Raw genomic sequence first — 107,795 nt, 5'->3', positions numbered from 1 at the left:
CTCGACTTGCATGTGTTAGGCCTGCCGCCAGCGTTCAATCTGAGCCATGATCAAACTCTTCAATTTAAGTTTGATGCTCGTGAATTAAACTTCGTAATGAATTACGTATGTTCACTCAGAGACTTGGCATTCATTTTTCGTCCGAGGACGTTAAGAATCCATGTCACTTTGAGTGCCCACACAGATTGTCTGATAAATTGTTAAAGAGCAGTTGCAACGCGGCGTTAAGCTCACCGTTGCGAGGTCCCGTATATTACGTTTTCCTCATTCAGAGTCAAGCGATTATTTTTGCTTTCTCTGCCGGCGTTCATCTCTGAACCCCGCTAACCCGGCGGCCTGTAAGCCGTTGTTCCGTGTCAGTGGAGGCGCATTATAGGGAGTTCTCAGACGTTGACAACCCCTCTTTTAAAAAAAACTTTCAACCGTCTCTTTTTTGCTCAAAACCGTGCTACAGCGCCAGTTTTTCGAGCGTTTCAAAGCCATAACGGCGTAAAACGGGTAAAAGTTGCTCAGTCTCTTTCGTGATGGCCATACAAAACGCAATATTCGCATCGATAGATTTCGCATCCGGCGCTTCATGCTCCAGCAACCAGGCCGTACGACGGGCGATAGCCGCACCGGAATCCACCAGGCGCGTTCCCTCCGGGAACACCTCTAATAGCTCTTCCTGTAATAGCGGGAAGTGGGTGCACCCCAGCACAACGGTATCCGGGGGTTCAGGCATGCGCAGCCACGGACGAAGAATACGACGCAGCTCGTCGAGTGATACCGCCTTTCCATGCAGCTTCGCTTCAGCCATCTCCACCAGTTCAGCCGAACCAAGCATCGCAATCTGGCATTCGTTGGCAAAACGGTCGATCAGTTCGCGGGTATAAGGACGCTTTACCGTGCCTCGCGTTGCCAGCAAACCCACAATGCCGTTCGCCGTCAGGCGCGCGGCTGGCTTTATTGCAGGAACGACGCCCACAACCGGGAACGGGAATTTTTCACGCAGGGCGGGAAGAGAAACCGTGCTCGCCGTATTACAGGCGATGACGGCCAGCGCAAGGGGATAGCGCTTTTGTACCGCGGTGACGATTTCAACCACACGCTCAACAATAAAATCTTCGCTCTTTTCCCCATACGGGAAAGCGACGTTATCGAAGGCGTAGATGTAATGGAGATCCGGCAGAAGATGCCGAATCTCATCATAGACCGAAAGCCCACCGACGCCGGAATCAAACACCAGCACGGTGGGACGCGGGTTAGAAGGTGTAGCTGCCAGACAAGGTGTATTCCCGTCCTGCAGTTTGGTAGCCATAAACTGTCTCGTAATCTTTATCGAACAGGTTGGCTATTTTACCACGAACTGTGAGATGTGAGGTGACAGGATACGAAACTGCGACATCCCACAGGCTGACACCGCCCATTTTTACTTTCTCAGACGGATAAGCACCAAAGTCAGTGTCGTAACGCGTACCGAGATAGTGATAAGTCAGGCTCCAGTCGAAATCATAGATCTGCGTATCGAGCTGATATTTCACCTGCTGTTTAGCACGACGGTCCAGAAGTTCGTTGGTTGCGGCATTGCGGGCATCCACATAGTCGTAGCCTACAGTATGCGTCAACGGACCCGTATCAAACGATGCCGTCGCTTCCACACCTTTAATGCGCGCTTTACCGACGTTGTAATATTGCTGAAGGTTATTATCGAAGTCGATGAGATTATCAACGTCATTACGGTAGCCAGAAACGCGCCAGCTCACGCCCGCCGTCAGGCCTTCAAACGCACCTTCCCACTGCTTGCTCTCTTCTGGATCAAGATGGTCATTGCCATAGAAACCATAGAGTTGTCCCAGATTCGGTGCTTTATAGGCCGTACCATACGAAGCAACGAAGCGGTAACCCTCCACGAACTCCCAGGCCGCACTACTTTGCCAGGTGCCATGGCGACCGAACTGAGAGTTGTCATCGCTGCGAACCGCTCCTTCCAGAGTGAAGTCACCAAACTGCTGCAACCCGGTCAGGTAAAGGCCGGTGTTACGCAGGTCGTAGCCGTTGGTCACGTAGTTTGTACCCGGCTCGGTGCTCTGCTTCTGCCAGTCAACGCCCGCGCCAATGTTTCCATGGCCAACATCAACGGAGTTGATCCACTGGACGTTGTACTGTTTGATTTCATCCAGAGTGGCTGTCGAATCGTAGCGGCCCAAATTTGGGTCGTAGTTATAGTCCTTGCTGTGGCTATAGCTGGTGAGCAACTGTGAATGGAAGATGTCATCGTTGAAGCGCAATCCTGCATCCCAGGTCTGACTATAGAGCTGGCGGGTATCGACCAGTACGTCAGGGGTAAATGAACTGTAGTAACCGTCGTAGGCAGTACGGTTGCTGTAGCCAAAGCCGCGAACAAATCCGCTCCACTGCTCCGAGAATGCGTGATCCACTGCACCATAGAGCGTTTTATTCATAAAGCCGTCGCGATCGGTCTGGGCAAGGCCACCATTGTTGCCGTCTGCAACCACATCAAACCCTTTGGTATAGGTGTAATCACCCGCAAGCGTGACGCGCGTGCTGTCGCCCAATGTTTGCTGAGTACTGCCGCCATAATTCTGGTAACCATGCGACCCTACACCTGCATTCAGCGTGGTACCGTCCTTCGCGCGAGTAGTAATAATGTTTACGACTCCGCCGATCGCGTCCGAGCCGTATACCGCCGAACGCGGTCCACGAACATATTCGATACGCTGCACCAGGGAGATCGGGAACTGGCTGAGATCGGATGACCCCGTAACGCCAGCCTGGTTAAGGCGGATCCCATCAACAAGGATCAGGACGTGGCTGGAGTTGGTGCCACGTATAAAGAGAGAAGAGAGTTGCCCCATCCCACCACTTTGCGCCGTATCCACGCCGGGCAGGCGACGCATAACATCCAGGACTGAGGTTGATTGCCAGCGGTCAATATCGGCACGCGTAACAACCGTGTTTGCAGCCAGAATAGTTTTTTCAGGTTGTTCAAAACGATTTGCCGTCACCACCAACGAGTCGGCGCTATCCTGCGCCCAGCCCGAAAATGCCGTGACGGACAACGCCGTCAACAGCGATACTTTTTTAATCATTGTTAAAGCATCCACAATATAAGAAGGATGCCGCAGGCCTCATCGATAGCACGCGATGATGAAACCAAATGCGACGTGATCCCGGCAGGTCTTCGGGCTAGGTGGCTATATAAGGATGAAGACTTCCCGTTTTCACAGTGTCTACAACGCTCATCCCGCCAGTCTTTACCGCTGCGCGTCAGCTCCAGATTTACACTGGATTCCCTTTTCACTCTCAGGAGACCGGAAACAGAATGCTACAATTAGACACGTATAGATGTCCAGACAGCTATTGGCCATTAAATCTGGACATCCCCTGAACAATGCCTACAATCGCCGCGTAATTCTTTATCACTCAGGACGCATCATGACCCCAGAACACCTCCCGACAGAACAGTACGACGCGCAGCTGGCAGAGAAAGTTGTCCGCCTGCAAAGTATGATGACGCCTTTCAACGCGCCCGTTCCCGAGGTGTTCCGCTCTCCTGTCAGCCACTACCGCATGCGCGCCGAGTTCCGCATCTGGCACGACGGTGACGACCTGTACCACATCATTTTCGATCAGCAGACGAAATCCCGTATTCGCGTCGACAGCTTTCCGGCGGCGAGCGAGCTCATTAACCAATTGATGACGCTGATAATGGACGGCGTGCGCAACAATCCGGTACTGCGTAACAAGCTGTTCCAGATTGACTACCTGACCACGCAAAGCAATCAGGCGATTGTCTCTCTGCTGTACCACAAAGCGCTTAACGACGAGTGGCGCGAGCAGGCAGAAGCGCTGCGCGATGCGCTGCGCGCGCAGAACATCAACGTTCACCTGATTGGCCGCGCGACAAAAACCAAAATCATGCTGGATCAGGACTACATCGACGAACGCCTGCCGGTGGCAGGTAAAGAGATGGTGTATCGTCAGGTCGAGAACAGCTTCACCCAGCCGAATGCCGCGATGAACGTGCAGATGCTGGAGTGGGCGCTGAAGGCGACGGAAGGGTCAACGGGCGATCTGCTTGAGCTCTACTGCGGTAACGGCAACTTCTCGCTGGCGCTGGCGCGTAACTTCGATCGCGTTCTGGCGACGGAAATCGCCAAGCCGTCGGTGGCTGCCGCGCAGTACAACATCGCCGCTAACCATATCGACAACGTGCAGATTATTCGTATGGCCGCGGAAGAGTTTACGCAGGCCATGAACGGCGTACGCCAGTTTAACCGCCTGGAAGGGATCGATCTCAAGAGCTACCAGTGTGAGACAATTTTTGTCGACCCGCCGCGCAGTGGCCTGGACAGCGAAACCGAGAAGATGGTGCAGGCGTACCCGCGTATTTTGTACATCTCCTGTAACCCGGAGACGCTGTGCAAGAACCTCGAAACATTAGGCCAGACACACAAGGTTGAACGTCTGGCGCTGTTCGATCAGTTCCCGTATACACACCATATGGAGTGCGGCGTTTTACTTACCGCACGGTGATCTGTAGGCCGGATAAGCGTAGCGCCATCCGGCGTTTTTGGCAGGTGGCGCTTCGCTTACCTGCCCTACAAATAATTCATTACTCTGGTAACTGGCTTTTACGGCTACGCATGCGCGAGCCAATCCAGAACACCAGCGCCACAGACAGTACCGCAGGGAAGAAGTTAGAGCCGATATCCGGATACTCCGCGCGAACCACCGTGCTATACAGCAATACGCCCAGAATAAAGCAGGCAGCGGCCAGCCCCGGTAACCCCACCGGCATGGTGCGGTTCAGGTAACGTTGATGCAGGCAGTAAACCGTCAGCACCAGCGCAATAAGCGGGAAAATCGAAAATGGAACGATTGAGCTAAAAATAGCGGCAAACGTACCATTAATGGATAAGCCAGCGATCAATGCCAGCAACAGCGTCCCTTTATCCTGACCTGACTGTTTCATTACTCACCTTCACTCTTCGGTTTGATGTGCCAGTTTCTCTTGTTCACGGCGATACCAGTAGTACGCGCCTTTGGAGATCATCCTGAGCTGCAATACCAGTCGCTCTTCAAGCTGCTTGCGTTGTTCAATGCTGACGTCCAGCGCTTCGGCACCCGCGCTGAAAACAATCGTCACCATCGCCTCGGCCTGTGCTTCAGTAAACGCCCGCGGCATATGGTTTTCGAGTTCAAGATAGTCGGCAAGTTCCGCGATGAAGTGCTGAATTTCACGCGCGACGGCGGCACGAAACGCCGCCGATGTGCCCGAACGCTCGCGCAGAAGCAGACGAAACGCGTTGGGGTTATTGCCGATAAATTCCATAAAGGTCGATACGGAGGTGCGGATCACGCTGCCCCCTTTGGCGATACGCTGACGCGCCTGGCGCATCAGCTGGCGCAGCATCAGACCGCTCTCGTCGACCATGGTCAGGCCCAGTTCATCCACATCACGGAAATGACGATAGAAGGACGTTGGCGCAATCCCGGCCTCGCGTGCGACTTCGCGCAGGCTCAAACTGGCAAAACTCCGCTCAGCACTCAGTTGACTGAATGCGGCTTCCACCAGCGAACGCCGGGTTTTCTCTTTTTGTTGTGCTCTTACGCCCATCACGATAGTTGAATCCTTCCAAAGGCCTGATGGCACTATACCAGAGAATAAAATTAATCTGTTTGCCTGGCTTTGTGAATGATTGTTTACGTGCGGTTTGTGCTCCACTGCCCGAAAAAAGCACAACGATAATTGGGTTACTCTGCCAATGATGTTATGATTCTGTTGCTTTTATGTATAAGAACAGGTAAGCCTTACCATGCCACATTCCTACGATTACGACGCAATAGTTATTGGTTCCGGCCCCGGCGGCGAAGGTGCAGCTATGGGTCTGGTGAAACAGGGAGCCAGAGTAGCGGTCATCGAGCGCTACCATAATGTCGGCGGCGGTTGCACCCACTGGGGCACCATCCCGTCGAAAGCCCTCCGCCACGCCGTTAGCCGCATTATCGAATTTAACCAGAACCCTCTTTACAGCGACCACTCCCGACTTCTTCGTTCATCCTTTGCTGACATCCTGAATCACGCGGATACCGTTATTAACCAGCAGACACGCATGCGTCAGGGATTTTATGAGCGTAACCACTGTGAAATTTTGCAGGGCAACGCGCATTTTGTGGATGAACACACCCTGGCACTCGAATGCCATGACGGTTCGGTTGAAACCATCACGGCTGAAAAATTTGTGATCGCCTGCGGCTCACGCCCTTACCATCCGGCCGACGTGGACTTCTCGCATCCGCGCGTCTACGACAGCGACTCGATTCTGAGCCTGCACCATGAGCCACGCCACGTCATTATCTATGGCGCAGGGGTCATTGGCTGCGAATATGCGTCGATCTTCCGCGGAATGGACGTCAAAGTTGACCTGATCAACACCCGCGACCGCCTGCTGGCATTCCTCGATCAGGAGATGTCGGACTCCCTCTCCTACCACTTCTGGAACAGCGGCGTGGTGATTCGCCACAACGAAGAGTACGAGAAAATTGAAGGCTGTGACGACGGGGTGATCATGCACCTGAAGTCCGGTAAGAAGCTGAAAGCCGACTGCCTGCTGTACGCCAACGGTCGTACCGGCAACACCGATTCACTGAAGCTGGAAAATATCGGGCTTGAGACCGACAGCCGCGGTCAGCTGAAGGTCAACAGCATGTACCAGACCGCGCTACCGCACGTTTACGCGGTCGGCGACGTGATTGGCTACCCAAGCCTGGCCTCAGCCGCTTACGACCAGGGACGCATTGCCGCACAGGCTCTGGTAAAAGGCGAAGCGACGGCGCACCTGATCGAAGATATTCCGACGGGCATCTATACCATCCCGGAAATCAGTTCTGTCGGGAAAACCGAGCAGCAGCTGACGTCAATGAAGGTGCCTTACGAGGTGGGACGCGCGCAGTTTAAACATCTGGCGCGGGCGCAAATCGTGGGGATGAGCGTGGGAACGCTGAAGATCCTGTTCCATCGCGAGACCAAAGAGATCCTCGGCATTCACTGCTTTGGTGAACGCGCCGCGGAAATCATTCATATCGGCCAGGCGATAATGGAGCAGAAAGGCGGCGGTAACACCATTGAGTACTTCGTTAACACCACCTTTAACTACCCGACCATGGCGGAAGCCTATCGGGTAGCTGCGCTGAACGGCTTAAACCGCCTGTTTTAACGCGCTGTCGAAATGGCCATCCATCGAACCACGGATGGCCTCTGCCAGCTGCTCATAGCGGCTGCGCAGCGGTGAACCCGGACGATACACCAGGCCGATAGTGCGGCGCGGCTCCGGCTTAATGCACGGCAGATAAACCACGCCATCACGTTTACGCTCGCGCGGCACGGCCAGCGCAGGCAGCAGCGTAATACCGCTTCCCGCCGCGACCATATTACGCAGCGTTTCCAGGCTGGTTGCGCGGAAATGGGTATCCTCATCCGCACCCGCTTCAAAGCAAAAGCCCATCGCCTGGTCGCGCAGGCAGTGGCCATCTTCCAGCATCAGCAGCTTTTCACCGGCCAGATCGGCCATCGGTACGCGATCGCGGTTCGCCCACGGGTGATCTTCATAGATCGCCAGCATCATCGGCTCATCGAACAGCGGCACTTCAATAAAGGCTTCACTCTCTTTCACTAGCGCCAGAATGGCGCAGTCGAGCTTGCCGCTGTCTAACTGCGCCAGCAGCTGATGGGTTTGCGCTTCATGCAGGTACATTTCGAGTTTCGGGAACGTCTGGTGCAGCATCGGAATGATGTGCGGCAACAGGTACGGGCCAACGGTTGGGATCAGGCCAATATGCAGCGGGCCGGACATCGCTTCCCCCTGCTGGCTTGCCATTTCCTTGAGCACTTTGACCTCGCGCAGCACGGTGCGCGCCTGATCCACCAGCAGCAGACCTGCCTGTGTGAACAGAACCTTACGACTGGTGCGCTCCAGCAGCATCACGCCCAGCTCATCTTCCAGCTTGCGGATCTGGCCGCTCAGCGTGGGCTGGCTGACGTGGCAGGAGTCTGCCGCGCGGCGAAAGTGACGATGCTCAGCTAACGCTACCAGGTATTCAAGATCGCGAATATTCATTATTCATCCTCCGTCGCCACGATAGTTCATGGCGATAGATAGCATAGCAACGAACGATTATCCCTATCAAGCATTCTGTTGAATAATACACCACATAGACGAGGCGGCACGTGTTTGACCCTTGACGTCCCCGCTCCGTCAGCGAGTTTCTCTCAAAACTCGAACAACTAAAGCCAACGTGAACTTTTGCGGACCCCGTGGTCCGCATTTTTTTTGCGGAAAAAAGGCCGGACATACAAACAAAATGGCAACAGAAGTTACCATTTTTAGCGTTTACTCCCTTTCCCCTGTACATTTTCATAAGCATCTCTTATCTGACGCAATGCGAATTAAATTTCGTAAATTGCCCTCATTTATTCGTTTGCTGAACCGTTTTCGCAGCAATTGACGACGGGGGTTTTACGTGGCTTTATAAAGGGAGATGACAAAATAATGTCCAGAAAATTTTCGCCTGGGCATAAACAAAAATGATGGGGTGACTGGGTTTTTATGAACGAACAATATTCCGCGTTGCGTAGTAATGTCAGTATGCTCGGCAAAGTGCTTGGAGATACCATCAAAGACGCGTTGGGGGAGAACATCCTCGACCGCGTTGAAACCATCCGCAAGCTGTCTAAATCTTCCCGTGCCGGTAACGAGGCCAGTCGTCAGGAGCTGCTCACCACCTTGCAGAACCTCTCTAACGATGAGCTGCTGCCCGTTGCACGCGCATTCAGCCAGTTCCTGAACCTGGCCAACACCGCTGAGCAATACCACAGCATTTCGCCAAATGGCGAAGCGGCCAGCAACCCGGAAGTCATTGCCCGCACCCTTCGTAAACTGAAAGACCAGCCAGACCTCAACGAAGCCACCATCAAAAAAGCGGTGGAGTCGCTTTCGCTGGAGCTGGTGCTGACCGCACACCCCACCGAAATTACCCGTCGCACCCTGATCCACAAAATGGTGGAAGTGAACAACTGTCTGAAGCAGTTGGATAACAAAGACATTGCCGACTACGAACGCAACCAGCTGATGCGCCGTCTGCGCCAGCTGATTGCCCAGTCCTGGCACACCGATGAAATTCGTAAGCATCGCCCAAGCCCGGTCGACGAAGCCAAATGGGGCTTTGCGGTGGTGGAAAACAGCCTGTGGGAAGGGGTGCCTAACTACCTGCGCGAGCTGAACGAACAGCTGGAAGAGAACCTTGGCTACCGCCTGCCGGTCGACTTTGTTCCGGTGCGCTTCACCTCCTGGATGGGCGGCGACCGCGACGGCAACCCGAACGTGACCGCAGAAATCACCCGTCACGTCCTGCTCCTGAGCCGCTGGAAAGCGACCGACCTGTTCCTGAAAGACATTCAGGTGCTGATCTCCGAACTGTCGATGGTTGAAGCGACGCCGGAACTGCGCGCGCTGGCCGGAGAAGAAGGCGCCAGCGAGCCGTACCGTTTCCTGATGAAGAAACTGCGTGGTCAGCTGATGGCCACTCAGGCCTGGCTGGAAGCGCGCCTGAAAGGCCAGCGCCTGCCAAAACCAGAAGGTCTGCTCAGCCAGAACGAACAGCTCTGGGAGCCGCTGTATGCCTGTTATAAATCACTTCAGGCGTGCGGGATGGGCATCATCGCTAACGGCGAACTGCTGGACACCCTGCGCCGAGTGAAGTGTTTCGGCGTGCCGCTGGTGCGTATCGACGTGCGTCAGGAAAGTACCCGTCATACCGAAGCGCTGGGCGAGCTGACCCGCTATCTCGGCATCGGCGACTATGAAAGCTGGTCCGAAGCCGACAAACAGGCCTTCCTGATCCGCGAGCTGAACTCGAAGCGCCCTCTGCTGCCGCGCAACTGGGAGCCAAGCAACGAAACCCGCGAAGTGCTCAACACCTGTAAAGCGATCGTGGACGCACCGAAAGGATCGGTGGCCGCCTATGTGATCTCTATGGCGAAGACGCCGTCCGACGTGCTGGGCGTTCACCTTCTGCTGAAAGAAGCGGGAATCGACTACGCCCTGCCGGTCGCCCCGCTGTTTGAGACCCTCGACGACCTGAACAACGCCAACGACGTCATGACCCAGCTGCTGAATATCGACTGGTACCGCGGCTTTATTCAGGGCAAACAGATGGTGATGATTGGCTATTCCGACTCCGCGAAAGATGCGGGCGTGATGGCGGCATCCTGGGCGCAGTATCAGGCGCAGGACGCACTGATCAAAACCTGCGAAAAAGCCGGTATTGAACTGACCCTGTTCCACGGACGCGGTGGCTCGATTGGCCGTGGCGGCGCACCTGCACACGCAGCGCTGCTGTCACAGCCGCCGGGAAGCCTGAAAGGCGGCCTGCGCGTCACCGAGCAGGGCGAGATGATCCGCTTCAAGTACGGTCTGCCGGAAGTGACCATCAGCAGCCTGTCGCTCTATACCAGCGCTATCCTGGAAGCAAACCTGCTGCCACCGCCGGAGCCGAAAGCATCCTGGTGCCATATCATGGACGAGCTGTCTGATATCTCCTGCGATCTGTACCGCGGCTACGTACGTGAAAACAAAGATTTCGTTCCTTACTTCCGCTCGGCCACGCCTGAGCAGGAACTGGGTAAACTGCCGCTGGGTTCACGTCCTGCGAAGCGCCGCCCAACCGGTGGCGTAGAGTCTCTGCGCGCGATCCCGTGGATCTTCGCCTGGACGCAGAACCGCCTGATGCTGCCCGCCTGGCTGGGTGCCGGTGCCGCGCTGCAAAAAGTGGTGGAAGACGGCAAACAGAGCGAACTGGAAACCATGTGCCGCGACTGGCCGTTCTTCTCTACCCGTCTGGGCATGCTGGAGATGGTCTTCTCGAAAGCCGACCTGTGGCTGGCGGAATACTACGACCAGCGTCTGGTGAAACCAGAGCTGTGGGCGCTGGGTAAAGAGCTGCGCGAACTGCTGGAAGGCGACATCAAAGTGGTGCTGGACATTGCCAACGACTCACATCTGATGGCGGACCTGCCGTGGATTGCCGAGTCTATTCAGCTGCGTAACATCTACACCGACCCGCTGAACGTCCTGCAGGCAGAACTGCTGCACCGTTCGCGTCTGGCGGAAGAAGAAGGTAAAGAGCCGGACCCACGCGTTGAACAGGCGTTGATGGTGACAATTGCGGGCGTTGCTGCGGGTATGCGTAACACCGGCTAATACTTTATGCCCGGCGGCGCTACGCTCGCCGGGCAATACCCTGGTATCTTCACCATGCACCACGACATTGCCCACATCCTGACTGACCTGATCAACGGCATAAAGCCGCTGCGTCAGGTGCATTTTGCAAACCCAGCGATCTCCGCCCCCGAACTTGCCTTGCAGGTCGATTTTCCGCGTCTGGAGATCGTGATCGAAGGTTCGATGAAAGACATGGCTGGCTGCGTTTTACAGCGGGGTGATGTCTTATACGTCCCAGCTGGCGGCTGGAATAATCCACAATGGCAAGCCCCCGCAACAACGCTGAGCATCCTGTTTGGCAAACAGCAGCTTGGGTTTAGCCTTCTACACTGGGATGGAGTAGACGTTCGTAACCTGGCGAAGCAGCACGTTGCCCGCCGCGGTCCGCGCATTGGCTCGCTTCTCTTACAGACGCTCCATGAAATGCAGATGCAACCGCACGAGCAGCAAACCGCACGGCTGATTATCGCCAGCCTGCTTAGCCACTGCGTCGACCTGCTGGGGAGTCAGATCCAAACCGCCTCCCGCAGCCAGGCTCTTTTTGAAGCGATTCGGGTCTATATTGACGAGCACTACGCCACTCCGCTTACCCGGGAATCCGTTGCGCAGGCGTTTTATATCTCCCCAAACTACCTGTCGCATCTGTTTCAGAAAACGGGCGCAGTGGGTTTCAATGAGTATCTGACTCAGACCCGACTGGAACACGCGCGCCAGCTGTTGAAAGGGTATGATTTAAAAGTGAAAGAGGTGGCCCATGCCTGCGGATTTGTCGACAGCAACTATTTCTGCCGGTTATTTCGCAAGAACACGGAGCGTTCGCCGTCAGAATACCGTCGCCAGTATCATAGCCAGCTCACCGGGAAAGCCGTCAGTCCAGAATGACCTGAGTATGCTGCGGAGCGGCTAATATCTTACGCACCGCCCCCATCACCTTTTGTGGATCACGTAAAAAGGCGCTAATACCGCACTTCACGTAGCGCGCATTCTCGAAACGCTCACTGCCCGCCAGTTCTATATCGGTAATCAGCAATACGACATCGGCACGCCGGATGTCCTCTTCCGTAAGCTCGCTCTCGACGCCCAGCGCTCCCTGCGTCTCGATGTTAACGTTCCACTTCTCCTGCTGGCAAAGCTTTTCCAGCCGTTCGGCAGCCATATAGGTATGTGCGACGCCACTGACGCACGCGGTCACCGCCACCAGATGACGTCCCGTTATCACTGTCATATTCAACCTCCCAGGGTAACGTTGTAACCTTCGCGCTCTGCCAGTTGACGCATCGCTGACACCTCATCTTCTGTCGGAGGGATCGCTTGCCTCATTCCCCACTCCTGTCCCAGCAGACGGTATTTTGGCTCCCCATACTGATGGAAGGGCAATAAATGCAGCTGCCGTATTCCTGAAGGTAGCAGGAAAGCCAGCACGCGCGCCATGTTCGTTTCGTTGAGCGTATAGCCAGGAATAAGCGGGACGCGGGGAATCACGTTTATCCCGTCTGCCACCAGCTGGCGGAAATTATCCAGCACCCTGGGGAGATTCATAGCCAAAACGGATTGGGCCAGCGCCGTGTCCATGATCTTCAAATCAAACAGCACTTCATCACACTGGTGGGCCAGCGGCATTAATCGGGACAAAGGCGCATCGCCTGCCGTTTCGATGGCCGTATGCACGCCGAAACGACGCAGCCTCTGAAGAAACTGAGTTGCGAAAGGCGCCTGTAGCAACACTTCCCCACCCGAAAGCGTCACTCCGCCTCCCGAGGAACGAAAGAATACATCGTCTTTCATTACCTCGTTTTCCAGCTCATCCAGGGTCACATCTCTTCCGATATGCCCGAAGGCACCGGACGGGCACTCAACTGCGTCCCGCAGGCAGGGGGCGCAGTGCAGACATTTACTTTCTCTGCGCACCGTCTCGATTCTCGGCGAGATCGACTCCGGATTCGCGCACCACGGACAGCGGTGAGGGCAGCCTTTAAAAAAAACTACCGTGCGGATGCCGCGACCGTCATTCAATGAGTAGCGCTGAATGTTGAAAATACGCGCCACCTCGGCGCGCGTTTCCATCACGTCACAGCTGATGCGCTGTGCGGCGGATAATGTCATCCTGGATCTCCTTCGATAACTCAACAAAGAAGGCGCTGTATCCGGCAACGCGCACCACCAGCCCGGCAAAATCCTGCGGACGCTGTTGCGCTTCACGCAGTGTTTCCGCGTTCACCACGTTGAACTGGATATGCTGCAGCTTAAGCTGGGTGAAGGCACGGAGGAAATCCGCCAGCTTTTGCAGCCCGGCATCGCCTTCCAGCGTCGCAGGGGTGAATTTAACGTTTAGCAGCGTACCGTTTGATAACAGATAGTTATCCAGCTTGCTTACCGATTTAAGTACCGCCGTTGGACCCTGCATATCTTGCCCAAGCATCGGCGAGAGCCCACCGTCGGCCAGCTGTTCGCCGGCAAAACGGCCATCGGGCGTTGCCCCTACAACCGCGCCTAGCGGCACGTGTGCCGACACGGTATAAGAACCCGGCGTGAACTGCCCGCCGCGCGGGTTACGGTATTTTTCGACCTCTTTACAGTAGTGGCGCAGCAGTTCAGCGCTGATGTTGTCGACATCATCGATATCATTGCCGTATTTTTCGAAGCGATTAATCAACCGTGCGCGGATTTTTTTGCCCTCAGGCGTGGCAAAATTAGCGTTTAATACGGCTAAGAGCTCATCAAAACTTAAGCGCTGCTGTTCAAAGACCAGCCCTTTCAGCGCGTGGAGTGAATCACTCAGGTTGGCTATCCCGATCCCCTGTACACCAGAGAAGTTATAGCGTGCGCCACCATCGGTGATGTCTTTTCCCACCTCCAGACAATCGCTGATAAAAGAAGAGAGCAACGGTACCGGAGCCCAGTCACGATGGCCTATATCACAGATATTGCTCCCCTCGACCATCAGAGCAATATAGTGATTAATTTTAGTGCGAATATGCTCCAGCAACCCTTCATAACTCAGCGCTGTGTTGCCTTCGTTCTCCTGCATCGCGATTTCCATCACCTTCAGCAGGTTAAACATCGCGATATCGTGTAGCCCATAGGTTTTACCCGGAATCGACAGTTCTACACAGCCAACCACCGCGTAATCGCGCGCGTCTTCCAGCGACACCCCCCGATTCAGGAAAGCAGGCACCACCACTTCATCATTGAAAATCTGCGGAATACCGGTGCCCAGGCGGATCGTCTCTGCCGTTTTAAGCAGGAAAGGCCTGTCGATAAGTTCGTTAACCCGCACGCCAAGGTTCGGTTGAGGAAGCTGAACGCTCTGATAAGCATCCAGGCACAGGAAGGAAAGCACGTTCACCGCGCTACGACCGTTCTCCGTCAGGCCACCCAACAAAGCGGTATAACCCGTTGGGAAACCGGCAAAATAGCGGGCGCTGCTGGTCGAGCGTAAAAGCACCACGTCATTGCACTTCACCCACAGCGATTCCAGAATCTCTTTCAGGAACGCGGGCTCCTCGCCCCGCGAGAGCGAAGCCTGATAAAACGGCAGCATATACTGGTCAAAGCGCCCGATGGAGAGCGAGCTGGCGTTAGATTCATATTGCAAAATCACGTTCATATACCAGAACAACTGACACGCCTGCCAGAACGTTTGCGGCTTATGCTGCGCGTTGTGGCGCGAGATTTCTGCAATCTTCCGTAATTCTTCTCGCCGTGAAGCTTCATCACAGACGGTAGCAAGCGTTTCAGCCAGCGCGGCGTAGCGCAGAATATGACGCTGGGACGCTTCAAGCAGAATCAGCGCGGCGGCATAAAACGTGTTCTGCGCATCGCGGGCGCAGTGTTCGCGCAATTCTTCCACCAGCGCACCCAGGCCGTTATTGAGCAGGCGCGGATAATCAATAATGATATGCCCCTGCCCTTTGTCCGTCTGGTTGACGCTGAAAATTTGCGTCCCCACAGCGGCTTTCACCTCATCCGTCATCTGGCTGTTGATGAAATCCTTCATCGACCGTTTTTCCCAGTAGGGATAAAGCACGTCACGGTAGATCTGCTTATCCTCTTCGCTGATTTCAAAGCGGTCCTGTGGACGAGTGGAGAACTGATCCAGCTCCTTAAGCAGCCAGTACGGATCCATCTCAGGAGACATAATGCCCGCGCGCGGTTTAACGGTCCGGTTGCCGGCAATCAGTTCCTCATCACGAATCGCGATGTTCACATGGTCAAGAATGTACGCCGTGGCTTTTGCTCGCCTGAGGATAACCGGCTCGCCTTCCGTCTGCTGATGGCTGGCGGTATAGAGCAAAGCACGCTCAAGCGAGATTTCACGCGGGCTGGCAAAGAGTGCGTCTTTTAAACGCTGGGTACGATTCGTCATGAAGGAACTCCTGTAACGGAAAACAAGCCCGCCCCGAAGGGCGGGAGAGCGTCAGGCGGTTTGCGCCAGGTGGGCATCAATTTTGTTCATGATGGCATCGGCGCGTTTAACCGCGTCACTGATGTTGACGCGCACGATGGTTTTCCCGGCAAAACGCTCTTCAAATTTAATGCCGATATCTTTGGTCAGGATCACCATATCCGCTGCGGCGATATCCTCAGCATTCAGCTCGTTCTCAAGACCAATGGACCCCTGCGTTTCAACCTTTACTTCCCAGCCTTTGGCTTTAGCGGCGCTTTCCAGCGCTTCGGCCGCCATGTAGGTATGGGCAACGCCTGACGGGCATGCTGTTACTGCGATAATTCGGGCCATGTTCTCTTCCTCACTCAGTTAATTTCGAAATCCAGATCCAGGTCGTCCTCTTTTTCCTCGACCTGTTTTGCATTCTTGCGGGCAATACTCTTCAGCACGTTGACGCTAATGGCCGTCACTACAGCCCCTAGGGCGACCGCCGCGATGTAGCCCAGTTTGCCTTCCACCACAGGGAGAACGATAAGCCCGCCCCATCCCGCATAACATTGCGCACCCATCACGGCAGCCGTCACTGCGCCACACGCCGAGCCCAGCATGATGGAGGGAATGACACGCAGAGGATCGGCAGCGGCGAACGGAATGGCCCCTTCGGTAACCCCCACGCAGCCCATCACTAATGCAGCCTTGCCCGCTTCGCGCTCTTCAGCGGTAAAGTTTTTGCGGTTAATCAGCGTCGCCAGGCCTAATCCCAGCGGTGGCACACAAATACCGACTGCCGCAATCGCCACCACGGTGTAGACGCCCTGAGCAACGCAGATCAGCATGAAGGCATAGGCGACTTTATTAATCGGGCCGCCCATGTCGAAGGCCAGCATCAACCCCATTATGACGGCCAGCACGACGATGCTGCCCTGCTGCATCCCTTGCAGCCACTGGGTTAAGCCCGTCGTCAACGCACCAACAGGTTCGCCCAGACCCCACATCATGATGCCCGCGGTAACAAAGGTGCCGATGATAGGGATGATGAAGATAGGCATGACGGAGCGCAGGACTTTCGGGACCGGCAGTTTTTTCAGATACCAGACCACAATCCCGCCGAGGATCCCGGCAATAATGGCGCCGAAGAACCCCGCACCGAAGCTGTTACCGACCCACGCGGCAATAGCGCAGGGAGCAAGCGCGGCACGCTCGGCAATGGAATAGCCAATATAGGCGGCCAGGAAAGGCACCATCAGCGTTAACCCCGCCACGCCGATATCAAATAGCTTTTTGAGGTTGGGATCGGTTGCGGCATCCGGTACCGCGCCCTTGCCGTACAGCATGACCGAAACCGCCAGCAAAATACCGCCCGCGACCACGAACGGGATCATGTGCGACACCCCGGTCATCAGCTGCTGCCGCGTGTTCTTGAGAATATGCACCAACTCTTTCATATGTCGCTCCTGACCAAAAACCATAAATATGTTGTGGCAAACAATAGGCAATCAGGAAGACGGCGGACAGGAGACAAAAAGGTCATTTACTGGATTTTTGTAAGATTGAAATGAAAATGCGATCCGCCTCGACATTTCCTGTAGACGTTACGCATAAGACAAACCACCATAACCTGTGAGTCAAATCTCACTTTTCACCTGATATTACATTTGTCCAGCTTTTGGCAGATTTGTCACATGGCGCGCGCCATCAACACACTCGTATGCTGTTCCCCAATGAATGATGATGAGTTTCAGGAGTGTTTATGGCTCTGGTAGTGGAATTTACCTGTGAATTGCCCAACGGTGTTCACGCGCGTCCGGCAAGTCATGTAGAGACGCTGTGCAATACGTTTATCTCGCAAATCGAGTGGCACAACCTGCGCACAGACCGCAAAGGGAATGCCAAGAGCGCACTGGCACTTATTGGCACCGACACGCTGGCAGGCGACGCCTGTCGTCTGGTGATCCACGGTGAAGATGAGCAGAGCGCCCATCAACAGCTGGAACAATGGCTCCGGGAAGAGTTTCCCCACTGCGACGCGCCGCTTGCGGAAGCCCCCAATACCGAGCTTGATCCGCTGCCAGAATCTCTCACGCGCCTTAATCCAACGCTTTTTCGCGCCCTGCCCGTTTGCAGCGGCAGCGCCCGGGGCGTGTTAACCTTGCTGACCTCGCTGGATCTCAATGCACTGACGGATTTACCCGACGCGAAAAACGTGGAAGAAGAGCAGTCAGCGCTGGATAACGGCCTCACCCTGCTGGTGAAAAACATTGAGCTGCGCGCGCTGGACAGCGACAGCACCGCCAGCGCCATTCTTGAGGCACATCGTTCGCTGGCAACGGATACCTCTTTGCGTCAGCATCTCCTTGCAGGAGTGAGCCAGGGTTTGAGCTGCGCGCAGGCTATAATCGCCACAGCCAACCATTTCTGCGATGCGTTCTCTCGCTCCAGCAGCAGCTATTTACAGGAACGTGTGCTGGATGTGCGCGATGTTTGCTATCAACTCTTGCAACAAATTTATGGTGAACAACGCTTCCCGGCACCGGGACAGCTCACTCAGCCGAGCGTCTGCCTTGCCGACGACCTCACGCCCGGCCAGTTCCTGGAACTTGATAAAACCCTACTCAAAGGGCTGCTGCTAAAAAGCGGCGGAACAACCTCGCACACCGTTATTCTTGCACGCTCCTTTAATATTCCGACGCTGGTGGGCGTTGACAGTGAAAGCCTGCTGCAGTGGCGCAATAAACCCGTATTTATCGATGGCAATGCCGGTGCGGTCGTGGTCAACGCCAGCGATGCGGTAGCGCGCTACTACCGACAGGAAGCACGGGTACAACAGGCACTGCGCGAGCAGCAGCGCATCTGGCTTGACCGGGAAGCCAGAACCGCCGACGGCCTGCGCATTGAGATCGCCGCGAACATCGCCCATGCGGTGGAAGCGCAGGCAGCATTTGGGAACGGCGCCGAGAGCGTTGGCCTGTTTCGCACCGAAATGCTTTATATGGACCGCAGCAGCGCGCCCGGTGAAAACGAGCTGTACAATATTTTCTGTCAGGCGCTGGAAAGCGCAAACGGGCGCAGCATTATCGTGCGCACCATGGATATCGGCGGCGATAAACCGGTGGCGTACCTGAATATCCCGGCCGAAAATAACCCGTTTCTCGGCTACCGCGCCGTCCGCATTTACGAAGAGTATGCAGCGCTTTTCACCACCCAGCTTCGGGCGATCCTGCGCGCCTCTGCTCACGGCAGCCTGAAGATCATGATCCCGATGATCTCTTCTATGGAAGAGATCCTGTGGGTGAAAGAGAAACTTGCCGAAGCGAAACAACAGCTCCGGGCTGAACATATTCCGTTTGATGAAAAAATCCCGCTCGGCATCATGCTGGAAGTGCCTTCGGTGATGTTCATCATCGATCAGTGCTGCGAAGAGATTGATTTCTTTAGCATTGGTAGTAATGACCTGACTCAGTATCTGCTGGCCGTTGACCGCGACAACGCCAAAGTCACACGCCATTACAACAGCCTGAACCCGGCCTTCCTGAGGGCGCTGGATTATGCAGTACAGGCCGTCCATCGCCAGGGGAAATGGGTTGGCCTGTGCGGCGAGCTGGGCGCAAAAGGTTCAGTGCTGCCATTGCTGGTGGGCCTGGGCCTGGACGAGCTGAGCATGGGGTCGCCCGCCATTCCGGCAACCAAGGCGCGTCTGGCACAGCTTGACAGCCGCGCCTGCCGCCAGTTGCTGAATCAGGCCATGGCGTGTCGCACTTCGCTTGAAGTGGAACACCTGCTGGCGCAGTTCCGCATGAATCAGCAGGACACACCGCTGGTGACGCCACGCTGTATTTCGCTGGATAACGACTGGAACAGTAAAGAAGAGGTCATGAAAGGGATGACCGATAACCTGCTGCTCGCCGGACGTTGCCGCTACCCCCGCAAGCTGGAGGCCGATCTGTGGGCGCGCGAAGCCGTTTTCTCAACCGGGCTTGGCTTCAGCTTCGCCATTCCGCACAGCAAGTCTGAGCATATTGAGCAATCCACCATCAGCGTTGCACGCCTGAGAAGCCCCGTCATGTGGGGAGATGAAGAAGCACAATTCATCATCATGCTGACGCTGAACAAACACGCCGCGGGCGACCAGCATATGCGTATTTTCTCCCGCCTGGCCCGCCGCATCATGCATGACGATTTCCGCAACGCGCTGGTTAGCGCCAGCTCCGGGGAGGCGATTGCTTCCCTGCTACAACACGAATTAGAACTGTAAAACGAGGAAGTGTGATGGAACTGTACCTGGATACCGCCAACGTGGCGGAAGTTGAACGCCTGGCGCGCATCTTTCCCATTGCGGGCGTCACCACCAACCCGAGCATTATTGCCGCCAGCCGTGAATCCATCTGGGATGTGCTGCCGCGTCTGCAAAAAGCCATCGGACCGGAAGGCACGCTGTTTGCTCAAACCATGAGCCGCGATGCCGAAGGCATGGTGGCGGAGGCCAAACGCCTGAGTAACGCCGTCCCTGGCATCGTGGTGAAAATCCCGGTGACGGCTCAGGGGCTCATCGCGATTAAGGCATTGAAAAAAGAGGGGATAACCACGCTAGGTACTGCCGTTTACAGCGCTGCGCAGGGTTTGCTTGCCGCACTGGCAGGCGCGAAATATGTCGCACCGTACGTAAACCGCGTTGACGCGCAGGGTGGTGACGGCATTCGCATGGTTCAGGAACTGCAGTCCCTGCTGGAACTGCACGCGCCGGACAGTAAAGTGCTGGCCGCCAGCTTCAAAACGCCGCGTCAGGCGTTGGACTGCCTGCTGGCGGGATGCGAGGCAATCACGCTTCCCTTAGACGTAGCGCAACAAATGCTCGGCACGCCAGCGGTAGAGTCAGCCATAGAGAAGTTCGAGCAGGACTGGAAAAACGCGTTTGGTAACCTCAACCTCTAAGGGAGAACTGTTATGGAACGTATCATTCAATCGCCGGGAAAATATATCCAGGGCGCTGATGTGCTTACCCGTCTCGGCGACTATCTGAAACCCCTGGCCAATCGCTGGCTGGTCGTCGGCGATAAATTTGTGCTGGGTTTTGCCGAAGAGACCCTGCGCCAGAGTTTTAAAAAAGCCGAACTGCATGCCGAAATCGCGCCGTTTAGTGGCGAATGTTCACAAAATGAAATCGATCGCCTGAAAAAGCTGGCCGACAGCGCCGACTGTCTGGCGGTGTTGGGTATCGGTGGAGGTAAAACGCTCGATACCGCCAAAGCGCTGGCCCATTTTATGGACGTACCCGTGGCTATTGCCCCAACCATTGCCTCCACCGATGCGCCGTGCAGCGCCCTTTCCGTTATTTACACCGACAGCGGCGAGTTCGACCGCTATCTGATGCTGCCGCACAACCCGAACATGGTTATCGTCGATACCAAAGTGGTAGCGGGTGCGCCGGCACGCCTGCTGGCCGCCGGGATTGGCGATGCGCTGGCAACCTGGTTTGAAGCACGCGCCTGCTCGCGCAGCGGCGCGACCACCATGGCGGGCGGCAAATGTACTCAGGCAGCACTCGCGCTGGCCGAGCTGTGCTACAACACGCTGGTTGAAGAGGGTGAAAAAGCGATGCTGGCGGCAGAACAGCATGTGGTGACGCCTGCTCTTGAACGCATTATCGAAGCCAATACCTATCTCAGCGGCGTAGGATTTGAAAGCGGCGGGCTGGCGGCGGCACACGCTATTCATAACGGTATGACGGCGGTACCGGACGCGCACCACTTCTATCACGGTGAAAAAGTGGCGTTTGGCACGCTGACGCAGCTGGTGCTGGAAAACGCGCCGGTAGAAGAAATAGAGACCGTCGCGGCGCTTTGTCACAGCGTTGGGCTGCCAATCACGCTGGCACAGCTGAACATAAAAGAGGATATCCCGGCCAAAATGCGTCTGATCGCGGAAGCCTCCTGTGCCGAAGGGGAAACCATTCACAACATGCCCGGCGGCGTAACGCCGGATCAGGTGTATGCGGCGCTGCTGGTGGCCGACCAGTATGGGCAGCGGTTCCTGCAGGAGTGGGAGTAAATTGCGTGAATAAAAATCCCCGCATCAGCGGGGATTTTTTTGCCCGTAGGCCGGGTAAGCGTTATCGCCACCCGGCACAACGGTTACTGCAGGTCAAACCGGTCCAGATCCATCACCTTCGCCCATGCAGCAACGAAGTCGCGGACGAACTTCTCGCTGGCATCGCTGCTGGCATAAACCTCTGCCAGCGCGCGCAGGACGGCGTTAGAACCGAAGACCAGATCGGCGCGGGTGGCGGTATATTTCACTTCACCGCTGGCGCGATCGCTTCCGGCAAACAGTTCATTAGATTCGTCGGTCGCCTTCCACTGGGTATTCATGTCCAGCAGGTTCACGAAGAAATCGTTGCTCAGCACGCCCTCGCGGTCGGTGAATACGCCATTCTTACCGCCATCAAAGTTGGCACCCAGCACGCGCAGGCCACCGATCAGCACCGTCAGCTCAGGCGCGGTCAGCGTCAGCTGCTGGGCTTTGTCGATCAGCAGTGACTCAGTGGTGGACACATCCACCTGCGCACGGTAGTTGCGGAAGCCGTCGGCAATGGGTTCGAGCAGGTTGAACATCTCGATATCCGTCTGATCCTGACGCGCATCCACGCGGCCCGGCGTGAACGGAACGTTGACGTAAACGCCTGCCGCTTTCGCCGCCTGCTCAACGCCCACGACGCCCGCCAGCACGATGATATCGGCCAGAGAGGCTTTGTTGGTGGTGCGCTGGATAGCTTCCAGAGCCGGCAACGCGCGAACCGCTGCGGCGTTCACATCCCAGTCGCGCTGAGGGGCCAGCGCCAGACGCGCGCCGTTGGCGCCGCCGCGCTTGTCTCCGCCGCGGAAGGTTGAGGCTGACGCCCAGGCAACGGAAATCAGTTCGCTCACGGAGAGGCCAGAGGCAGCGATTTCCGCCTTCAGGCTTTCAATGTCTTCTTTCGACGGATTGAACACCGCCTGCGGCAGCGGGTCCTGCCAGATCAGATCTTCTTTCGGCACTTCCGGGCCAAGGTAACGCGATTTCGGCCCCATATCGCGGTGGGTCAGCTTGTACCACGCGCGCGCGAAGGCTTCGTTGAAGGCCTGCGGATCGTTCAGGAAGCGACGGGAAATTTTCTCGAATTCCGGGTCAAAACGCAGCGTCAGGTCGGTGACCAGCATGGTAGGTTTGCGTTTTTTCGACGGGTCGAACGGGTCAGGCATGATTTCCGGCGCATCCACGGCTTCAAACTGAATCGCCCCCGCCGGGCTGCGGGTCTGCACCCATTCGTATTTGAACAGGTTCTCGAAGAAGTAGTTGCTCCACTGGGTCGGGGTTTGTGACCAGATGACTTCCAGACCGGAGGTAATGGCATCTGCGCCAATTCCCGTGCCGTGCGTACTAGCCCAGCCCAGGCCCTGCGCTTCAATCGGCGAGGCTTCCGGGTCGGTACCTACGTGCGTGGCTTCACCCGCGCCGTGGGTTTTGCCAAGGGTGTGGCCGCCCGCGATAAGCGCAACGGTCTCTTCGTCGTTCATCCCCATGTTGCCGAAGGTCGCACGAATTGCCGCCGCAGCAGAAAGAGGTTCACCGCTGGCGTTTGGCCCTTCCGGGTTAACGTAGATCAGGCCCATTTCGGTGGCGGCCAGAGGACGCTTCGCCAGCGCCTCCGGGTCACGGTGGGTCAGCCAGGCTTTTTCATCACCCCAGTTCACGTCCAGGTCTGGTTCCCAGACGTCTTCACGCCCGGCACCGAAACCAAAGGTACGGAAGCCGGAGTTCTCCAGCGCCACGTTACCCGCGAGGATAAACAGGTCGGCCCAGGAAATTTTCTGTCCGTATTTTTGCTTGATTGGCCACAGCAGACGGCGCGCCTTATCCAGGCTCACGTTATCCGGCCAGGAGTTCAGCGGCGCAAAGCGCTGTTGACCGCGACCAGCGCCACCGCGCCCGTCAACGGAGCGATAGGTACCCGCGCCGTGCCAGGCCATACGGATAAACAGGCCCGCATAGCTGCCCCAGTCGGCAGGCCACCACGGTTGAGAGTCGGTTAAAAGGGCTTTGAGGTCGCCTTTAAGGGCGGAGTAATCAAGTTTGCTGAATTCTTTGCGGTAGTCGAAGTCTTCACCCAGCGGGTTCGAACGATTGGAATGTTGGTTAAGAAGATCGATACGGAGTTGTTTTGGCCACCAGTCGCGGCTGCCTGTACCTGCGCCCGCGCTGTGATCGACGCCGCCCTGGTGGAACGGGCATTTGCCGACCGATGCCGCTTTATTGGTCTCGTCTGACGTGCTCATCGCTATGCTCCCTTTTACAGTGTTACCGTTACGATATACACCACTAGCAATAAGTTATAGTTGAATTAATCCACAGATTCGATAGCTAATACCTTTTAACTATTCGCGTGACAAAAAAGCCCTCGAAAAATGAGGGCTTTGTGCTTATTACGCCGGACGAACGCCCAGCGTATGGCAAATGGCGTAGCTCATCTCCGCGCGGTTCAGCGTATAGAAGTGGAAATCTTTCACCCCTTCACGGCTTAAAATTTTCACCATGTCCATCGCGATATTGGCCCCCACCAGCTTGCGGGTTTCCGGGTCATCGTCCAGCCCTTCGTACATTTTGGACATCCAGAGCGGAATGCGAACATTGGTCATATCAGCGAACTTCTTCGCCTGTTTGAAGTTAGAGACCGGCAGAATGCCCGGGATAATTTCAACGTCGATGCCCGCGGAGACGCAGCGGTCACGAAAACGCAGGTAGCTTTCCACATCAAAGAAGAACTGGGTAATGGCGCGGTTCGCGCCGGCGTCCACTTTACGCCTGAGGTTCAGCAGATCGGCCTGGGCACTTTTCGCTTCCGGATGCACCTCAGGATAAGCGGCAACGGAGATATCAAAGTCGGCCACGTCTTTCAGCAGCGCGACCAGATCGGCGGCGTACATGTCCGGCTTACCGCTGCCCGGCGGCAGGTCACCGCGCAGTGCGACGATATGGCGAATGCCGTTATTCCAGTAATCCTGGGCGATAGCCCGTAATTCGTCGCGGGTCGCGTCGATACAGGTGAGATGCGGCGCCGCTTCCAGACCGGTACGATCTTTGATGCCTTTAATGATGCTGTGCGTACGGTCACGCTCGCCGGAGTTAGCACCGTAAGTCACGGAGACAAACTTCGGCTTCAGGCTGCTGAGACGATCGATAGAGCTCCACAGGGTTTGCTCCATTTCACTGGTGCGCGGCGGGAAAAATTCAAAAGAGACGTTAATCTGGCCGTTTACTTCGGCCAGGCTCTGATTCAGTGCTTCCCGCTGGTTGGCGTGAAAAAAGCTCATACCTTACCTCTATCAATCGCATGTCGTTATCTGTTGTGTTGTGAACTTCTATACGTTTAGACGTCCAGATGTAAAAATGACGGAAAAGCGGAGGGACGTCAATATAAATAATCAACAATAACGGTGAGGTTTGCTCAGGAAAGATGAAGAAAGTTCATGATGGGGGAGACATCCCCTTCCCCAGGACCGAACCCCCTTTGGGTAAAGGGGAAAAAACCGCACCGGGCAGTTTTCTTCCCCTGGGGATGCACGGTGCGGTTTTAATGCCAGCAGAAGTGATGCACAACCTGGGTAATCAGTTCGCGAGTTGGCTTGATGAAGCGGGTCTCCAGATATTCATCCGGCTGGTGGGCCTGGTTGATGGAGCCAGGGCCAAGGACCAGCGTAGGGCAAAGCGTCTGAATAAACGGCGCTTCGGTGCAGTAGTTCACCACGTCGGTTTTCTCACCGAGCAGCTTTTCCACCACTTCAACCAGCTGATGGTCCGGCGGGCATTCGTACCCCGGGATCGGCGGATGCAGTTCGGAGACCGTCAGGCGGCCCGGCCAGCGCTCGCTCACCGGGGCCAGCGCTTCATTCAGAAGGCCGTCGAGATCGCTGAGGGTCATGCCCGGCAGCGGGCGGATGTCCATATGCAGTTCGCAGCAGGCGCAGATGCGGTTCGAGGCATCGCCGCCGTGCAGGCTGCCGAGGTTCAGGGTCGGATACGGCACGGTGAACGCGTCGTAGTGGTAGCGCTCTTTCAGATCGTCGCGCAGGGCCATGATGCGGCCGATGGCGTCATGCATCAGCTCAATGGCGTTCACCCCGCGCGCCGGGTCGCTGGAGTGGCCGGACTGGCCCAGCACGCGCACGGCGGTAGAGATATGGCCTTTGTGCGCGCGGATCGGCTGCAGAGACGTCGGCTCGCCGATGATCGCGCAGTCCGGGCGAATCGACGTGTTTTCAGAGAAGTAGCGCGCGCCCGCCATGCTGGTTTCTTCATCGGCGGTCGCCAGAATGTAGAGCGGTTTTTTCAGCTTCGTCACGTCCACGTCACGCAGCGCGTCGAGGATAAAGGCGAAGAAGCCTTTCATGTCGGCGGTGCCCAGGCCATAGAGCTTGTTGTCGTGCTCGGTCAGGGTGAACGGATCGCGCGTCCAGCGGCCGTCGTCAAACGGCACCGTATCGGTATGACCGGCCAGCAGCAGGCCGCCCGCACCGGTTCCGGTGCTGGCGAGCAGGTTAAATTTGTGGCGGGTTCCGGGGACGGGCTGAACCTCAACGTTAAACCCAAGATCGCTAAACCAACCCGCCAGCAGATTGATTAAAGACTCATTGCTCTGATCCAGCGCTTCTTCCGTTGCGCTGATGGACGGTGTGGCAATCAGGGCGCGGTAGATCTCGATAAATGGCGGTAAGTTCATTTTCATTGTTGACACACCTTAGGTCGTGATAGTATCAATATTCATGCAATAAATGTGAATAAAAATACACTAACGTTGAGCATAAAGGAACCCGATGTTGAATACGCTGATTGTAGGCGCTAGCGGTTATGCGGGCGCAGAGCTTGTAAGCTACGTGAATCGCCATCCACATATGACCATAACCGCTTTGACCGTGTCAGCGCAAAGCAATGATGCAGGAAAGTTAATTTCCGATCTGCATCCGCAGCTTAAGGGCCTGGTCGATCTGCCGCTGCAGCCCATGTCTGACATCAGCGAGTTTACCGACGGCGTCGACGTGGTGTTTTTAGCCACCGCGCACGAGGTTAGCCACGACCTGGCGCCGCAGTTCCTGGCGGCCGGCTGCGTGGTCTTCGACCTTTCCGGCGCGTTCCGCGTGAACGACGGCGCGTTCTACGAAAAATATTACGGTTTCACCCATCAGCATCCGGATCTGCTTGAAAAAGCGGTGTACGGCCTGGCGGAGTGGAGCGCAGACAAACTAAAAGAAGCGGACCTGATTGCCGTGCCGGGCTGCTACCCGACGGCGGCGCAGCTTTCCCTGAAGCCGCTGATCGACGCGGGTCTGCTGGATCTGAGCCAGTGGCCGGTGATCAACGCCACCAGCGGCGTGAGCGGTGCAGGACGCAAGGCCGCTATTTCCAACAGCTTCTGCGAAGTGAGCCTTCAGCCGTATGGCGTGTTTAATCACCGTCATCACCCTGAAATCACGACGCATCTGGGCGCGGACGTCATTTTCACCCCGCACCTGGGCAGCTTCCCGCGCGGGATCCTCGAAACCATTACCTGCCGCCTGAAGCCTGGCGTAACCAAAGAGCAGGTGAGCGAGGCCTTCACCCAGGCGTATGCGGATAAACCGCTGGTGCGCCTGTACGATAAAGGCGTGCCGGCGCTGAAAAACGTGGTCGGCCTGCCGTTCTGCGACATCGGCTTAGCCGTGCAGGGCGAGCACCTGATTGTGGTGGCCGCAGAAGATAACTTACTCAAAGGCGCTGCCGCACAGGCAATGCAGTGTGCAAATATTCGTTTCGGTTTCCCGGAAACGCAGGCTCTTATTTAAGGTGTGATGATGAACCCATTAATTATCAAACTCGGTGGTGTACTGCTGGACAGCGAAGAAGCGCTGGAGCGTCTGTTTACCGCGCTGGTGAACTATCGTGAATCACACCAGCGTCCGCTGGTGATTGTGCACGGTGGCGGCTGCGTGGTGGACGAGCTGATGAAAGGGCTCAACCTGCCGGTGAAAAAGAAGAACGGCCTGCGCGTCACGCCGGCCGATCAGATTGACATCATTACCGGCGCGCTGGCGGGTACGGCGAACAAAACGCTGCTGGCGTGGGCGAAGAAACACCACATCGCGTCCGTTGGCCTCTATCTGGGTGATGGCGACAGCGTAAAAGTGACCCAGCTCGACGAAGAGCTCGGCCACGTTGGACTGGCGCAGCCAGGTTCGCCTAAGCTGATTAACACGCTGCTGGAAGGAGGTTTCCTGCCGGTGGTGAGCTCCATCGGCGTGACCGAAGAGGGTGAGCTGATGAACGTCAACGCGGACCAGGCGGCGACGGCACTGGCGGCAACGCTGGGCGCGGATCTGATCCTGCTCTCCGACGTGAGCGGCATTCTGGACGGCAAAGGCCAGCGCATCGCGGAAATGACGGCTGAGAAAGCGGAGCAGCTGATTGCGCAGGGCATTATCACCGACGGCATGATCGTCAAAGTGAACGCCGCGCTGGATGCCGCACGCACGCTGGGCCGCCCGGTGGATATCGCCTCATGGCGTCACGCGGAACAACTGCCGGCGCTGTTTAACGGCACGCCAATTGGCACGCGTATTCTGGCGTAATCGATTTAATGTTTTGTAGGCCCGGTAAGCGCAGCGCTACCGGGCAATGAAATTCAAAGATATTTAAGGAAGCATGTTATGGCACTTTGGGGTGGGCGTTTTACACAGGCAGCGGATCAGCGGTTCAAACAGTTCAACGACTCTTTGCGCTTCGACTACCGCCTGGCCGAACAGGATATTGTCGGCTCTGTGGCCTGGTCCAAAGCGCTGGTGACGGTGGGCGTACTGACCGCAGACGAACAATTACGGCTGGAAGAAGCGCTGAACAATCTGCTGGAAGAGGTGCGTCTTAACCCACAGCAGATCCTCGAAAGCGATGCTGAAGATATTCACAGCTGGGTGGAAGGCAAACTGATCGACAAAGTCGGTCAGCTGGGTAAAAAGCTGCATACCGGGCGCAGCCGTAACGACCAGGTCGCCACCGACCTGAAGCTGTGGTGTAAAGATACCGTTGGCGAACTGCTGGCGGCTAACCGTCAGCTGCAGAGCGCGCTGGTGGAAACCGCGCAGAACAACCAGGACGCGGTGATGCCGGGTTATACCCACCTGCAGCGCGCCCAGCCGGTGACCTTCGCGCACTGGTGTCTGGCCTACGTTGAGATGCTGGCGCGTGACGAAAGCCGTCTGCAGGATACCCTGAAACGTCTGGACGTCAGCCCGCTGGGCAGCGGCGCGCTGGCCGGCACGGCGTATGAAATCGACCGCGAACAGCTGGCTGGCTGGCTGGGCTTTGCCTCCGCCACCCGTAACAGCCTGGACAGCGTGTCCGACCGCGACCACGTGCTGGAGCTGCTCTCGAATGCCTCTATCGGCATGGTGCACCTGTCGCGCTTTGCTGAAGACCTGATTTTCTTTAACTCTGGCGAAGCGGGCTTCGTCGAGCTGTCCGACCGCGTGACCTCAGGTTCATCCCTGATGCCGCAGAAGAAAAACCCGGACGCGCTGGAGCTGATCCGCGGCAAATGTGGCCGCGTGCAGGGCGCGCTGACCGGCATGATGATGACACTGAAAGGGCTGCCGCTGGCGTACAACAAAGACATGCAGGAAGACAAGGAAGGGCTGTTCGACGCGCTCGACACCTGGCTGGACTGTTTGCACATGGGCGCGCTGGTGCTGGACGGCATTCAGGTGAAACGTCCGCGCTGTCAGGAAGCGGCGCAGCAGGGCTATGCGAACTCTACCGAACTGGCGGATTATCTGGTGGCGAAAGGCGTACCGTTCCGCGAAGCGCACCACATTGTGGGTGAAGCGGTGGTGGAAGCGATTCGTCAGGGTAAACCGCTGGAAGATCTGGCGCTGGCCGACCTGCAGAAGTTCAGCGCGGTTATCGGGGATGATGTGTATCCGATCCTTGCGCTGCAGTCTTGCCTGGATAAACGTGCCGCGAAAGGCGGCGTGTCGCCTAAGCAGGTGGCGCAGGCGATAGCGGATGCGAAAAACCGGTTGGTTTAATCTGTCCTGACAGGTGCCCTCTCCCACTGTACAGTCCGGGGAGAGGGCCAGGGTGAGGAGTTACAGCAGCTTAGCCAGACGGTTGATGTCGGACTGAATGGCTCCAGCGGTGACATCGCGCCCCGCGCCCGGACCACGGATCACCAGCGGGTTATCGCGATACCAGCGGCTTTCGATGGCGAAGACGTTATCGCACGGCAGCAGCGCCGCCAGCGGATGTTCAGGACGCACCGCCTCGACGCCGACTCGCGCTTTTCCGTTGGCCTCGAAACGCGCCACGTAGCGCAGCACCAGCCCCATCTCGTTCGCCGCCTCCAGACGCTGTACCATCTGCTCGTTAAGCTCTTCACCATTTTCAAAGAAATGATCCACAGAACCTTCTTCACAGCCGGCAGGCACCAGCGATTCGACGCGTACGGCATCCGGTTCGATATCGTAACCGGCTTCACGCGCCAGGATCACCAGCTTACGCATCACGTCTTTGCCGGAAAGGTCAACGCGCGGATCGGGCTCGGTTAAGCCCTGCTGCCACGCCTGATCCACCAGGTCGGTGAACGGGACGGTGCCGTCAAACTGCAGGAACAGCCAGGAGAGCGTGCCGGAGAAGATACCGCTCAGCGCCAGAATGCTGTCGCCGCTTTCAATCAGGTCACGCACGGTGTGGTTAACCGGCAGGCCAGCCCCAACGGTAGCGTTATAGAGCCAGTGGCGCCCCGTTTTTTCAAACGCGTCGTGGATCTGGCGGTATTTATCGGTACTGCTTGCCCCAGCCAGCTTGTTGGCGCTGATGACGTGGAAACCGTGGCTGGCGAAATCCAGGTACTGATCGGCAAGCTGTTCGCTGGCGGTAACGTCCAGCACCACCAGATCGTCATACGGGTGTGCGCGCATCCACAGGAACAGCGACTCTTCATCCTGCTCAACCGCTTCATCGTTAAAGAACGCAAGCGCGCGGCTGGCATCCAGCCCTTCGTAGTTCAGGAGGCTGCGGCGGCTGTCCACCACGCCCGCAAGAATGAATTCAAATCCGGTACGCGCCGAGAGCGTCACCTGTTCGCGGGCAAACAGTTCCAGCCAGCGGGAACCGATGTTGCCTTTCCCGAACAGCACCAGACCGATGCGCTTTTCCGCGCGGAACAGGGAGGTGTGCAGACCCTGAATCAGGCTCTCGGTTGGCCCTTTGCGCAGGACGGCAACCAGGCTGATGCCCTCTTCCGACTGCCAGGTGAATTCCACCGGCTGGCCTTTCAGCTGCTGCCAGAAGCGGTGGCAGTGCAGCGGGTTACGGGTGACGCCCGCGCCCACCATCGCCACCAGCGCGAGCCCCTGACGCAGGCGAAGCTCGCCCGGCAGGCCCGCTTCATCCAGAATTTTCAGCGCGCTGTCCGCCACTTCAGCGGTATAGCAGAACTGCAGCAGCTGGCGATCGTTATGCACGCCAACGGCCAGCGGACGCACCTGGGCGCGTTTCAGGATCGTGTCGATCTCTTTATGCGCCAGCTTGAAGTCCTGGCCCGCAGGCACCTGGAACTCAATCAGGCAGATGTCGTCGTGGCTGGTGACAATACGCGCCCCGGTACCGGACGCCAGCACGCGCTCAATGCGCGTGGAGCCTTGATCCGGGGTGTAACTGCAGCGCAGCTGGAGGTCGATATCGCTGCCGGAAACCGGCTGCAGCGTACGGGCGTGCAGCACCGGCGCAGCCAGACGCGCCAGCTCGCTGGCTTCGTCGAGACGCAGCAGCGGCAGCAGGCAGGCATCTTTTACTTTGCGCGGGTCAGCGCTGTACACACCGGCTACGTCGCTCCAGATGGTGACGCGGGACACGCCCGCCAGGGCACCAATCTGCGTTGCCGAGTAGTCCGAACCGTTACGGCCCAGCAGCACGGTTTCACCCGCGTTGCTGCGGCTGATAAAGCCGGTGACGACAATACGTTTGCCCGGGTGCTGCACCAGCAGCTGTTGCAGCAGCGGGTAGGACAACCCTTCATCCACCTGCGGCTGCGCGGCGCGTTCGGCGCGCAGGAAATCACGCGCGTCGAGCCAGGCCGCTTCCACGCCCAGGTGTTGCAGCACGGCGGCCATCAGGCGCGCGGACCACACTTCACCGTGGCCCACCACTTCGGCATACACCGCGTCGGTAATTCCGCTGTCCAGCAGGGCAGCCAGACGCTCAAGGTCATGCGTAAAGGCGCCGATCAGCCCGTCCGCCACGTCCGCAGGCAGCAGGCCGGCAATTAGCTCGCTCTGGTAACGGCGTAAGGACTGTTGCACCTGATGCGCAGAAAGGCGATCGGTCTGGCTCAGCTTCAGCCAGCTAATCAACTGGTTGGTGGTGCTGCCCGCCGCCGAGACAACCATCATGTCACCCGGCTGTGAATATTCCGTCATGATCCCTGCAACGCGCAGATAACATTTCACATCAGCAAGACTACTACCACCAAACTTGTGCAGTTGACGACCCTTCGCCCCTGCCTGCGCTATCACACTCATGATTACCCCTTGGCTGCGATCCGGAAGGCATTTTCCAGATCGGCAATTAAATCTTCAGAATCTTCAATGCCGGTTGAGATACGTAGCAGCGTCTCAGAAATTCCGGCGGCGGCACGTGCTTCCGGTGCCATACCTGCGTGCGTCATGGTCGCGGCGTGGGAGATCAAGCTTTCAACCCCACCTAAGGATTCCGCCAGCGTAAACAATGACAGCCCGCTCAGGAAGCGACGCAGCGTTTGCTCGTCACCGTCCAGTTCAAAACTTAACATCGCGCCAAATCCCTTCTGCTGGCGCGCGGCAATCTCGTGCCCCTGGTTTTCCGGCAGCGACGGGTGATAGAGCTTCTTCACCAGCGGCTGGGTTTTCAGGAAATCGACAATCGCCTGGGCATTGCGCTGCGCCACTTCCATTCGCGGCGACAGCGTACGAATGCCGCGCAACAGCAGATAGCTGTCGAAGGCACCCGCGGTGACGCCAATATTATTGGCCCACCATGCCAGTTCGGTGACAACGTCGGGATCTTTGGCAATCACCACGCCCGCCACCACATCAGAATGGCCGTTCAGATATTTAGTGCATGAATGCAATACCAGATCGGCACCCAGTGTGAGTGGGTTCTGAAGGGCCGGACTGAGGAACGTATTATCCACTACACTTATCGCTCCCGCATCCCTTGCGAGCTGACAAATTTTCGCAATATCGACAACGCGCAACAATGGATTGCTTGGACTTTCCACCAGAACCAGCTTCGGCTGCTCTTCCAGGGCCTGTTTCAGCGCCCGTTCGTCGTTTTGATCGACAAACAGCACGCGATAGCAGCCGCGTTTCGCCAGGCTATCAAACAGGCGATAGCTGCCGCCGTAGCAGTCGTGCGGCGCAACCAGCAGGTCACCTGGTTTCAGGAACACCGTGGTCACCAGGTGAATGGCGGACATCCCCGTATTGGTTAATACTGCACCTGCGCCACCTTCCAGCTCGGCCAGCGCGCGCTGGGTCACGTCACGCGTAGGGTTGCCACGACGCGAATAATCATGCGCGCGGGGTTCATTAAATCCGGTGAAGTTATAGGTACTGGAAAGATGAATCGGCGGGACAACGCAGCCGTACTGCTCGTCATCATTTAATCCGCTACGCACTGCAATAGTGGCCTGTTTACGCGTCATGGTGAGGGCTTCCTGGCGAATGAGGTGAAAAGTCAGGCACCAGAGTAAACATTGAAAGTATGGACGTCAATACATCTGGACATCTAAACTTCTTTGCGTATAGATTGAGCAAAGCGCAAATAGCCGTTAAAATTATATGCTTTAGTGCACGCTGCAGCGGCAATATCCGTGCCACGGTATCGTCTCTACGGTAAACTAGACAAGATTGCGGTTCAAAACGGGTGGTTACAGGTTTTGCACCTTTAAATAAATGACTGAGAGGATTAAAGGTATCTCATGGCTGAATGGAGCGGCGAATATATCAGCCCATACGCTGAGCACGGTAAGAAGAGTGAGCAAGTAAAGAAAATTACGGTTTCCATTCCTCTGAAGGTGTTGAAGATCCTCACCGATGAACGTACGCGTCGTCAGGTGAACAACCTGCGCCACGCGACCAACAGCGAACTGCTGTGCGAAGCGTTTCTGCATGCGTTTACCGGTCAACCGTTGCCGAACGATGAAGATCTGCGCAAAGAGCGTAGTGATGAAATCCCGGAAGAGGCGAAAGTCATCATGCGTGAACTGGGCATTGACCCGGAGACGTGGGAATACTAACTGCGGTGCGATCCCGCTGAGATTACTCAGCGGGATGGTTTCTTAGAAGTTGTAGCCTAAACCCACGCGCAGACGCGTCTGGCGGTCGTCGCTGGTGGCGGTGTTATAGCCGGAAGAGACGTTGCCCACTTCCACAAATGGGATCCACGAGTCGATGTTATACGCCACGCGGAAGTTATATTCGTAATCTTCTTTTTTATTGTTATACAGGTCTTCATTGTCGGCGAATTTATAAATGCCGTTTAACTCGAACATCCAGCCATCAATATTATAACCCAGCCACATTTCCGGACGATAAACCATACGGTCATCTTTACCATCAGCATTACGGCGGGTGTATTCCGTACGATAACGAAACGCCGTCCACCAGCTGCCATTAATATTATACTGCACGCGCAGATAAGGCTTATAGATGGCCATGTCATCACCCATTTCAACGGCGATGCCCGGCTGCCAGATAAAACCTTGCCAGGTAAATTGATAGCTTGCGGTATATTCGTTGCTGTTACTTTCCATATTATTAAGCGCGTCGTTAGACTGCTTGTTATCGGAGCGCGATACCGCCTCAACCGCTACGCCAAAGCCAGTGCCAAAGCGGTGTGACATGTACACACGGTCATAGTTACGCCCATCGTCGTAATACTCGTGTCGGTAATCCACATATCCCGCCTGCGCCGCGCACGATATTAACGGAAGCACAAATAAGAGTTGCTTCAATTTCATAATATTTCCCTCGAAGTAAACGCGCCCTGAAAGCCACTGTGTCGTCATGGCAAATAAGAATGTATGACGGGCGCAGTGTAAGTTTACGAAACGAGAGAAACCTTTTAATTTTTGACACCCCCGTCAAAAGGATGGCAAAGAATTAAAGAAATGAGAGATGCAGTTCACTATCCGTTAAAGAATAAACCAGACAAATATATTTAATACAATGATACGTAATTAATTATTTTAGATATAAATGTTAAGAGGTGACTTATTCAGAAGGGATATTACAGGCACAAAAAAACCGCCCGAAGGCGGTTTTTCCTGGATGCTTATTTAGCGCCCGGGATGCTGAAACGCTTGTTGAAGCGGTCAACACGGCCACCGGTTGCAACGTCACGCTGCTTACCAGTGTAGAACGGGTGGCATTTACCGCACACGTCCAGGTTCAGATCGTGACCCACGGTAGAGCGGATCTGGATAGAGTTACCGCAAGAACAGTTTGCAGTAATCATTTCGTATTTCGGGTGAATATCTTTTTTCATGGGAGAACCTCAGTTAAGGCCGCGTCGCTCTTCCAGCCCTAACGCCAGACACCACGCGATGTTGATTGTAAGTTCTTTGGCGTAAAGTACACCAAAGGCGGCGAATCATACAGAATTTGACCAACGTATGCAAACTGATCCGCACGCCGCTTTCACTAATGTGTATACTAACGCGCCACTTTTCAAGTCAGGAAGATTCGATGCCCGTCGCTCACGTTGCCCTGCCCGTTCCGCTTCCCCGCACCTTTGACTACCTGCTGCCTGACAGCATGAGCGCCAAAGCGGGCTGCCGCGTGACCGTGCCGTTTGGCAAACAGCAGCGCGTGGGGATCGTCGTCTCCGTCAGCGATAAAAGCGAATTACCGCTTAACGAGCTGAAGTCGGTCGTTGAGGTGCTGGACAGCGAGCCGGTTTACTCTACCAGCACCTGGCGACTGCTGCTGTGGGCGGCGGATTATTATCATCACCCGATTGGCGACGTCCTGTTCCATGCCCTGCCAATTATGCTGCGTCAGGGCAAGAGCGCCAGCCACGCGCCGATGTGGTACTGGTTTGCTACCGAGCAGGGTCAGGCCGTGGATATCAACAGCCTGAAGCGTTCGCAGAAACAGCAGCAGGCGCTGGCGGCGCTGCGTCAGGGGAAAATCTGGCGGCATCAGGTCGACGAGCTTGAGGTCAGCGAAACGGCGCTACAGGCATTAAGAAAGAAAGGGCTGAGCGAACTGGCCAGCGAAGCCCCTGCTCTTTACGACTGGCGGGAGAGTTTCTCTGTTTCAGGGGATCGCCTGCGTTTGAATACCGAGCAGGCCACCGCCGTGGGCGCGATTCATAGCGCCTCCGATCATTTCTCTGCCTGGCTGCTGGCGGGAGTCACCGGTTCCGGCAAGACCGAAGTCTATCTGAGCGTGCTGGAAAACGTGCTCGCGCAGGGCAAACAGGCGCTGGTGATGGTGCCGGAAATTGGCCTGACGCCGCAAACCATCGCCCGATTCCGCGAGCGCTTTAACGCGCCGGTTGAGGTGCTGCACTCCGGCCTGAACGACAGCGAACGCCTAAGCGCCTGGCTGAAAGCGAAAAACGGCGAAGCGGCGATTGTGATCGGCACCCGCTCGTCGCTGTTTACGCCGTTTAAAAATCTTGGCGTTATCGTGATCGACGAAGAGCACGACAGCTCCTATAAACAGCAGGAAGGCTGGCGCTACCACGCCCGCGATCTGGCGGTTTATCGCGCGCACAGCGAGCAGATCCCTATTATTCTCGGCTCCGCCACGCCTGCGCTCGAAACGCTGCACAACGTGCGCCAGCGCAAATACCACATGCTGCGCCTGACGCGCCGGGCGGGGAATGCCCGTCCGGCCATTCAGCACGTGCTGGATCTGAAAGGTCAGCAGGTCCAGGCCGGGCTTGCGCCTGCACTCATTACCCGCATGCGCCAGCACCTGCAGGCGGGGAATCAGGTCATTCTGTTTCTGAACCGCCGCGGATTCGCCCCCGCGCTGCTGTGCCACGACTGCGGCTGGATTGCCGAGTGCCCGCGCTGTGACCACTACTATACCTTCCACCAGGCCCAGCGGCATTTGCGCTGTCACCACTGCGACAGCCAGCGTCCGGTTCCTCGCCAGTGCCCGTCGTGTGGTTCAACGCATATCGTGCCGGTGGGGCTGGGAACGGAACAGCTGGAACAGGCGCTTGGTCCTTTCTTCCCGGACGTGCCTATTTCGCGTATCGACCGGGACACTACCAGCCGCAAGGGCGCGCTGGAACAACAGCTGGCGGAAGTGCATCGCGGCGGCGCGCGCATCCTGATTGGCACCCAGATGCTGGCGAAAGGCCACCACTTCCCGGACGTGACGCTGGTCGCCCTGCTGGACGTGGACGGCGCGCTGTTCTCGGCAGATTTCCGCTCAGCCGAGCGCTTCGCCCAGCTTTATACCCAGGTGGCAGGACGTGCCGGTCGCGCCGGTAAACAGGGCGAAGTGGTGTTGCAAACTCACCATCCTGAGCACCCGCTGCTGCAAACCCTGCTGCATAAAGGCTATGACGCTTTTGCCGAGCAGGCGCTGGCCGAACGCCAGACCATGCAGCTGCCGCCGTGGACCAGCCACGTCATCATCCGCGCGGAAGACCATAACAACCAGCAGGCGCCGCTTTTCCTGCAGCAGCTGAGAAACCTCCTGCAGGCCAGCCCGCTGGTGGATAATCAGCTGTGGATCCTGGGCCCGGTGCCGGCACTCGCACCAAAGCGCGGCGGACGTTTCCGCTGGCAAATCTTACTTCAGCACCCCTCACGTGTTCGCCTGCAGCATATCGTCAGCGGCACGCTGGCGCTCATCAACACGCTACCGGAAGCGCGAAAAGTGAAGTGGGTACTGGACGTCGATCCCATCGAAGGCTGAAGCTGGATCGAAAAATTTAACGCTCCTCACACTTTTTATGAAAATTCTGTAACCGATTCCATTAACTATCTGTAAAAATGGTGATGTCAGAAGTTCGGTGTTCAGTCGAGGAGAAGACGTTGAAGTCCAGGAAAGAGGTTGCCACAGCGACCATGAAAGACGTTGCCGAGAAAGCACAAGTCTCAACGGCAACCGTGTCCCGCGCATTAATGAACCCGGATAAAGTCTCCCAGGCGACCCGTAACCGAGTGGAGCAGGCTGCGCTTGAAGTGGGCTATTTCCCGCAGGCGATGGGGCGTAACGTCAAACGCAACGAGTCACGCACCATTCTGGTAATTGTGCCGGACATCTGTGACCCTTTCTTCAGCGAGATTATCCGCGGTATTGAAGTCACCGCCGCGGAACAGGGTTACCTGGTGCTGATTGGCGACTGCGCTCACCAGAACCAGCAGGAAAAGACCTTCATCGATCTCATTATCACCAAGCAGATCGACGGCATGCTGCTGCTTGGCTCTCGCCTGCCGTTTGATGCCAGCATTGAAGAGCAGCGTAATTTACCGCCGATGGTGATGGCCAACGAGTTTGCGCCAGAGCTGGAGCTGCCGACCGTCCATATTGATAACCTCACCGCCGCGTTCAACGCCGTAAACTATCTCCAGGAGCTGGGGCATAAGCGCATTGGCTGTATTGCCGGGCCGGAAGAGATGCCGCTGTGCCACTATCGCTTACAGGGCTACGTTCAGGCGCTGCGCCGTACCGGCGTCACCGTCGATCCTCACTACATTGCGCGCGGTGACTTTACCTTCGCAGCGGGTGGACAAGCGCTTGAGAAACTTCTGGATCTGCCTGAGCCGCCAACCGCCGTATTTTGTCACAGCGACGTGATGGCGCTGGGCGCATTGTCGTACGCCAAACGCCGCGGCCTGCGGATACCGAAAGATTTATCCATCATCGGATTCGATAATATTTCGCTTTCGGAATTTTGCGATCCGCCGCTCTCAACGGTCGCTCAGCCGCGCTATCAGATCGGCCGCGAAGCGATGCTTCTTCTGCTGGATCAGCTTCACGGTCAAACAGTTAGCAGCGGCTCGCGGTTGCTGGACTGCGAACTGATTGTCCGCGGCACTACCCAGGCATTGACTTAAAGTAAACGTCTTTCGGATACCCTTATCTGGTCAAAGCCCCGCCGCTTAAGTAACATGGCGGACTGACGAACGAATAAATACAGCGAAACGATAGTGGCACAACGAGATTATGTACGTCGCGGCCAGCCGGCACCTTCGCGACGCAAAAAGAGTAGCTCAAGGAAAAAGCAACGTAACCTGCCTGCTGTCTCGCCAGCAATGGTCGCTATTGCTGCGGCTGTAGTCGTCGCCTTTATTGGTGGCCTGTACTTTATCACGCACCATAAAAAAGAAGAGTCCGAGGCGCTTCAGGCCAGCAAAGTTGCCGGAAATGGCCTTCCTCCGAAGCCTGAAGAGCGCTGGCGCTATATCAAAGAGCTGGAAAGCCGCCAGCCCGGGGTGCGTGCGCCAACCGAACCTTCTGCGGGTGGTGAAGTGCAGAATGCGAATCAGCTGACGGATGAACAGCGTCAGCTGCTGGCCCAAATGCAGGCCGATATGCGCCAGCAGCCTACGCAGCTGAACGAAGTGCCGTGGAATGAGCAGACGCCGGCACAGCGCCAGCAAACGCTGCAGCGACGTCAGGCGCAACAGCAGATCCAGCAGCAGCAACAACAGCAGCAGTGGGCGCAAACCCAGCCGGTGCAGCAGCCGAAAGCACAGCCGCGGGTAACGGAACAGCCATACCAGCAGCAGACGCGTACGGCGCAGTCTCAGCCTGTCCAGCAGCAGCCGAAAACGCAGCCGCAGAAACAGGCCGCTCAGCCGTATCAGGATCTGCTCCAGACGCCAGCGCATACCACCGCGCAGCAGCCGAAAACGCAGCAGGCCGCGCCGGTGACGAAAGAGACCGAAGCGCCGAAACAGACGGCGGAGAAAAAAGACGAACGCCGCTGGATGGTGCAGTGCGGTTCGTTCAAAGGCGCAGAGCAGGCGGAAACGGTACGTGCGCAGCTGGCCTTTGAAGGGTTTGATTCGCGTATTACTACCAATAACGGCTGGAATCGCGTGGTGATTGGTCCGGTAAAAGGCAAAGAAAATGCCGACGGCACTATTTCGCGGTTGAAAATCGCTGGCCACACAAACTGCATTCGACTCGCCTCCGGGGGTTGAAACCCCCAAAATCCCCCCCATCTATCATTTAATTCAGCCCTGAGCACAGGCTCAGGGCTTCTGTTTCCCGATTCTGTAACCAGGGGGTCTGCTCGTGACAACAATAGTAAGTGTACGCCGTAACGGCCATGTGGTAATCGCCGGTGATGGCCAGGCCACGCTGGGTAATACCGTCATGAAAGGCAACGTGAAGAAAGTGCGCCGTCTCTACAACGACAAAGTGATCGCCGGTTTTGCAGGCGGCACGGCGGACGCCTTCACGCTGTTTGAACTGTTTGAACGCAAACTGGAAATGCACCAGGGTCATCTGGTGAAAGCTGCCGTTGAGCTGGCGAAAGACTGGCGTACCGACCGCATGCTGCGCAAGCTCGAAGCGCTGCTGGCCGTGGCCGATGAAACCGCCTCGCTGATCATCACCGGTAACGGTGACGTGATTCAGCCGGAAAATGACCTGATTGCCATTGGCTCTGGCGGCCCTTATGCCCAGGCTGCAGCCCGCGCGCTGTTGGAAAATACCGACATGAACGCGCGTGATATCGCGGTGAAGGCGTTGGATATTGCAGGTGATATCTGCATTTATACCAACCACAACCACACCATCGAAGAATTGACCTCCAAAGCGTAAGGATCTCCCATGTCTGAAATGACCCCACGCGAAATTGTCAGCGAACTGAACAAACACATTATCGGCCAGGATAACGCCAAGCGTTCCGTGGCTATCGCTCTGCGTAACCGCTGGCGTCGTATGCAGCTTGACGAAGAGCTGCGCCACGAAGTTACGCCGAAAAACATTCTGATGATCGGCCCGACCGGCGTCGGTAAAACCGAAATCGCCCGTCGTCTGGCGAAGCTGGCTAACGCGCCGTTCATCAAAGTTGAAGCCACCAAGTTCACCGAAGTGGGCTATGTGGGTAAAGAAGTGGACTCCATCATCCGCGATCTGACCGACTCGGCGATCAAAATGGTGCGCGTCCAGGCGATCGAGAAAAACCGCTATCGTGCGGAAGAGATGGCGGAAGAGCGTATTCTCGACGTGCTGATCCCACCGGCAAAGAACAACTGGGGCCAGGCAGAGCAGCAGGCGGAACCGTCCGCTGCGCGTCAGGCGTTCCGCAAGAAGCTGCGTGAAGGCCAGCTGGACGACAAAGAGATTGAGATCGATCTTGCTGCCGCGCCAATGGGTGTGGAAATCATGGCGCCTCCGGGCATGGAAGAGATGACCAGCCAGCTGCAGTCCATGTTCCAGAACCTGGGCGGCCAGAAGCAAAAAACGCGTAAGCTGAAAATCAAAGACGCGATGAAGCTGCTGATTGAAGAAGAAGCGGCGAAGCTGGTAAACCCGGAAGAGCTGAAGCAGGACGCTATCGACGCGGTTGAGCAGCACGGTATCGTGTTTATCGACGAAATCGACAAAATTTGTAAGCGCGGCGGCAACAGCTCCGGCCCGGACGTGTCCCGCGAAGGCGTTCAGCGTGACCTGCTGCCGCTGGTTGAAGGCTGCACCGTCTCCACCAAGCACGGCATGGTGAAAACGGACCACATCCTGTTTATCGCATCAGGTGCCTTCCAGGTTGCCAGCCCGTCGGATCTGATCCCCGAACTGCAGGGGCGTCTGCCGATTCGCGTTGAGCTGCAGGCGCTGACCACCGAAGATTTCGAACGTATCCTGACCGAGCCAAACGCCTCTGCTACCGTACAGTACAAAGCGCTGATGGCGACCGAAGGCGTGAACCTCGAGTTCACCGAAGACGGCATCAAGCGTATTGCCCAGGCCGCATGGCAGGTCAACGAAACCACCGAGAACATCGGTGCGCGTCGTCTGCACACGGTGCTGGAACGCCTCGTGGAAGATATCTCTTACGACGCGAGCGACCTGAACGGTCAAACCGTTACCATTGACGCAGAATATGTGAGTAAACATCTGGATGCGTTAGTGGCAGATGAAGATCTGAGCCGTTTTATCCTATAATCGCGGTTACTGGATTCTCATCACGTTTAATGGGGGCTAATGCCCCCATTTTTATTGGCTAAATACTTATGACTGACATCAGCCGTACTCAGGCGTGGCTCGAAAGTCTGCGCCCTAAAACACTTCCTCTGGCCTTCGCCGCGATTATCGTCGGTACCGCCCTTGCCTGGTGGCAGGGTTATTTTGATCCGCTGGTCGCCGCGCTGGCACTGATTACCGCGGGCCTGCTGCAAATCCTCTCCAATCTCGCCAACGACTACGGCGACGCGGTAAAAGGCAGCGACAAGCCGGACCGCATAGGGCCGCTGCGCGGAATGCAGAAAGGGGTGATTACCCAGGCGCAGATGAAACGCGCGTTGATTATCACCGTGGCGCTGATCTGCGTATCCGGCCTGGGGCTGGTGACGGTGGCATCTAAGACCACCAGCGATTTTATTGGCTTCCTGGTGCTGGGTTTACTGGCCATTATCGCGGCCATCACCTACACCGTCGGCACGCGTCCTTACGGTTATATTGGGTTAGGGGATATCTCCGTACTGGTGTTCTTCGGCTGGCTGAGCGTGATGGGAAGCTGGTACCTGCAGGCGCATACGGTGATCCCTGCCCTGTTCCTGCCCGCGACCGCCTGCGGTCTGCTGGCGACGGCGGTGCTCAACATCAATAACCTGCGCGATATCGACAGCGATCGCGAGAACGGCAAAAACACCCTGGCGGTTCGTCTGGGGCCGGTCAATGCGCGCCGCTATCACGCCTGCCTGCTCATTGGCGCGCTGGTTTGCCTGGCGCTGTTTAACCTGATCTCCTTGCAGAGCCTGTGGGGCTGGCTGTTTGTGCTTGCCGCGCCGCTGCTCATTAAGCAGGCCCGCTTTGTGATGCGTGAACTCAGTCCGTCCGCCATGCCGCCGATGCTGGAGCGCACGGTAAAAGGCGCGTTGCTGACTAACCTGTTGTTCGTCATCGGGATTGTGTTAAGCCAGACGCTCAGTTAGCTGACAAATATCAATTAACAATTGATGATTTTGCCAACAACGCATTTCGCACGATATACTGAACACATTCGCAGCAACTGAGCGTTAAACCTATGAAATACGATACCTCCGAGCTTTGTGACATCTACCAGGAAGATGTCAACGTCGTTGAACCGCTGTTCTCCAACTTTGGTGGGAGGTCGTCGTTTGGCGGTCAAATCGTCACGGTGAAATGTTTCGAGGACAACGGGTTGCTGTACGATCTGCTCGAACAGAATGGCCGCGGTCGCGTTCTGGTGGTCGACGGCGGCGGTTCCGTGCGCCGTGCGTTAATTGATGCTGAACTGGCTGGCATTGCCGTGCAGAACGAGTGGGAAGGCCTTGTGGTGTACGGTTCCGTGCGCCAGGTGGACGATCTGGAAGACCTGGATATCGGGATTCAGGCCATCGCGGCCATACCGGTAGGGGCAGCGGGTGACGGCATCGGCGAAAGCGACGTGCGCGTCAATTTCGGCGGCGTGACCTTCTTCTCCGGGGACCATCTCTACGCCGATAATACCGGCATTATCCTTTCCGAAGACCCGCTGGATATCGAGTAGTAAAAAGTCAGCGAGAACCATAAAAAAACCGCCAACAGCAACGTGGCGGTTTTTTTGTCACTCGGGATTCGCGATCCGTTAGGAAGATCAGACCTCTTCCATACGTCCCAGCAGCGCCTGCAGGCGATCCTGCCAGCCGTTCTGCTGTTCGCGCAGCTGGTTGTTTTCGCGCTCCAGTTCCTCGCGGCCGTGCTGAGCGTTCTGAACTTCCTGCGCCAGGCTGTTGTTCTTCTCTTTCAGCTCTTCAATTTCCATCTGCAGCAGGGTGATGGTGTCAATCGCCTGCTGTACTTTCGATTCCAGTTTCTCAAACACTTCTAAAGACATGATGCTACCTCTCCTGAATTGCAAGGCGACGCTTTAACATAAACGCGCACGACATATACCGTCGATTGTATGGAGCGCGGCGCTCTGTGTCCAGCGACACACCGCGCAGATCGCGGTTTGCAACACTTTTAGGTCTGGTCCTGGTGTGTTCGCGTCATATACCCCTAAATTGTTAACTGATTCGTTAATGAAATGATTCAGCTCACATTCCTGTACTGATGCAAAAATGTGCTTTATGGCGCGAAAACGCTCATTTTATTGACACAGACCACACATTTTGATTTCGATATTTCTCGTTTTTGCTCGTTAACGATAAATTAACACTATGTCTACAGGGCATCGTGGCTGTCACGGGCGGCCATGCTAACAATAAACATTCATCTCTTCAGGATTCCGATTATGAGTCAGACATCAACCTTAAAAGGCCAGTGCATTGCCGAGTTCCTTGGTACCGGGTTGTTGATATTCTTCGGAGTGGGCTGTGTCGCTGCACTGAAAGTGGCGGGTGCCAGTTTTGGTCAGTGGGAAATCAGTATCATCTGGGGTCTGGGTGTGGCGATGGCCATCTACCTGACTGCAGGAGTTTCCGGTGCACATCTTAACCCGGCTGTGACCATCGCGCTGTGGCTGTTCGCGTGCTTCGATGGACGCAAAGTTGTTCCTTTCATCATTTCTCAGTTTGCCGGCGCCTTTTGCGCAGCGGCGTTAGTTTACGGGCTTTATTACAATCTTTTCATCGACTTCGAACAGACGCATCATATGGTGCGCGGCAGCGTCGAAAGTCTGGATCTGGCTGGCATCTTCTCAACCTATCCGAACCCGCATATCAATTTTGTGCAGGCGTTCGCAGTTGAAATGGTGATTACCGCTATTCTGATGGGCGTCATTATGGCGCTGGGCGATGACGGCAACGGCATTCCGCGTGGCCCGCTGGCCCCGCTGCTGATTGGCCTGCTGATTGCGGTTATCGGCGCATCAATGGGTCCACTGACCGGCTTCGCGATGAACCCGGCGCGTGACCTGGGGCCAAAAACCTTCGCCTTCTTCGCTGGATGGGGCGACGTCGCCTTCACCGGTGGCAAAGACATTCCTTACTTCCTGGTTCCGCTGTTCGGGCCAATCGTAGGGGCGGCGCTGGGTGCATTCGGCTATCGCAAATTAATTGGTCGCCACTTACCGTGCGACACCTGTGTGGAAGAGGAGAAGGAAACGACTTCTACCGCACAACAAAAAGCTTCGCTGTAATCTGACTACGGGACACATACCATGACCGAAAAAAAATATATCGTTGCGCTCGACCAGGGCACTACCAGCTCCCGCGCTGTCGTAATGGATCATGACGCGAACATCGTCAGCGTGTCACAGCGCGAATTTGAGCAAATTTATCCTCGTCCAGGCTGGGTAGAGCATGACCCAATGGAGATTTGGGCGTCACAAAGCTCCACGCTGGTCGAAGTGCTGGCAAAAGCCGACATCAGCTCCGACGAGATTGCCGCCATCGGTATCACCAACCAGCGTGAAACCACCGTGGTCTGGGAGCGCGAAACCGGTAAGCCCATTTACAACGCTATCGTCTGGCAGTGCCGCCGTACATCCGAGATCTGCGAACAGCTGAAGCGCGACGGTATGGAAGAGTACGTGCGCAGCGCCACCGGTCTGGTGGTTGACCCGTATTTCTCCGGCACCAAAGTGAAATGGATCCTCGACCACGTAGAAGGTTCACGCGAGCGTGCTAAACGCGGCGAGCTGCTGTTCGGTACCGTCGATACCTGGCTTATCTGGAAGATGACCCAGGGACGCGTTCACGTCACCGATTACACCAACGCCTCGCGTACCATGCTGTTCAACATCAACACCCTGGAGTGGGATGACAAGATGCTGGACGCGCTGGACATTCCGCGCGCGATGCTGCCTGAAGTGCGTAAGTCTTCAGAAGTGTACGGCCAGACCAACATCGGCGGTAAGGGCGGCACCCGTATTCCTATCGCCGGTATCGCCGGTGACCAGCAGGCGGCGCTGTTCGGCCAGCTGTGCGTCAAGGAAGGGATGGCGAAGAACACCTACGGCACCGGCTGCTTTATGCTGATGAACACCGGTGAGAAAGCGGTGAAATCAGAAAACGGCCTGCTGACCACCATCGCCTGCGGCCCGCGCGGCGAAGTGAACTATGCGCTGGAAGGTGCGGTGTTCATGGCCGGTGCGTCCATTCAGTGGCTGCGCGACGAGATGAAGCTCATCAGCGATGCGTTCGATTCCGAGTACTTCGCGACCAAAGTGAAAGACACCAACGGCGTGTACGTGGTGCCTGCGTTCACCGGTCTGGGCGCACCGTACTGGGATCCGTATGCACGCGGCGCAATTTTTGGCCTGACGCGCGGTGTGAACTCTAACCACATTATTCGCGCTACTCTCGAATCCATCGCCTACCAGACGCGCGACGTGCTGGAAGCGATGCAGGCTGACTCCGGCATTCGTCTGCACGCCCTGCGCGTGGACGGCGGTGCGGTAGCGAATAACTTCCTGATGCAGTTCCAGTCCGACATTCTGGGCACCCGCGTTGAGCGCCCTGAAGTGCGTGAAGTCACGGCGCTGGGCGCGGCGTACCTTGCCGGTCTGGCGGTAGGCTTCTGGCAGAACCTGGACGAGCTGCAGGAAAAAGCGGTTATCGAACGCGAATTCCGCCCGGGCATCGAAACCACCGAGCGTAACTTCCGCTACAGCGGCTGGAAAAAAGCGGTGAAACGCGCCCTGGCGTGGGAAGAGCACGACGAGTAATCCCCCTCACCCTAACCCTCTCCCCATAGGGGAGAGGGGACTTAAAACCCCCCTCCCCACTCTGTGATAAACTTCGTGCAATTCCTTTTGATTGTACGAGTACCTCATGAAACGTGAACTTGCTATCGAGTTTTCCCGCGTCACCGAAGCGGCCGCCCTCGCAGGCTATAAATGGCTGGGTCGTGGCGACAAAAATACCGCAGACGGCGCGGCCGTCCATGCCATGCGCATTGTGCTTAACCAGGTCAACATTGACGGCACCATCGTGATCGGCGAAGGCGAGATCGACGAAGCGCCGATGCTCTATATCGGTGAAAAAGTCGGTACCGGCAAAGGCGATGCCGTGGATATCGCGGTCGACCCGATCGAAGGCACCCGCATGACGGCGATGGGTCAGGCCAATGCGCTAGCGGTGCTGGCCGTGGGCGATAAGGGCTGCTTCCTCAACGCGCCGGACATGTACATGGAAAAGCTGATTGTCGGTCCGGGCGCAAAAGGCGCAATCGACCTTAGCCTGTCGCTGGAAGAGAACCTGCACAACATCGCCAAAGCCCTTGGCAAACCCCTTAGCGAACTCACCGTCACCATTCTGGCGAAACCGCGCCACGACGCCACTATCGCGCAGATGCAAAAGCTCGGCGTGCGCGTGTTTGCCATCCCTGACGGTGACGTTGCCGCCTCGATCCTGACCTGCATGCCGGACAGCGAAGTAGACGTGCTGTACGGCATCGGCGGCGCGCCGGAAGGTGTGGTCTCTGCGGCAGTGATCCGCGCGCTGGATGGCGATATGCAGGCCCGCCTGCTGCCCCGCCATGAGGTGAAAGGCGACAGCGAAGAGAACCGCCGTATTGGGGAAAACGAGCTGGCGCGCTGCGAAGCGATGGGCATCGAGGCCAATAAAGTGCTCGCGCTGGACGAGATGGCGCGTAGCGATAACGTTGTCTTCTCGGCGACCGGCATCACCAAAGGCGATCTGCTGGACGGCATCACCCGCAAGGGCAATATGGCCACCACTGAAACGCTGCTGATCCGCGGTAAATCACGCACCATTCGCCGCATCCAGTCTATCCACTATCTCGACCGCAAAGACCCGGACGTGCAGACGCACATTCTGTAAAACCGTTTGATCGATAGAGCTTTCCGGCCCTGACGGGCTGGAAATTGTCACCACAAGTACGGAAGATAGAACAGAGAAACAGCACAGGAGAAGATCATGGCGGACTGGGTAACAGGTAAAGTCACAAAGGTACAGTTCTGGACCGATGCTCTATTTAGTCTCACCGTACATGCTCCCGTTCACCCGTTTAAAGCCGGGCAATTTGCGAAGCTGGGGCTGGATGTCGACGGCGAGCGCGTGCAGCGCGCCTACTCTTACGTTAACGCGCCTGATAACCCGGATCTCGAGTTCTATCTGGTCACCGTTCCCGACGGTAAGCTCAGCCCGCGCCTTGCCGCCCTTAAGCCCGGCGACGAAGTGCAAATTGTGAGTGAAGCGGCAGGCTTCTTTGTGCTCGAAGAGATCCCTGATTGTGACACGCTCTGGATGCTGGCAACCGGTACGGCCATTGGCCCTTATCTCTCTATTTTGCAGTACGGCAAAGATCTGGAGCGCTTTAAAAACATCGTGCTGGTACACGCTGCGCGCTACGCTGCAGACCTGAGCTATCTGCCGCAAATGCAGGCGCTGGAACAGCAGTACGGCGGAAAGTTAAAGATTCAGACGGTGGTGAGCCGTGAAACCGTAGCAGGAGCGCTTACCGGCCGCGTGCCGGCGCTAATTGAGAGTGGAGCCCTGGAAGACGCGGTGGGGTTGCCGCTGAACGCTGAAACCAGCCACGTCATGCTGTGTGGCAACCCGCAGATGGTGCGGGACACGCAGCAGCTTCTGAAGGATACCCGGCAGATGACGAAACATCTTCGCCGTCGACCGGGCCATATGACCGCCGAACACTACTGGTGATCAGCGGTATTTCACCTCAACGGTGTCTTTACCGTATTTGTTTTCGCTCTGGGTGCCAATAAACGCGCCCAGATCGACAATCATCATTACGAAGATGACCGACGGCAGCAGCCTGCCCACGACCCACGGCAGGATGGACGGCAGCATCGCCCAGTTTCCGGCCACCAGCATCCACGCCAGAATAATCAGAAATGCCCACGCACCGGAACGTCCGCGATCGTGCAGCCGTTTTACGACAACCGCCGCCGTTGGCCATAGCAGGCAGACCAGCGCGAAGGCCGCCGTTTGCGTGCTCAGCCAGGCATTGTAAGCAACGAAAAACAGAAGCAGCATGGCGACAACCCACGTCACCATCCAGATCCAGAAATCACGGCGTCCAATACGCCCTTTGAATGAAAACAGCCACTGCTGTATGGTCATGTAAGGTTCCTTATTATCGTATAGCGCGCATTTTACCCTGGAGTTGTGACCTTTTGACAAGCCGACCAGATATCGTTTTAATCATGAGCACTTACGGCCAGGGGCAATGTTGATGAAAAGTTCGGCACGTTCTCTTTTCCTGTGTTTAGCGCTGCTCAGCGCGGGTTATCCCCTGCACGCCGCCGAAACCACAGCCCCGACCACAGCACCGTATCTTTTGGCGGGCGCGCCGTCGTTCGATCAGTCCATCAGCCAGTTTCGTGAAGCGTTCAATCAGACCAACCCCACGCTGCCGCTGGATGAGTTTCGCGCCATTGATGGCTCACGCGATACCCCCACGCTGACCCGTGCGGCAAGCAAGATTAACGAGAATTTGTATGCTTCGACGGCGCTGGAGCGCGGAACGTTAAAAATTAAAAGCATGCAGATCACCTGGCTGCCGATACAGGGTCCAGAGCAGAAAGCTGCTAAGGCGAAAGCGCTGGAGTACATGAGCGCGGTATTGCAGGCCTTTACCCCTGCGCTGACGAAAAAGCAAAGCCAGCAAAAGCTGCAAAAACTGCTGGCCGCGGGTAAAAACAAGCGTTACTACACCGATACCGAAGGCGCGATCCGCTATGTTGTGGCGGACAACGGCGAAAAAGGACTGACCTTCGCTGTTGAACCGATTAAGCTGGCACTATCTGACACCCTCGGCGGGGCGAATTAATGACAAAAAGCAAAGCCTTTCGAGGGAAAATCTCTATACTGATTCACAGACCATGCTGCCCGACAGGGTGGCCATATTCCTTAATTCGCTTATTGAGCGTGGAGAATTGAAATGCGACATCCTTTAGTGATGGGTAACTGGAAACTGAACGGCAGCCGCCACATGGTAAACGAGCTGGTTGCGAACCTGCGTAAAGAGCTGGCTGGCGTGACGGGCTGCGCGGTTGCTATCGCTCCGCCGGATATGTATCTGGATCTGGCTAAACACGCCGCTGACGGCAGCCACATCATTCTGGGCGCGCAGAACGTTGACGTTAACCTGTCTGGCGCGTTCACCGGTGAAACCTCCGCTGAAATGCTGAAAGATATCGGCGCGAAATACATCATCATTGGCCACTCAGAGCGTCGCACCTATCACAAAGAATCCGATGAGTTCATCGCGAAGAAATTCGCCGTGCTGAAAGAGCAGGGTCTGATCCCGGTTCTGTGCATCGGTGAAACCGAAGCGGAAAACGAAGCGGGCAAAACCGAAGAAGTGTGCGCACGTCAGATCGACGCAGTGCTGAAAACCCAGGGCGCGGCAGCTTTCGAAGGCGCGGTAATCGCTTACGAGCCAGTCTGGGCGATCGGTACCGGCAAATCTGCAACCCCTGCGCAGGCTCAGGCGGTTCACAAATTCATTCGTGACCACATTGCTAAAGCCGACGCGAAAGTCGCTGAGCAAGTGATTATCCAGTACGGCGGTTCCGTAAACGCTTCCAACGCTGCGGAGCTGTTCACCCAGCCAGACATCGATGGCGCGCTGGTTGGCGGTGCATCCCTGAAAGCTGACGCTTTCGCGGTGATCGTTAAAGCGGCAGAAGCGGCTAAACAGGCATAATTGCCTTTGGGCGGGTGGCGTTCGCGTTCACCCGCCTTACAAAACCGCTACAAACGGCCTAATACGCTAAACCACAAATAATCCAGCGGCAGCAGCACCAGATACGTTGCAATGGCCAGCGCCAGACAGAGCACCATCCCCGCCCTTGCAGGCACCTTTCCTAACCCCATAGCCACAACAATCGGCGACGCCTGATACGGCAGCAGCGGCGTGGAATAGCCCAGCACCTGAATCATGATCACTGACAGCAGCGGGAAACCGGTCGCGTCCGAGAAGCTCTGCGCCAGCGTGGTGTAAAGCGCAGGCACGCCGTTGGCGGTCATAATGAAGTTGAGCGCCGTGGTAATACCGGTCAGCGCCAGGAAACTGGTGAACGGTCTGTCTGCATCCAGCGGCATAATCCGGAGCAATGCTTCGCCCACGGCCGTTCCGATACCGGTTTGCGTCACCACGATCGCCAGCCCAAGAATACCCGCGACGTAAATACAGGTGCGCATGTTCACCCCGGCAGAAAACTCTTCCCCGGTAATGAAACCAATGCGCGGCAGCATAACGATGATCGACGCCGCCAGCCCCGTCCACGCCGGCCCCACGCCGTGCCAGCTCTCCGTGACCCACATCCCCAGCACCACCGCCAGCAGCCAGGCGAGACGCTTTTCATCTCGCCCCATCGGCTCAGACGGCGCCTGTTCCTTCGACGGTTTTGGGCTACCGGGAAATAGCCAGCAGATGAGGCCAATCAAAATCAGGCCTTTGAGAATGCCCAGCACCGGCGTGTGCAGCAGCAGATACGGGACATAGTTCAGATGGATGCCGTACGAGCCTTCCGCCGCACCGCTCATCACCAGATTAGGGACGTTTGCAGGCAGGATAGTCGCCGACAGCTGGAAAGTCCCGAACCCCACCGCCAGCGCAAGCCCGAACCAGGCGCGGGAGCCGTCGGCGATACCGGCGCGTTTTGCCATCGCCGCGACAATCGGCATCAGCAGCGCAATACGTCCCATGTTCGACGGCATCACAAACGCCAGCGCATAGCTCAGCAGCACCACGCTCGCCACCATCAACACCCAGGAGTCGGTCAGTCTTGCCGACAGCGCCCGGGCGGCCCTGTCCGCCAGTCCGGTTTTACGGATCGCCACGCCGAGCACAAAGCCGCTGAATACCAGCCAGAAAGCCGACGAGGCAAAACCGCCGAAGATGACTTCCGGCGGGGCGATCTTCGCAGTCATTGCCGCCGTGAAGAACAGCAGCGCGGTGATGAATTCCGGCAATAGCGACGTCGCCCACAGCACGATGGTGACGCCAACGATCAGTGAGGGCAGCAGCAGAGGATACGTTAACCAGAGCGACATACCTGTCTCCTGTAGAATTTTTCAGCAAGTCTACGGTGACAGGTAGCCCGAGTAAACGCGATTTATGGTGGGGTTACTTCAGGATAGCGCATTGATGATCCTGCAGTTCCTCCGCAGACGCGCGGTTAAGCGTGAGCAGGTTACGCTCGGTCGCCAGCAAAACAAATGAACCATCCGATTGCTGCGCCATCGCCAGCGCGAAGCGCCCCATATGGTCACGCGCTTCCGGCAGCTCTTCCGCCAGCATCATAAACGGGCTGCGCTGGACCAGTTCATTCTCGGTCACGCGGCGAGCAAGATACTCATGTCCTTCCAGTCCCCCGGGCAGAGGCAGCCACTGGGTGCTGATTTCTCCCTGTGCCGCGTTGAGCTTCTCGCGCACGTCCGGGCGCAGGCAGGAGATATGAATATGCAAATGGTTCTGGGTGCGGCCAGTCGGCGAGTTAATCGTCAGCGAAATAGCGCTGTCAGGCACCTCGGAGCCACGCTTGAGGGTCATAAAGCTGCGCGACTGCCACGCCAGCCAGAAAAAGTTCGGCGTATGCGCTTCGGTCAGCAGCGGGCTCTCGGTGCCGTTGATGCGGTAGGTTGGCATCAGCAGGTATTGCAGCGGCCCGTTGCGATCTTTAAATACCACATAGCCTGCATCCGTTTTCACCTGCGCACAGGGTGCCGGGTTACGGTTCTGGATCTGATTCGGCACGCACTGGTCGAGAACGATATGTCGCAACGCATTCGGATTACCCGCCTTCATCCAGTACACGCCGCCAGCGGCAAGGGCGATGACAATGAGGATCAAAAAGATAATTTTTTTCACAACGCGTTCCCTGTTTTCAATAGAGGCAAAAGAGTAACGCAAAATGATGACCAAATAAAAAACCCGGCGGATTTCTCACGCCGGGTCACCGTGTCATTGGCTAATGGTTAGCGCTGGCTGATTTGGTCGAAAGTGCCACCGTTAGAGAAGTGCTCTTTCTGCGCTTTGGTCCAACCGCCGAACTCGTCATCAATGGTGAAGAGTTTCAGTTTAGGGAATACGCTTTCGTATTTCTTCGCAACGGCCGGATCGCGTGGACGATAGAAGTTTTTCGCCGCAATTTCCTGGCCTTCTGGCGAGTACAGATACTTCAGATAGGCTTCCGCCACGGCTTTGGTGTCTTTCTTCTCAACCACTTTATCGACCACTGAAACGGTCGGCTCAGCCAGAATCGATTCGCTCGGGGTCACGATCTCGAATTTGTCTTTACCCAGCTCGTTGGTGGCCAGCAGGGCTTCATTTTCCCAGGCAATCAGCACGTCGCCAATCCCGCGCTCGACGAAGGTGTTGGTGGCGCCACGCGCGCCGGAGTCCAGCACTTCAACGTTTTTATACAGCGCTTTCACGAATTCCTGCGCTTTGGCCTGATCGTTATTGTTGTGATGCAGCGCGTAGCCCCATGCGCCCAGGTAGTTCCAGCGAGCGCCGCCGGAGCTTTTCGGGTTCGGGGTAATGACAGAAACGCCCGGTTTGATCAGATCGTTCCAGTCTTTAATTTGTTTCGGGTTTCCTTTACGCACCAGGAAGACGATGGTCGAGGTGTAGGGTGCGGAGTTATCCGGCAGGCGTTTGATCCAGTTTTTGTCGATGCGGCCACGCTCGGCGATCGCGTCAACATCGTAGGCCAGCGCCAGGGTTACCACGTCGGCTTCAATACCGTTTATCACGGACGTCGCCTGCTTGCCGGAGCCGCCATGCGACTGGCGAACCACCACGTTGTCGCCGGTTTCCTGCTTCCAGTGTGCCGCAAACGCTTTATTATATTGCTCGTACAGTTCACGCGTCGGGTCGTATGACACGTTCAGTAACTGGATATCCTTAGCCAGAACGCTGGTCGATGCCAGCAAAAATGTTAAACCCACGCCCCATTTATTCATCGCCCAGCTCTCTTGTGTAGTGTTTTGATGAATGCAGCGTGCCAGAAAGCGATTCGAGGATTAAAGAATAAAAAAAGATTGGCTATAACGTAGAGGAATAATGGCCCTCTTCGCGAAAGAAGAGGGCCAGGAGAATCAGTACAGCTTTTTCGCGCAGTCCAGCCAGTCACCTTTGAACGGACGCTTCATGTTTTCAATGGCGTCGATGATGTCGTGGTGAACCAGTTTTTCATTCTGAATACCGACGCAGCGGCCGCCGTGACCCTGCAGCAGCAGATCGATAGCGTACGCGCCCATACGGGACGCCAGAATACGGTCGTAAGGGCCTGGGGAGCCGCCGCGCTGGATGTGACCCAGTACGGTCGCGCGGGTTTCGCGTTTGGTTTCGGCTTCGATGTACTTCGCCAGCTCGTCAACGTCGCAGATATGCTCGGTGATAGCCACGATCGCGTGTTTTTTACCCTTCGCGATGCCCGCTTTGATTTCAGCCACCAGATCTTCACGGCTAAATTCGACTTCTGGCACGACGATAAATTCGCAACCGCCCGCAATGGCTGCCGCCAGCGTCAGGTCGCCACAGTAACGGCCCATCACTTCAACGATAGAGATACGCTGGTGAGAAGAAGAGGTGTCACGCAGACGGTCAATCGCTTCAACAACGGTACCCAGCGCAGTAAAGAAGCCGATAGTGTAGTCAGTACCTTTGATGTCGTTGTCGATGGTGCCCGGCAGACCGATGCACGGGAAGCCCATTTCGGTCAGACGTTTTGCACCCATGTAGGAGCCGTCACCACCGATAACCACCAGGGCGTCCAGGCCGCGTTTCTTCATGTTTTCGATAGCCACTTCACGAACGTGTTCATCACGGAATTCCGGGAAGCGCGCGGAACCGAGGAAAGTACCGCCACGGTTGATCATGTCAGACACGCTGTAACGGTCGAGCTGAACCATACGATCTTCATACAGGCCCAGATAACCGTCATAAACGCCAAAAACTTCCAGGCCTTCCGTCAGCGCTGCACGGACAACACCACGAATTGCCGCGTTCATGCCCGGCGCATCACCGCCGCTTGTCAACACACCGATTTTCTTAATCATGACTACCTCTGAACTTAGGAATGCAAAATTGAAATCTGTTGCCGGAAGAAACTTATCGACCAACGAATACTGCAAATAGTATATCAATCCCTTCCAGCTGAATTGATTCAGGTCAGACCAAACGGCGGTAATTTATACACAAAATGCTGGCCTGGCTCACTTTTTTACAACGAATTACGAAAGCCCAACATGACCGGGTACAACCGAGCAGGGATCCTGGTGAATGATGACGTCTGAACCAGGAAAACGCTGCAAAATCGCCTGCTCGACCTGCTCAGCAATAACGTGAGCCTGAACCAGTGGCAGGTTGTCTTCCATTTCAATATGAATCTGAATAAAGCGGGTCGGCCCTGACTGCCGCGTTCGAAGATCGTGTGCACCGCTGACGCCGGGCCAGGAGGTCACGATAGAAAAAATTTCATTACGTTCTGAGTCCGGGAGGGCGCGGTCAAGCAGTGATTGCACCGCTTCATACCCCATCCGCAGGGCGCTATATAAAATATAGATACCAATCCCTAACGCAAATAACGCATCGGCGCGATGCCAGCCATACCAGGCCAGACCGAGCGCAATGAGAATAGCCCCATTCATCATAACATCAGATTGATAATGAAGCATATCCGCCCGTACAGCCTGACTTTGCGTTTTGCGAACAACCCAACGCTGGAACGTTACCAGAACAAGTGTGCATATAAGCGCAACGATCGTCACAATCACGCCCACGCCGGGATCGTTCATCGGCGTCGGCGAGACGAGATGCTGAATGCCAGTGAGAAACAGGAACAGCGCAGAACCGGAAATGAACATACTTTGCGCCAGCGCGGCCAGCGACTCCGCTTTGCCGTGCCCAAACGTGTGCTCTTCATCCGCTGGCTGCAGCGAGTAACGCACCACCAGCAGGTTGGTCAACGAGGCGGCAATGTCCATCAGCGAGTCCACCAGCGCCGCCAGAATACTGACCGAGCCGGTATACCACCAGGCAAAGATTTTAATCAGTAACAGGCTGGAGGCCATGACGGTTGCCGCAATGGCGGCCCGGCTTACCAGTCTTCCATAGGATTGATTCATAAACGCTCCTGTCATGTCATGCCGCTATTATAACGGAAGCATGGGGAGTCTAAGGATGAATAAACGGTTAACAGGGCGGATGCGGGGCAAAAAAAACCCCCACATCATGTGGGGGAAGACAGGGATGGTGTCTATGGCAAGGAAAACAGGGTTTACTGGTTACTACGGGTACTGCTATTGCTACTGAAAAACGACGTTTCTGAGCTTCGCTGCATCCGTGCAACCTCACGCAGCTGGTCCATTCGCTGCTGATGTTTAGTGTTCAAAACCGCTTGCTGCTCGGGCGTTAGCAGATGGAACATCTGGTTGCGGACCTTCGCCATCTCTACCTGGCGGGCAACTTGTTCCTGTGCCATTTTTTCGGCCTGAGCGCGTACAGCGCTTTCGTCAAAATTTTCTGCGGTGACAAGGCGATGCATTGTCTCCATTTCGCTAACATTAACAGGGGGCTGGTCGTGTCGTGCCCTCTGCATCAGATCTCGCATCTGTTGACGCTGATGTTCGGTTAAACTTATGCCGTCAAACATATGGCTTTGGCTGCTGTTCTGCGTTGCACCCTCTTGTAAGGGACTGTTATCGCTGATGATAGCTTCAGCAGCCTGGCTAAACGCACTGAACGCCAGCGTTGAGGCCATGACGGCAGCGGTAACTTTGCGCATCACTTGCTCCCAAAATCTTTCGTGTCGCGATTCAACGAGAGACAGTCTACGATTCAGGCTGCAAACATGCGTCAGGGGGTGTAAAACAACGTAAAGTCATGGATTAGATAGCCTTGATGTCGTAATTTCTGCCTCGGAGGTATTTAAACAATGAATAAAATCCTGTTAGTTGATGATGACCGAGAGCTCACATCCCTTTTAAAGGAGTTGCTCGACATGGAAGGTTTCAACGTCCTGGTTGCCCATGATGGCGAGCAGGCGCTGAGTCTCCTTGACGACAGCATCGATTTACTTTTGCTCGACGTGATGATGCCGAAGAAAAACGGTATTGATACGTTGAAAGAGCTTCGCCAGACACACCAGACTCCTGTAATCATGCTGACCGCGCGCGGCAGCGAACTTGACCGCGTACTCGGCCTCGAGCTGGGCGCGGATGACTATTTACCGAAGCCGTTTAACGACCGTGAACTGGTTGCCCGTATTCGCGCTATCCTGCGCCGTTCGCACTGGAGCGAGCAGCAGCAAAATACCGACAACAGCTCACCCACCCTTGAAGTCGATTCCCTGAGCCTGAACCCGGGCCGTCAGGAAGCAAGCTTTGATGGCCAGACGCTGGAACTGACCGGCACGGAGTTCACCCTGCTGTATCTGCTGGCGCAGCACCTCGGCCAGGTGGTTTCGCGTGAACATCTAAGCCAGGAAGTGCTGGGCAAACGCCTCACCCCGTTTGACCGTGCCATCGACATGCACATCTCTAACCTGCGCCGTAAGCTGCCGGAGCGTAAAGACGGTCACCCATGGTTTAAAACTCTGCGTGGTCGCGGTTATCTGATGGTTTCCGCTTCATGATAGGAAGCTTAACCGCCCGCATCTTCGCCATCTTCTGGCTGACGCTGGCACTGGTTTTAATGCTCGTTTTGATGTTGCCAAAACTCGACTCACGCCAGATGACGGAGCTTCTCGACAGCGAGCAACGTCAGGGCGTGATGATCGAGCAGCACGTAGAAGCCGAGCTGGCAAACGATCCGCCGAACGATTTAATGTGGTGGCGCAGGCTGTTTCGCGCTATCGACAAGTGGGCGCCGCCCGGACAACGCCTGCTGCTGGTAACCAGCGAAGGCCGCGTGATTGGGGCCGATCGCAATGAAATGCAGATTATCCGCAACTTCATTGGCCAGGCGGATAACGCCGATCATCCCCAGAAGAAGAAATATGGCCGCGTAGAGATGGTGGGGCCTTTCTCCGTCAGGGACGGAGAGGATAATTATCAGCTCTACCTGATCCGTCCGGCGAGCAACTCCCAGTCTGATTTTATCAACCTGCTGTTTGACCGCCCTCTCCTGCTGCTGATTGTCACCATGCTGGTCAGCTCGCCGCTGCTGTTATGGCTGGCGTGGAGCCTGGCAAAACCGGCGCGTAAGCTGAAGAATGCCGCCGATGAGGTGGCGCAGGGTAACCTGCGACAACACCCTGAACTGGAAGCCGGGCCGCAGGAGTTCCTTGCCGCCGGAACCAGTTTTAACCAGATGGTGAGCGCCCTCGATCGCATGATGACCGCGCAGCAACGTCTGCTGTCGGATATCTCGCACGAGCTGCGTACCCCGCTTACGCGCTTGCAGCTTGGCACCGCGCTGCTGCGCCGCCGCAGCGGTGAGAGCAAAGAGCTGGAGCGTATTGAAACGGAAGCGCATCGCCTGGACAGCATGATCAACGACCTGCTGGTCATGTCGCGCAATCAGCAGAAAAACGCGCTGGTCAGCGAAACGGTGAAAGCGAATCACCTCTGGCACGAGGTGCTGGACAACGCGGCGTTCGAAGCGGAACAGATGGGTAAATCCTTCACCGTCAACTTCCCGCCGGGCCCGTGGCCGCTGTACGGTAACCCCAACACGCTGGAAAGCGCGCTGGAGAACATCGTGCGTAACGCTCTTCGCTACTCGCATACGAAGATTGAGGTGGCGTTCTCGGTGGATAAAGACGGGATTACCGTCATTGTCGATGACGACGGTCCTGGCGTGAGCCCGGAAGACCGCGAGCAGATTTTCCGTCCGTTCTACCGTACCGACGAAGCGCGCGACCGGGAATCGGGCGGTACGGGGCTGGGGCTGGCGATTGTTGAAACCGCCATGCAGCAGCACCGCGGCTGGGTGAAAGCCGATGACAGTCCGCTGGGTGGACTACGGTTAACGCTGTGGCTACCGTTGTATAAGCGTTCGTAGCTTTTAGTGCCGGGTGGCGGCTTCGCCTTACCCGGCCTACTTTCCTGGAAGACTATTTCCCCCACAATCTCCGCGAATTATCCTCGATCTTATTGCTTAAACGCCGCTTCTGCATCGTTCTTGTCCAGCTGGTTGATAGCCCCGCCGCCGACAGCAGGCGGTGATACTGCTCGTCGTCAAACGGCATATGCCAGGCAATGGCGCAGGCGTCATAAACGGACACATCGCTCAGGCGCGACGCCAGTTCAAGCGGTGCGTCCGCTGAAACCTGCCCAGCCAGCACCACGCGATACAGCCAGCCGGTTTTACCCGCTTTTTGCAGCTGGGCCGACATATCCTGAATACCGAAGTGGTAGTTGAGCTTAAAGCACGGCGAGCGTGGCTGCGTCACCTGAATCAGGGCATCGCCCCAGCGGTAGATATCACCGATAAACACGTTCTTTTCGGTGAGCCCTTCGGTGGAAAGATTTTCGCCAAACGCGGGGGCGACGAAGAGATCCGCCTGCTCGGGAAACTCGGTTTTCCAGTGCTGATAGTGTTCACGCGGGTAGTGGCACAGCGCGCGCTCGGGCCCGCCGTGGATTTTCTTTTCGGCCTGCTCGTCACCCGCAAGCCCGAGGTCGGTTAACGTCAGCTCACCGTCGACCTGAATTTTGGCGATGGCACTCGGGCGGCTGCCGTCGTACTCCCTTACCTTGCCTGTAAACACGTTCACCGGATAATGCATTGCTGCCTCCATTACGCAGATACAAAAAAAGCGAGTCATAAGACTCGCTTCTCACAGGCGTCAATGCAACCTTATTTTTTAGCGGCGAAACGCGCTGCTGCTTCGTCCCAGTTCACCACGTCCCAGAACGCTTTGATGTAGTCCGGGCGACGGTTCTGGAATTTCAGGTAGTAAGCGTGTTCCCACACGTCCAGACCCAGGATTGGGAAGCCGGATGCGCCAGAAATTGCTTCACCCATCAGCGGGGAGTCCTGGTTAGCAGTAGACACTACCGCCAGCTTGTCGCCTTTCAGAACCAGCCACGCCCAGCCAGAGCCGAAACGGGTTGCAGCGGCTTTTTCGAATTCCGCTTTGAAGTTGTCAACGGAGCCGAAGTCGCGCTCGATAGCCGCTTTCAGGTCGCCCTGCAGGGTAGTACCGGTCTTCAGGCCTTTCCAGAACAGGCTGTGGTTAGCGTGGCCGCCAGCGTTGTTACGCAGAACGGTTTTCTTGTCCGCTGGCAGCTGGTCCAGCTTGGTGATCAGCTCTTCAGCAGACAGGTTAGCGAACTCTGGCAGGCTTTCCAGCGCGGCGTTCGCGTTGTTCACATAGGTCTGGTGGTGTTTAGTGTGATGGATTTCCATCGTCTGCTTGTCGAAATGCGGTTCCAGTGCGTCGTAGGCATACGGCAGGGATGGCAGTGTATAACTCATAATCCTCTCCATTATTGTCGGGCGGCACAGCTGTTAATGCCGCGTAAGCAGTTGGTTCATTATAGTTAATTAAATGATATTGAAAATGATTATCAATGCCGTAGTTTTTATAAGGTTATTTGTTTTTTGCCTTATCGCAAAATTGTGAGTCTGCTCACCCGGTTAACGTGCTGATTGCCATCCAAAACAAAATTGCGGCAACCGTCTGAAGGTTCCTGAACTGCTTAATTTTTACACTCATCAAGCCGGGGGGAAGCCACCGGCTATAAAAACGATGAGGACGTAAAAATGAATCATGCGATTACGATGGGTATCTTCTGGCATTTGATAGGCGCGGCCAGCGCAGCCTGTTTCTATGCCCCGTTTAAAAAGGTGAAAGGGTGGTCGTGGGAAACCATGTGGTCAGTTGGCGGTACCGTGTCCTGGCTGATTTTGCCGTGGACCATTAGCGCCATTCTGCTTCCGGATTTCTGGGGCTACTTTACTTCCTTCAGTGCCTCCACCCTGCTGCCAGTGTTTCTGTTCGGTGCGATGTGGGGCATCGGCAACATCAATTACGGCCTGACCATGCGCTATCTCGGGATGTCGATGGGTATTGGTATCGCAATTGGCATTACGCTCATCGTCGGCACGCTGATGACGCCCATTCTTAACGGCAATGTCGACGTGTTGCTCAACACCAAAGGCGGGCAAATGACGCTGCTTGGCGTGCTTGTCGCGGTGATAGGCGTGGGTATCGTCACCCGCGCGGGACAGTTGAAAGAGCGCAAGATGGGCATCAAAGCCGAAGACTTTAACCTGAAGAAGGGGCTGCTGCTGGCAGTGATGTGCGGCATCTTCTCGGCGGGCATGTCGTTCGCCATGAACGCCGCAAAACCCATGCACGAAGCGGCCGCCGCGCTGGGCGTCGACCCGCTGTACGTGGCGCTGCCAAGCTACGTGGTGATCATGGGCGGCGGCGCGTTGGTAAACCTCGGCTTCTGCTTCATTCGTCTGGCAAAAGTGAAGGATTTGTCGGTAAAAGCCGATTTCTCACTGGCAAAATCCTTAATCATCACCAATGTGCTGCTATCGATGCTGGGCGGCCTCATGTGGTATCTGCAGTTCTTTTTCTACGCCTGGGGCCACGCCAGCATTCCACCGCAGTACGATTACATAAGCTGGATGCTGCACATGAGCTTCTACGTGCTGTGTGGCGGACTGGTTGGGCTGGTACTGAAGGAGTGGAATAACGCCGGGCGTCGTCCGGTGGGCGTGCTGAGCCTGGGCTGCGTGGTGATTATTATCGCGGCCAATATCGTAGGCCTCGGCATGGCGAACTGATTACGCTGCCTTTCGGCTGCGATGACGCCACTGAACCGGCGTCATCCCCACCTCGCGGTTAAACACCACCGAAAAGTAATTACTGTCCTCAAATCCGCTGCGCATCGCCACTTCACTGACCATCAGCTCGGTATGCTGCAACAGGTACTGGGCGTGGCAGATGCGCAGCTGGCGCAGGTAGTGGTTCACCGTCATCCCCGTCTGGGTGCGGAACTGCTGGCGCAGCGCGCGCTCGCTGCACTGCTCCTGCTCGCAAAACGTTTCCAGCACGAAACTTTTGTTCAGGCTGCCCGCAAGCCGGGCAATCAGCTTGTCCAGCAGCGCTTCCTGGACGGTTGCGGAGGGGTTATCGGTCGCGTAACGATGACGTTTGAGGGTCATCACCAGCTGGGCGAACAGCAGTTCCGCCATCGAATTTGCCACGGGATCGTGCTTCTGGCTCTCCTGCTCCAGCTGGGCGATCGTCTGGCGCACCTGAGCCATGCCGTTGCTGCTTAAGCGCCAGTGGGGTTCGCATCTGGCATTGAGAAAACCGGGGATATGGGTCGGCCAGTCGACATTCAGTTTAAGCCTGTCCGGGCAGTAGATAACGTTCTGCAACACCAGATCGTTAACCGAGGCGTAAGCGTGTTTGTCTTCGGCGCGGATGTAAAACAAATCGCCACGCGTGATGCGGTAGGGCCGGTCGTTGAGGATGTGTAAGCCGTTGCCGCGCCATACCAGCACCAGCTCGCAAAACTCGTGGGTATGCTCGGCAAAGACATTTTGCGGGTAGCGGTCGGCCACCGCGACGGCCTGACTCGCGGAGGCAAAAAAATCATCTTTGCGAAGAATTAACTGAGCGGCCACACCACCACCTCTACGGTGAATAACCGGATATTATTAGCCTTTTTGCGGCAATAAAACGGTGATTGCATTCGCGTTACTGGAGTGAAGCATCCTTTCCCTGACGGATATCGCGCGGCGACCAGCTAAATTCCCGGCGAAACAGCGTTGAAAAGTGATTGCTGTCGCCAAAACCACAGCAGTAGGCAATATCCGTGACGCTTTCGTCGGTGTGACGTAAAAGATGACGCGCTTTGATCAGGCGCAGACGGTTAAGGTAGCGCTGCGGCGTCAGCCCGGTGTGCTGCTTAAGCTGGCGATGCAGGGTGCGCAGGGACAGTGAAAAATCATCCGCCAGCGTCTCCCAGCAGACATCCTCGGTGAAATGATCTTCCAGCCAGGCCATCAGATGGTTCAGGCGCGCGTCGTTATTTTCCAGCCCTTCCACAAGGCTGCTGCGACGCAGCAGCACCAGCAGCTGCATAAACAGCAGCTCGCGGGAGGCAATAGCATACGTCTCCTGCTCGCCCTCGCTCTGCTCCAGTTGATTCACCAGCTGGCGCACCTGCTGCAACGTGGACTGATTGACCCGCCAGTGAGACGGGTAGTGTCCATCCTGCTCCTGAGGCAGTAGCTTGTTCAACCCCGACAGAAACTGGAACGCGTCCGGCGAACGATAGAGCACGTTGGTCAGGCACAGGTTGTCGGTATGTTCATACAAATGCCTGTCGTGATCGCGCACGAAGCACACCATACCGCCGCTGATGGTGTAGGGCTGGCCGTTGAAGACATGAATACCCGTTCCATGCTCGACAATCACAATTTCATGAAAATCATGATGATGTTCAGGAAACGCAGCCTGCGGGAGCCGGGGCTCTATCGCAACCGGAGACGTTCCCGACGGGAAAAAATCGACGCTGTGCAATACGGTCATAACGGCCCCCACCAATGAGGAAAGTTCTCGAATAGTAATTAAGGCCTTCCGCACTCACCTTAAATTTTTGACAGTAAACGGCGCAAAAGCCGTCAGTTTTTCAAGAAACAGACGGAAAAATCGGGAAATGCGGTCAGCGTCACATTGCCCGAAAACCCTGCCATAACAGGAAATTGTGAACTTCCTCACGATCATCTTTGCTTTCTTGCCAGCGCGAGATTCGTGCTGTCAGTGACGAGAAGGTGGTCTTTTCGTCCCTTTTTTACACTCAGCACCAATGACTTAAGAAGGGACCTGACCATGACTTTTCGCCATTGTGTGGCTGTCGATTTAGGCGCATCCAGCGGCCGCGTAATGCTCGCCACCTGGGACTGCGATCGGCGCACGCTTACGCTTCGCGAAATGCACCGTTTCGCCAACTGCCTGCAAAAACAGGACGGTTTTGATACCTGGGATATTGATGCCCTGGAAGCGGAGATCCGCACCGGGCTGAACAACGTCTGCAATGACGGCATTCGCATCGACAGCATCGGCATCGATACCTGGGGCGTGGACTACGTTCTGCTCGACAGCCGCGGCGAACGCGTCGGCCTGCCCGTCTCGTATCGCGACAGTCGCACCGACGGGATGATGGCACACGCCATCGCACAGCTTGGCATGGACAACATCTATGGCCGCAGCGGTATTCAGTTTCTGCCGTTTAACACGCTGTATCAGCTGCACGCGCTGGTTGAGCAGCAGCCGGAGCTGGTCAAAAAGGTGACGCACGCGTTACTCATTCCGGACTACTTAAGCTATCGGCTGACCGGCAACATGAACTGGGAATACACCAACGCCACCACCACGCAGCTGGTCAACATCAACACCGATAGCTGGGATGAAACCCTGCTGACCTGGACGGGCGCCTCGCCCTCCTGGTTCGGCACGCCAACGCACCCCGGAAATGTGATAGGTCGGTGGATTTGCCCGCAGGGGAATGAAATCCCCGTCGTTGCCGTCGCCAGTCACGATACCGCCAGCGCAGTAATTGCATCCCCGCTGGCCAGTAGAGACACGGCCTACCTCTCGTCCGGCACCTGGTCGCTGATGGGTTTTGAGAGCAAAACGCCGTACACCAGCGACGCCGCGTTGGCGGCCAACATCACTAACGAAGGCGGTGCCGAAGGGCGCTACCGCGTTCTGAAGAACATCATGGGCCTGTGGCTGCTCCAGCGAATGCTGAAAGAGCAGCACATTACCGACCTGCCCGCGCTTATCGCAGAAACCGAAAAGCTGAAGGCCTGTACGTTCCTGATTAACCCGAACGACGACCGCTTTATTAACCCGGTGCATATGAGCGCCGAAATCCAGTCCGCCTGTTTCGAAGCCGGGCAGCCGGTGCCTTCCCGTCCTGCCGAGCTGGCGCGCTGTATTTTTGACAGCCTCGCCCTTCTCTACGCGGATGTACTGAGCGAGCTGGTCGACCTGCGAGGCGCACCGTTCAGCCAGTTGCATATCGTGGGCGGAGGCTGCCAGAACCAACTGCTGAACCAGATCTGCGCCGATGCCTGCGGCATCACCGTGGTGGCGGGGCCGGTGGAGGCTTCGACGCTCGGCAACATCGGTATTCAGCTGATGACCCTGGACGAACTTTCTGATGTCGATGAATTCCGTTCGGTGGTCACCGCGAATACCTGCCTGACCACCTTCACCCCCAATCCCTGCCATGAAATAGCCCGCTACCGGGCGCAGTTTCAGCAAAAACGACTGACTAAGGAGCTTTGCGCATGACCACTCAATTAGAACAAGCCTGGGAGCTGGCTAAACAGCGTTTCGCCGCCGTCGGCGTGGATGTCGAAACGGCGCTGCGCCAGCTCGACCGTCTGCCCGTCTCTATGCACTGCTGGCAGGGTGATGACGTCGCCGGCTTCGAGAACCCGGGCGGTTCTCTGACGGGGGGTATTCAGGCGACGGGTAACTATCCGGGCAAAGCGCGCAACGCCACCGAACTGCGTGCCGACCTGGAGCTGGCGCTGAGCCTGATCCCGGGGCCAAAACGTCTGAACCTGCATGCGATTTATCTGGAGTCCGACGCACCGGTAGCGCGTAACGAGATCAAACCGGAACACTTTAAAAAGTGGGTGGCGTGGGCGAAAACCAACAAGCTTGGTCTGGACTTTAACCCGTCCTGCTTCTCGCACCCGCTGAGCGCCGACGGTTTTACCCTCGCGCACGCGGACGACGACATCCGCCAGTTCTGGATCGACCACGTGAAGGCCAGCCGCCGCGTTTCGGCGTATTTCGGCGAGCAGCTCGGCACGCCGTCAGTAATGAACATCTGGATCCCGGACGGCATGAAAGACATCACCGTCGACCGCCTGGCCCCGCGTCAGCGCCTGCTGGCCGCGCTGGATGAGGCCATCAGCGAGAAGCTGGACCCGGCGCACCACATCGACGCCGTGGAGAGCAAGCTGTTCGGCATTGGCGCCGAAAGCTACACCGTCGGCTCGAACGAGTTCTACATGGGGTACGCCACCAGCCGCCAGACCGCGCTGTGCCTGGACGCCGGTCACTTCCATCCGACCGAGGCGATCTCCGACAAAATCTCCGCCGCCATGCTCTACGTGCCGCGCCTGCTGCTGCACGTCAGCCGCCCGGTGCGCTGGGACAGCGACCACGTGGTGCTGCTGGATGACGAAACCCAGGCGATTGCCAGCGAAATTATCCGTCACGACCTGTTCGACCGCGTGCACATTGGCCTCGACTTCTTCGATGCCTCCATCAACCGCATCGCGGCGTGGGTTATTGGCACCCGCAATATGAAGAAAGCCCTGCTGCGCGCGCTGCTGGAGCCAACCGCAGTGCTGAAAAAGCTGGAAGAAAACGGCGACTACACCGCGCGCCTGGCGCTGCTGGAAGAGCAGAAATCCCTACCGTGGCAGGCCGTTTGGGAGATGTACTGCCAGCGTAACGACGCTCCGGCAGGCAGCCAGTGGCTGGAAAACGTGCGCGCGTACGAGAACAACGTGTTGAGCAAGCGCGGGTAATTTTGCCCTCACCGCGATAACTGGAAAATAAAGACTATGCAGACTATCACCCACTCCTGGTTCGTCCAGGGCATGATCAAAGCCACCTCTGATGCCTGGCTGAAAGGCTGGGACGAGCGCAACGGCGGCAACCTGACGCTGCGTCTGGACGACGCGGATATCGCGCCTTACACCGGGGATTTTCACCAGAAGCCACGCTATATTGCACTGAGCCAGCCCTTGCCGCTGCTGGCCAACACGCCGTTTATCGTCACCGGTTCCGGCAAGTTCTTCCGCAACGTTCAGCTTGATCCACAGGCCAACCTCGGCGTGGTGAAAGTGGATAGCGACGGCGCGGGCTACCACATTCTGTGGGGTCTGACCGATGAGGCGGTACCCACGTCTGAACTGCCGGCGCACTTCCTCTCCCACTGCGAGCGCATCAGGGCGACTAACGGCAAAGATCGCGTGATCATGCACTGCCACGCCACCAACCTGATCGCCCTGACCTATGTGCTGGAAAACAGCGCCGATTTCATCACCCGCAAGCTGTGGGAAGGCAGCACCGAGTGTCTGGTGGTGTTCCCGGATGGCGTGGGCATTCTGCCGTGGATGGTGCCGGGTACCGACGAAATTGGCCAGGCAACCGCCAGAGATATGCAAAAACATTCGCTGGTGCTGTGGCCGTTCCACGGCGTGTTCGGCAGCGGTCCGACGCTGGATGAAACTTTCGGCCTGATCGACACCGCCGAGAAATCGGCTGAAGTGCTGGTGAAGGTTTATTCCATGGGAGGAATGAAGCAGACCATTACCCGCGAAGAGCTTATTGCGCTCGGCAAGCGCTTCGGCGTGACCCCGCTACGGTCAGCGCTGGAAATCTATGCATAAACCCTCGCTGACCGGACGGTACGGGCGATAGTTAAGGAGAATTATCATGAGCTTTATGTTGGCACTTCCAAAAATCAGCCTTCACGGCGCCGGCGCTATTGGCGATATGGTTAACCTGGTGGCGAACAAGCAGTGGGGAAAAGCGCTGATTGTCACCGACGGCCAGCTGGTAAAGCTGGGCCTGCTCGACAGCCTTTTTGCCGCGCTTGACGCCCATCAGATGTCGTATCACCTGTTCGACGAGGTGTTCCCGAACCCGACGGAAGCGCTGGTGCAAAAAGGATTTGCGGCATACCGGGACGCGGAGTGTGATTACGTGATCGCCTTCGGCGGCGGCAGCCCAATTGATACCGCCAAGGCGATTAAAATCCTCACCGCCAACCCCGGTCCTTCCACCGATTATGCCGGCGTCGGCAAGGTGAAAAACGCGGGCGTGCCGCTGGTGGCGATCAACACCACCGCAGGCACGGCGGCGGAGATGACCAGCAACGCGGTAATCATCGACTCCGCGCGCCAGGTGAAAGAGGTGATCATCGATCCGAATATCATTCCGGACATCGCCGTGGACGATGCCAGCGTCATGCTGGATATTCCCGCCTCCGTGACCGCCGCAACGGGGATGGACGCGTTAACCCACGCCATAGAAGCCTACGTGTCCGTTGGCGCGCACCCGCTGACCGATGCCAACGCGCTGGAGGCAATCCGCCTGATCAACCTCTGGCTGCCGGAAGCGGTCGAAGACGGTCATAATCTTGAGGCGCGCGAGCAGATGGCGTTTGGTCAGTATCTGGCGGGCATGGCGTTTAACAGTGCGGGTCTCGGCCTTGTGCATGCCCTGGCGCACCAGCCGGGCGCGACGCACAACCTGCCGCACGGCGTGTGCAACGCCATCCTGCTGCCGATCGTTGAAAGCTTTAACCGCCCGAACGCAATCGCGCGTTTTGCCCGCGTGGCGCAGGCGATGGGCGTCGAAACCAGCGGCATGAGCGATGAAGCCGCCAGCATGTCCGCCATTCAGGCGATTCGCGACCTGAGCGCTCGCGTCGGCATCCCTTCCGGCTTCAGCCAGCTCGGCGTGACCAAAGCCGATATTGAAGGCTGGCTGGATAAAGCTCTCGCCGACCCGTGCGCGCCATGCAATCCGCGCACCGCCAGCCGCAACGAGGTTCGCGAGCTGTATCTGGAGGCATTATGATCCGCAAAGCCTTTGTTATGCAGGTTAACCCGGACGCGCATAAGGAGTACGCGCGTCGCCACAACCCCATCTGGCCCGAGCTGGAAGCGGTACTGAAAGACCACGGTGCGCACCGCTACGCCATCTATCTCGACAGAGAACGCAGCCTGCTCTTTGCCACCGTGGAGATTGATTCGGAGGAGCGCTGGAACGCGGTCGCGAGTACTGACGTCTGCCAGCGCTGGTGGAAACACATGCGTGATGTAATGCCGTCGAACCCGGACAACAGCCCGGTGAGTACCGGGCTGGAAGAGGTGTTTTACCTGGACTGACCGGTTAACGCTGCCGCACCCGCGGCAGCGGCTATCTCCTGCCTGCTGCTCAGCGTAAACGCCGACACTACCGTAATCGCCAGCACGAAACAGCCCAGCATCAGATACGTCTCCTGGAAGCCGATCCGGTCATACATATTCCCGGCAAAAGCGGAGAGGAAAATGGCCGCCGACTGCTTGGCGAACTGGAAGCCGATCAGATAGATAGTCGCTGACAGTCGGGTATCAAACACCCCGGTGATGTACTTGAATGCCCCCACCAGCAGGAACGGCACCTCCAGCGCGTGCAGCATCTTGAGGGCAATCACCTCCACGGCTGTGGTGGCGAACGATGAGCCGATAATGCGCGTCGCCATAATCACCCCAGCGATCAGCAGCGTATTTTTCGCGCCGATGCGGTTAATGATCCACGGCGAACAAAACATGATGATCGCGTTGCAGATTTCCCCCGCCGTGGTAGCGAAACCAAAGGCGCGAGTACCTTCCTGCGGCGTGGCGAAGAACGTTTTGAAGAAAGTGGCAAACTGCTGGTCAAATACGTCGTAGACGCAGGCTACGCCAATCACGTACAGAATAAACATCCACATCCTGCGCTGACGGAACAGGCTAAAGACCGTTTTCGCAGTGATCTGCGGCTGGTTGGCACCCAGCGCATTCATCACCTGCGCCGTCTGGTTGGGTTTTGGCTTCGCGACCACCAGCAACAGCATCAACAGCAGCGCCGCCGCAGACCCCATCCAGAAAACATATGACGGATCGATGCCAAACAGGATCCCGCCCGTGGAGGCGCATAGCCCCCAGCCGAGGCAGCCAAACATGCGCGCCTTACCGTATTCAAAGAAACTGTTACGGCTCACGCGTTCAATGTAGGCCTCAATTGCCCCCGAGCCCGCCGAAAAGACAAAGCCGATATACAGGCCACCGCTCAGCGCGCCCAGCCAGATGTTGGCTTTCAGCAACGGCGCAAAGACGTAGAGGAAGAAAGGGGCAAACAGGAACAGCAGCACGGAGATGATCCACAGCAGGTGTTTTTTCAGCCCCAGCTTGTCCGAGATCACGCCAAGCACCGGCTGGAAGGCGATAGCCGACAGCGAGATGCAGGAGAAGACAATCCCGGTATGGGTTTTATTCAGGCCGATGATGTCCGACAGCCAAATCGGCAGGAACGGAAAGCAGGTGGCCATGATGAAGAAGTAGAGAAAGAAGAACAGCCCAAAGATCCAGAAGTTAGGGTTGTCTTTGTGGGTACAGGTTGTTGTGTTCATTATTTTTATCCTCAACGGAGGGCCGGCTGCCCGGCCCGTCACCCTTACACGCGTTCAACGCCAATCAGAATGGCGGTTTCCGGATCCAGAATCGGCAGCGCAATGCCCGCCTGCATCAGCCACTCGCCGCTCACCGTTTGCGGCGTTTCCATCCATGCCGGTAGCTTGCGCATGGTGTGCCCTCCCTCGCCCGTAATCTGAATATTCGGGTGATCGAGCAGCGTGACGCGGTACCGCGCGCTGGCCTCCAGCCCCGCCATGCGCAGCGGCATCATCAGGCTGTAGTCCGGCATCGCGAGCTGGCTGACCATAAACAGCCCCTGCGCCTTATCTTCGCTTACAATCCCCTGCGCCAGCGTTGTGACGTCCGGCATATCAATTCGCCACTGGGTGCCGTGATGAATGACATCCCGCCACTGCTTGTGCAGCGCGGCGTAATGGCGATAGCCTTCGCGCTCCTGTTCGTCCACGGTGAGCGGATCCAGCTCCAGCCCCATATGGCCAAACAGGGCCGTTAGCCCGCGAAACTGGATGCTATGCTGGCGGAAGGTGGCGTGGCATTGATGATGACCAATATGCGCGCCCATCACCTCCGGCGGGAAGAAGTAGCTCATGCCGCGCTGGATGGTGCTGCGCTCCAGCGCGTCGTTGTTGTCGGACGCCCAGAAGCGGTGGCTGCGGGTCAGTACCTCATAATCAATGCGACCGCCGCCGGAGGAGCAGGATTCAAACTCAATATGCGGGAAGCGCTCGCCCAGCACGTCCAGCAGGCGGTAAAACTGACGGGTCTGGGCGTCGGCGGCGGCTTTACCGTTGTGTCCAGGCTGCACCAGCTCGCGGTTCATGTCCCACTTCACGTAGTCGACCGCATGTTCGCCCAGCAGCCAGCTCATGCGCTCCACCAGGTAATCAAAGGCCTCAGGGATGTTGAGATTGAGGACCAGCTGGTGTCGTCCGGTCGCCTGGGGATAGCCCGGCAGCGCCAGTACCCAGTCAGGATGTGCGCGGTACAAATCTGAATCCGGGTTGATCATCTCCGGCTCAACCCAGATGCCAAACTCCATGCCCAGCCGTTTGACGTGGTCGATCACCGGCGTCAGGCCATTCGGGTATTTTTTCTCGTCGAGATACCAGTCGCCCAGCGCGGCATGGTCGTCATTGCGGCCTTTGAACCAGCCGTCATCGATGATGAAGCGCTCCACGCCCAGCGCGGCAGCCTCGTCGGCCATGCGCTTGATGTACTCCGGATCGTGGTTGAAGTAGATCCCTTCCCAGGTATTGAGGTGCACCGGGCGCGGTTTGTTTTCCGGGAAGCGGATGACGTTATTGCGCAGGTAGCGGTGGAACGGCTGGCTCATGCCGTTCAGGCCCTGCGTGGAGTAGCTGGCATACAGGCGCGGCGTCCAGAGCGTATCGCCCTCCTCAACCACCATTTCACCCGGCAGGTAGAGCGCTTCGGCCTGGAGATAGCGACGACCGTCGGTTTTCGCTTCCGCGCGCAGGCGGTGATTACCGCTCCAGCCCAGATGCACGCCCCAGACGTCGCCCTGCATTTCGCTGAACGACGGCGTACCGGCAATCAGCGCCGGGAAGTGCTCGTGGGAGGTTTTACCCCGACGGTTTTCAATCACGAAGCTGTCATGTTCAAGCTTTACGCGGTGCGGCTGAAACTCCCTGATCCAGCGACCGTGGAAGGCCATTACCTCCTGCGCGCGCTCGGCCACCGGCAGCGTGACGGCAAAACGGTCCACCTGCCAGGGGATCGCTTTCAGGTTCGTTAAACCGTGACGAACCACCAGCACGCCGCTGGCATCCAGCGCCAGCTCGCTGGTCAGGCACAGTCCCGCGCATTCATCTTCGGCGGTAATCGTGAGGGTGTTAACGCCCTGCTGCACCTGCGTGGTTTTGAACACCGGGGAACCGTCCAGCCCCTGGCGATGCCCCTCAATGCCAGGCGAGCCAAACAGGCCATGCCCCAGCTCGGCCATCAGCGTGACCGGGGAGTCGACGTCAAGCCTGCCGTTGGCAACGGGACGTGCGAGCGTAGCAACATCCTGCTGAGAAAAGTGCTGAAGGTGCGGCCCCCAGTAGAGAATTTCGGCGAACGGATGGGTTTTGATCACCACGTCTACCGTCGTGGTTTCGAGTCGTAAAACGGAATCTTGCATCAGACATCTCCTGTCATCGGGATGATCTGAGTGTTGATCCGAAACGTTTCGGATACAAACCAAAACGTTTCGGTTTTGTGATCGACTTTAGAAAATGGAGAGATTCAGGCCGTCTGGCCGGGAGAGAATTCGGGCTGCCAGAGCACCTGAAGCTGTTCAATATCGTCGCCGTTAATCAGCTGGCGCACCATATCGGCAATCTGTTTCCCGACGCCCTGGCGGGTGGACTGGATCACCGACGCCACGTCAATATCGACGATGCTGTCCTGCGGCAGGCCGTCATAGACCACCAGCGAGACGGCGTTGTCGCCGGATAAACGCCCCAGCTGCGCCAGCGCCATCGCCGCGCCGTCGCCGTGGGTGTTACAGTCGGTGATGATGGCCGTGGGCGGCTGCGGCAGGGCAAGCAGTTCTTTCGTGGTGGCATACCCCACGCGGCGCGAAGGCGGCATCGCGCGCAGCCATTCGCTGGAAAGCCCGGCTTCCCGCAACGCGTCCAGATAGCCCTGACGACGCTGGGTGATGAATGCCTGATTGTTGCTTTCGCCCAGTAGGGCAATGCGCTGATGGCCTTTCCCGATCAGCCATCGGGTAGCATTGTACGTACCGGCATAGTTGTCGAAGTCGAACCATGCGTACGGCTGCGGCAGCTGGCTGCGCCCAAGCGCCAGAAAGGGGAATCCGGCCGCCTGCAGCTGCTCAAGTCGCGGATCGCGATCCAGCGTGTGGGCCACAATCAGCGCGTCCACGCGGCGGCTTTGCACCATGCGCATATAGCTGTGCTTATCCGCCAGATCGTCGTCGGCGATGAGCAATAAGTCGATCTCATGTCGCGCCAGTTCATGGCTAATTTCGCCGACCATGTCCATAAATACGCTGTTATTGAGCGGAACAGGATGTACGGGAAACACCAGCCCGACGGCGTCAATTTTGCCCATCTTCAGGCGGCGGGCGAAGGTGTTAGGCCGATAGCCGCGTCGCTGGGCTTCCGCTTCAACGCGAGCGCGCGTCTCGTCAGAAACGTCGTCATATCCGTTGAGGGCGCGGCTGACGGTGGTAACAGAGAGCCCCAGTTCTTTGGCAATGGCTTTAAGCGACATGATTTTCCTTATCTTCGTTAGTTTTGTTCCGCCACCAGCAGCGCGTAAGTGTCTGGCTCCAGGGCCTTGAAGATATGCGGCTGGTCGGCGGGATAACAAATGTAATCCCCTGCGCCGAGCTCTTCTGCCGCGTCGAGCAGGCCGACCAGCGCCCGCCCCTGCGTCACAATAATATGCTCAACCGAGCCCGGCGGATGCGGCTGGGAAATACGGTCTGCGCCCGGTTGGGTCATCAGAAGATAGACATCGCGGCGCGCGCCCGGAGGGCATGCCGCCAGCAAAATGGCTTCATAATTAGCCTGTCCGGCAACCACTTTCGTCCCTTCACCACGGCGGATCACCTGCGTGGTCGGCAGCTGCGGCTCAAGCAAGCGGGCGAAAGGAATATCCAGCGCCACGCACAGCGACCACAGCGTTTCCAGGCTAGGGTTGCCGTTGCCGGACTCCAGTTGGGAAAGGGTGGATTTAGCGATCCCGGCACGGCGGGCAATTTCCGCCAGTGAAAGCCCGGTTCGCAGGCGTTCCCGCACCAGACTTTTTGCGATCAGGCTGATTGGCTGCGTCATATAACGGCCTCTTGTTCTATAAAACGAACGAATCGTTCGGCTTGAAAATCAGTTTCGTTGCGTTCATTATAATGGATACACGTTCGATATGGCTAAAATTGTATGAAGCATCATCTCTCTTGCCTGAAAGGCGACACCATAAAAGCAATCATCCTGGTCTGCCTCGCGGTCGGCGTGGTCGGGATGTCATACGGCTCCCTGGCGATGGCCTACGGTTTCCCGGTCTGGGTACCGTTTGTACTCTCCATCACCGTACTCGCGGGCGCGTCAGAGTTTATGTTTATCGGCATTGTAGCAAGCGGCGGTAACCCGCTGGCGGCCGCGGCGGCGGGATTACTGGTCAACGCGCGGCACGTGCCGTTTGGCGTGACGGTGCGTGAGCTGGTCGGCAAACGTGGTCTGAGCCTGTTGGGCTGCCACATCATGAATGACGAAAGCGTGGTGTTTGGCCTGTCGCAAAAAACGCCCGAACAGCGCAAAGCGGCGTACTGGCTATGTGGTTTAGGCGTGGCGATTGTCTGGCCGCTGGGGGCCCTGCTGGGCGCCATGGTCGGCAAGCTGCTGCCGGACCCGGAGACCATCGGGCTGGATGCAGTATTCCCGGCGATACTGCTGGCATTAGTGGTTCCCGCATTTAAAAACCGCACCACGCTGATCCGCGCCTGCAGCGGTGCCGCGCTGTCACTGGCCGCCGTGCCGTTTGCCCCGGTGGGATTACCGGTGCTGCTTTCCTTACTGGGTCTTGCTGCGAGGAAAAAATAATGGGAAATATGACGTTTTTTATTCTCGGTATCGCCATTTTGTCTGCGGGAACGTATCTGATGCGTCTTGGCGGGGCGAAACTGGGCAGCAGGCTGGCATTGTCAGAACGTTCACAGGCGCTGCTGTCAGATGCGGCAACGGTATTGCTGTTCTCCGTGGCGCTGGCGACCACGTTTTATGAGGGTGACCACTTCGCGGGCATGGCGCGCGTGCTGGGCGTGGCGTTTGCGGTGTTTTTAGCCTGGCGGAAGATGCCGTTAATTGTAGTGATCGTGGCGGCGGCGGTGGTAACCGCGCTGCTGCGCGTGGCGGGCATAAACTAAAAAAGCGCCCCGGGGGCGCTCTTTCGACGGTGTGACAGCTTATTTAGTCAGTTCAGCAGTCATGTGTACGCGGTTACCTGAGAACGCCTGGGTAATTTTGTAAGATGACGCGCCGGCTTCCTGAGCCTGAGCCGCGATTTTCGCTTCTGCGCCATCAATAGTTGACGCGGTTGCGGTCACGGTCTGAGCAGCGAAAGAACCGAAAGAAGTAGCCAGAGCGATTACAGCGACAAAAGTTTTGATGCTTTTCATAATATAAACCCTTTCATTAAGTTGTTTAGGTAAGGCACCGTGCCTTGATGAGATAAATACTAGACCTCATCTCGAACAACTAAAAGCGGAAGGATTTGCTATTATCATTCAAAATTATTGATCAACTATTAGCCGCTGAGGATGGGTATAAACGGTCGCCCTTCCCGGCTTGCAGAAGCCCACCAGCGTCAGGTTGCAGCGCTCCGCCACCTCAACTGCCAGCGTGGTCGCCGCCGACACCGCAAACAGAATTTCCACACCGCACATCGCGGATTTTTGCACCATCTCATAGCTGGCGCGGCTGGAAACGAGTGCCGCCCCCTGCTTCCACGCGTCACTTTCACGCGCCCGGCGACCGAGCAGCTTGTCCAGCGCCACGTGGCGGCCAACGTCCTCGTGTCCACCGGCAATATCGCCCGACGGCAACACCCATGCCGCCGCGTGCGTGCAGCCGCTCAGCTGACCGATGGGCTGTACATCGTTCAGGTGCTCGAGCGCATGGTCGAGGTGAGCCAGATCAAAGATCTGATTAAACGGCAGTGGCGCAACGGGTTTACCAATATCATTGAGCTGCTCAACGCCACAGACGCCGCAGCCGGTACGCCCGGCCAGCGCGCGGCGGCGCTCTTTCAACCCCATAAAGCGGCGGCTGGAGAGTTCGATTTGCACTTCAAGGCCGTTGCAAGCCTGCACCACGTCCATGCCGTAGATCTCATGCGGATGGTCAATGATGCCTTCCGACAGGGAAAAACCGATGGCGAACAGCTCGAGATCTTTCGGTGAAGCCATCATCACCACGTGCGAGATACCGTTGTAAACGAGCGCAACGGGCACCTCTTCCGCCAAAAAATCGGGCGTGGCATGGGTTAAGTGGGGCGGTCTGTGTACCGACAGTTCCACAATGCCCGCAGGCAGTGGTGACGAGTGGGGAGCACGGTTTTGTTTAGACACAGCGGTATTCCTGAACAACCACGGAGGTGAGCCTGCTATTGCATCATAAAGTACAGGCTTTACGCATAGTATGGATCAACTTTTCGACAACCATTCTCCTACTCAATTGGGAGGGCTGCAACCTGACGCCCGCTACACCGCTTTAACATGCAGAGCTGTTAGTGTGATCGATATCACACTTTATAATCAACATGGTGATAATACGTTCACTTTGTATTAACGCCATTGGAACAGGCGTACCGACATTGTGGTATTCTGATGATACCCCTCGTGGAAATGAGGGATTAACGCAAATTTTTTTCCTTTGCGGCCATTCTTCAGCCGCGAAGTCAAAACTACATATGTAAGCAATGTCGAAACAAGGAGTGACCCATGCAGGTCAGCAGAAGGCAGTTCTTTAAGATCTGCGCTGGCGGTATGGCAGGCACCACGGCAGCGGCACTGGGCTTTGCGCCCGGCGTAGCGCTGGCGGAAACGCGGCAGTATAAACTGCTGCGCACCCGTGAAACCCGTAATACCTGTACGTACTGCTCTGTCGGTTGCGGGCTGTTGATGTATAGCCTCGGCGACGGTGCTAAAAACGCCAAAGCGTCTATTTTCCATATCGAAGGCGACCCGGATCATCCGGTCAACCGCGGCGCATTGTGCCCGAAAGGGGCCGGTCTGGTGGACTTCATCCACTCCGAAAGCCGCCTCAAATTCCCTGAATATCGCGCGCCTGGCTCCGACAAATGGCAGCAAATTAGCTGGGAAGAAGCGTTCGACCGCATCGCAAAACACATTAAAGAAGACCGCGATGCCAACTTTGTTGAGAAGAACGCCGACGGCGTCACGGTCAACCGCTGGCTCTCCACCGGGATGCTGTGTGCCTCTGCTTCCAGCAACGAAACCGGTTATTTAACCCAGAAATTTACGCGTGCACTCGGTATGCTCGCGGTCGACAACCAGGCGCGTGTCTGACACGGACCAACGGTAGCAAGTCTTGCTCCAACATTTGGTCGCGGTGCGATGACCAATCACTGGGTCGACATCAAAAACGCCAACCTCATTGTGGTGATGGGCGGTAACGCCGCTGAAGCGCACCCTGTCGGGTTCCGCTGGGCGATGGAAGCCAAAATCCACAACGGTGCGAAACTGATTGTGATCGATCCCCGCTTTACGCGAACTGCGTCAGTGGCGGATTTCTACACCCCTATTCGTTCAGGTACTGACATCACTTTCCTGTCAGGCGTATTGCTGTACCTGATGACCAACGAAAAATATAACCGCGAATACACCGAAGCTTATACCAACGCCAGCCTGATCGTGCGTGAGGATTACCACTTCGAAGATGGCCTGTTCAGCGGTTACGACGCCGAAAAACGCAAATACGACAAAACCAGCTGGAACTACGAGCTGGACGAGAAAGGCTTTGCGAAGCGCGATACCACTCTGCAACACCCGCGCTGCGTGTGGAACCTGCTGAAAGAGCACGTTTCCCGCTACACGCCGGAGGTGGTTGAAAACATCTGCGGTACGCCGAAGGCAGACTTCCTGAAGGTATGCGAGCTTATCGCCGAAACCAGCGCGAAAGACAAAACCGCGTCGTTCCTGTATGCCCTCGGCTGGACGCAGCACTCCATCGGTGCGCAGAACATCCGTACCATGGCGATGGTTCAGCTCCTGCTCGGCAACATGGGGATGGCAGGCGGCGGCGTGAATGCCCTGCGCGGTCACTCCAACATTCAGGGTCTGACCGACCTCGGTCTGCTGTCTCAAAGCCTGCCGGGGTACATGACCCTGCCGAGCGAGAAACAGACCGACCTGCAAACCTACCTGACGGCCAGCACGCCTAAACCGCTGCTCGAAGGCCAGGTCAACTACTGGGGCAACTATCCGAAGTTCTTCGTCTCGATGATGAAAGCCTTCTTCGGTGATAAAGCGACGGCGGAAAACAGCTGGGGCTTTGACTGGCTGCCGAAGTGGGACAAAGGTTACGACGTTCTGCAGTATTTCGAGATGATGCACCAGGGCAAAGTGAACGGCTATCTGTGCCAGGGCTTTAACCCGGTGGCCTCGTTCCCGAACAAGAACAAGGTTGTTGAGTCGCTGTCGAAACTGAAGTTCCTGGTGACGATTGACCCGCTCAATACCGAGACCTCGACCTTCTGGCAGAACCACGGTGAATCGAACGACGTCGATCCGTCGAAGATTCAGACCGAAGTGTTCCGTCTGCCGTCGACCTGCTTCGCGGAAGAGAACGGTTCTATCGTCAACTCCGGACGCTGGCTGCAGTGGCACTGGAAAGGCGCGGACGCCCCGGGCATCGCCATGAACGACGGCGAGATCCTGGCCGGCATCTTCTTACGCCTGCGTAAGATGTATGCGGAAGAAGGCGGCGCGAACCCTGAGCCGGTGCTGAACATGACCTGGAACTACTCGACGCCGGAAAATCCAGCGCCGGAAGAAGTGGCGATGGAGAGCAACGGTAAGGCGCTGGCGGACGTTATCGATCCGGCTACCGGTACCGTGCTGGCGAAGAAAGGCGATCAGCTCAGCACCTTCGCACACCTGCGCGATGACGGCACTACCTCCAGCGGCTGCTGGATCTTTGCCGGTAGCTGGACGCCGAAGGGCAACCAGATGGCCAACCGCGATAACGCCGACCCGTCGGGCCTGGGCAATACGCTGGGCTGGGCATGGGCATGGCCGCTCAACCGCCGCATCCTCTATAACCGCGCATCCGCTGACCCGCAGGGCAACCCGTGGGATCCGAAGCGTCAGCTTCTGAAGTGGGACGGCGCGAAATGGGGCGGCGTGGATATTCCGGACTACAGCACTGCCGCACCGGGCAGCGACGTTGGGCCGTTTATCATGCAGCCTGAAGGGATGGGGCGTCTGTTTGCTATCGATAAGATGGCGGAAGGTCCGTTCCCGGAACACTACGAGCCGTTTGAGACGCCGCTGGGTACCAACCCGCTGCACCCGAACGTGGTCTCTAACCCGGCAGCCCGTATCTTCAAGGGCGATTTCGAAGCGCTGGGTAAAAAGGACAAGTTCCCGTACGTGGGCACCACCTACCGTCTGACCGAGCATTTCCACTACTGGACCAAGCACGCGCTGCTTAACGCCATCGCGCAGCCGGAACAGTTTGTGGAGATCGGCGAGAAGCTGGCGGGCAAGCTCGGCATTGCCCATGGCGATACCGTGAAGGTCTCCTCTAACCGTGGTTATATCAAGGCCAAGGCGGTGGTGACCAAGCGTATTCGCACGCTGAACGTTCACGGTCAGCAGGTGGATACCATCGGTATTCCGATCCACTGGGGCTATGAGGGCGTGGCGAAGAAAGGGTTCATTGCGAATACCCTGACGCCGTTCGTCGGCGATGCGAACACGCAGACGCCGGAGTTTAAGGCCTTCCTCGTGAACGTGGAAAAGGTGTAACGGAGACGACTTATGGCTTATCAATCTCAAGACATTATCCGTCGTTCCGCGACTAACGGTTTCACGCCCGCGCCTCAGGCGCGGGACCACCAGCAGGAAGTGGCGAAGCTTATCGACGTGACCACCTGTATCGGCTGTAAAGCCTGCCAGGTGGCCTGTTCTGAGTGGAACGACCTGCGTGACGAAGTGGGTCACAACGTCGGGGTGTACGACAACCCGGCGGACCTGACCGCCAAGTCATGGACGGTGATGCGTTTCTCGGAAGTTGAGCAGAACGACAAGCTGGAATGGCTTATCCGCAAAGATGGCTGTATGCACTGTGCGGATCCGGGCTGCCTGAAGGCGTGTCCGTCAGAAGGGGCTATCATTCAGTATGCCAACGGCATCGTCGACTTCCAGTCCGAACAGTGCATCGGCTGCGGCTACTGCATCGCGGGCTGCCCGTTCGACGTACCGCGCCTGAACCCGGAAGACAACCGCGTCTACAAATGCACGCTGTGCGTTGACCGCGTCACCGTCGGCCAGGAGCCAGCGTGCGTGAAGACCTGCCCAACCGGCGCAATCCACTTTGGCTCCAAAGAGGATATGAAAACGCTGGCAGCAGAGCGCGTGGGCGAGCTGAAAACCCGTGGTTACGACAACGCGGGCCTGTACGATCCGGCCGGGGTTGGCGGTACGCACGTGATGTACGTGCTGCACCACGCCGACAAGCCGAATCTGTATCACGGTCTGCCGGAGAACCCTGAAATCAGCGCCACCGTGAAGTTCTGGAAAGGTATCTGGAAACCGCTGGCAGCGGTCGGTTTTGCTGCCACCTTCGCAGCGAGCATCTTCCACTACGTCGGCGTCGGTCCGAACCGCGCGGAAGAGGAAGACGACAACCTGCATGAAGAGAAAGACGAGGTGCGCAAATGAGAAAACGTGACACCATCGTGCGCTACACCGCGCCGGAACGCATCAACCACTGGGTCACCGCCTTCTGCTTCATGCTGGCGGCGATAAGCGGGCTGGGGTTCTTCTTCCCGTCCTTCAACTGGCTGATGCAGATCATGGGGACACCACAGCTGGCGCGCATCCTGCACCCGTTTGTGGGCGTCATCATGTTCGCGTCGTTCATCATCATGTTTTTCCGCTACTGGCACCATAACCTAATCAATCGGGATGATATCTTTTGGGCGAAGAATATTCGTAAGATCGTCGTCAACGAGGAAGTGGGTGATACCGGGCGTTATAACTTCGGCCAGAAATGCGTATTCTGGGCGGCGATTATCTTCCTGGTCCTGTTGCTGGTGAGCGGCGTGATCATCTGGCGTCCGTACTTTGCGCCTGCTTTCTCAATCCCGGTGATCCGATTCGCGCTGATGCTGCATTCATTTGCCGCAGTGGCGTTAATTGTGGTTATCATGGTGCATATCTACGCCGCCCTTTGGGTGAAAGGCACCATTACCGCGATGGTGGAAGGATGGGTAACCAGCACGTGGGCGAAGAAACATCACCCGCGCTGGTACCGTGAAGTCCGCCAGAAACAGGAAAAGTCATCTGAATGAGTATTCGCATAATCCCGCAAGATGAGCTGGGGTCGAGCGAGAAACGCACGGCGGATTATATTCCGCCGTTGTTATTCCCCAGACTCAAGAACCTCTACAACCGCCGCGCAGAGCGTCTGCGCGAGCTGGCAGAGAACAACCCGCTGGGCGATTTTCTGCGCTTTGCCGCACTGGTTGCCCACGCGCAGGAAGTGGTGCTGTACGACCACCCGCTGCAAATGGATCTGACCGCGCGCATCAAAGAAGCCAACGCGCAGGGCAAGCCGCCGCTGGACATTCACGTCCTGCCGCGCGACAAGCACTGGCAAAAGCTGCTGCATTCGCTCATTGCAGAGCTGAAGCCAGAGATGAGCGGCACCGCGCTGGCGGTCATTGAGAATCTGGAAAAAGCCTCTGACCTGGAACTGGAAGAGATGGCGAGCGCGCTGTTTGCCTCCGACTTCTCGCTGGTGAGCAGCGATAAAGCGCCGTTTATCTGGGCTGCGCTGTCGCTCTACTGGGCGCAAATGGCAAGCCTGATCCCCGGCAAAGCCCGCGCCGAATACGGCGAGGCGCGCCAGTTCTGCCCGGTCTGCGGCTCCATGCCGGTCTCCAGCATGGTGCAAATCGGCACGACTCAGGGGCTGCGCTACCTGCACTGCAACCTGTGTGAAACCGAGTGGCACGTGGTGCGCATCAAGTGCAGCAACTGCGAGCAGACCCGCGATCTGAACTACTGGTCGCTGGAAAATGAAGAAGCGGCAGTGAAAGCCGAAAGCTGCGGCGACTGCGGCACTTACCTGAAGATTCTGTATCAGGAAAAAGACCCGAAAGTCGAAGCCGTGGCAGACGATCTCGCCTCGCTGATTCTGGACGCGAAGATGGAGCAGGAGGGCTTTGCCCGCAGCTCGATCAACCCGTTCCTGTTCCCGGGTGAAGGGGAGTAATCTCCTGTGAGAGTGCCGGGCGGCGCAAGCTTGCCCGGCCTACAGCTGGTAAGGTGAAACGACCCGGCAATGCCCGAAAAGTCTTTCGTATTGCGTGAGATCAACGGGCAACTTCTGCTCTGAGCGGTAGCCAGAATTTAGAAAATGGCGGGCGATTTTGCGAGCCGCTTTCCAGACGACCGCTACTCCTCCTCGTTTCCGCCCTCTTCGTACGCACCGTACGGCTTTGCAGGCAGAACGATATAGGTGCCTTCAAACACCGCGCCCGCCGTTTCATCGCCAAACAGCTCAACCTGCATCTGTACGCGCGCTTTGCGGCCTCGCGCCAGACGGTCAAGATCGCCACCCAGTGCACCGAGATCGGCCACCGCGCTCGGCTTGCCGCTGATGGGGGCGCTGTAGCGAATATGTGCATCAGCAAGAATAATGGTGCCGCCCAGGTGACGCTCGCGCAGCATGAGCCAGATCAGCCCCCAGCCAGTGAGCGTAGCCAGTGAGAACAGGCTGCCTGCAAACAGGGTGTGATGTGGATTTTGGTTGCCGGTTTCCGGCATGGTGGTAATGAATTTCTGCCCGGTGTACTGCTGAATGCGCACGCCCATTTTTTCACTGAGCGGAATGTGCTCATACCACGCCTGCTGCAGCTGACCGCACCAGTCCGCACGATGCAGAATGTCATCCAGCGTGGCAATGGGTTTGATCATCAAAAAGTGGCGAATCGGCGTGGTCTGCGGGGCGGTAATTTCGCCCTGGTTAACAAAACCGAGCTTGGCAAAGAACTCGACGGCGTCTTCACGGGCGCTACAGGTGACGCGCTTAACGCCTTCCTGACGGGCGACGGACTCCAGCGTCATCGCCATCAGGGTGCCGAGCCCTTTATCCTGCACTGACGGGTGAACCGCCATAAAGCGAATAGAGGCTTCATTGTCGGCATTGATATACAGTCGCCCAACGGCGACGAGGTTACCCTCTTCATCCACCACCATTTGATGGTGCGCCATCGCGTCCCAGGCGTCGCGTTCAGACCCTTTTGGCTGATGTAATGGCTTGCGCAGCATTTCCCAGCGGAAATGGTAGTAGACCTCTAACTCTTCTTCCGTTTGCGGTACTCGAAGGTGATACATAGCTGTACTCTCTCTGGTTACCCGCGGCCACGCCGCCAGTTGGCTCATACCTGGAGCCAGAATGTAACGGGGCCATCGTTCACCAGCGATACCTGCATATCTGCAGCGAATCGTCCGGTTTGCGTATTCATTTCCTGCTGGCGACAACGCTCAACAAAGTACTCGTAAAGTGCTTCTGCACGATCCGGCGCGGCACCTTTGGAGAAGCTCGGACGCATGCCGCGCTCGGTATCCGCTGCCAGCGTAAACTGGGAAACCACCAGCACGCTGCCGCCCGCCTGCTGGACGTTCAGGTTCATCTTGCCTTCCGCATCGCTGAAAATACGGTAGCCCAGCACGCGCTCACACAAGCGGTTGGCTTTTTGTTCGTCATCATCCTTTTCGACACCCAACAACACTAAAAGTCCTGGGCCAATTTCACCCGTCACCTCTCCCTCCACGGTGACGCTGGCACGGGTTACGCGCTGTATCAATGCAATCATGGTTGGTCTGCTTCTTGTTGTTTTTCAGCTTCTGCTGCTTTTTTGAGTTCGCGGTATACGCCGAGAGTGACAGTTATTTCCGCACCAAGCAAGACGATACACCAGGTCCAGTAGACCCAGACAAACAAAATGGGGATCACCGCCAGCACGCCGTAAATCAGCTGATAGGACGGAAACATGGTGATGTAGAGGGCAAACCCTTTTTTACCGAGCTCAAAAAGCAACGCCGCCACCAGCGCCCCCACAACCGCATCACGGTTAGGCACGCGCGTGGTCGGCACCACGCTATAGAGCAGCCAGAACGAGAGCCATGACAGGATCAGCGGAAAAATGCGAAGCACATTATCAATCACGCCGTTTAAATCGCTCGCCCAGCGCAGAGAAAGAAGATAGGAACTGATCGCCAGGCTAGCCCCCGCCAGCAGTGGACCGAGGGTCAAAATCATCCAGTACACGGCAAAGGAGTAAACCTTAGGACGGATTTTTTTGCTTCGCCAGATGGTGTTGAGGGCACTGTCGATGGAATACATCAAAAGCAGCGCCGTGACGATGAGGCCGCAGGCACCCACTGCTGTCATCTTGCTGGAGTTGGCGACAAACTGCTCAATATAGTTCTGGATGACATCCCCGGTTGCAGGAATGAAATTCGCGAAGACAAAATGGCGAAGCTGCAGGCTGACGTCCGCAAACATCGGAAACGCGGAAAACAGGGCAAAGATGACCGCCACCAGCGGTACCAATGAGAGCAACGACACGTAGGCGAGGTTACCCGCCAGCGTGGTCATATTGTCCTCATCAATCCGGTGCCAGAGCAGTTTCAGCCAGGCCCGCAGCGGACGAGTATGATGCGTGGCTTTTTGATGAACGGTTTTTAGCATAGCTGCTTCGCAAAGTAGTCAGGTATCGTCTCTTTTCCGGTCACCAGAATTGACGTAATACCCAACTGGTTAGCTCCCTCTATATTATCGGCGTTGTCATCGAAAAAGACCGCATCGGCCGCGGTGAATCCTTCTGACTGCAGAACAGCCTGATAAATTCGCGCTTCAGGCTTACGCATCCCCATCTCCTGCGAGAGGTAGATCTTATCCGCCGCCGCCTTAACTTCAGGGTATTCTTCAGGCCAGAACGTGGTGTGCAGACGGTTGGTATTTGATAGCACAACGACCCGATGCCCCTGCTCGCGCAGTTTGTGCATGATGTCGATCACCTCAGGGCGAACCGCCACAAATACCGCCTGCCAGCCGTGGGAAAACTGTTCATAGCTTAACGAAAGGCCCATCTCCTGGCAGAAACGTTCAGCGAACTCTTCATCGCTGATTTCGCCGCGTTCATGCTGGTGGAAAGTCTCGCCCATCGCGAAATTCTGCTTTAAGGTCGCCAGCGGCACGCGGCTAAAATCGCTCCATGCACCCAACACGCGATTAAAATCGATATCGACGATGACGTTTCCTAAATCAAAGATATAAAGCATGTTTATCTCCTGCTCGCCGTGGAGAGGTAACTGTAGCGGGAAAGATAAAGTTTGGCTATGCACGAGAATCAGCTTAGAGGGAGCAGTATGAAGAACAAAAATTTAGCCAGGAAGATGATATTGGCTTTCGGGCGATAGGCAGGGATAAGTTTTATTTAAGTTCGACTTTGCGAGGATATAGGTTTTAGTTCATTCTGCAAAAAAATTATCGAAAAACGCTTCCGTATAATTTTTTCTCATCACATATTCCCCCATTTTTGCCATGGCAATCCCATTTCGCGCGGCTTTGCTCGAAATCGCAACAAGCTTACTTTACTTAAATTTACATTTTTATACAAATACTCTATTTATCTTCTTTTTTATAATGGTAGGTTTACATTACTTTACACATGGAGCTGCACTTTCGTGAAGATTAAAAAGGGATACGTCCTCAGTGCCGTTTTAATAGCTTTACTCTGCGCTTTCGCTATGTATTCATACAATGCCTACCGATTTAAAAAAGCCAGCAGAGATATTTTATATCAACTCTCTAGCCAACTGATTGTGAAGCAAGGGCTTGAACCAAAACTTTCAACCCACCTCGTTTTTGATACGTTATATATCGACGGTAACATATCCAAAGATGATGATAAAATCATTGTGGGGCTTATCAGAAAAAACCTTATCCCTGTCAGAACGATATCGATAAACAGTGGTGGCGGCGATGTCGAAACTGCAATCAAAATAGCACAAGTTATTCATGATAAAGAAATTAACATTGAGGTGAGGCGATTATGCCTTTCTTCGTGTGCTAACTATCTTTTCCCAGCGGCAAAAAATAAAATCATCAACTATGGTTCCATTATTGGCTTCCATGGGTCGCCTAATTCTGATGACAATAAGTTAACAACTACGGTTAACGGAGAAATCAATACAGACACAACAATAACAGATCGCATTTTCTCAGAATTAAGAAAAACGGATAAAGAATTCTACAAAGATATAAATGTGTCATGGATGATGCCACTTTGCGGGCAAAAAGAAAATATTGGTGATCCAGACACAGGTCTGTCGACGTACAGCGAAAAGGATTTTACGCGTTTTGGCGTAAAAAACATTTCATTCACGGATGGTGAAATGGTATGGAAAAAGTCTATGGATATTATGGGTATACCTTTTGCTCACTATTGCAAGGAACATTAATAATGCGTGAACTCAATGATAGCGAATTAAGTAACGTCAGCGGTGCAGGAATGTGGGGTTCTATCGGTAGTGCGATTGGTGGGATGTTCGGTGGCGGTAGTGCTGGTTGTAATGGCAGTTATTCTCACACCAGCACCACTAACAAAGATGGTTCTCACTCTGAAAGCACATCCTTTAGCGGCGGTTGCTCGGTTAACGTTGGTGGTAAAAGCGGTGGTTCATCAAAAGGTAATGGTGGTTCGAAAAGTGGCGGTGGCCGCCAGGGTAATGATCACGGTAGACATTAATTCCTGAATCATTATAACTCATAGCCGCTGATATTTAGCGGCTATTTCCACCCTGCAAGAGGCCAGATATGTTTCGCAAGGAAGCTATTGAACATCAAAGAACCCGGTGGGAAGGGAGAGCCGTTCTTCTGCCGGGCATCCCTTTTGCTTTTATCATATTGCTCAGCTTTTTTTTTATTGCTTCCATTTCTATTTTTATTACCAAAGGTTCCTATACCCGACGCGTAATCGTTCACGGTGAGATAACCACTTTCCCAGGCTCAGTGAATATCTCAGCATCAATGCAGGGTACAGTCGTGCAGAGTTTTGTTAATGAAGGCGATCGCGTAAAAAAAGGTGACGCTCTCTTTCTCATTCATTCGGGTGTATCGACGCAATCAGGCCTGGTTGATGAGAATAAAAAAAAGGAGATCGCGCTACAGATAAATAGTATCAGTGTAATGATGGCAAATTTGAACTCTTCGAAAAAACGTACGCTCAACGCGCTGACCACTCAAAAAGATCATTATCAGTCCAGTTTTAATACCTCATCTGGGTTACTAGTGCAGGCTGAGCGGGAACTGCATCAGATTGAGAAAAACGTTAACGATTACCGTCGTTATCAGGAAAAAGGTCTGGTCACCAAAGACCAGATGAGTAGCCAAAACGCACTACTCTATCAACAGCAGAGCAATGTGTCTGACCTGGTCGCCAGAAAATCACAGGACCAGGTTCAGATCGATGCGCTCAATCAGCAAATCCAGTCCCAGAGCGCTGATTATGACCACCAGATTTACCAGCTTGAGCAACAGATATACGAATTGCAAAAAGAAAAGTTAAATGCAGAAGCGGAAGGTAATTATGTCATCGAGGCAACAGTCGATGGCTTAATCGACTCCATCAATACGGCGCAAGGTAAGATGATCGGCGCAGGCGATGTACTGGCGCGAGTTCAACAGAATAAACATTCACCATGCTATCTCGAAACCTGGGTTCCGGATGAAGTTCTTCCTTATCTGGCGATTGGCCAGCGCGTTAATGTCAGTTACGACGCCTTTCCTTATGAAAAATTTGGTCAGTTCAGGGCATCAATATCAGCAATATCCAGGCTTCCGGCATCGAAGCCAGAACTCCTGTCAAAGCAGACCATCGCACATGAATTCTATGACGATAAAAAGTCCTGGTACAAAATCATGATCAAACCTGACCTACAGTCTGTGCAAGTTCATGGAAAACAACTCTCACTGAGCCAGGGAGCCAAAGCGCAGATTTCTCTTTTCCTTGAAAAGAGACATATCTATGAGTGGTTATTATCGCCCTTTTACGAAATGAAAATGAGCGTAACGGATGCGGGTAATGAATAATCTTTATACACTTGAGACGCTGCTGCGCAAGTTGGATCTGAGGATATTTAAACGCATCCCAGTTGTCTTTCAAACTGAAGCGTCCGAATGTGGCCTGGCCTGTCTTTCAATGATATGCAGTTTTTATGGCAAGCAGGTCGATCTACTGCAACTCCGGCAACAATTTAATTTGTCATCACGTGGGGTCAACCTCCATGCGATAAAAGCAATTGCCAGTCAACTGGAGATGTCGTCACGCGCATTGTCCGTGGACCTTCAGGAATTACATGATGTACGCAAGCCCTGCATATTGCATTGGGATTTTAACCATTTTGTCGTACTGATTAAGGTCGATAAGAACGGCGCGGTGATCCACGACCCTGCGTTTGGACGACGGGTGATTAGCATGCCCGAATTGTCCCAACATTTTACTGGTGTTGTGCTTGAGGTATGGCCGGGAACCACTTTCTCAGTTCAAAAAAAGCAAAACAGATTAAAAGCCACCACGTTATTAAAGAATATCAATGGACTGATAACATCACTGACGAAGATATTTTTCTTATCGCTGGTGATTGAGTTGATCAGCCTGCTGTTGCCTGTGGGGACACAATTAGTCACGGATAATGTCATTGCATCCGGAGATTACGGTTTACTTAATATTATCTGTCTTGGGCTATTTATTCTGATTCTGTTACGTTTGACGGTCAGTGTCATACGCTCCTGGACCACGCTGATACTGGGAACACTCATCGACGTCCAGTGGAGTTTTAGCCTCTTTTCTCACCTTATTAAGCTACCGACCACTTATTTTGAAAGACGCAAACTGGGGGACATTCAGTCTCGTTTCCACTCGCTTGATGTGATACGGGCCACTTTTACCACAGGTTTAACTGGTAGCATTATTGATACGCTAATGCTCATGGGTTTGCTGGTAATGATGTTTTTATACAACCTGCAGCTCAGCATGATAGTGGTCTCTTTTACCTCAATATACACCTTCATTCGGTTTGCTACCTATCGATACTATCGCCAGTTATCCGAAGAAGAGTTAATCAAGGAAGCACGTCTTAATTCTTATTTTATGGAAACCCTGTACGGTATCGCGACGATTAAGATTCAGGGGATGACTGACCTGAGAATCGATAACTGGTTTAATCTTTTTTCAGATAAGGTCAATACCGGCATTCGTTTGACGCGAATGGATCTCTTCTTTGGTGGTGTCGTCTCTTTTATCGCCGCCTGCGACCAAATTGTTATCCTGTGGGTTAGCGGCAGGCTGATGATGGATAGTCATTTAACCATCGGTATGTTTATCGCGTTTAACACCTTCAGAAGTCAGTTCTATGACCGAATAAATGCCCTGATCAACTTTATCATTCATCTGAAGATCATCAATTTACATAATGAACGCGTTGCCGATATTGCGCTGCAGGAAGCATCTTCTTCAAAGTCCACCAGCCCGCTGCGTTTACCACACGGAGCCTTAACGCTCGAAACTCAGGATCTGGCCTACCGTTATGATAACCATGCGGACCCTATCTTCAGCAAACTGAATCTGACCATTCATGCCGGGGAGAGTATTGCTATTACGGGCGTATCGGGTGCAGGTAAAAGCACCTTGATGAAAGTGTTGTGCGGTTTATTCGAACCGTCGAACGGCTGCGTCCGAATTAATGGCATTGATATTAAGCAACTTGGTTTTGAACATTATGCTGAACGCATTGCCTGTATCATGCAGGAAGATAAGCTGTTTTCAGGCTCTATCAAAGAGAATATCGCCGGTTTTCGGCCTGACATTGACGAGCAGTGGATGGTGCAATGCGCCATCGCAAGCCATATTCATAATGACATTTTAAAACTACCAATGGGTTACGAGACACTGATTGGTGAACTTGGGGAGGGGTTGTCCGGCGGTCAAAAACAGCGGATTTATATTGCCAGGGCATTATACCGCAAACCGGGTATTTTATTCATGGACGAGGCGACCAGCCACCTTGATAAAACCAGTGAGAGTCAGGTCAATCAGTCTATACAGGCGATGAACATCACAAGGATTATTATCGCGCATCGCGAAACCACGATTTCATCGGCAGATCGGGTGTTCGTGATAAATGGAGCAGAGTTACCCTAATCCGTGAATTTCGCAGGAAAGAGATAGCTTCCGGACATAATGCCCCAGGTAATGAAGAATTCTGGCGATAATCGAATAAAAAAGCCGCTGATCGCTCAGCGGCTTTTTACATACAGGACAGCGTTAACGCTAACCTGTATTACTCTTCTTTCGCACCGCGCATAGCACGTTTACGATCGTTCTCGGTCAGGTGACGTTTACGGATACGAATTGACTGTGGAGTCACTTCGACCAGTTCGTCATCATCGATGAATTCCAGAGCCTGCTCCAGAGTCATCTTGATCGGTGGAACCAGAACCGTTGCTTCGTCAGTACCGGACGCACGCATGTTGGTCAGTTTCTTACCGGTCAGGCAGTTTACGGTCAGGTCGTTAGAACGACTGTGAATACCGATGATCTGGCCTTCATAAACTTCAGCACCGTGACCCAGGAACAGCTTACCGCGATCCTGCAGACCGAACAGCGCAAACGCAACCGCTTTACCCTGACCGTTGGAGATCAGCACGCCGTTGTTACGCTGGCCCACTTCGCCCGGACGCACGTCGTCGTAGTGGCTGAAGGTGGAGTACAGCAGACCGGTACCGGAAGTCATGGTCATGAATTCTGAACGGAAACCGATCAGACCACGGCTTGGGATCACGTAGTCGAGACGTACGCGGCCTTTGCCATCTGGATTCATGTTTTTCAGGTCGCCTTTACGCTCACCCAGAGCCTGCATCACAGAACCCTGATGCTGCTCTTCAACGTCCAGCGTTACGTTTTCGAACGGCTCTTGTTTACGGCCGTCGATCTCGCGGAAGATTACTTTCGGACGGGAAACCGCCATTTCGAAACCTTCACGACGCATGTTCTCAATCAGAACAGACAGGTGCAGCTCACCACGACCAGAAACGCGGAATGCATCAGCATCTTCGGTTTCTTCAACGCGCAGCGCAACGTTGTGCACCAGCTCTTTGTTCAGGCGGTCAAGGATCTGACGAGAGGTAACAAATTTACCTTCTTTACCACAGAACGGAGAGGTGTTGACGTTGAAGAACATGGATACGGTTGGTTCATCAACGGACAGGGCTGGCAGCGCTTCGACGTTCTGCGGATCGCAGATGGTGTCGGAGATGTTCAGTTCACCCAGACCGGTGATAGCGATGATGTCGCCCGCTTCAGCGATGTCGCTCTCGATACGCTCAAGACCCAGGTGAGTCAGTACTTTACCGACTTTACCGTTACGGGTTTTGCCTTCGCTATCGATGATAGTAACCTGCTGGTTAGGCTTCACTTTACCGCGCTTGATACGACCAATGCCGATTACGCCAACGTAGTTGTTGTAGTCGAGCTGAGAGATCTGCATCTGCAGGGTGCCGTCGAGATCGACGTTTGGTGCAGGAACACGGTCAACAATCGCCTGATACAGCGGGGTCATGTCTTCAGCCATGTCTTCGTGGTCCAGACCTGCGATACCGTTCAGCGCAGAGGCGTAAACGATAGGGAAGTCCAGCTGCTCGTCGGTCGCGTCGAGGTTAACGAACAGGTCGAAGACCTGGTCAACAACCCAGTCAGGACGCGCGCCAGGGCGGTCAACTTTGTTGATAACAACGATTGGCTTCAGACCATGGGCAAAAGCTTTTTTGGTCACGAAGCGCGTCTGTGGCATTGGGCCATCCATTGCGTCAACGACCAGCAGAACGGAGTCTACCATGGACATTACACGTTCAACTTCACCACCGAAGTCGGCGTGCCCTGGGGTATCAACGATGTTGATACGGTAGTCATTCCATTTAATCGCGGTGTTTTTCGCGAGGATGGTAATCCCACGCTCTTTCTCCAAATCGTTGGAGTCCATCACGCGTTCTTGGGTTTCGGCACGCGCATCAAACGTACCGGATTGCTGCAGCAGCTTGTCGACCAGGGTAGTTTTACCATGGTCAACGTGCGCGATGATGGCGATGTTACGCAAATTTTCGATCACAACTTTGCCTCAGGCATTTAGAAATAGCGCGTTATTGTACACGGATTAATCGCACTACAAAACAGGATCACAAACATCCCCCGCAAACAAGTATTGCAGAGATGCTTTGTGATCGCTTTCACGGAGCGGTAAAAGGGCACTTTAACGTAAATTGCACCAATATGGTGCTCAATGTTCACATTGAAGCACTATACTGGTGCAACAAATCCATTGTGGGGCAGCCCTTTTGCACTATGGTGCGCATGATAACGCCTTTTTAGGGTGATTTAAAAGTTGGCACAGATTTCGCTTTATAAAAAATACATGGCACCAGCCAGTACAAACAGAAATTGAAGACCTCGTTACCACGACGACAATGACCAATCTGGAGAGTTAAGTATGTCCGCTGAACACGTTTTGACGATGCTGAACGAACATGAAGTGAAGTTTGTTGATCTGCGCTTCACCGATACCAAAGGTAAAGAACAGCACGTCACAATCCCTGCTCATCAGGTGAACGCCGAATTCTTTGAAGAAGGCAAAATGTTTGACGGCTCCTCCATTGGTGGCTGGAAAGGCATTAACGAATCCGACATGGTTCTGATGCCAGACGCGACCACTGCGGTCATTGATCCGTTCTTCGAAGAACCAACCCTGATCATCCGTTGCGACATCCTCGAGCCAGGCACGCTGCAGGGCTACGACCGCGACCCACGTTCTATCGCGAAACGCGCTGAAGAGTACCTGCGTTCTACCGGCATCGCAGACACCGTTCTGTTCGGGCCAGAGCCAGAATTCTTCCTGTTCGATGACATCCGCTTCGGTGCCTCTATTTCTGGCTCCCACGTGGCTATCGACGACATCGAAGGTGCATGGAACTCCTCCACCAAATACGAAGGCGGTAACAAAGGTCACCGTCCTGGCGTGAAAGGCGGTTACTTCCCGGTACCTCCGGTCGACTCTGCACAGGACATTCGTTCCACCATGTGTCTGGTGATGGAAGAGATGGGCCTGGTTGTTGAAGCTCACCACCACGAAGTGGCGACTGCTGGTCAGAACGAAGTGGCTACCCGCTTCAACACCATGACCAAAAAAGCGGACGAAATTCAGATCTACAAATACGTTGTGCACAACGTTGCGCACCGTTTCGGTAAAACCGCGACCTTCATGCCAAAACCAATGTTTGGCGATAACGGTTCCGGTATGCACTGCCACATGTCTCTGTCCAAGAACGGTACCAACCTGTTCTCTGGCGACAAATATGCCGGTCTGTCCGAGCAGGCGCTGTACTACATCGGCGGCGTAATCAAACACGCTAAAGCGATCAACGCCCTGGCGAACCCAACCACTAACTCTTACAAGCGTCTGGTCCCGGGCTACGAAGCGCCAGTGATGCTGGCCTACTCTGCACGTAATCGTTCTGCTTCTATCCGTATCCCGGTGGTGGCTTCTCCTAAAGCGCGTCGTATCGAAGTGCGCTTCCCGGACCCAGCGGCTAACCCATATCTGTGCTTCGCAGCACTGCTGATGGCCGGTCTGGACGGTATCAAGAACAAGATCCACCCGGGCGAAGCGATGGACAAAAACCTGTACGACCTGCCGCCAGAAGAAGCGAAAGAGATCCCACAGGTTGCTGGTTCTCTGGAAGAAGCCCTGCAGGCGCTGGACGCAGACCGCGAGTTCCTGACTGCAGGTGGCGTATTCACTGACGACGCTATCGATGCTTACATCGCCCTGCGTATGGAAGAGAACGACCGCGTGCGCATGACGCCACACCCGGTTGAGTTCGAGTTGTACTACAGCGTTTAATTAAAGTTGTTTTACCCGGCGCGATAAGCGCCGGGGGTAGTTGCCGTGGAAACTTTTAGCCCATCTCCGGATGGGCTTTTTTCTCCACCAACAACCTGATCTCACGCGCTTTTTACGCCGAAAACGCTATACTGCACTAAATTAGTGCAAACGACTCCAGGAGACTGCTGAATGGCAACTGGCACGCTGCCCGATGCTGGGCAGATCCTCAATTCTTTGATTAACAGCATTTTGCTGGTCGATGACGAGCTGGCCGTTCATTACGCCAACCCGGCCGCGCAGCAGCTGCTCGCCCAAAGCGCACGTAAACTGTTCGGCACACCGCTTCCTGAACTCCTGAGCTATTTTTCGCTGAATATTGGCCTGATGCAGGAAAGTTTGCAGGCTGGCCAGGGGTTTACCGATAACGAAGTCACGCTGGTGATCGACGGGCGCTCGCACATTCTGTCGCTAACCGCGCAACGTCTTCCCGAAGGTCTGATCCTGCTGGAAATGGCGCCGATGGATAATCAGCGTCGACTGAGCCAGGAGCAGCTTCAGCATGCGCAGCAAATTGCCGCCCGTGACCTGGTGCGCGGTCTGGCGCATGAAATCAAAAACCCGCTGGGTGGATTACGCGGCGCGGCGCAGCTTCTGACCAAGGCGCTGCCCGATCCCGCGCTGGCGGAGTATACCAACGTCATCATTGAGCAGGCGGACCGTCTGCGGAATCTGGTAGACCGTCTTCTCGGTCCGCAGCAGCCGGGAATGCACGTCACGGAAAGCATCCATAAAGTGGCTGAGCGGGTGGTGAAGCTCGTCTCAATGGAGCTGCCGGAGAACATCACGCTGGTACGTGATTACGACCCAAGCCTGCCGGAACTGGCCCATGACCCGGACCAGATTGAGCAGGTCCTGTTGAATATTGTGCGTAATGCCCTGCAGGCGCTGGGGCCTGAAGGCGGCGAGATTATTTTACGCACCCGCACCGCCTTTCAGCTCACGTTACACGGCGTGCGCTACCGGCTGGCCGCCCGAATCGACGTCGAGGATAACGGGCCCGGCATTCCATCGCATCTGCAGGACACCCTGTTCTATCCGATGGTAAGCGGTCGCGAAGGCGGAACCGGCCTGGGCTTATCTATTGCCCGCAGTTTGATCGATCAACACTCCGGGAAAATTGAATTTACCAGTTGGCCGGGACATACCGAGTTTTCGGTTTTCCTGCCGATTAAAAAATAAAGGTGACGTTTATGCAACGAGGGATAGTCTGGGTAGTCGATGACGATAGCTCCATCCGTTGGGTGCTTGAACGCGCGCTCACAGGGGCAGGATTAAGCTGCACGACGTTTGAGAGCGGCAGCGAAGTGCTCGACGCACTCACCACCAAAACGCCAGATGTTCTGCTTTCGGATATTCGTATGCCGGGCATGGACGGGCTGGCGCTGTTAAAGCAGATCAAACAACGCCACCCTATGCTTCCGGTCATCATAATGACCGCGCACTCCGATCTGGATGCCGCAGTGAGCGCCTATCAGCAAGGGGCGTTCGATTACCTGCCCAAACCCTTTGATATCGACGAAGCGGTGGCACTGGTTGAGCGCGCGATTAGCCATTATCAGGAGCAGCAACAGCCGCGCCACGCGCCCGATTTTGGGCCAACGACAGATATCATCGGTGAAGCACCGGCGATGCAGGACGTGTTTCGCATTATCGGTCGTTTGTCCCGCTCGTCCATCAGCGTATTGATTAACGGTGAGTCGGGAACCGGTAAAGAGCTTGTGGCGCATGCATTGCACCGCCACAGCCCGCGGGCAAAAGCGCCGTTCATCGCCCTGAATATGGCGGCGATCCCGAAGGATTTGATTGAGTCCGAACTGTTCGGCCATGAAAAAGGGGCATTTACCGGCGCCAATACCATTCGCCAGGGGCGGTTTGAACAGGCTGACGGCGGTACGCTGTTCCTGGATGAGATCGGCGATATGCCGCTGGATGTCCAGACACGCCTGCTACGGGTGCTGGCCGACGGGCAGTTTTATCGCGTGGGCGGCTATGCGCCGGTGAAGGTGGACGTGCGTATTATCGCCGCGACCCACCAGAACCTGGAGCAACGCGTGCAGGAAGGAAAATTCCGTGAGGATTTATTCCACCGTCTGAACGTCATCCGCGTTCATCTGCCGCCGCTGCGTGAGCGTCGGGAAGATATTCCCCGCCTGGCACGCCATTTCCTGCAGGTAGCCGCTCGTGAGCTGGGTGTGGAGGCCAAGCAGCTTCACCCGGAAACCGATGCCGCTCTGACGCGTCTGGCGTGGCCGGGCAACGTGCGTCAGCTGGAAAACACCTGCCGCTGGTTAACCGTGATGGCCGCCGGGCAGGAAGTGCTGATTCAGGACTTACCGGCCGAGCTGTTTGAAGCGACCGCGCCTGAAAGCAGTACCGGGCACGCGCTGCCGGACAGCTGGGCGACGCTGCTGGCGCAGTGGGCCGACCGCGCGCTGCGTTCCGGTCATCAAAACCTGCTGTCTGAGGCTCAGCCGGAGATGGAGCGTACGCTGTTAACTACCGCGCTTCGTCATACGCAGGGTCATAAGCAGGAAGCTGCTCGCCTTCTGGGATGGGGACGTAATACCCTGACGCGCAAGCTTAAAGAGCTGGGAATGGAGTGATCGTACGCCGCTGTGTAAAGCTTATTAATTGAGCGCAAATTGCCGTTATTTTGCGCTTTACTGTTCCGATGAGTTTTGTATGATCGTGCCCGGAAATTGGGGGTGAACATCATGCTGGAAACAATCGTGAATATGCTCTCTAGCGGAGCCGCTGAAAGCCACACGCCACAAACAGCCGTTGCGGCTATGTTGTGCGCGGCGCTGGTTGGGCTGTTTAGCTAGCGAGTTGAACGTAAAAGCCGGGTGGCGGCTTCGCCTTACCCGGCCTACGTTTTGTGCATTTTGCAATGTGCCTTAAATCACCCGCGAGAACTGCTGCAGTCGCGCTTTCTGACGCAGATAAGCGTCAAAGCACATGCAGATATTACGGATCAACAGACGCCCTTTAGGCGTGACCTCAATCGCGATCTCCGACACATCCACCAGCCCGTCTTTCGCCAGCGGTGCAATCAGCTTCAGGTCTTCCGCAAAATAATCGCTGAAATGAAGATCCCACTGCGACTCAACGTCGCTGAAATCGAGACGGAAGTTGCAAATTAGCGCCTTAATCACATCGCGCCGGATGCAGTCGTCGCGCGTTAACGCGATGCCGCGCCACAGCGCGTTGCCCGTTTCATCAACCTGCTGGTAGTAAAGCTTCAGCTCTTTCTGGTTCTGCGCGTAGCAGTCGCCAATCATGCTGATAGCGGAGACGCCCATCCCCAGCAAATCGGTATCGCCCTGGGTTGTGTAGCCCTGGAAGTTGCGGTGCAGAACGCCTTCACGCTGCGCAATCGCCAGCTCGTCATCCGGACGGGCAAAGTGATCCATCCCGATAAACTGATAGCCGGTTTCGGTCAGCGAGGTGATCGTTTCCTGCAGGATATCCAGCTTCTGCTGGGCAGAAGGCAGATCGGCGTCTTTGATTTTGCGCTGGGCAGCAAACAGCGTCGGCAGATGTGCGTAGTTAAAGACGCTCAGGCGGTCCGGGTTGAGTTCGGCCACGCGCTTCAGCGTGAAGGCGAAGCTTTCCGGCGTTTGCTTTGGCAGGCCGTAAATCAGGTCAATATTGGTCGAGGTGAAGCCAATTTCACGCGCATGGTTGAGTAAGGCAAAGATAAATTCTTCGTCCTGCTCGCGGTTCACCAGACGCTGAACCTCTTTATTGAAATCCTGCACGCCCATGCTCAGACGATTGAAGCCTTCGGCGCGTAAGTGATCCAGTACATCGAGCTCAATTTCACGCGGATCGACTTCGATCGAGATTTCAGCGTCGGCGTTAAAACTGAAATTGCCGCGCAGCAGCGTCATCAGGCGGCTTATTTGCGCTTTATTCAGATAGGTTGGCGTACCGCCGCCCCAGTGAAGCTGGCTGACGTGACGGCCAGCAAACAGCGGCGCGCGATGCACAATTTCTTGTTCGAGCGCATCAAGATACTGGTCGGCTTTGTGCTGCTGACGGGTAACGATTTTATTGCAGCCGCAGAAGTAGCAGAGCTTGTGGCAGAACGGAATATGGACGTAGAGCGACAGCGGACGCTCAGGATAGCGCGCGACAGCCTGCTGGAAATCAGCCTCGCCGAAGGCATCGGAGAACTCCAGCGCGGTGGGGTATGACGTATAACGCGGCCCGGAATAGTTATATTTCTGGATTAGGACCAAATCCCAGTCGATAGTTGGTGCTGACATGCTCACTCCTTCCGTTGGTGTCGCGTTCGTATACGGCGGCCCGTTCTGGCCCCATTGCGGGCCATCATTCGGGTGCGCAGCCACTTCTGTCGCCGCGACAACCGCCGTAGTTTAACGAATAACCACACCAGATAACATATAACCGGAAGGGTTATAAGCAGGACTATCGTGCCTGCAGGGTGCAAATGTTAGTTTCCACCCTTCAGAAGGCGCATCATATCTTCCTGCTTCTCGTCTTCTTCTTCATCTTCGTCATCGTCGTATGACAGGCCCAGCTTCTGCATCAGTTCATCGATACGATCCAGTTTGGCATCCACCCATGACTGCTCTTCAGCGGTCAGGGTTTCCCCCTCTTCAAGACGTTCCAGCAGCGCGTCCAGGCGCTCATCGTTCTCCAGCAAATCCAGCTCAGCCTGCGGTGAAAGCATAGGTTTCTCGCTCTTTGGTTTGTGCTGCTTAGTGACCGGGGTGTCTGTCACGCCCAGTGGAATGGGAGTTTTACTGCCGATACGAGGGTCTTTCTGCTGTTTGCCTTTTGCAGAAGCACCCGCTGCACCACCACCGTTGGCACGGCTACCCGCAGCGTGACCGCGATGTTTTTTGTCGCGTTTGCGATCGCGCGCTTCCTGGTTCAGTTCTTCGCGCGTTTTGCGGCGTGCTTTTGCAGGGCGTTTCGCGCCCGCAACGGAGGTTGGTTTTTTCATGATGTTTTATCTTTAAGTCGTTTTCTTCAGTATAGAATTGCGGCGAAATCTAGCAGAAAGCAAGCAAAGAAAAAAGGCGACAGAGCAATCTGTCGCCTTTTTTCCTGACTCACAACCCTTAGCGGGTCAGACATTCCGTGTTTACCAACAACAAACCCTGTTTATCCCTTGGCTAATACCGTCCGTGATACGGTTCCATTTCCTTTTAAAACGCCTCCAGGCGCTGGTCATCCTGACAATCCTGCGTCTTCGCCTCCTGGCGCTCCTGACCCTAATCCTTAAGTCGATTTCCTGTTGGCTTCCTCGCCCTGACGCACACTTTACCTTGTTCCGTTAAACTAACAAGCAACGAAACGGTACAAAAAGGATTTTTCAGACAATTACCCGGAAATAAGCTTATGATTTAAAACAGTTTGGCTTTTTTTACGCCTGCGAATTCTCTGAAATCTCCCATAGCATCACTGGCCTATCTCTCACACCGGCTGGGGCATTTGCCTACACGTCATAGCAATCAGAAAAGCCTTTTGCCTGCATTCGGGTATAATCCCCTTCAGATTACGATTTTGGAGACGACCACGTGACTACCTGGAACTACCAACAGACGCATTTTGTCACCAGTGCGCCCGATATTCGCCACCTTCCTTCTGATACCGGTATTGAAGTGGCATTTGCTGGCCGCTCCAATGCGGGCAAATCCAGCGCCCTGAATACGCTGACCAATCAGAAGAGCCTGGCGCGTACCTCAAAAACACCTGGCCGTACTCAGCTGATCAACCTGTTTGAAGTCGCAGAGGGCAAACGCCTGGTCGACTTACCGGGCTACGGTTACGCGCAGGTACCGGAAGAGATGAAAATCAAGTGGCAGCGTGCGCTGGGTGAATACCTGGAAAAACGCCTGTGCCTGAAAGGTCTGGTGGTGCTGATGGATATTCGCCATCCCCTGAAAGATCTGGATCAGCAGATGATCGACTGGGCTGTAGCAAGCGATATCGCCGTGCTGGTGCTGCTGACGAAAGCCGATAAGCTGGCGAGCGGCGCGCGTAAAGCGCAGGTGAATATGGTTCGCGAAGCGGTGCTGGCGTTCAACGGTGATGTGCAGGTTGAGCCGTTCTCATCGCTGAAAAAGCAGGGCGTGGACAAGCTGCGTCAGAAGCTCGACACCTGGTTTAGCGAGCTGGAACCCGCGACGGAAGCGGAAGAAGAGTAATACCGAGCGCGGCGATAGCCGCGTTTTTTTTGCCTGAATTTTTCTTTGCCGCAATAAAAAACGCCCCAGTCATTACTGACTGGGGCGGCTAAAATATTCAGCCAAATCCGATTACGTGAAGTAAAAGGTCTGAAAGATAGAACATCTTACCTCTGTACCCTACGCCGACAACTCTACCCCTTTTTGTGCTGCAGAAAAAGCACTTTTTGTAGTTTTTTTTCATTCTTTACATAGGGAATTCTAATGATTGTCACAAAACGCGCGTTGTTATGTTGCAAATTTACATAAAAGGCGCGTTATGCGAAGAACCGTTAGTGAGCCTGATCCCAGTTTTCGCCACTTCCAACTTCCACCAGCAACGGCACGTCGAGCTTCATGCTGCTTTCCATCAGTTCGTGGATCTTCTTCGACACGGCGTCGAGGTCGTCTTTGTGCACTTCAAATACCAGTTCATCGTGTACCTGCATGATCATTTTCACGCGAGGCTTCTCTTTTTCCAGCCAGGCATCAACGGCGATCATTGCGCGCTTAATAATGTCCGCCGCGGTACCCTGCATCGGGGCGTTGATCGCCGCACGCTCTGCGCCTGCGCGACGCGCCGCGTTGCTGGATTTGATGTCCGGTAAGTAGAGACGGCGGCCATCCAGGGTTTCGACGTAACCTTTTTCCTTCGCCTGCGCGCGGGTGCGTTCCATATATTCCAGCACGCCTGGATATCGCTCGAAATAGAGATCCATATACTTCTGCGACTCTTTGCGCGGAATGTTGAGCTGGCGCGAAAGACCAAATGCACTCATGCCGTAAATCAGACCGAAGTTGATCGCCTTAGCGCTGCGGCGCTGCTCGTTGGTCACGCTTTCCAGCGGCAAGCCGAAGACTTCGGCTGCAGTCGCCCTGTGGATATCCTTCCCTTCTGCAAACGCGGTCAGCAGGCCTTTGTCTCGCGACAGATGCGCCATAATGCGCAGCTCAATTTGCGAGTAGTCAGCAGAGACAATCAGATAATCCTCTGGTGCGATGAAAGCCTGGCGAATACGGCGGCCTTCTTCGTTACGTACCGGGATGTTCTGCAGGTTGGGATCGGTTGATGAGAGACGACCGGTCGCCGCGACAGCCTGATGGTACGACGTATGCACACGACCCGTTTTCGGGTTGATCATCAGCGGAAGCTTGTCGGTGTAGGTAGACTTCAGCTTCGCGAGGCCACGGTACTGCAGAATCACTTTTGGCAGCGGGTAATCCAGCGCCAGCTCTTCCAGCACCTCTTCAGAGGTTGACGGTGCGCCGCCAGGAGTTTTCTTCAGCGGCTTGATGCCCTGCTTTTCAAACAGGATGGTCTGCAGCTGCTTCGGCGAAGAGAGGTTAAACGGCTCGCCTGCAAGTTCATGCGCTTTTTGCTCGAGCTCGGTCAGACGCTGCGCCAGCTCGCCGGAGTGGTTATGCAGCACCGTTGGGTCGATTTTCACGCCGTTGCGTTCAATGCGGGACAGCACGGGCACCAGCGGCATCTCGATATGCTGGAACACGTTCAGCGGACCTTCATGCTTCTGCAGTTTTGGCCACATCTTCAGGTGCAGCTGCAGCGTGACATCTGCGTCTTCCGCCGCGTAGCGCCCCGCTTCTTCCAGAGCAATCTGGTTAAAGGTGAGCTGATTTTTCCCTTTACCGGCAATCTCTTCAAAGGTAATCGTTTTGTGCTTGAGCCAGCGGTCAGATAAGGAATCCATATCATGGCGGCCCGCGACGCTGTCCAGAATGTAGGATTCAAGCATGGTGTCGAAGGCAATCCCGCGCAGTTCAATGCCGTAGTTTTGCAGAATGCCGCGGTCGTACTTGAGGTTTTGCCCAACCTTGAGCGCCTTTTCGTCTTCCAGGATCGGCTTTAGCAGCTCAAGCACGCGTTCACGGGAGATCTGCTCCGGCGCATCCAGGTAATCGTGCGCCACAGGAACGTAGGCGGCAATACCCGGCTCTGTCGCAAATGACAGACCAACCATATTGGCAGAGATGTTATCAAGACTGTCAGTTTCGGTATCAAAGGCAAAGACCGGCGCCTTTTTCAGTTTATCGATCCAGGCGATCAGCCGTGACTCTTCAAGAATGGTTTCGTAGTTGTCGAAGGAAAGCGCCACGGCTTCTTCTTCCGCCTGCTCTTCTGCGTCAACGACGATCGTCTCCTTCGGCTTTGCAGCAGGTTTAGCCCCTTTCGCCTGCAGCCATTTACCGGCTTCCACGTCAGCGGTCCAGCGCTTGAACTCGTATTTCTTAAACAGGCTCAGCAGATCGTCAGCGGAAGGCTGTTGCACTTCAAGCTGCTCACAGCCCAGCTCCAGTTCGACATCGGTTTTGATTGTGGCCAGCTTATAGGAGAGATAAGCCACCTCTTTGTTCTCTTCCAGTTTTCCGGCCATGGTTTTTGCGCCACGGAAGGAGAGCCCGGCGATTTTATCCGATTCCGCGTAGAGCGTGTCCAGACCACCCAGCCCCTGGAGCAGCGCCTGCGCGGTTTTTTCACCGACGCCAGGGACACCCGGGATGTTATCCGAGGAATCGCCCATCAACGCGAGGAAGTCGATAATCAGCTCAGGCGGCACGCCGTACTTTGTGACCACTTCTTCTGGCCCCAGAATGGTGTTGGTCATGGTGTTAATCAGGGTGATGCCTGGCGTCACCAGCTGCGCCATATCTTTATCACCGGTGCTGATCAGCACAGGACGCCCCATCTTTTCTGCTTCACGCGCCAGCGTACCGATGACGTCATCGGCTTCAACGCCAGAGACGGCCAGCAGCGGCAGCCCCATCGCTTTTACCATGGTGTGCAGCGGCTCAATCTGCGCGCGCAGATCGTCAGGCATTGGCGGACGGTGAGATTTGTAATGCTCAAACAGCTCATCGCGAAAAGTTTTACCTTTCGCATCAAAGACCACAGCCGCATGGGTTGGCTGATACTGAAGGATCAGGCTGCGCAGCATGTTCAGCACGCCGTACATTGCGCCGGTGGGTTCCCCTGCGCTATTGGTCAGAGGAGGAAACGCATGATATGCCCGATACAGGTAAGAAGAGCCATCGACGAGAATAAGAGGGTTTTCTGGGATCTGAACCATAATGTCCGTGCCTTTAATCAATTTATGGGTAAAGGATGCCACAGAAGGATGAAAACATCAGGTATTAGCGCCAGATACAGGAAAAGATTTTGCGATCGTGAGGATCGCTCGCAAAAATCAAACTGTGGATAAGTTTGTGTATATTTTCACTTCATATGAATAACAGACGTAAAAAATACATATGCGCTAATTTTTAGATCTTAATTATCATGCTGTTATAGCATTAGATCTTATCTATATGGTCAACTGATGGCAATTTAGTCTATGTGGATATAAGCCTTGTTAAGCGAGCAATCACAGAGAAATCGTCTGCGACAGGGTAAAAGCGGCCAAATCATCACGTCAAAGCGCCATTAATTTGTCTGTTTTCTGGTAAAATCAGCGCCCGGCGTCGCATAGCCGACCGCTAACTTACAGCTAACTACCTGAAAAAGCTCATCATGCCGAGATTGCTCGCAGCAATAACATTACTGTTAAGCATCATTTTAACTATCCTGGTGACTGTCGCCTGCTCTGTGCCGATCATCATCGCCGGGATCGTTAAACTGCTGCTGCCTGTCCCTGGGGTGTGGCGAGCCGTGTCCGCATTTTGTAATTTCATGATGTACTGCTGGTGCGAAGGACTGGCGATCCTGCTGTGCCTGAATCCGCATCTAAAATGGGATATCAAAGGGGTGGAGAGTCTTAACAAGAAGAACTGGTATCTGCTGATCTGCAATCACCACAGCTGGGCGGACATCGTGGTGTTATGCGTACTTTTTCGCAAACACATCCCGATGAACAAATATTTTCTGAAACAGCAGCTCGCCTGGGTGCCTTTTATCGGGCTGGCCTGCTGGGCACTTGATATGCCGTTTATGAAACGCTATTCGCGCAGCTATTTGATTCGTCATCCCGAGCGTCGCGGCAAAGACGTGGAGACCACGCGCCGTTCCTGCGAAAAGTTTCGCGCGCATCCTACGACCATCGTGAACTTTGTTGAAGGCTCCCGGTTTACGGAAGAGAAGCATCAACAAACTCGCTCCCCTTATCAGCATCTGCTGCCGCCAAAGGCTGCGGGTATTGCGATGGCGCTTAACGTGCTGGGAGCACAGTTCGATAAGCTCCTTAACGTCACGCTCTGCTATCCGGAAAACGATAAGACGCCGTTCTTCGATATGCTCAGCGGCAAACTGACGCGCATTGTTGTGCGTGTCGATCTGGTTCCGATAGATGCAGGGCTACACGGTGATTACGTTAACGATAAGAATTTCAAGCGTCGTTTCCAGCAGTGGCTTAATACGCTCTGGAAAGAGAAAGACGAACAGATAGACAATATTAAATCTTCATACAAAAACGCCGGTCAGTGACCGGCGTTTTTACATCAGCGAAATTACTTCTTTTCAACCAGGTATTTCACGGTATCAGCATACTGCTGTACGAAGATATCCATGCTGCTGGTGTCCATGCCCTGCATGTTCAGCTGGTATTTGCCGTTAACAAACATCGCCGGAACGCCCTGAAGCTGGAGGTCAGCAGCCGCTTTTTCCTGCTGAGCAACCAGAGATTTCACCACAAAGCTGTTCCATGCTGCGTCATACTCTTCACCTTTCACGCCGGCATCAACGAACACTTTACGGATATCCGCAGTGGTCTGAACGGTCTGGGTTTTCTGTACGGCTTCAAACATTGGCGCAGTGATCTTATCTTCCACGCCCAGTGCCATCGCAACCGCCCACGCCTGGGTCAGGTCTTTACCCAATGGGCCCAGGAACTCGACGTGGTACTTGGTCATTTTGGTGCCTTCTGGCAGCTTTTTCTTAACGTTGTCAGACACATGCAGAACCTGCTCGAACTGATAGCAGTGTGGGCAATAGAACGAGAAGAACTCCAGAACCTGTGGCTCGCCAGCGACCGGCTTGTCCAGCGTGATGAACTGTTTTCCGTCGGTAAACTGCGCAGCAGAAGCGCTAAATGCCAGAATCATACCTGCCAGCGCCAGCCAAATTTTTTTCATGATTAACTCTCTCCTGGGTGTGTCCAATTAATACATCGGCGTTAATTGCAGAGGGGGTTCCTGAAGAACCTTAACCTGCTCAGTAAATGTAGATATCTGGCTACGCCAGTAATCCTCTCCGGTAAGCCACGGGAAATTCCGGGGAAATGCGGGATCGTCCCAACGCCTGATTAACCATGCGAGATAATAAACAAAACGCATCGCACGTAAAGGCTCAATCAGGGCAATTTCGTCTGAATTAAACGGGCTAAATTCTTCATAAGCTTCAATAATGGTTTCAAGCTGCATGCGTTGCTCGGCTTTATCACCATTGAGCAGCATCCACAGGTCCTGAACCGCTGGCCCCATACGCGCATCATCGAGATCGACAAACAGCGGGCCATCACGCCAGAGGATATTTCCGGCATGGCAATCGCCATGCAGGCGCAGGACGGAAATATCGTCGCGCCAGAAGGTTTTAACAGCAGCAATGAGCTTATCGGTGGCGTTGAGGAAATCATCCTTTAACGCAGTGGGGATCATGGCAGACGTTTCGAATATTCCGCGTGGCTCAATAAGGTATTCCTGAATCCCGATAGTCGGGCGGGCAATAAAGGCTTTTTTGCGTCCCGTCTGGTGTATGCGCCCAAGATAGCGGGCAACCCACTCCATCTGATCGATATTATCCGCTTCAAACTGGCGGCCACCCAGGCTCGGGAATACAGCGTAGTAAAACCCTTCGTGCGTGAGGAGCGTTTGGTTATTGAATTTTAGCGGTGCGGCAACGGGAACATCGTCATCCAGCAGATCGTGAGCAAACTGATGCTCTTCCTGAATTTGTTCTGCGGACCAGCGTTCAGGACGATAGAATTTTACGACGAAGCGCTGACGATCCTCATCCTGAAACTGATAGACGCGGTTTTCGTAGCTGTTTAACGGTGTTAGCCCGGAATCCACCCGAATACCCTGTTCAAACAGGGCATCCATAATGGTGTCCGGGTGTAATGTCTGGAAAGTAAAAGCCTGGTCGTTCATCCGATCATCCGGAAATTATACGAATGATTCAGGATATCATCTTGTGGCGATTTCGGTGCCGCCGCTTACAAGCTTTTACTCTTTAATTACGCCTCGGGCGCGCAGTAATGCGGTCTTAAAATCTTCCTCATAATCTTTCTGAATACCAGGAATAACAGCATCTTTGGCAGAGTCACGCATTTTAAGGTGATAGATCAGGATGTCGTCAGAAAGGTCTGCCAGATCACCGTCAAAACCTGACTCTTTCGCCAGTTTCTGTAAAAATTGCATCAGATTTAGCTCTGGCTCTTTTTGCCAGGCGGGCTGGAGGAGTTCAATAACTTCATTCAGACGTTTACATTTCATGGTGGTGCTCCTTTCATTTAGAGTGACACGTTAGCAGGGTCAATCCCACAATAAAAGAGGCGATATTCGTGAATCTTAGCCAGGAAATCATTGGGGTCGTTCTGGCAGGTGGCAGAGCGACGCGAATGGGGGGAAAAGATAAGGGGCTTCAACGCCTGAACGGCAAACCCTTATGGCAATGTGTCGCTGATACGCTCGCAGGCCAGGTGTCGACAATGGTCATCAGTGCTAACCGGCATATCGACACTTACCAGCTCAGCGGGTATGCCGTTTACCAGGATATCCTTGAGGATTACCCGGGACCGCTGGCCGGGATGCTTTCGGTCATGCAACAGTCTCACGGAGAGTGGTTCATCTTCTGTCCCTGCGATACTCCGTTTATTCCGTCCTGTCTTGTCGAGCGTTTGTTGCTGCTTCGCGGTACGGCTCCTGTGGTTTGGGTACATGACGGCGAGCGTGATCATCCTGCTATCGCATTGATGCACCGTTCCCTAGCGCCAGCCCTGCAGTCCTATCTGGCTGCGGGAGAGCGCAGGGTGATGGCTTTTATGCGCGAGTCTGGCGGTCATCCCGTTGATTTTAGCGATTTAAAATCAGCATTTGTGAATGTGAATACGTGTGAAGATTTGCAGATGATGCAGGAGAAAAGATGATACCTGTTGTCGCCATTTCCGCCTGGAGTGGGACCGGAAAAACCACGCTGCTGAAAAAACTCATTCCTGCGCTTTGTGCCAGAGGTATCCGTCCAGGATTGATTAAGCATAGCCATCACAACATGGATATCGATACGCCAGGAAAAGACAGCTATGAGCTGCGTAAGGCCGGAGCAGCGCAAACGATGGTAGCAAGTCCTCAGCGCTGGGCGTTAATGACAGAAACGCCGGATGAGGTGCCGCTGGATCTCGCTTATCTGGTCAGTCGGATGGATCACGCCACGCTGGATCTGGTGCTGGTTGAGGGATTTAAGCATGAGGCCGTGCCTAAGATCCTACTGTTCAGAAGCGATGCCGGGCATGATTTCAGCGAATTAACGCTGGATGAGCATGTGATTGCGTTGGCCAGTGATGTTGTATTGCCGCTTGAAGTTCCGATGCTGGATTTAAATGATGTGGAAGGGATTGCGGAGTTTATAGTGGAGTGGAGTGCCATCTGACTTACCGCGGGGCGGTTTCGCCCTACCCGGCCTACAAATTTCTGAGGTGCTTAAACGCAAAAAGGCCATCCTTGCGGATGGCCTCTTCACTTATTTGATGCCTGGCAGTTCCCTACTCTCACATGGGGAGACCCCACACTACCATCGGCGCTACGGCGTTTCACTTCTGAGTTCGGCATGGGGTCAGGTGGGACCACCGCGCTAAAGCCGCCAGGCAAATT

96 protein-coding genes, 2 rRNA genes and 1 riboswitch are annotated in these 107,795 nt (G+C 55.5%); of the genes, 50 read left to right on the top strand and 48 right to left on the bottom strand.

All coding sequences use genetic code 11. The features are described from left to right. From NUX24_RS18085 to btuB, 3 genes are all read right to left on the bottom strand, one after another. A 16S ribosomal RNA gene (locus tag NUX24_RS18085) occupies positions 1–66 on the bottom strand; the annotation flags it as partial. Between the two features lie 382 nt (positions 67–448). After that, a complete protein-coding gene (gene murI, locus NUX24_RS18080) occupies positions 449–1,300 on the bottom strand; it encodes a glutamate racemase (RefSeq protein WP_047653055.1) in 852 nt (283 codons plus the stop codon). Further along, positions 1,245–3,092, bottom strand: a complete 1,848-nt coding sequence (gene btuB / locus NUX24_RS18075; protein WP_047653053.1) for a TonB-dependent vitamin B12 receptor BtuB — start codon at positions 3,090–3,092, stop codon at positions 1,245–1,247. Before btuB ends, murI begins: the two co-directional genes overlap by 56 nt. Positions 3,093–3,157: 65 nt before the next feature. Continuing rightward, positions 3,158–3,334, bottom strand: a riboswitch (cobalamin riboswitch). A 104-nt stretch (positions 3,335–3,438) separates the two neighbouring features. Here btuB and trmA point away from each other — a divergent pair. Further along, positions 3,439–4,539 (top strand): tRNA (uridine(54)-C5)-methyltransferase TrmA, encoded by a 1,101-nt coding sequence (trmA, locus tag NUX24_RS18070; RefSeq protein WP_047653051.1) that lies wholly within the window; start codon positions 3,439–3,441, stop codon positions 4,537–4,539. A 79-nt stretch (positions 4,540–4,618) separates the two neighbouring features. Here trmA and NUX24_RS18065 read toward each other — a convergent pair whose 3' ends face one another. Further along, positions 4,619–4,978 carry a YijD family membrane protein gene (locus tag NUX24_RS18065; RefSeq protein WP_008501783.1) on the bottom strand — a complete coding sequence of 120 codons (360 nt, stop codon included), beginning with the start codon at positions 4,976–4,978 and terminating at the stop codon, positions 4,619–4,621. 9 nt (positions 4,979–4,987) lie between these two features. Beyond that, a complete protein-coding gene (fabR, locus tag NUX24_RS18060; RefSeq protein ID WP_008501784.1) occupies positions 4,988–5,626 on the bottom strand; it encodes an HTH-type transcriptional repressor FabR in 639 nt (212 codons plus the stop codon). Between the two features lie 196 nt (positions 5,627–5,822). Between fabR and sthA the strand changes: the two genes are divergently transcribed. After that, positions 5,823–7,223: a Si-specific NAD(P)(+) transhydrogenase gene (sthA, locus tag NUX24_RS18055; RefSeq protein ID WP_039265649.1), complete on the top strand. Its 1,401-nt coding sequence runs from the start codon at positions 5,823–5,825 to the stop codon at positions 7,221–7,223. Here the strand turns inward: sthA and oxyR are convergent. Further along, positions 7,206–8,123: a DNA-binding transcriptional regulator OxyR gene (oxyR, locus tag NUX24_RS18050; RefSeq protein ID WP_023309664.1), complete on the bottom strand. Its 918-nt coding sequence runs from the start codon at positions 8,121–8,123 to the stop codon at positions 7,206–7,208. The genes sthA and oxyR overlap by 18 nt on opposite strands. 489 nt (positions 8,124–8,612) lie before the next feature. Here oxyR and ppc point away from each other — a divergent pair, with 489 nt between their 5' ends. Together ppc and NUX24_RS18040 are read left to right on the top strand one after the other, a co-directional pair. Next, complete coding sequence (gene ppc, locus NUX24_RS18045; protein WP_047653049.1) at positions 8,613–11,264, top strand: phosphoenolpyruvate carboxylase; 2,652 nt, start codon at positions 8,613–8,615, stop codon at positions 11,262–11,264. 54 nt (positions 11,265–11,318) lie between these two features. Then, complete coding sequence (locus NUX24_RS18040) at positions 11,319–12,167, top strand: AraC family transcriptional regulator (RefSeq protein ID WP_257833231.1); 849 nt, start codon at positions 11,319–11,321, stop codon at positions 12,165–12,167. On the opposite strand, the gene NUX24_RS18035 is transcribed toward NUX24_RS18040, so the two are convergent. Genes NUX24_RS18035 through NUX24_RS18015 form a run of 5 tightly spaced genes read right to left on the bottom strand, consistent with a single transcriptional unit; the run spans position 12,154 to position 17,117 of the window. Continuing rightward, a complete protein-coding gene (locus tag NUX24_RS18035; RefSeq protein WP_047653047.1) occupies positions 12,154–12,510 on the bottom strand; it encodes a PTS fructose-like transporter subunit IIB in 357 nt (118 codons plus the stop codon). The two genes, NUX24_RS18040 and NUX24_RS18035, sit on opposite strands and share 14 nt — an antisense overlap. 2 nt (positions 12,511–12,512) lie before the next feature. Beyond that, positions 12,513–13,388 carry a [formate-C-acetyltransferase]-activating enzyme gene (locus NUX24_RS18030; protein WP_047653046.1) on the bottom strand — a complete coding sequence of 292 codons (876 nt, stop codon included), beginning with the start codon at positions 13,386–13,388 and terminating at the stop codon, positions 12,513–12,515. Then, on the bottom strand, positions 13,354–15,651 hold the full coding sequence (locus tag NUX24_RS18025) for a formate C-acetyltransferase (RefSeq protein ID WP_047653044.1): 2,298 nt from the start codon (positions 15,649–15,651) through the stop codon (positions 13,354–13,356). The genes NUX24_RS18030 and NUX24_RS18025 overlap by 35 nt, the downstream gene beginning before the upstream one ends. A gap of 51 nt (positions 15,652–15,702) precedes the next feature. Then, complete coding sequence (locus NUX24_RS18020; RefSeq protein WP_023309670.1) at positions 15,703–16,023, bottom strand: PTS fructose-like transporter subunit IIB; 321 nt, start codon at positions 16,021–16,023, stop codon at positions 15,703–15,705. A 14-nt stretch (positions 16,024–16,037) separates the two neighbouring features. Further along, a complete protein-coding gene (locus NUX24_RS18015) occupies positions 16,038–17,117 on the bottom strand; it encodes a PTS fructose transporter subunit EIIC (protein WP_257833220.1) in 1,080 nt (359 codons plus the stop codon). A gap of 305 nt (positions 17,118–17,422) precedes the next feature. Here NUX24_RS18015 and ptsP point away from each other — a divergent pair, with 305 nt between their 5' ends. From ptsP to NUX24_RS18000, 3 genes are read left to right on the top strand one after another with little or no spacing between them, the layout of a single operon-like run. After that, entirely contained in the window at positions 17,423–19,924 is a 2,502-nt protein-coding gene (gene ptsP, locus NUX24_RS18010; RefSeq protein ID WP_257833218.1) for a phosphoenolpyruvate--protein phosphotransferase, read from the top strand. A 14-nt stretch (positions 19,925–19,938) separates the two neighbouring features. Continuing rightward, complete coding sequence (gene fsa, locus NUX24_RS18005) at positions 19,939–20,601, top strand: fructose-6-phosphate aldolase (protein ID WP_047653037.1); 663 nt, start codon at positions 19,939–19,941, stop codon at positions 20,599–20,601. A 12-nt stretch (positions 20,602–20,613) separates the two neighbouring features. Beyond that, positions 20,614–21,717: a glycerol dehydrogenase gene (locus NUX24_RS18000; RefSeq protein ID WP_047653036.1), complete on the top strand. Its 1,104-nt coding sequence runs from the start codon at positions 20,614–20,616 to the stop codon at positions 21,715–21,717. A gap of 83 nt (positions 21,718–21,800) precedes the next feature. On the opposite strand, the gene katG is transcribed toward NUX24_RS18000, so the two are convergent. The 3 genes from katG to argE form a co-directional block, all read right to left on the bottom strand. Beyond that, entirely contained in the window at positions 21,801–23,981 is a 2,181-nt protein-coding gene (gene katG / locus NUX24_RS17995; RefSeq protein ID WP_167819375.1) for a catalase/peroxidase HPI, read from the bottom strand. 147 nt (positions 23,982–24,128) lie between these two features. Then, the gene (gene metF, locus NUX24_RS17990) at positions 24,129–25,016 is read right to left on the bottom strand and encodes a methylenetetrahydrofolate reductase (protein WP_167819374.1); all 888 of its coding nucleotides are present in this window, start codon (positions 25,014–25,016) and stop codon (positions 24,129–24,131) included. A gap of 260 nt (positions 25,017–25,276) precedes the next feature. After that, positions 25,277–26,428, bottom strand: coding sequence for an acetylornithine deacetylase (argE, locus tag NUX24_RS17985; RefSeq protein ID WP_047653031.1), 1,152 nt, complete (start codon positions 26,426–26,428; stop codon positions 25,277–25,279). 88 nt (positions 26,429–26,516) lie between these two features. On the opposite strand from argE, the gene argC reads away from it, so the two are divergent. The 3 genes from argC to argH all read left to right on the top strand — a co-directional run bounded on the left by argC (position 26,517) and on the right by argH (position 29,756). Then, positions 26,517–27,521, top strand: coding sequence for an N-acetyl-gamma-glutamyl-phosphate reductase (gene argC, locus NUX24_RS17980; protein WP_257833212.1), 1,005 nt, complete (start codon positions 26,517–26,519; stop codon positions 27,519–27,521). A 6-nt stretch (positions 27,522–27,527) separates the two neighbouring features. After that, positions 27,528–28,304: an acetylglutamate kinase gene (gene argB / locus NUX24_RS17975; protein ID WP_090420882.1), complete on the top strand. Its 777-nt coding sequence runs from the start codon at positions 27,528–27,530 to the stop codon at positions 28,302–28,304. Positions 28,305–28,382: 78 nt separating this feature from the next. Beyond that, positions 28,383–29,756 (top strand): argininosuccinate lyase, encoded by a 1,374-nt coding sequence (gene argH / locus NUX24_RS17970; RefSeq protein WP_023309680.1) that lies wholly within the window; start codon positions 28,383–28,385, stop codon positions 29,754–29,756. Between the two features lie 60 nt (positions 29,757–29,816). Here argH and NUX24_RS17965 read toward each other — a convergent pair whose 3' ends face one another. Next, a complete protein-coding gene (locus tag NUX24_RS17965) occupies positions 29,817–32,249 on the bottom strand; it encodes a bifunctional aspartate kinase/homoserine dehydrogenase II (protein ID WP_047653027.1) in 2,433 nt (810 codons plus the stop codon). 2 nt (positions 32,250–32,251) lie between these two features. Continuing rightward, on the bottom strand, positions 32,252–33,412 hold the full coding sequence (gene metB, locus NUX24_RS17960; RefSeq protein WP_257833206.1) for a cystathionine gamma-synthase: 1,161 nt from the start codon (positions 33,410–33,412) through the stop codon (positions 32,252–32,254). A 276-nt stretch (positions 33,413–33,688) separates the two neighbouring features. Here metB and metJ point away from each other — a divergent pair, with 276 nt between their 5' ends. Then, complete coding sequence (metJ, locus tag NUX24_RS17955; RefSeq protein ID WP_015966498.1) at positions 33,689–34,006, top strand: met regulon transcriptional regulator MetJ; 318 nt, start codon at positions 33,689–33,691, stop codon at positions 34,004–34,006. A 42-nt stretch (positions 34,007–34,048) separates the two neighbouring features. Here metJ and NUX24_RS17950 read toward each other — a convergent pair whose 3' ends face one another. Both NUX24_RS17950 and rpmE read right to left on the bottom strand, forming a co-directional pair. Beyond that, positions 34,049–34,729 (bottom strand): oligogalacturonate-specific porin KdgM family protein, encoded by a 681-nt coding sequence (locus NUX24_RS17950; RefSeq protein WP_047653023.1) that lies wholly within the window; start codon positions 34,727–34,729, stop codon positions 34,049–34,051. A 314-nt stretch (positions 34,730–35,043) separates the two neighbouring features. Next, complete coding sequence (rpmE, locus tag NUX24_RS17945) at positions 35,044–35,256, bottom strand: 50S ribosomal protein L31 (protein ID WP_003862040.1); 213 nt, start codon at positions 35,254–35,256, stop codon at positions 35,044–35,046. 200 nt (positions 35,257–35,456) lie between these two features. Here rpmE and priA point away from each other — a divergent pair, with 200 nt between their 5' ends. From priA to rraA, 7 genes are all read left to right on the top strand, one after another. Further along, on the top strand, positions 35,457–37,652 hold the full coding sequence (gene priA / locus NUX24_RS17940; RefSeq protein WP_029739193.1) for a primosomal protein N': 2,196 nt from the start codon (positions 35,457–35,459) through the stop codon (positions 37,650–37,652). A gap of 119 nt (positions 37,653–37,771) precedes the next feature. Then, positions 37,772–38,797, top strand: a complete 1,026-nt coding sequence (gene cytR / locus NUX24_RS17935) for a DNA-binding transcriptional regulator CytR (RefSeq protein ID WP_047653020.1) — start codon at positions 37,772–37,774, stop codon at positions 38,795–38,797. Between the two features lie 93 nt (positions 38,798–38,890). Then, positions 38,891–39,889, top strand: coding sequence for a cell division protein FtsN (gene ftsN / locus NUX24_RS17930; RefSeq protein ID WP_047646961.1), 999 nt, complete (start codon positions 38,891–38,893; stop codon positions 39,887–39,889). Positions 39,890–39,983: 94 nt separating this feature from the next. Then, a complete protein-coding gene (hslV, locus tag NUX24_RS17925; RefSeq protein WP_008501802.1) occupies positions 39,984–40,514 on the top strand; it encodes an ATP-dependent protease subunit HslV in 531 nt (176 codons plus the stop codon). A 9-nt stretch (positions 40,515–40,523) separates the two neighbouring features. Beyond that, complete coding sequence (gene hslU / locus NUX24_RS17920; RefSeq protein ID WP_008501803.1) at positions 40,524–41,858, top strand: HslU--HslV peptidase ATPase subunit; 1,335 nt, start codon at positions 40,524–40,526, stop codon at positions 41,856–41,858. 68 nt (positions 41,859–41,926) lie between these two features. Next, positions 41,927–42,847: a 1,4-dihydroxy-2-naphthoate polyprenyltransferase gene (gene menA / locus NUX24_RS17915; protein WP_126331007.1), complete on the top strand. Its 921-nt coding sequence runs from the start codon at positions 41,927–41,929 to the stop codon at positions 42,845–42,847. Between the two features lie 92 nt (positions 42,848–42,939). Further along, positions 42,940–43,425: a ribonuclease E activity regulator RraA gene (gene rraA, locus NUX24_RS17910; RefSeq protein ID WP_023309687.1), complete on the top strand. Its 486-nt coding sequence runs from the start codon at positions 42,940–42,942 to the stop codon at positions 43,423–43,425. 87 nt (positions 43,426–43,512) lie between these two features. Here rraA and zapB read toward each other — a convergent pair whose 3' ends face one another. Beyond that, positions 43,513–43,752, bottom strand: coding sequence for a septal ring assembly protein ZapB (gene zapB, locus NUX24_RS17905; protein WP_010436935.1), 240 nt, complete (start codon positions 43,750–43,752; stop codon positions 43,513–43,515). A 399-nt stretch (positions 43,753–44,151) separates the two neighbouring features. On the opposite strand from zapB, the gene NUX24_RS17900 reads away from it, so the two are divergent. The 4 genes from NUX24_RS17900 (at position 44,152) to fpr (ending at position 48,487) form a co-directional block, all read left to right on the top strand. Continuing rightward, positions 44,152–44,997 carry an MIP/aquaporin family protein gene (locus tag NUX24_RS17900; protein WP_010436934.1) on the top strand — a complete coding sequence of 282 codons (846 nt, stop codon included), beginning with the start codon at positions 44,152–44,154 and terminating at the stop codon, positions 44,995–44,997. Positions 44,998–45,018: 21 nt separating this feature from the next. Continuing rightward, entirely contained in the window at positions 45,019–46,527 is a 1,509-nt protein-coding gene (gene glpK / locus NUX24_RS17895) for a glycerol kinase GlpK (RefSeq protein WP_023333857.1), read from the top strand. 106 nt (positions 46,528–46,633) lie between these two features. Further along, positions 46,634–47,644 (top strand): class II fructose-bisphosphatase, encoded by a 1,011-nt coding sequence (glpX, locus tag NUX24_RS17890; RefSeq protein ID WP_047653017.1) that lies wholly within the window; start codon positions 46,634–46,636, stop codon positions 47,642–47,644. A gap of 96 nt (positions 47,645–47,740) precedes the next feature. Beyond that, a complete protein-coding gene (gene fpr, locus NUX24_RS17885; protein ID WP_029739198.1) occupies positions 47,741–48,487 on the top strand; it encodes a ferredoxin--NADP(+) reductase in 747 nt (248 codons plus the stop codon). Here the strand turns inward: fpr and NUX24_RS17880 are convergent, their stop codons facing one another. Continuing rightward, positions 48,488–48,907: a DUF805 domain-containing protein gene (locus NUX24_RS17880; protein WP_023293600.1), complete on the bottom strand. Its 420-nt coding sequence runs from the start codon at positions 48,905–48,907 to the stop codon at positions 48,488–48,490. Between the two features lie 112 nt (positions 48,908–49,019). Here NUX24_RS17880 and NUX24_RS17875 point away from each other — a divergent pair, with 112 nt between their 5' ends. Then, positions 49,020–49,616, top strand: a complete 597-nt coding sequence (locus NUX24_RS17875) for a DUF1454 family protein (protein WP_047653016.1) — start codon at positions 49,020–49,022, stop codon at positions 49,614–49,616. 111 nt (positions 49,617–49,727) lie between these two features. Continuing rightward, complete coding sequence (gene tpiA / locus NUX24_RS17870) at positions 49,728–50,495, top strand: triose-phosphate isomerase (protein WP_014172206.1); 768 nt, start codon at positions 49,728–49,730, stop codon at positions 50,493–50,495. 47 nt (positions 50,496–50,542) lie between these two features. Here the strand turns inward: tpiA and NUX24_RS17865 are convergent, their stop codons facing one another. From NUX24_RS17865 to cpxP, 6 genes are all read right to left on the bottom strand, one after another. Continuing rightward, complete coding sequence (locus tag NUX24_RS17865) at positions 50,543–51,847, bottom strand: SLC13 family permease (RefSeq protein WP_257833191.1); 1,305 nt, start codon at positions 51,845–51,847, stop codon at positions 50,543–50,545. A gap of 73 nt (positions 51,848–51,920) precedes the next feature. After that, positions 51,921–52,664, bottom strand: coding sequence for a CDP-diacylglycerol diphosphatase (locus tag NUX24_RS17860; RefSeq protein ID WP_257833189.1), 744 nt, complete (start codon positions 52,662–52,664; stop codon positions 51,921–51,923). Between the two features lie 107 nt (positions 52,665–52,771). After that, positions 52,772–53,761 (bottom strand): sulfate ABC transporter substrate-binding protein, encoded by a 990-nt coding sequence (locus tag NUX24_RS17855; protein WP_047653008.1) that lies wholly within the window; start codon positions 53,759–53,761, stop codon positions 52,772–52,774. A 135-nt stretch (positions 53,762–53,896) separates the two neighbouring features. After that, positions 53,897–54,859, bottom strand: coding sequence for a 6-phosphofructokinase (gene pfkA, locus NUX24_RS17850; RefSeq protein ID WP_023309696.1), 963 nt, complete (start codon positions 54,857–54,859; stop codon positions 53,897–53,899). 174 nt (positions 54,860–55,033) lie between these two features. Continuing rightward, positions 55,034–55,927, bottom strand: a complete 894-nt coding sequence (fieF, locus tag NUX24_RS17845; protein WP_047653007.1) for a CDF family cation-efflux transporter FieF — start codon at positions 55,925–55,927, stop codon at positions 55,034–55,036. Between the two features lie 152 nt (positions 55,928–56,079). Next, positions 56,080–56,586 carry a cell-envelope stress modulator CpxP gene (gene cpxP / locus NUX24_RS17840; RefSeq protein WP_023309730.1) on the bottom strand — a complete coding sequence of 169 codons (507 nt, stop codon included), beginning with the start codon at positions 56,584–56,586 and terminating at the stop codon, positions 56,080–56,082. Between the two features lie 150 nt (positions 56,587–56,736). Here cpxP and cpxR point away from each other — a divergent pair, with 150 nt between their 5' ends. Together cpxR and cpxA are read left to right on the top strand one after the other, a co-directional pair. Continuing rightward, positions 56,737–57,435 (top strand): envelope stress response regulator transcription factor CpxR, encoded by a 699-nt coding sequence (cpxR, locus tag NUX24_RS17835; protein WP_006179159.1) that lies wholly within the window; start codon positions 56,737–56,739, stop codon positions 57,433–57,435. Next, entirely contained in the window at positions 57,432–58,805 is a 1,374-nt protein-coding gene (gene cpxA / locus NUX24_RS17830; protein ID WP_023309731.1) for an envelope stress sensor histidine kinase CpxA, read from the top strand. The genes cpxR and cpxA overlap by 4 nt, the downstream gene beginning before the upstream one ends. A 52-nt stretch (positions 58,806–58,857) precedes the next feature. Here the strand turns inward: cpxA and yiiM are convergent, their stop codons facing one another. Together yiiM and sodA are read right to left on the bottom strand one after the other, a co-directional pair. After that, on the bottom strand, positions 58,858–59,532 hold the full coding sequence (gene yiiM, locus NUX24_RS17825) for a 6-hydroxyaminopurine reductase (protein ID WP_193805342.1): 675 nt from the start codon (positions 59,530–59,532) through the stop codon (positions 58,858–58,860). Positions 59,533–59,603: 71 nt separating this feature from the next. Then, the gene (gene sodA / locus NUX24_RS17820) at positions 59,604–60,224 is read right to left on the bottom strand and encodes a superoxide dismutase [Mn] (protein ID WP_004203668.1); all 621 of its coding nucleotides are present in this window, start codon (positions 60,222–60,224) and stop codon (positions 59,604–59,606) included. 288 nt (positions 60,225–60,512) lie between these two features. On the opposite strand from sodA, the gene rhaT reads away from it, so the two are divergent. After that, positions 60,513–61,547, top strand: coding sequence for an L-rhamnose/proton symporter RhaT (gene rhaT, locus NUX24_RS17815; protein WP_047653003.1), 1,035 nt, complete (start codon positions 60,513–60,515; stop codon positions 61,545–61,547). On the opposite strand, the gene rhaR is transcribed toward rhaT, so the two are convergent. Both rhaR and rhaS read right to left on the bottom strand, forming a co-directional pair. Continuing rightward, the gene (gene rhaR, locus NUX24_RS17810; RefSeq protein WP_214577554.1) at positions 61,548–62,396 is read right to left on the bottom strand and encodes an HTH-type transcriptional activator RhaR; all 849 of its coding nucleotides are present in this window, start codon (positions 62,394–62,396) and stop codon (positions 61,548–61,550) included. Positions 62,397–62,469: 73 nt separating this feature from the next. Beyond that, a complete protein-coding gene (gene rhaS / locus NUX24_RS17805; protein WP_257833177.1) occupies positions 62,470–63,306 on the bottom strand; it encodes an HTH-type transcriptional activator RhaS in 837 nt (278 codons plus the stop codon). 300 nt (positions 63,307–63,606) lie between these two features. On the opposite strand from rhaS, the gene rhaB reads away from it, so the two are divergent. From rhaB to rhaM, 5 genes are read left to right on the top strand one after another with little or no spacing between them, the layout of a single operon-like run. Next, complete coding sequence (gene rhaB / locus NUX24_RS17800) at positions 63,607–65,076, top strand: rhamnulokinase (protein WP_257833175.1); 1,470 nt, start codon at positions 63,607–63,609, stop codon at positions 65,074–65,076. Then, entirely contained in the window at positions 65,073–66,332 is a 1,260-nt protein-coding gene (gene rhaA, locus NUX24_RS17795) for an L-rhamnose isomerase (RefSeq protein ID WP_257833173.1), read from the top strand. The genes rhaB and rhaA overlap by 4 nt, the downstream gene beginning before the upstream one ends. A 36-nt stretch (positions 66,333–66,368) precedes the next feature. Further along, the gene (gene rhaD / locus NUX24_RS17790; protein WP_257833171.1) at positions 66,369–67,199 is read left to right on the top strand and encodes a rhamnulose-1-phosphate aldolase; all 831 of its coding nucleotides are present in this window, start codon (positions 66,369–66,371) and stop codon (positions 67,197–67,199) included. 46 nt (positions 67,200–67,245) lie between these two features. Beyond that, complete coding sequence (gene fucO / locus NUX24_RS17785) at positions 67,246–68,394, top strand: lactaldehyde reductase (protein WP_257833169.1); 1,149 nt, start codon at positions 67,246–67,248, stop codon at positions 68,392–68,394. Further along, a complete protein-coding gene (gene rhaM / locus NUX24_RS17780) occupies positions 68,391–68,705 on the top strand; it encodes an L-rhamnose mutarotase (RefSeq protein ID WP_047652989.1) in 315 nt (104 codons plus the stop codon). The genes fucO and rhaM overlap by 4 nt, the downstream gene beginning before the upstream one ends. On the opposite strand, the gene NUX24_RS17775 is transcribed toward rhaM, so the two are convergent. The 4 genes from NUX24_RS17775 to NUX24_RS17760 all read right to left on the bottom strand — a co-directional run bounded on the left by NUX24_RS17775 (position 68,693) and on the right by NUX24_RS17760 (position 73,804). Next, complete coding sequence (locus NUX24_RS17775; protein ID WP_023309741.1) at positions 68,693–69,970, bottom strand: MFS transporter; 1,278 nt, start codon at positions 69,968–69,970, stop codon at positions 68,693–68,695. The genes rhaM and NUX24_RS17775 overlap by 13 nt on opposite strands. Positions 69,971–70,014: 44 nt before the next feature. Further along, positions 70,015–72,138, bottom strand: a complete 2,124-nt coding sequence (locus NUX24_RS17770) for an alpha-galactosidase (protein WP_257833167.1) — start codon at positions 72,136–72,138, stop codon at positions 70,015–70,017. 104 nt (positions 72,139–72,242) lie between these two features. Continuing rightward, positions 72,243–73,238 (bottom strand): LacI family DNA-binding transcriptional regulator, encoded by a 996-nt coding sequence (locus NUX24_RS17765; RefSeq protein ID WP_047652986.1) that lies wholly within the window; start codon positions 73,236–73,238, stop codon positions 72,243–72,245. A 17-nt stretch (positions 73,239–73,255) separates the two neighbouring features. Further along, a complete protein-coding gene (locus tag NUX24_RS17760; RefSeq protein WP_023309744.1) occupies positions 73,256–73,804 on the bottom strand; it encodes a helix-turn-helix domain-containing protein in 549 nt (182 codons plus the stop codon). A 102-nt stretch (positions 73,805–73,906) separates the two neighbouring features. Between NUX24_RS17760 and NUX24_RS17755 the strand changes: the two genes are divergently transcribed. Both NUX24_RS17755 and NUX24_RS17750 read left to right on the top strand, forming a co-directional pair. Then, positions 73,907–74,566: an AzlC family ABC transporter permease gene (locus NUX24_RS17755; RefSeq protein WP_023309745.1), complete on the top strand. Its 660-nt coding sequence runs from the start codon at positions 73,907–73,909 to the stop codon at positions 74,564–74,566. Further along, a complete protein-coding gene (locus NUX24_RS17750; protein WP_033146957.1) occupies positions 74,566–74,889 on the top strand; it encodes an AzlD domain-containing protein in 324 nt (107 codons plus the stop codon). Before NUX24_RS17755 ends, NUX24_RS17750 begins: the two co-directional genes overlap by 1 nt. Positions 74,890–74,928: 39 nt before the next feature. Here the strand turns inward: NUX24_RS17750 and NUX24_RS17745 are convergent, their stop codons facing one another. Both NUX24_RS17745 and fdhD read right to left on the bottom strand, forming a co-directional pair. After that, positions 74,929–75,141, bottom strand: coding sequence for a DUF1471 domain-containing protein (locus tag NUX24_RS17745; RefSeq protein ID WP_023309747.1), 213 nt, complete (start codon positions 75,139–75,141; stop codon positions 74,929–74,931). Between the two features lie 114 nt (positions 75,142–75,255). Then, entirely contained in the window at positions 75,256–76,092 is an 837-nt protein-coding gene (gene fdhD / locus NUX24_RS17740) for a formate dehydrogenase accessory sulfurtransferase FdhD (RefSeq protein ID WP_214577546.1), read from the bottom strand. Between the two features lie 372 nt (positions 76,093–76,464). Between fdhD and fdnG the strand changes: the two genes are divergently transcribed. Genes fdnG through fdhE form a run of 4 tightly spaced genes read left to right on the top strand, consistent with a single transcriptional unit; the run spans position 76,465 to position 81,988 of the window. After that, positions 76,465–79,515 carry a formate dehydrogenase-N subunit alpha gene (gene fdnG, locus NUX24_RS17735; RefSeq protein ID WP_126330977.1) on the top strand — a complete coding sequence of 1,017 codons (3,051 nt, stop codon included), beginning with the start codon at positions 76,465–76,467 and terminating at the stop codon, positions 79,513–79,515. Between the two features lie 12 nt (positions 79,516–79,527). Then, entirely contained in the window at positions 79,528–80,430 is a 903-nt protein-coding gene (fdxH, locus tag NUX24_RS17730; RefSeq protein WP_008501831.1) for a formate dehydrogenase subunit beta, read from the top strand. Further along, positions 80,427–81,062 carry a formate dehydrogenase cytochrome b556 subunit gene (fdoI, locus tag NUX24_RS17725; protein ID WP_008501832.1) on the top strand — a complete coding sequence of 212 codons (636 nt, stop codon included), beginning with the start codon at positions 80,427–80,429 and terminating at the stop codon, positions 81,060–81,062. Before fdxH ends, fdoI begins: the two co-directional genes overlap by 4 nt. After that, complete coding sequence (gene fdhE / locus NUX24_RS17720; RefSeq protein WP_010436850.1) at positions 81,059–81,988, top strand: formate dehydrogenase accessory protein FdhE; 930 nt, start codon at positions 81,059–81,061, stop codon at positions 81,986–81,988. The genes fdoI and fdhE overlap by 4 nt, the downstream gene beginning before the upstream one ends. A gap of 182 nt (positions 81,989–82,170) precedes the next feature. Here the strand turns inward: fdhE and fabY are convergent, their stop codons facing one another. Genes fabY through yihX form a run of 4 tightly spaced genes read right to left on the bottom strand, consistent with a single transcriptional unit; the run spans position 82,171 to position 85,065 of the window. Then, entirely contained in the window at positions 82,171–83,112 is a 942-nt protein-coding gene (fabY, locus tag NUX24_RS17715; protein WP_047652982.1) for a fatty acid biosynthesis protein FabY, read from the bottom strand. Between the two features lie 44 nt (positions 83,113–83,156). Continuing rightward, on the bottom strand, positions 83,157–83,594 hold the full coding sequence (gene dtd / locus NUX24_RS17710) for a D-aminoacyl-tRNA deacylase (protein WP_008501836.1): 438 nt from the start codon (positions 83,592–83,594) through the stop codon (positions 83,157–83,159). Beyond that, positions 83,591–84,472 (bottom strand): virulence factor BrkB family protein, encoded by an 882-nt coding sequence (locus tag NUX24_RS17705; protein ID WP_126330967.1) that lies wholly within the window; start codon positions 84,470–84,472, stop codon positions 83,591–83,593. Before NUX24_RS17705 ends, dtd begins: the two co-directional genes overlap by 4 nt. Beyond that, a complete protein-coding gene (gene yihX, locus NUX24_RS17700; RefSeq protein WP_126330965.1) occupies positions 84,466–85,065 on the bottom strand; it encodes a glucose-1-phosphatase in 600 nt (199 codons plus the stop codon). Before yihX ends, NUX24_RS17705 begins: the two co-directional genes overlap by 7 nt. Positions 85,066–85,470: 405 nt before the next feature. Between yihX and NUX24_RS17695 the strand changes: the two genes are divergently transcribed. The 4 genes from NUX24_RS17695 (at position 85,471) to NUX24_RS17680 (ending at position 89,987) form a co-directional block, all read left to right on the top strand. Continuing rightward, complete coding sequence (locus tag NUX24_RS17695) at positions 85,471–86,247, top strand: hypothetical protein (protein WP_126330963.1); 777 nt, start codon at positions 85,471–85,473, stop codon at positions 86,245–86,247. 2 nt (positions 86,248–86,249) lie between these two features. Then, on the top strand, positions 86,250–86,534 hold the full coding sequence (locus NUX24_RS17690; RefSeq protein ID WP_126334599.1) for a hypothetical protein: 285 nt from the start codon (positions 86,250–86,252) through the stop codon (positions 86,532–86,534). 68 nt (positions 86,535–86,602) lie between these two features. Next, positions 86,603–87,877, top strand: coding sequence for an HlyD family secretion protein (locus NUX24_RS17685; RefSeq protein ID WP_257833153.1), 1,275 nt, complete (start codon positions 86,603–86,605; stop codon positions 87,875–87,877). Further along, positions 87,870–89,987: a peptidase domain-containing ABC transporter gene (locus tag NUX24_RS17680; protein WP_047653057.1), complete on the top strand. Its 2,118-nt coding sequence runs from the start codon at positions 87,870–87,872 to the stop codon at positions 89,985–89,987. The genes NUX24_RS17685 and NUX24_RS17680 overlap by 8 nt, the downstream gene beginning before the upstream one ends. A 139-nt stretch (positions 89,988–90,126) precedes the next feature. Here NUX24_RS17680 and typA read toward each other — a convergent pair whose 3' ends face one another. After that, positions 90,127–91,950 carry a ribosome-dependent GTPase TypA gene (gene typA, locus NUX24_RS17675; protein ID WP_047624623.1) on the bottom strand — a complete coding sequence of 608 codons (1,824 nt, stop codon included), beginning with the start codon at positions 91,948–91,950 and terminating at the stop codon, positions 90,127–90,129. A gap of 378 nt (positions 91,951–92,328) precedes the next feature. On the opposite strand from typA, the gene glnA reads away from it, so the two are divergent. The 4 genes from glnA to NUX24_RS17655 all read left to right on the top strand — a co-directional run bounded on the left by glnA (position 92,329) and on the right by NUX24_RS17655 (position 96,605). Continuing rightward, the gene (glnA, locus tag NUX24_RS17670) at positions 92,329–93,738 is read left to right on the top strand and encodes a glutamate--ammonia ligase (RefSeq protein WP_023309763.1); all 1,410 of its coding nucleotides are present in this window, start codon (positions 92,329–92,331) and stop codon (positions 93,736–93,738) included. 171 nt (positions 93,739–93,909) lie between these two features. Then, on the top strand, positions 93,910–94,959 hold the full coding sequence (gene glnL, locus NUX24_RS17665; protein WP_047652977.1) for a nitrogen regulation protein NR(II): 1,050 nt from the start codon (positions 93,910–93,912) through the stop codon (positions 94,957–94,959). Between the two features lie 11 nt (positions 94,960–94,970). After that, complete coding sequence (glnG, locus tag NUX24_RS17660) at positions 94,971–96,383, top strand: nitrogen regulation protein NR(I) (RefSeq protein ID WP_023309765.1); 1,413 nt, start codon at positions 94,971–94,973, stop codon at positions 96,381–96,383. A 111-nt stretch (positions 96,384–96,494) separates the two neighbouring features. Beyond that, entirely contained in the window at positions 96,495–96,605 is a 111-nt protein-coding gene (locus tag NUX24_RS17655) for a YshB family small membrane protein (protein WP_023333898.1), read from the top strand. Between the two features lie 72 nt (positions 96,606–96,677). On the opposite strand, the gene hemN is transcribed toward NUX24_RS17655, so the two are convergent. Both hemN and yihI read right to left on the bottom strand, forming a co-directional pair. Continuing rightward, positions 96,678–98,051, bottom strand: coding sequence for an oxygen-independent coproporphyrinogen III oxidase (hemN, locus tag NUX24_RS17650; protein WP_257833145.1), 1,374 nt, complete (start codon positions 98,049–98,051; stop codon positions 96,678–96,680). Positions 98,052–98,239: 188 nt separating this feature from the next. Further along, complete coding sequence (gene yihI / locus NUX24_RS17645; protein ID WP_257833143.1) at positions 98,240–98,755, bottom strand: Der GTPase-activating protein YihI; 516 nt, start codon at positions 98,753–98,755, stop codon at positions 98,240–98,242. A 577-nt stretch (positions 98,756–99,332) separates the two neighbouring features. Here yihI and yihA point away from each other — a divergent pair. Next, positions 99,333–99,962 (top strand): ribosome biogenesis GTP-binding protein YihA/YsxC, encoded by a 630-nt coding sequence (gene yihA / locus NUX24_RS17640; RefSeq protein ID WP_023309768.1) that lies wholly within the window; start codon positions 99,333–99,335, stop codon positions 99,960–99,962. A 311-nt stretch (positions 99,963–100,273) separates the two neighbouring features. Here yihA and polA read toward each other — a convergent pair whose 3' ends face one another. After that, the gene (gene polA / locus NUX24_RS17635; RefSeq protein ID WP_257833139.1) at positions 100,274–103,066 is read right to left on the bottom strand and encodes a DNA polymerase I; all 2,793 of its coding nucleotides are present in this window, start codon (positions 103,064–103,066) and stop codon (positions 100,274–100,276) included. 440 nt (positions 103,067–103,506) lie between these two features. Here polA and NUX24_RS17630 point away from each other — a divergent pair, with 440 nt between their 5' ends. Next, complete coding sequence (locus tag NUX24_RS17630; RefSeq protein WP_257833137.1) at positions 103,507–104,415, top strand: acyltransferase; 909 nt, start codon at positions 103,507–103,509, stop codon at positions 104,413–104,415. A gap of 23 nt (positions 104,416–104,438) precedes the next feature. On the opposite strand, the gene dsbA is transcribed toward NUX24_RS17630, so the two are convergent. The 3 genes from dsbA to NUX24_RS17615 form a co-directional block, all read right to left on the bottom strand. Beyond that, on the bottom strand, positions 104,439–105,062 hold the full coding sequence (gene dsbA, locus NUX24_RS17625) for a thiol:disulfide interchange protein DsbA (protein ID WP_033146975.1): 624 nt from the start codon (positions 105,060–105,062) through the stop codon (positions 104,439–104,441). Positions 105,063–105,089: 27 nt separating this feature from the next. Continuing rightward, the gene (locus NUX24_RS17620; protein WP_257833134.1) at positions 105,090–106,076 is read right to left on the bottom strand and encodes a serine/threonine protein kinase; all 987 of its coding nucleotides are present in this window, start codon (positions 106,074–106,076) and stop codon (positions 105,090–105,092) included. A 75-nt stretch (positions 106,077–106,151) separates the two neighbouring features. After that, on the bottom strand, positions 106,152–106,421 hold the full coding sequence (locus NUX24_RS17615) for a YihD family protein (RefSeq protein WP_008501866.1): 270 nt from the start codon (positions 106,419–106,421) through the stop codon (positions 106,152–106,154). Between the two features lie 68 nt (positions 106,422–106,489). Here NUX24_RS17615 and mobA point away from each other — a divergent pair, with 68 nt between their 5' ends. Together mobA and mobB are read left to right on the top strand one after the other, a co-directional pair. Continuing rightward, complete coding sequence (gene mobA / locus NUX24_RS17610) at positions 106,490–107,074, top strand: molybdenum cofactor guanylyltransferase MobA (RefSeq protein ID WP_257833132.1); 585 nt, start codon at positions 106,490–106,492, stop codon at positions 107,072–107,074. Next, positions 107,071–107,574, top strand: a complete 504-nt coding sequence (gene mobB / locus NUX24_RS17605; protein ID WP_047652971.1) for a molybdopterin-guanine dinucleotide biosynthesis protein MobB — start codon at positions 107,071–107,073, stop codon at positions 107,572–107,574. Before mobA ends, mobB begins: the two co-directional genes overlap by 4 nt. Positions 107,575–107,673: 99 nt before the next feature. Here mobB and rrf read toward each other — a convergent pair. Continuing rightward, positions 107,674–107,789, bottom strand: a 5S ribosomal RNA gene (gene rrf / locus NUX24_RS17600). Between the last annotated feature and the right edge of the window lie 6 nt (positions 107,790–107,795).

This window comes from Enterobacter sp. HG048, assembly GCF_024702055.1.
In the GTDB taxonomy this organism is placed as follows: Bacteria; Pseudomonadota; Gammaproteobacteria; order Enterobacterales; family Enterobacteriaceae; genus Enterobacter; species Enterobacter dykesii.
Note: the sequence above shows the minus strand (reverse complement) of the source record. Positions and strands in the feature narration are given on the sequence as shown.

Bases quoted from the DNA above. Each gene is read 5' to 3' on its own strand.
- fdoI (WP_008501832.1), top strand. From the start codon at position 80,427: ATGAGAAAACGTGACACCATCGTGCGCTACACCGCGCCGGAACGCATC.
- tpiA (WP_014172206.1), top strand. From the start codon at position 49,728: ATGCGACATCCTTTAGTGATGGGTAACTGGAAACTGAACGGCAGCCGC.
- fdhE (WP_010436850.1), top strand. From the start codon at position 81,059: ATGAGTATTCGCATAATCCCGCAAGATGAGCTGGGGTCGAGCGAGAAA.
- rraA (WP_023309687.1), top strand. From the start codon at position 42,940: ATGAAATACGATACCTCCGAGCTTTGTGACATCTACCAGGAAGATGTC.
- menA (WP_126331007.1), top strand. From the start codon at position 41,927: ATGACTGACATCAGCCGTACTCAGGCGTGGCTCGAAAGTCTGCGCCCT.
- dsbA (WP_033146975.1), bottom strand. From the start codon at position 105,062: ATGAAAAAAATTTGGCTGGCGCTGGCAGGTATGATTCTGGCATTTAGC.
- fabY (WP_047652982.1), bottom strand. From the start codon at position 83,112: ATGTATCACCTTCGAGTACCGCAAACGGAAGAAGAGTTAGAGGTCTAC.
- sodA (WP_004203668.1), bottom strand. From the start codon at position 60,224: ATGAGTTATACACTGCCATCCCTGCCGTATGCCTACGACGCACTGGAA.
- NUX24_RS17965 (WP_047653027.1), bottom strand. From the start codon at position 32,249: ATGAGTGTGATAGCGCAGGCAGGGGCGAAGGGTCGTCAACTGCACAAG.
- sthA (WP_039265649.1), top strand. From the start codon at position 5,823: ATGCCACATTCCTACGATTACGACGCAATAGTTATTGGTTCCGGCCCC.
- katG (WP_167819375.1), bottom strand. From the start codon at position 23,981: ATGAGCACGTCAGACGAGACCAATAAAGCGGCATCGGTCGGCAAATGC.
- NUX24_RS17655 (WP_023333898.1), top strand. From the start codon at position 96,495: ATGCTGGAAACAATCGTGAATATGCTCTCTAGCGGAGCCGCTGAAAGC.
- rhaS (WP_257833177.1), bottom strand. From the start codon at position 63,306: ATGACCGTATTGCACAGCGTCGATTTTTTCCCGTCGGGAACGTCTCCG.
- btuB (WP_047653053.1), bottom strand. From the start codon at position 3,092: ATGATTAAAAAAGTATCGCTGTTGACGGCGTTGTCCGTCACGGCATTT.
- NUX24_RS17750 (WP_033146957.1), top strand. From the start codon at position 74,566: ATGGGAAATATGACGTTTTTTATTCTCGGTATCGCCATTTTGTCTGCG.
- fucO (WP_257833169.1), top strand. From the start codon at position 67,246: ATGAGCTTTATGTTGGCACTTCCAAAAATCAGCCTTCACGGCGCCGGC.
- yihX (WP_126330965.1), bottom strand. From the start codon at position 85,065: ATGCTTTATATCTTTGATTTAGGAAACGTCATCGTCGATATCGATTTT.
- glpK (WP_023333857.1), top strand. From the start codon at position 45,019: ATGACCGAAAAAAAATATATCGTTGCGCTCGACCAGGGCACTACCAGC.
- oxyR (WP_023309664.1), bottom strand. From the start codon at position 8,123: ATGAATATTCGCGATCTTGAATACCTGGTAGCGTTAGCTGAGCATCGT.
- fdxH (WP_008501831.1), top strand. From the start codon at position 79,528: ATGGCTTATCAATCTCAAGACATTATCCGTCGTTCCGCGACTAACGGT.
- NUX24_RS17705 (WP_126330967.1), bottom strand. From the start codon at position 84,472: ATGCTAAAAACCGTTCATCAAAAAGCCACGCATCATACTCGTCCGCTG.
- NUX24_RS17755 (WP_023309745.1), top strand. From the start codon at position 73,907: ATGAAGCATCATCTCTCTTGCCTGAAAGGCGACACCATAAAAGCAATC.
- rhaB (WP_257833175.1), top strand. From the start codon at position 63,607: ATGACTTTTCGCCATTGTGTGGCTGTCGATTTAGGCGCATCCAGCGGC.
- glnL (WP_047652977.1), top strand. From the start codon at position 93,910: ATGGCAACTGGCACGCTGCCCGATGCTGGGCAGATCCTCAATTCTTTG.
- NUX24_RS18000 (WP_047653036.1), top strand. From the start codon at position 20,614: ATGGAACGTATCATTCAATCGCCGGGAAAATATATCCAGGGCGCTGAT.
- NUX24_RS17855 (WP_047653008.1), bottom strand. From the start codon at position 53,761: ATGAATAAATGGGGCGTGGGTTTAACATTTTTGCTGGCATCGACCAGC.
- NUX24_RS17760 (WP_023309744.1), bottom strand. From the start codon at position 73,804: ATGACGCAGCCAATCAGCCTGATCGCAAAAAGTCTGGTGCGGGAACGC.
- trmA (WP_047653051.1), top strand. From the start codon at position 3,439: ATGACCCCAGAACACCTCCCGACAGAACAGTACGACGCGCAGCTGGCA.
- NUX24_RS17770 (WP_257833167.1), bottom strand. From the start codon at position 72,138: ATGCAAGATTCCGTTTTACGACTCGAAACCACGACGGTAGACGTGGTG.
- argE (WP_047653031.1), bottom strand. From the start codon at position 26,428: ATGAAAATGAACTTACCGCCATTTATCGAGATCTACCGCGCCCTGATT.
- ptsP (WP_257833218.1), top strand. From the start codon at position 17,423: ATGGCTCTGGTAGTGGAATTTACCTGTGAATTGCCCAACGGTGTTCAC.
- NUX24_RS17880 (WP_023293600.1), bottom strand. From the start codon at position 48,907: ATGACCATACAGCAGTGGCTGTTTTCATTCAAAGGGCGTATTGGACGC.
- NUX24_RS17680 (WP_047653057.1), top strand. From the start codon at position 87,870: ATGAATAATCTTTATACACTTGAGACGCTGCTGCGCAAGTTGGATCTG.
- NUX24_RS17865 (WP_257833191.1), bottom strand. From the start codon at position 51,847: ATGTCGCTCTGGTTAACGTATCCTCTGCTGCTGCCCTCACTGATCGTT.
- argC (WP_257833212.1), top strand. From the start codon at position 26,517: ATGTTGAATACGCTGATTGTAGGCGCTAGCGGTTATGCGGGCGCAGAG.
- rhaA (WP_257833173.1), top strand. From the start codon at position 65,073: ATGACCACTCAATTAGAACAAGCCTGGGAGCTGGCTAAACAGCGTTTC.
- yiiM (WP_193805342.1), bottom strand. From the start codon at position 59,532: ATGCATTATCCGGTGAACGTGTTTACAGGCAAGGTAAGGGAGTACGAC.
- zapB (WP_010436935.1), bottom strand. From the start codon at position 43,752: ATGTCTTTAGAAGTGTTTGAGAAACTGGAATCGAAAGTACAGCAGGCG.
- NUX24_RS18065 (WP_008501783.1), bottom strand. From the start codon at position 4,978: ATGAAACAGTCAGGTCAGGATAAAGGGACGCTGTTGCTGGCATTGATC.
- glnA (WP_023309763.1), top strand. From the start codon at position 92,329: ATGTCCGCTGAACACGTTTTGACGATGCTGAACGAACATGAAGTGAAG.
- NUX24_RS17950 (WP_047653023.1), bottom strand. From the start codon at position 34,729: ATGAAATTGAAGCAACTCTTATTTGTGCTTCCGTTAATATCGTGCGCG.
- polA (WP_257833139.1), bottom strand. From the start codon at position 103,066: ATGGTTCAGATCCCAGAAAACCCTCTTATTCTCGTCGATGGCTCTTCT.
- metB (WP_257833206.1), bottom strand. From the start codon at position 33,412: ATGACGCGTAAACAGGCCACTATTGCAGTGCGTAGCGGATTAAATGAT.
- NUX24_RS18030 (WP_047653046.1), bottom strand. From the start codon at position 13,388: ATGACATTATCCGCCGCACAGCGCATCAGCTGTGACGTGATGGAAACG.
- cpxA (WP_023309731.1), top strand. From the start codon at position 57,432: ATGATAGGAAGCTTAACCGCCCGCATCTTCGCCATCTTCTGGCTGACG.
- metJ (WP_015966498.1), top strand. From the start codon at position 33,689: ATGGCTGAATGGAGCGGCGAATATATCAGCCCATACGCTGAGCACGGT.
- hemN (WP_257833145.1), bottom strand. From the start codon at position 98,051: ATGTCAGCACCAACTATCGACTGGGATTTGGTCCTAATCCAGAAATAT.
- argH (WP_023309680.1), top strand. From the start codon at position 28,383: ATGGCACTTTGGGGTGGGCGTTTTACACAGGCAGCGGATCAGCGGTTC.
- glpX (WP_047653017.1), top strand. From the start codon at position 46,634: ATGAAACGTGAACTTGCTATCGAGTTTTCCCGCGTCACCGAAGCGGCC.
- NUX24_RS17630 (WP_257833137.1), top strand. From the start codon at position 103,507: ATGCCGAGATTGCTCGCAGCAATAACATTACTGTTAAGCATCATTTTA.
- NUX24_RS18020 (WP_023309670.1), bottom strand. From the start codon at position 16,023: ATGGCCCGAATTATCGCAGTAACAGCATGCCCGTCAGGCGTTGCCCAT.
- NUX24_RS17615 (WP_008501866.1), bottom strand. From the start codon at position 106,421: ATGAAATGTAAACGTCTGAATGAAGTTATTGAACTCCTCCAGCCCGCC.
- metF (WP_167819374.1), bottom strand. From the start codon at position 25,016: ATGAGCTTTTTTCACGCCAACCAGCGGGAAGCACTGAATCAGAGCCTG.
- rhaM (WP_047652989.1), top strand. From the start codon at position 68,391: ATGATCCGCAAAGCCTTTGTTATGCAGGTTAACCCGGACGCGCATAAG.
- fpr (WP_029739198.1), top strand. From the start codon at position 47,741: ATGGCGGACTGGGTAACAGGTAAAGTCACAAAGGTACAGTTCTGGACC.
- yihI (WP_257833143.1), bottom strand. From the start codon at position 98,755: ATGAAAAAACCAACCTCCGTTGCGGGCGCGAAACGCCCTGCAAAAGCA.
- fieF (WP_047653007.1), bottom strand. From the start codon at position 55,927: ATGAATCAATCCTATGGAAGACTGGTAAGCCGGGCCGCCATTGCGGCA.
- NUX24_RS17745 (WP_023309747.1), bottom strand. From the start codon at position 75,141: ATGAAAAGCATCAAAACTTTTGTCGCTGTAATCGCTCTGGCTACTTCT.
- NUX24_RS17690 (WP_126334599.1), top strand. From the start codon at position 86,250: ATGCGTGAACTCAATGATAGCGAATTAAGTAACGTCAGCGGTGCAGGA.
- NUX24_RS17685 (WP_257833153.1), top strand. From the start codon at position 86,603: ATGTTTCGCAAGGAAGCTATTGAACATCAAAGAACCCGGTGGGAAGGG.
- mobB (WP_047652971.1), top strand. From the start codon at position 107,071: ATGATACCTGTTGTCGCCATTTCCGCCTGGAGTGGGACCGGAAAAACC.
- rhaT (WP_047653003.1), top strand. From the start codon at position 60,513: ATGAATCATGCGATTACGATGGGTATCTTCTGGCATTTGATAGGCGCG.
- cpxR (WP_006179159.1), top strand. From the start codon at position 56,737: ATGAATAAAATCCTGTTAGTTGATGATGACCGAGAGCTCACATCCCTT.
- glnG (WP_023309765.1), top strand. From the start codon at position 94,971: ATGCAACGAGGGATAGTCTGGGTAGTCGATGACGATAGCTCCATCCGT.
- NUX24_RS18025 (WP_047653044.1), bottom strand. From the start codon at position 15,651: ATGACGAATCGTACCCAGCGTTTAAAAGACGCACTCTTTGCCAGCCCG.
- rpmE (WP_003862040.1), bottom strand. From the start codon at position 35,256: ATGAAAAAAGATATTCACCCGAAATACGAAATGATTACTGCAAACTGT.
- hslU (WP_008501803.1), top strand. From the start codon at position 40,524: ATGTCTGAAATGACCCCACGCGAAATTGTCAGCGAACTGAACAAACAC.
- NUX24_RS18015 (WP_257833220.1), bottom strand. From the start codon at position 17,117: ATGAAAGAGTTGGTGCATATTCTCAAGAACACGCGGCAGCAGCTGATG.
- NUX24_RS18035 (WP_047653047.1), bottom strand. From the start codon at position 12,510: ATGACAGTGATAACGGGACGTCATCTGGTGGCGGTGACCGCGTGCGTC.
- murI (WP_047653055.1), bottom strand. From the start codon at position 1,300: ATGGCTACCAAACTGCAGGACGGGAATACACCTTGTCTGGCAGCTACA.
- NUX24_RS17875 (WP_047653016.1), top strand. From the start codon at position 49,020: ATGAAAAGTTCGGCACGTTCTCTTTTCCTGTGTTTAGCGCTGCTCAGC.
- dtd (WP_008501836.1), bottom strand. From the start codon at position 83,594: ATGATTGCATTGATACAGCGCGTAACCCGTGCCAGCGTCACCGTGGAG.
- NUX24_RS17775 (WP_023309741.1), bottom strand. From the start codon at position 69,970: ATGAACACAACAACCTGTACCCACAAAGACAACCCTAACTTCTGGATC.
- NUX24_RS17620 (WP_257833134.1), bottom strand. From the start codon at position 106,076: ATGAACGACCAGGCTTTTACTTTCCAGACATTACACCCGGACACCATT.
- cpxP (WP_023309730.1), bottom strand. From the start codon at position 56,586: ATGCGCAAAGTTACCGCTGCCGTCATGGCCTCAACGCTGGCGTTCAGT.
- pfkA (WP_023309696.1), bottom strand. From the start codon at position 54,859: ATGATTAAGAAAATCGGTGTGTTGACAAGCGGCGGTGATGCGCCGGGC.
- priA (WP_029739193.1), top strand. From the start codon at position 35,457: ATGCCCGTCGCTCACGTTGCCCTGCCCGTTCCGCTTCCCCGCACCTTT.
- fsa (WP_047653037.1), top strand. From the start codon at position 19,939: ATGGAACTGTACCTGGATACCGCCAACGTGGCGGAAGTTGAACGCCTG.
- argB (WP_090420882.1), top strand. From the start codon at position 27,528: ATGATGAACCCATTAATTATCAAACTCGGTGGTGTACTGCTGGACAGC.
- NUX24_RS17765 (WP_047652986.1), bottom strand. From the start codon at position 73,238: ATGTCGCTTAAAGCCATTGCCAAAGAACTGGGGCTCTCTGTTACCACC.
- NUX24_RS17900 (WP_010436934.1), top strand. From the start codon at position 44,152: ATGAGTCAGACATCAACCTTAAAAGGCCAGTGCATTGCCGAGTTCCTT.
- ppc (WP_047653049.1), top strand. From the start codon at position 8,613: ATGAACGAACAATATTCCGCGTTGCGTAGTAATGTCAGTATGCTCGGC.
- NUX24_RS18040 (WP_257833231.1), top strand. From the start codon at position 11,319: ATGCACCACGACATTGCCCACATCCTGACTGACCTGATCAACGGCATA.
- rhaD (WP_257833171.1), top strand. From the start codon at position 66,369: ATGCAGACTATCACCCACTCCTGGTTCGTCCAGGGCATGATCAAAGCC.